98 protein-coding genes, 1 tRNA gene and 1 other RNA gene (2 of these 100 only partly in view) are annotated in these 115,343 nt (G+C 31.7%); 57 read left to right on the forward strand and 43 right to left on the reverse strand.

The window, feature by feature from the left end; all coding sequences use genetic code 11:
* The 4 genes in view from def to mnmE are tightly spaced (at most 43 nt apart) and all read left to right on the forward strand, a layout consistent with a single transcriptional unit that may run on beyond the window.
* A protein-coding gene (def, locus tag EQ921_RS03340; RefSeq protein WP_221410459.1) for a peptide deformylase crosses the window boundary here: on the forward strand, nucleotides 1–428 show its 3' portion. It extends 238 nt beyond the left edge of the window; only the last 428 of its 666 coding nucleotides appear in the window; its start codon lies off the left edge, out of view; it ends in the stop codon at nucleotides 426–428.
* Nucleotides 421–963, forward strand: a complete 543-nt coding sequence (locus EQ921_RS03345; RefSeq protein ID WP_128330547.1) for a hypothetical protein — start codon at nucleotides 421–423, stop codon at nucleotides 961–963. The genes def and EQ921_RS03345 overlap by 8 nt, the downstream gene beginning before the upstream one ends.
* Nucleotides 964–966: 3 nt before the next feature.
* Nucleotides 967–1,212: a hypothetical protein gene (locus EQ921_RS03350; RefSeq protein ID WP_128330548.1), complete on the forward strand. Its 246-nt coding sequence runs from the start codon at nucleotides 967–969 to the stop codon at nucleotides 1,210–1,212.
* A gap of 43 nt (nucleotides 1,213–1,255) precedes the next feature.
* Nucleotides 1,256–2,626 (forward strand): tRNA uridine-5-carboxymethylaminomethyl(34) synthesis GTPase MnmE, encoded by a 1,371-nt coding sequence (gene mnmE, locus EQ921_RS03355; RefSeq protein WP_128330549.1) that lies wholly within the window; start codon nucleotides 1,256–1,258, stop codon nucleotides 2,624–2,626.
* A gap of 147 nt (nucleotides 2,627–2,773) precedes the next feature.
* Here the strand turns inward: mnmE and EQ921_RS03360 are convergent, their stop codons facing one another.
* On the reverse strand, nucleotides 2,774–3,382 hold the full coding sequence (locus tag EQ921_RS03360) for a hypothetical protein (protein WP_128330550.1): 609 nt from the start codon (nucleotides 3,380–3,382) through the stop codon (nucleotides 2,774–2,776).
* 397 nt (nucleotides 3,383–3,779) lie between these two features.
* Here EQ921_RS03360 and EQ921_RS03365 point away from each other — a divergent pair, with 397 nt between their 5' ends.
* The 15 genes from EQ921_RS03365 to EQ921_RS03435 all read left to right on the forward strand — a co-directional run bounded on the left by EQ921_RS03365 (nucleotide 3,780) and on the right by EQ921_RS03435 (nucleotide 21,794).
* Nucleotides 3,780–6,518 carry a tetratricopeptide repeat protein gene (locus tag EQ921_RS03365; protein ID WP_164875568.1) on the forward strand — a complete coding sequence of 913 codons (2,739 nt, stop codon included), beginning with the start codon at nucleotides 3,780–3,782 and terminating at the stop codon, nucleotides 6,516–6,518.
* A gap of 437 nt (nucleotides 6,519–6,955) precedes the next feature.
* A complete protein-coding gene (locus tag EQ921_RS03370; protein ID WP_128330552.1) occupies nucleotides 6,956–7,222 on the forward strand; it encodes a hypothetical protein in 267 nt (88 codons plus the stop codon).
* A gap of 304 nt (nucleotides 7,223–7,526) precedes the next feature.
* On the forward strand, nucleotides 7,527–8,912 hold the full coding sequence (locus tag EQ921_RS03375) for a hypothetical protein (RefSeq protein ID WP_128330553.1): 1,386 nt from the start codon (nucleotides 7,527–7,529) through the stop codon (nucleotides 8,910–8,912).
* Entirely contained in the window at nucleotides 8,887–9,513 is a 627-nt protein-coding gene (locus tag EQ921_RS03380; protein WP_128330554.1) for a hypothetical protein, read from the forward strand. The genes EQ921_RS03375 and EQ921_RS03380 overlap by 26 nt, the downstream gene beginning before the upstream one ends.
* A 4-nt stretch (nucleotides 9,514–9,517) precedes the next feature.
* Nucleotides 9,518–10,375 (forward strand): hypothetical protein, encoded by an 858-nt coding sequence (locus EQ921_RS03385; RefSeq protein ID WP_128330555.1) that lies wholly within the window; start codon nucleotides 9,518–9,520, stop codon nucleotides 10,373–10,375.
* 65 nt (nucleotides 10,376–10,440) lie between these two features.
* Nucleotides 10,441–11,016: a GNAT family N-acetyltransferase gene (locus EQ921_RS03390; protein ID WP_128330556.1), complete on the forward strand. Its 576-nt coding sequence runs from the start codon at nucleotides 10,441–10,443 to the stop codon at nucleotides 11,014–11,016.
* Nucleotides 11,017–11,141: 125 nt separating this feature from the next.
* Nucleotides 11,142–11,879, forward strand: a complete 738-nt coding sequence (locus tag EQ921_RS03395; RefSeq protein WP_164875569.1) for a helix-turn-helix transcriptional regulator — start codon at nucleotides 11,142–11,144, stop codon at nucleotides 11,877–11,879.
* Between the two features lie 395 nt (nucleotides 11,880–12,274).
* Nucleotides 12,275–13,345 (forward strand): LysM domain-containing protein, encoded by a 1,071-nt coding sequence (locus tag EQ921_RS03400; RefSeq protein WP_128330558.1) that lies wholly within the window; start codon nucleotides 12,275–12,277, stop codon nucleotides 13,343–13,345.
* 2 nt (nucleotides 13,346–13,347) lie between these two features.
* Nucleotides 13,348–13,851, forward strand: a complete 504-nt coding sequence (locus EQ921_RS03405) for a hypothetical protein (protein WP_128330559.1) — start codon at nucleotides 13,348–13,350, stop codon at nucleotides 13,849–13,851.
* Between the two features lies 1 nt (nucleotide 13,852).
* On the forward strand, nucleotides 13,853–14,353 hold the full coding sequence (locus EQ921_RS03410) for a hypothetical protein (protein ID WP_128330560.1): 501 nt from the start codon (nucleotides 13,853–13,855) through the stop codon (nucleotides 14,351–14,353).
* Between the two features lie 3 nt (nucleotides 14,354–14,356).
* Nucleotides 14,357–15,610: a PAAR-like protein gene (locus EQ921_RS03415; RefSeq protein WP_128330561.1), complete on the forward strand. Its 1,254-nt coding sequence runs from the start codon at nucleotides 14,357–14,359 to the stop codon at nucleotides 15,608–15,610.
* Between the two features lie 144 nt (nucleotides 15,611–15,754).
* On the forward strand, nucleotides 15,755–16,252 hold the full coding sequence (locus tag EQ921_RS03420) for a hypothetical protein (RefSeq protein ID WP_221410460.1): 498 nt from the start codon (nucleotides 15,755–15,757) through the stop codon (nucleotides 16,250–16,252).
* A 267-nt stretch (nucleotides 16,253–16,519) separates the two neighbouring features.
* Entirely contained in the window at nucleotides 16,520–19,438 is a 2,919-nt protein-coding gene (locus EQ921_RS03425; RefSeq protein ID WP_128330563.1) for a VIT domain-containing protein, read from the forward strand.
* A gap of 296 nt (nucleotides 19,439–19,734) precedes the next feature.
* Nucleotides 19,735–20,343 carry a trans-aconitate 2-methyltransferase gene (locus tag EQ921_RS03430; protein ID WP_255424426.1) on the forward strand — a complete coding sequence of 203 codons (609 nt, stop codon included), beginning with the start codon at nucleotides 19,735–19,737 and terminating at the stop codon, nucleotides 20,341–20,343.
* Nucleotides 20,344–20,453: 110 nt separating this feature from the next.
* Nucleotides 20,454–21,794 (forward strand): DEAD/DEAH box helicase, encoded by a 1,341-nt coding sequence (locus EQ921_RS03435; protein WP_128330565.1) that lies wholly within the window; start codon nucleotides 20,454–20,456, stop codon nucleotides 21,792–21,794.
* 221 nt (nucleotides 21,795–22,015) lie between these two features.
* On the opposite strand, the gene EQ921_RS03440 is transcribed toward EQ921_RS03435, so the two are convergent.
* A complete protein-coding gene (locus EQ921_RS03440; protein WP_128330566.1) occupies nucleotides 22,016–23,368 on the reverse strand; it encodes an FAD-dependent oxidoreductase in 1,353 nt (450 codons plus the stop codon).
* A 363-nt stretch (nucleotides 23,369–23,731) separates the two neighbouring features.
* On the opposite strand from EQ921_RS03440, the gene EQ921_RS03445 reads away from it, so the two are divergent.
* Nucleotides 23,732–25,354, forward strand: coding sequence for a phosphoethanolamine transferase (locus tag EQ921_RS03445; RefSeq protein ID WP_128330567.1), 1,623 nt, complete (start codon nucleotides 23,732–23,734; stop codon nucleotides 25,352–25,354).
* A gap of 81 nt (nucleotides 25,355–25,435) precedes the next feature.
* Here EQ921_RS03445 and EQ921_RS03450 read toward each other — a convergent pair whose 3' ends face one another.
* Nucleotides 25,436–27,502 (reverse strand): alkaline phosphatase, encoded by a 2,067-nt coding sequence (locus EQ921_RS03450; RefSeq protein WP_128330568.1) that lies wholly within the window; start codon nucleotides 27,500–27,502, stop codon nucleotides 25,436–25,438.
* 186 nt (nucleotides 27,503–27,688) lie between these two features.
* Between EQ921_RS03450 and EQ921_RS03455 the strand changes: the two genes are divergently transcribed.
* Complete coding sequence (locus EQ921_RS03455) at nucleotides 27,689–28,663, forward strand: hypothetical protein (RefSeq protein ID WP_128330569.1); 975 nt, start codon at nucleotides 27,689–27,691, stop codon at nucleotides 28,661–28,663.
* Nucleotides 28,664–28,724: 61 nt separating this feature from the next.
* Here the strand turns inward: EQ921_RS03455 and EQ921_RS03460 are convergent.
* The 3 genes from EQ921_RS03460 to EQ921_RS03470 form a co-directional block, all read right to left on the reverse strand.
* Nucleotides 28,725–28,797: transfer RNA gene (locus EQ921_RS03460), tRNA-Gly, on the reverse strand.
* A gap of 136 nt (nucleotides 28,798–28,933) precedes the next feature.
* On the reverse strand, nucleotides 28,934–29,872 hold the full coding sequence (locus tag EQ921_RS03465; RefSeq protein WP_128330570.1) for an MBL fold metallo-hydrolase: 939 nt from the start codon (nucleotides 29,870–29,872) through the stop codon (nucleotides 28,934–28,936).
* 90 nt (nucleotides 29,873–29,962) lie between these two features.
* Complete coding sequence (locus EQ921_RS03470) at nucleotides 29,963–31,804, reverse strand: carbon starvation protein A (RefSeq protein ID WP_181951015.1); 1,842 nt, start codon at nucleotides 31,802–31,804, stop codon at nucleotides 29,963–29,965.
* Nucleotides 31,805–31,994: 190 nt separating this feature from the next.
* Between EQ921_RS03470 and EQ921_RS03475 the strand changes: the two genes are divergently transcribed.
* Nucleotides 31,995–32,492, forward strand: a complete 498-nt coding sequence (locus tag EQ921_RS03475; RefSeq protein ID WP_128330571.1) for a GNAT family N-acetyltransferase — start codon at nucleotides 31,995–31,997, stop codon at nucleotides 32,490–32,492.
* Nucleotides 32,493–32,500: 8 nt separating this feature from the next.
* Here the strand turns inward: EQ921_RS03475 and EQ921_RS03480 are convergent, their stop codons facing one another.
* The gene (locus tag EQ921_RS03480) at nucleotides 32,501–33,814 is read right to left on the reverse strand and encodes a transcriptional regulator (protein WP_128330572.1); all 1,314 of its coding nucleotides are present in this window, start codon (nucleotides 33,812–33,814) and stop codon (nucleotides 32,501–32,503) included.
* The gene (locus tag EQ921_RS03485) at nucleotides 33,807–34,646 is read right to left on the reverse strand and encodes a DNA adenine methylase (RefSeq protein WP_128151257.1); all 840 of its coding nucleotides are present in this window, start codon (nucleotides 34,644–34,646) and stop codon (nucleotides 33,807–33,809) included. The genes EQ921_RS03480 and EQ921_RS03485 overlap by 8 nt, the downstream gene beginning before the upstream one ends.
* 162 nt (nucleotides 34,647–34,808) lie before the next feature.
* Here EQ921_RS03485 and EQ921_RS03490 point away from each other — a divergent pair, with 162 nt between their 5' ends.
* The 6 genes from EQ921_RS03490 to EQ921_RS03515 all read left to right on the forward strand — a co-directional run bounded on the left by EQ921_RS03490 (nucleotide 34,809) and on the right by EQ921_RS03515 (nucleotide 40,689).
* Nucleotides 34,809–35,168, forward strand: coding sequence for an arsenate reductase family protein (locus EQ921_RS03490; protein ID WP_128330573.1), 360 nt, complete (start codon nucleotides 34,809–34,811; stop codon nucleotides 35,166–35,168).
* A gap of 166 nt (nucleotides 35,169–35,334) precedes the next feature.
* Complete coding sequence (locus EQ921_RS03495; protein ID WP_221410461.1) at nucleotides 35,335–35,988, forward strand: hypothetical protein; 654 nt, start codon at nucleotides 35,335–35,337, stop codon at nucleotides 35,986–35,988.
* Complete coding sequence (locus tag EQ921_RS03500) at nucleotides 35,988–37,991, forward strand: hypothetical protein (RefSeq protein ID WP_128330575.1); 2,004 nt, start codon at nucleotides 35,988–35,990, stop codon at nucleotides 37,989–37,991. The genes EQ921_RS03495 and EQ921_RS03500 overlap by 1 nt, the downstream gene beginning before the upstream one ends.
* Nucleotides 37,992–37,993: 2 nt before the next feature.
* On the forward strand, nucleotides 37,994–39,307 hold the full coding sequence (locus EQ921_RS03505; RefSeq protein ID WP_128330576.1) for a hypothetical protein: 1,314 nt from the start codon (nucleotides 37,994–37,996) through the stop codon (nucleotides 39,305–39,307).
* 109 nt (nucleotides 39,308–39,416) lie between these two features.
* Nucleotides 39,417–39,953 carry a peptide-methionine (R)-S-oxide reductase MsrB gene (gene msrB / locus EQ921_RS03510; RefSeq protein WP_128330577.1) on the forward strand — a complete coding sequence of 179 codons (537 nt, stop codon included), beginning with the start codon at nucleotides 39,417–39,419 and terminating at the stop codon, nucleotides 39,951–39,953.
* A gap of 61 nt (nucleotides 39,954–40,014) precedes the next feature.
* The gene (locus EQ921_RS03515) at nucleotides 40,015–40,689 is read left to right on the forward strand and encodes a head GIN domain-containing protein (RefSeq protein WP_164875258.1); all 675 of its coding nucleotides are present in this window, start codon (nucleotides 40,015–40,017) and stop codon (nucleotides 40,687–40,689) included.
* Nucleotides 40,690–40,874: 185 nt separating this feature from the next.
* Here EQ921_RS03515 and trpS read toward each other — a convergent pair whose 3' ends face one another.
* The 9 genes from trpS to dnaN all read right to left on the reverse strand — a co-directional run bounded on the left by trpS (nucleotide 40,875) and on the right by dnaN (nucleotide 53,670).
* Nucleotides 40,875–41,843, reverse strand: a complete 969-nt coding sequence (gene trpS, locus EQ921_RS03520) for a tryptophan--tRNA ligase (RefSeq protein WP_128330578.1) — start codon at nucleotides 41,841–41,843, stop codon at nucleotides 40,875–40,877.
* Between the two features lie 124 nt (nucleotides 41,844–41,967).
* The gene (locus EQ921_RS03525) at nucleotides 41,968–42,609 is read right to left on the reverse strand and encodes a lipoprotein signal peptidase (protein ID WP_128151273.1); all 642 of its coding nucleotides are present in this window, start codon (nucleotides 42,607–42,609) and stop codon (nucleotides 41,968–41,970) included.
* 2 nt (nucleotides 42,610–42,611) lie between these two features.
* Nucleotides 42,612–42,992, reverse strand: coding sequence for a TraR/DksA C4-type zinc finger protein (locus EQ921_RS03530; RefSeq protein ID WP_128151275.1), 381 nt, complete (start codon nucleotides 42,990–42,992; stop codon nucleotides 42,612–42,614).
* Between the two features lie 4 nt (nucleotides 42,993–42,996).
* Nucleotides 42,997–46,392 carry an isoleucine--tRNA ligase gene (gene ileS / locus EQ921_RS03535; RefSeq protein ID WP_128330579.1) on the reverse strand — a complete coding sequence of 1,132 codons (3,396 nt, stop codon included), beginning with the start codon at nucleotides 46,390–46,392 and terminating at the stop codon, nucleotides 42,997–42,999.
* Between the two features lie 338 nt (nucleotides 46,393–46,730).
* Nucleotides 46,731–48,227, reverse strand: coding sequence for a cardiolipin synthase (gene cls, locus EQ921_RS03540; protein WP_128330580.1), 1,497 nt, complete (start codon nucleotides 48,225–48,227; stop codon nucleotides 46,731–46,733).
* Between the two features lie 521 nt (nucleotides 48,228–48,748).
* Entirely contained in the window at nucleotides 48,749–49,279 is a 531-nt protein-coding gene (locus EQ921_RS03545) for an HAD family hydrolase (RefSeq protein WP_128151281.1), read from the reverse strand.
* Nucleotides 49,266–50,042, reverse strand: coding sequence for a Rossmann-like and DUF2520 domain-containing protein (locus EQ921_RS03550; protein WP_128151283.1), 777 nt, complete (start codon nucleotides 50,040–50,042; stop codon nucleotides 49,266–49,268). The genes EQ921_RS03545 and EQ921_RS03550 overlap by 14 nt, the downstream gene beginning before the upstream one ends.
* 8 nt (nucleotides 50,043–50,050) lie before the next feature.
* Nucleotides 50,051–52,468: a phenylalanine--tRNA ligase subunit beta gene (gene pheT, locus EQ921_RS03555; RefSeq protein ID WP_128330581.1), complete on the reverse strand. Its 2,418-nt coding sequence runs from the start codon at nucleotides 52,466–52,468 to the stop codon at nucleotides 50,051–50,053.
* A gap of 86 nt (nucleotides 52,469–52,554) precedes the next feature.
* Nucleotides 52,555–53,670, reverse strand: a complete 1,116-nt coding sequence (gene dnaN, locus EQ921_RS03560) for a DNA polymerase III subunit beta (RefSeq protein WP_128151287.1) — start codon at nucleotides 53,668–53,670, stop codon at nucleotides 52,555–52,557.
* Nucleotides 53,671–53,941: 271 nt separating this feature from the next.
* Here dnaN and EQ921_RS03565 point away from each other — a divergent pair, with 271 nt between their 5' ends.
* Nucleotides 53,942–55,000, forward strand: a complete 1,059-nt coding sequence (locus EQ921_RS03565; RefSeq protein ID WP_128330582.1) for a hypothetical protein — start codon at nucleotides 53,942–53,944, stop codon at nucleotides 54,998–55,000.
* A gap of 102 nt (nucleotides 55,001–55,102) precedes the next feature.
* Here the strand turns inward: EQ921_RS03565 and EQ921_RS03570 are convergent, their stop codons facing one another.
* Nucleotides 55,103–59,149 (reverse strand): two-component regulator propeller domain-containing protein, encoded by a 4,047-nt coding sequence (locus EQ921_RS03570; RefSeq protein ID WP_128330583.1) that lies wholly within the window; start codon nucleotides 59,147–59,149, stop codon nucleotides 55,103–55,105.
* A 571-nt stretch (nucleotides 59,150–59,720) separates the two neighbouring features.
* Here EQ921_RS03570 and EQ921_RS03575 point away from each other — a divergent pair.
* The 4 genes from EQ921_RS03575 to EQ921_RS03590 are packed head-to-tail and all read left to right on the forward strand — an operon-like array spanning nucleotide 59,721 to nucleotide 64,385.
* Nucleotides 59,721–60,422, forward strand: coding sequence for a hypothetical protein (locus EQ921_RS03575; protein ID WP_128330584.1), 702 nt, complete (start codon nucleotides 59,721–59,723; stop codon nucleotides 60,420–60,422).
* 10 nt (nucleotides 60,423–60,432) lie between these two features.
* Nucleotides 60,433–61,947, forward strand: coding sequence for a hypothetical protein (locus tag EQ921_RS03580; protein ID WP_128330585.1), 1,515 nt, complete (start codon nucleotides 60,433–60,435; stop codon nucleotides 61,945–61,947).
* A gap of 52 nt (nucleotides 61,948–61,999) precedes the next feature.
* Nucleotides 62,000–62,566 carry a hypothetical protein gene (locus EQ921_RS03585; protein WP_128330586.1) on the forward strand — a complete coding sequence of 189 codons (567 nt, stop codon included), beginning with the start codon at nucleotides 62,000–62,002 and terminating at the stop codon, nucleotides 62,564–62,566.
* A 19-nt stretch (nucleotides 62,567–62,585) separates the two neighbouring features.
* The gene (locus tag EQ921_RS03590) at nucleotides 62,586–64,385 is read left to right on the forward strand and encodes a BACON domain-containing protein (protein WP_128330587.1); all 1,800 of its coding nucleotides are present in this window, start codon (nucleotides 62,586–62,588) and stop codon (nucleotides 64,383–64,385) included.
* Between the two features lie 106 nt (nucleotides 64,386–64,491).
* Here EQ921_RS03590 and EQ921_RS03595 read toward each other — a convergent pair whose 3' ends face one another.
* The 5 genes from EQ921_RS03595 to EQ921_RS03615 all read right to left on the reverse strand — a co-directional run bounded on the left by EQ921_RS03595 (nucleotide 64,492) and on the right by EQ921_RS03615 (nucleotide 69,240).
* A complete protein-coding gene (locus EQ921_RS03595) occupies nucleotides 64,492–65,433 on the reverse strand; it encodes a tetratricopeptide repeat protein (RefSeq protein ID WP_128330588.1) in 942 nt (313 codons plus the stop codon).
* A gap of 251 nt (nucleotides 65,434–65,684) precedes the next feature.
* Complete coding sequence (locus EQ921_RS03600; protein WP_128330589.1) at nucleotides 65,685–66,182, reverse strand: cupin domain-containing protein; 498 nt, start codon at nucleotides 66,180–66,182, stop codon at nucleotides 65,685–65,687.
* Nucleotides 66,183–66,193: 11 nt separating this feature from the next.
* Nucleotides 66,194–67,258: an alpha/beta hydrolase gene (locus EQ921_RS03605; RefSeq protein ID WP_128330590.1), complete on the reverse strand. Its 1,065-nt coding sequence runs from the start codon at nucleotides 67,256–67,258 to the stop codon at nucleotides 66,194–66,196.
* Nucleotides 67,259–67,274: 16 nt separating this feature from the next.
* On the reverse strand, nucleotides 67,275–68,051 hold the full coding sequence (locus EQ921_RS03610) for a carboxymuconolactone decarboxylase family protein (RefSeq protein WP_255424417.1): 777 nt from the start codon (nucleotides 68,049–68,051) through the stop codon (nucleotides 67,275–67,277).
* 22 nt (nucleotides 68,052–68,073) lie between these two features.
* Entirely contained in the window at nucleotides 68,074–69,240 is a 1,167-nt protein-coding gene (locus EQ921_RS03615; RefSeq protein WP_255424418.1) for an alpha/beta fold hydrolase, read from the reverse strand.
* A 152-nt stretch (nucleotides 69,241–69,392) separates the two neighbouring features.
* On the opposite strand from EQ921_RS03615, the gene EQ921_RS03620 reads away from it, so the two are divergent.
* The 4 genes from EQ921_RS03620 to EQ921_RS03635 all read left to right on the forward strand — a co-directional run bounded on the left by EQ921_RS03620 (nucleotide 69,393) and on the right by EQ921_RS03635 (nucleotide 72,984).
* Nucleotides 69,393–70,292, forward strand: coding sequence for an AraC family transcriptional regulator (locus EQ921_RS03620; protein WP_128330591.1), 900 nt, complete (start codon nucleotides 69,393–69,395; stop codon nucleotides 70,290–70,292).
* 86 nt (nucleotides 70,293–70,378) lie between these two features.
* Nucleotides 70,379–70,894, forward strand: coding sequence for a GNAT family N-acetyltransferase (locus EQ921_RS03625; protein ID WP_128330592.1), 516 nt, complete (start codon nucleotides 70,379–70,381; stop codon nucleotides 70,892–70,894).
* A gap of 1,022 nt (nucleotides 70,895–71,916) precedes the next feature.
* The gene (locus EQ921_RS03630; protein ID WP_128330593.1) at nucleotides 71,917–72,465 is read left to right on the forward strand and encodes a hypothetical protein; all 549 of its coding nucleotides are present in this window, start codon (nucleotides 71,917–71,919) and stop codon (nucleotides 72,463–72,465) included.
* 120 nt (nucleotides 72,466–72,585) lie between these two features.
* Nucleotides 72,586–72,984: a hypothetical protein gene (locus tag EQ921_RS03635; RefSeq protein ID WP_128330594.1), complete on the forward strand. Its 399-nt coding sequence runs from the start codon at nucleotides 72,586–72,588 to the stop codon at nucleotides 72,982–72,984.
* Between the two features lie 210 nt (nucleotides 72,985–73,194).
* On the opposite strand, the gene EQ921_RS15005 is transcribed toward EQ921_RS03635, so the two are convergent.
* Together EQ921_RS15005 and ssrA are read right to left on the reverse strand one after the other, a co-directional pair.
* Entirely contained in the window at nucleotides 73,195–73,401 is a 207-nt protein-coding gene (locus EQ921_RS15005) for a type I restriction enzyme HsdR N-terminal domain-containing protein (protein ID WP_221410462.1), read from the reverse strand.
* Nucleotides 73,360–73,760: a transfer-messenger RNA gene (gene ssrA, locus EQ921_RS03645) on the reverse strand. The genes EQ921_RS15005 and ssrA overlap by 42 nt, the downstream gene beginning before the upstream one ends.
* Before the next feature lie 190 nt (nucleotides 73,761–73,950).
* On the opposite strand from ssrA, the gene EQ921_RS03650 reads away from it, so the two are divergent.
* Nucleotides 73,951–74,610: a vancomycin high temperature exclusion protein gene (locus EQ921_RS03650; RefSeq protein ID WP_185144504.1), complete on the forward strand. Its 660-nt coding sequence runs from the start codon at nucleotides 73,951–73,953 to the stop codon at nucleotides 74,608–74,610.
* On the opposite strand, the gene pth is transcribed toward EQ921_RS03650, so the two are convergent.
* The 4 genes from pth to mfd form a co-directional block, all read right to left on the reverse strand.
* On the reverse strand, nucleotides 74,611–75,177 hold the full coding sequence (gene pth, locus EQ921_RS03655) for an aminoacyl-tRNA hydrolase (protein WP_128330595.1): 567 nt from the start codon (nucleotides 75,175–75,177) through the stop codon (nucleotides 74,611–74,613).
* Between the two features lie 43 nt (nucleotides 75,178–75,220).
* The gene (locus EQ921_RS03660) at nucleotides 75,221–75,958 is read right to left on the reverse strand and encodes a glycosyltransferase (protein WP_128151312.1); all 738 of its coding nucleotides are present in this window, start codon (nucleotides 75,956–75,958) and stop codon (nucleotides 75,221–75,223) included.
* A 14-nt stretch (nucleotides 75,959–75,972) separates the two neighbouring features.
* Nucleotides 75,973–77,361, reverse strand: a complete 1,389-nt coding sequence (locus tag EQ921_RS03665; protein ID WP_128330596.1) for a DUF6056 family protein — start codon at nucleotides 77,359–77,361, stop codon at nucleotides 75,973–75,975.
* A 63-nt stretch (nucleotides 77,362–77,424) separates the two neighbouring features.
* Nucleotides 77,425–80,790: a transcription-repair coupling factor gene (gene mfd / locus EQ921_RS03670; RefSeq protein ID WP_370449485.1), complete on the reverse strand. Its 3,366-nt coding sequence runs from the start codon at nucleotides 80,788–80,790 to the stop codon at nucleotides 77,425–77,427.
* 149 nt (nucleotides 80,791–80,939) lie between these two features.
* On the opposite strand from mfd, the gene EQ921_RS03675 reads away from it, so the two are divergent.
* On the forward strand, nucleotides 80,940–81,263 hold the full coding sequence (locus EQ921_RS03675) for a hypothetical protein (protein ID WP_128330597.1): 324 nt from the start codon (nucleotides 80,940–80,942) through the stop codon (nucleotides 81,261–81,263).
* Between the two features lie 53 nt (nucleotides 81,264–81,316).
* Here EQ921_RS03675 and EQ921_RS03680 read toward each other — a convergent pair whose 3' ends face one another.
* Nucleotides 81,317–82,618 (reverse strand): S9 family peptidase, encoded by a 1,302-nt coding sequence (locus EQ921_RS03680; protein ID WP_128330598.1) that lies wholly within the window; start codon nucleotides 82,616–82,618, stop codon nucleotides 81,317–81,319.
* 396 nt (nucleotides 82,619–83,014) lie between these two features.
* On the opposite strand from EQ921_RS03680, the gene EQ921_RS03685 reads away from it, so the two are divergent.
* Together EQ921_RS03685 and EQ921_RS03690 are read left to right on the forward strand one after the other, a co-directional pair.
* Nucleotides 83,015–84,040, forward strand: coding sequence for a hypothetical protein (locus tag EQ921_RS03685; RefSeq protein ID WP_128330599.1), 1,026 nt, complete (start codon nucleotides 83,015–83,017; stop codon nucleotides 84,038–84,040).
* A 174-nt stretch (nucleotides 84,041–84,214) separates the two neighbouring features.
* The gene (locus tag EQ921_RS03690; protein WP_128330600.1) at nucleotides 84,215–84,691 is read left to right on the forward strand and encodes a hypothetical protein; all 477 of its coding nucleotides are present in this window, start codon (nucleotides 84,215–84,217) and stop codon (nucleotides 84,689–84,691) included.
* Between the two features lie 32 nt (nucleotides 84,692–84,723).
* On the opposite strand, the gene EQ921_RS03695 is transcribed toward EQ921_RS03690, so the two are convergent.
* Both EQ921_RS03695 and EQ921_RS03700 read right to left on the reverse strand, forming a co-directional pair.
* On the reverse strand, nucleotides 84,724–85,833 hold the full coding sequence (locus tag EQ921_RS03695; protein ID WP_255424419.1) for a CapA family protein: 1,110 nt from the start codon (nucleotides 85,831–85,833) through the stop codon (nucleotides 84,724–84,726).
* A gap of 32 nt (nucleotides 85,834–85,865) precedes the next feature.
* Nucleotides 85,866–86,048 carry a hypothetical protein gene (locus EQ921_RS03700; protein ID WP_128330602.1) on the reverse strand — a complete coding sequence of 61 codons (183 nt, stop codon included), beginning with the start codon at nucleotides 86,046–86,048 and terminating at the stop codon, nucleotides 85,866–85,868.
* Between the two features lie 44 nt (nucleotides 86,049–86,092).
* Here EQ921_RS03700 and EQ921_RS03705 point away from each other — a divergent pair, with 44 nt between their 5' ends.
* The gene (locus tag EQ921_RS03705) at nucleotides 86,093–86,911 is read left to right on the forward strand and encodes a DUF6427 family protein (protein WP_128151328.1); all 819 of its coding nucleotides are present in this window, start codon (nucleotides 86,093–86,095) and stop codon (nucleotides 86,909–86,911) included.
* Nucleotides 86,912–86,924: 13 nt separating this feature from the next.
* Here EQ921_RS03705 and EQ921_RS03710 read toward each other — a convergent pair whose 3' ends face one another.
* Nucleotides 86,925–87,506, reverse strand: a complete 582-nt coding sequence (locus EQ921_RS03710) for a Crp/Fnr family transcriptional regulator (protein ID WP_128330603.1) — start codon at nucleotides 87,504–87,506, stop codon at nucleotides 86,925–86,927.
* 82 nt (nucleotides 87,507–87,588) lie between these two features.
* Here EQ921_RS03710 and mutS point away from each other — a divergent pair, with 82 nt between their 5' ends.
* The 4 genes from mutS to EQ921_RS03730 all read left to right on the forward strand — a co-directional run bounded on the left by mutS (nucleotide 87,589) and on the right by EQ921_RS03730 (nucleotide 94,725).
* Nucleotides 87,589–90,174, forward strand: coding sequence for a DNA mismatch repair protein MutS (gene mutS, locus EQ921_RS03715; RefSeq protein ID WP_128330604.1), 2,586 nt, complete (start codon nucleotides 87,589–87,591; stop codon nucleotides 90,172–90,174).
* 317 nt (nucleotides 90,175–90,491) lie between these two features.
* Nucleotides 90,492–92,063 (forward strand): FGGY-family carbohydrate kinase, encoded by a 1,572-nt coding sequence (locus EQ921_RS03720; RefSeq protein WP_128330605.1) that lies wholly within the window; start codon nucleotides 90,492–90,494, stop codon nucleotides 92,061–92,063.
* A gap of 25 nt (nucleotides 92,064–92,088) precedes the next feature.
* Nucleotides 92,089–93,648, forward strand: coding sequence for an FGGY-family carbohydrate kinase (locus EQ921_RS03725; protein ID WP_128330606.1), 1,560 nt, complete (start codon nucleotides 92,089–92,091; stop codon nucleotides 93,646–93,648).
* A 27-nt stretch (nucleotides 93,649–93,675) separates the two neighbouring features.
* Nucleotides 93,676–94,725: a glycerol-3-phosphate dehydrogenase gene (locus EQ921_RS03730; RefSeq protein ID WP_128151338.1), complete on the forward strand. Its 1,050-nt coding sequence runs from the start codon at nucleotides 93,676–93,678 to the stop codon at nucleotides 94,723–94,725.
* Between the two features lie 100 nt (nucleotides 94,726–94,825).
* Here EQ921_RS03730 and EQ921_RS03735 read toward each other — a convergent pair whose 3' ends face one another.
* From EQ921_RS03735 to EQ921_RS03750, 4 genes are all read right to left on the reverse strand, one after another.
* Nucleotides 94,826–95,410, reverse strand: coding sequence for an RNA polymerase sigma factor (locus EQ921_RS03735; protein ID WP_228427762.1), 585 nt, complete (start codon nucleotides 95,408–95,410; stop codon nucleotides 94,826–94,828).
* Nucleotides 95,382–95,738, reverse strand: a complete 357-nt coding sequence (locus tag EQ921_RS03740) for a hypothetical protein (RefSeq protein WP_128330607.1) — start codon at nucleotides 95,736–95,738, stop codon at nucleotides 95,382–95,384. Before EQ921_RS03740 ends, EQ921_RS03735 begins: the two co-directional genes overlap by 29 nt.
* A gap of 66 nt (nucleotides 95,739–95,804) precedes the next feature.
* Nucleotides 95,805–96,227, reverse strand: a complete 423-nt coding sequence (locus EQ921_RS03745) for a hypothetical protein (RefSeq protein ID WP_128330608.1) — start codon at nucleotides 96,225–96,227, stop codon at nucleotides 95,805–95,807.
* 264 nt (nucleotides 96,228–96,491) lie between these two features.
* A complete protein-coding gene (locus EQ921_RS03750; protein ID WP_128330609.1) occupies nucleotides 96,492–97,406 on the reverse strand; it encodes a polysaccharide deacetylase family protein in 915 nt (304 codons plus the stop codon).
* Nucleotides 97,407–97,586: 180 nt separating this feature from the next.
* Here EQ921_RS03750 and EQ921_RS03755 point away from each other — a divergent pair, with 180 nt between their 5' ends.
* The 5 genes from EQ921_RS03755 to dinB are packed head-to-tail and all read left to right on the forward strand — an operon-like array spanning nucleotide 97,587 to nucleotide 103,203.
* Nucleotides 97,587–98,018, forward strand: a complete 432-nt coding sequence (locus EQ921_RS03755; RefSeq protein WP_128330610.1) for a MarR family winged helix-turn-helix transcriptional regulator — start codon at nucleotides 97,587–97,589, stop codon at nucleotides 98,016–98,018.
* A complete protein-coding gene (locus tag EQ921_RS03760) occupies nucleotides 98,011–99,312 on the forward strand; it encodes a TolC family protein (RefSeq protein WP_128330611.1) in 1,302 nt (433 codons plus the stop codon). The genes EQ921_RS03755 and EQ921_RS03760 overlap by 8 nt, the downstream gene beginning before the upstream one ends.
* Nucleotides 99,313–99,325: 13 nt before the next feature.
* Nucleotides 99,326–100,501: an HlyD family secretion protein gene (locus EQ921_RS03765; protein ID WP_128330612.1), complete on the forward strand. Its 1,176-nt coding sequence runs from the start codon at nucleotides 99,326–99,328 to the stop codon at nucleotides 100,499–100,501.
* Nucleotides 100,498–102,090 carry an MFS transporter gene (locus EQ921_RS03770; RefSeq protein WP_128330613.1) on the forward strand — a complete coding sequence of 531 codons (1,593 nt, stop codon included), beginning with the start codon at nucleotides 100,498–100,500 and terminating at the stop codon, nucleotides 102,088–102,090. The genes EQ921_RS03765 and EQ921_RS03770 overlap by 4 nt, the downstream gene beginning before the upstream one ends.
* A 30-nt stretch (nucleotides 102,091–102,120) precedes the next feature.
* Nucleotides 102,121–103,203 carry a DNA polymerase IV gene (dinB, locus tag EQ921_RS03775; protein ID WP_128330614.1) on the forward strand — a complete coding sequence of 361 codons (1,083 nt, stop codon included), beginning with the start codon at nucleotides 102,121–102,123 and terminating at the stop codon, nucleotides 103,201–103,203.
* A gap of 102 nt (nucleotides 103,204–103,305) precedes the next feature.
* Here the strand turns inward: dinB and EQ921_RS03780 are convergent, their stop codons facing one another.
* Nucleotides 103,306–103,722 carry a hypothetical protein gene (locus EQ921_RS03780; RefSeq protein WP_128330615.1) on the reverse strand — a complete coding sequence of 139 codons (417 nt, stop codon included), beginning with the start codon at nucleotides 103,720–103,722 and terminating at the stop codon, nucleotides 103,306–103,308.
* Nucleotides 103,723–103,825: 103 nt separating this feature from the next.
* Here EQ921_RS03780 and EQ921_RS03785 point away from each other — a divergent pair, with 103 nt between their 5' ends.
* The gene (locus EQ921_RS03785) at nucleotides 103,826–104,290 is read left to right on the forward strand and encodes a regulatory protein RecX (protein ID WP_255424428.1); all 465 of its coding nucleotides are present in this window, start codon (nucleotides 103,826–103,828) and stop codon (nucleotides 104,288–104,290) included.
* Here the strand turns inward: EQ921_RS03785 and trxA are convergent.
* The gene (gene trxA / locus EQ921_RS03790) at nucleotides 104,278–104,574 is read right to left on the reverse strand and encodes a thioredoxin (protein WP_128330617.1); all 297 of its coding nucleotides are present in this window, start codon (nucleotides 104,572–104,574) and stop codon (nucleotides 104,278–104,280) included. The genes EQ921_RS03785 and trxA overlap by 13 nt on opposite strands.
* A 139-nt stretch (nucleotides 104,575–104,713) precedes the next feature.
* Here trxA and EQ921_RS03795 point away from each other — a divergent pair, with 139 nt between their 5' ends.
* From EQ921_RS03795 to EQ921_RS03805, 3 genes are all read left to right on the forward strand, one after another.
* Nucleotides 104,714–105,256, forward strand: coding sequence for a hypothetical protein (locus EQ921_RS03795; protein ID WP_128330618.1), 543 nt, complete (start codon nucleotides 104,714–104,716; stop codon nucleotides 105,254–105,256).
* A gap of 70 nt (nucleotides 105,257–105,326) precedes the next feature.
* Entirely contained in the window at nucleotides 105,327–108,701 is a 3,375-nt protein-coding gene (locus tag EQ921_RS03800; protein WP_164875570.1) for a hypothetical protein, read from the forward strand.
* A gap of 105 nt (nucleotides 108,702–108,806) precedes the next feature.
* Nucleotides 108,807–109,169: a carboxymuconolactone decarboxylase family protein gene (locus EQ921_RS03805; protein WP_128151366.1), complete on the forward strand. Its 363-nt coding sequence runs from the start codon at nucleotides 108,807–108,809 to the stop codon at nucleotides 109,167–109,169.
* 40 nt (nucleotides 109,170–109,209) lie between these two features.
* Here EQ921_RS03805 and EQ921_RS03810 read toward each other — a convergent pair whose 3' ends face one another.
* Nucleotides 109,210–110,619: a hypothetical protein gene (locus EQ921_RS03810; protein WP_128330620.1), complete on the reverse strand. Its 1,410-nt coding sequence runs from the start codon at nucleotides 110,617–110,619 to the stop codon at nucleotides 109,210–109,212.
* Between the two features lie 30 nt (nucleotides 110,620–110,649).
* Nucleotides 110,650–111,249: a porin family protein gene (locus EQ921_RS03815; protein WP_128330621.1), complete on the reverse strand. Its 600-nt coding sequence runs from the start codon at nucleotides 111,247–111,249 to the stop codon at nucleotides 110,650–110,652.
* A gap of 85 nt (nucleotides 111,250–111,334) precedes the next feature.
* Here EQ921_RS03815 and EQ921_RS03820 point away from each other — a divergent pair, with 85 nt between their 5' ends.
* Nucleotides 111,335–112,027, forward strand: coding sequence for a metal-dependent hydrolase (locus EQ921_RS03820; protein ID WP_128330622.1), 693 nt, complete (start codon nucleotides 111,335–111,337; stop codon nucleotides 112,025–112,027).
* A 77-nt stretch (nucleotides 112,028–112,104) separates the two neighbouring features.
* Nucleotides 112,105–114,126: a M3 family metallopeptidase gene (locus EQ921_RS03825; RefSeq protein ID WP_128330623.1), complete on the forward strand. Its 2,022-nt coding sequence runs from the start codon at nucleotides 112,105–112,107 to the stop codon at nucleotides 114,124–114,126.
* A gap of 31 nt (nucleotides 114,127–114,157) precedes the next feature.
* Here EQ921_RS03825 and EQ921_RS03830 read toward each other — a convergent pair whose 3' ends face one another.
* Nucleotides 114,158–115,075: a hypothetical protein gene (locus EQ921_RS03830; protein ID WP_128330624.1), complete on the reverse strand. Its 918-nt coding sequence runs from the start codon at nucleotides 115,073–115,075 to the stop codon at nucleotides 114,158–114,160.
* Nucleotides 115,068–115,343 carry the 3' end of a polysaccharide deacetylase family protein gene (locus EQ921_RS03835; protein WP_128330625.1) on the reverse strand. It continues 975 nt past the right edge of the window, so only the last 276 of its 1,251 coding nucleotides appear in the window; its start codon lies beyond the right edge, outside the window; it ends in the stop codon at nucleotides 115,068–115,070. The genes EQ921_RS03830 and EQ921_RS03835 overlap by 8 nt, the downstream gene beginning before the upstream one ends.

A 115,343-nucleotide genomic window follows, 5' to 3' on the forward strand; every position in this document is an offset into this window, starting at 1 on the left:
ATATAAAAAACAGCCGAAAGAATAAAGACCTGCCTCAGCTGGTAAAAAAGCTATACCTGACTATGCTGGCTGAAAACGGGGTAGGTATTGCAGCGCCTCAAATCGGAATTAACAGGAATATTTTTTTATTTTATCGTTTAGATCTTCCGGAAAAAAGTGTGGAGGTGGCAATTAATCCCAGAATTGTTTCTCATTCAGAGGAACTGTTTTGCTTTCGGAACGATGGATGTTTATCCGTTCCGGATCAATATGGAAACTCCCGAAGGTATGCCTGGGTGGAAGTGGAATATATAAACCAGAATGGAGAAAAGGTTAGAAATCGTTTTAATGGCGGTAGCCGTGCCGAGGATTATACCGGAATTATATTTCAGCATGAGTTTGACCATATTAACGGGAAACTTTATATAGATCGGAAATGCAATGAATAAACATACTCTTTTCTTTATTACGTTCTGTTGGCTTTATGCATCCTGCACCTTTACATCTAAGGAAAGTAATAACTCAACAAATCCGCTGAATGTATCTGAAAAAATACAAAATTCAGAGATGAATCATTTCAGTAAAATAGACTGCTTATATTCTCCTGATAGTCTATATTCTTTTACTCTTTATAAAATCAAGGATTCCGTATTATTTAATCGGCTATATGATAAATTTAAAACTCATGAACCAGTACCTTTTCGTGTGACAGATATTGATAGTATCCGTACTCTGATAAAGGGTAAAGTTGAAATGGAGAAAAATGAGTATGATATTATTTTAGTTCATAGTTTTAAGGCTTTAAATGGTAAAGAAAAGGTATTCCTGCCCTACACGGAAGAAGGACTTTTGCTAGCCTATTATCCGGAATATAATTTTTTACTAATGGAGGGAGGTCATTCCAGTGATGAGGGTTATGATTTAACTACCGGAGAGTCTATTTATGAAGCAGGGAATCCGGCAACCCAGATGTTTTCTCCTTAACGTTTGTATAGAATCAGCGGGATTTATGGAGGTCAGGAATGTTCAACTTATATAATTCAGAGAGCTAATCAAGGAGAAAGGCTACATAAAATGGGAAATATATTTAGTGAAACTTCGAATGTGTGTAATATTCATCGATATTTTTGGGAAAATGATCATGTTTTTTATTTTTCTGAAAAAGTTTATGGAATAGGCTATGAAGAAGGTAAGGAGAAATACTACAAACTAATAATAAAAAAACGAGAGTAAAAAAGATCTTAGATCTATCTTTGTCAAATATTAAGAAATTAAAATGTTTCAGGATACAATTTGTGCATTAGCGACTCCGCAGGGCATCGGAGCCTTAGGAATTATACGGGTTTCGGGAAACGAATCTATATCTATAGTTAATTCTGTGTTTAAAGGAAAAAACCTGGAACAGGCTTCTTCCCATACTGTCGTATACGGATATATCAGGGACGGAGAAGAAATTATAGACGAGGTAATGGTTTCCGTATTTCGTGCCCCGAAAACCTTTACTGCGGAAAACCTGGTGGAAATAACCTGTCATGGTTCTCATTATATAGAACAAAAAATACTTTCTCTTTTATTAACCCAAGGCTGTCGTCTGGCACAGGCAGGTGAATTTACCCAGCGTGCTTTTCTTCATGGACGAATCGATTTAAGCCAGGCGGAGGCAGTGGCGGATCTGATAGCAGCAGAAAATAAAGCCAGCCACGATATGGCTCTGTCCCAAATGCGGGGTGGTTTTTCTTCGCTTTTAAAGGAACTTCGGATAGAATTGCTGGATTTGGCTTCTTTGCTGGAGCTGGAACTTGATTTTTCGGAAGAAGATGTGGAATTTGCCGACCGTTCCCAGCTTATCGGGCTAATGGATCAGATTCTTACTACCGTTCAGCCGCTTATTGATTCTTTTTCCTATGGAAATGCTCTCAAAAACGGAGTGCCTGTAACCATATTAGGAAAACCGAATGCCGGAAAATCAACGCTATTGAATGCTCTGTTACAGGAAGATCGTGCCATTGTCAGTGATATTGCCGGAACTACCCGGGATACGATTGAAGAATCCTTAATTATTCACGGGGTTCAGTTCCGTTTTATTGATACGGCCGGACTCAGGGAAACGGAAGACACGATTGAAGCGATTGGAGTAGCCAAAGCAATGGAAAAAGCCAAAGAAGCTTCCATTATTTTATATCTGGCTGATATGGAATCTTTGGATTGGGAGGAAGTTCGTACAGATTTAAATAAATTTCACAGAGATAATTTGTATCTGATGATTTGCCTGACCAAGCAGGATAAAATATCCCATTTTGATAATTCATCAATACCGGAAGAGATATTGCAAACTTACCCGGTACTTACCTTATCGGTGAAAACCAATCCGGATCTCACCGAGCTTAAGGAAAAAATGTATGCCTATATAGAACAGCAAAAAACAACCTCACAAACCATTGTAAATAATGCACGGCATTTAAATGCGTTGGTTCGTGCGAAAGAATCTTTGGTCTTGTGTAAAGAAGGATTGCAAAACGGACTGAGTAGTGAGCTGGTAGCTATTGATCTGCGCAGAGCATTGGAAGCCTTAGGTGAAATTGTGGGACAGGTTTCTAACGATGAATTGCTCGGAAATATTTTTGGTAAGTTTTGTATCGGAAAGTAATTTGCAATTTTAAAGCCTAAATTATTGTAGTTGAAGTGATTTGTAATAAGAGGCTTGGAATCAATTTTTGTTGGTATTAATTTGTAAAAGACTTTTGAAAATAACAGGTAATTATATTTAGTTAAAAATAAAGTTTTTAGAAAGATATCACCAAAATTTCCACCACGGTTTTTTATTTTCTACGAAAGAATCATTAAATTTTTTATAATAAGGTCTTATAATACTTTTATCATATAGGAAACTCTTCGTGTCAATATTATATTCAAAAGGAATCCATAAATCATCAGTAGGCGTAGGTTCATAAAAAAGACCTGTAATTATATTATTCTCTGATATTTTCATTTCTACTAAACCGTAAAATGAAATTTTTTCAGAATCCCAGTAATTTCCTTTAGAATCTATAACAGTTAAGCGTGTGTCGTTATATAGAATAATTCTTCCGTCGTTAGATGAAAGGCAATTAATATAGTCTCCTCCAAAAATTTCAATAGGTTGTGTTTTATCTGGATTTATTATAAAACATTTGCCACTTGAAATAACTAATATATAAGGTGTTTCTAGTTCAAAAATAGTATTAAAATCGGTTATTCCTGTTTCAAAATTGGCCACCCAACTGCTTCCGTCTGATTTATAAAAACGAACAGGCAAGCCTTCATAGTAAAAAGGTTTTCCATTTTGGGAAATAGGAATATACATAGGACCGTACGTAGGAAGTGATTTTAATATTTCAAATGGTTTAGATTTTGGCACATTCATATTTTAGAAAATATTTTACTAAAGTAGTTTTTTCATTATAAAAGACATTAAGTAAAAGCTGTATTCTAAATTATTTAATAATGAATAATTTAAAAAATACCAAATTTATAAACTTACAGAAGCAGATAAAATTGATTTTATTATGGATTGGGGTAAAGTTTCAAAAGCTATGGTAAAAGTAATTTACCATAATAAAAATGGAGATAAAATAATTGGTTATATGATAACTTCTTCTTTACAGTTTTTGGAGGCGGGATAAATTAATATAATTTATTAAATTTGAAAGAAATAATTAAATTAAAATTTGAAACTAGATTTTGATACTATAGATTTTTTTAAAAGGAATACAGATGCTATTTCTACTAATAGAGGATTTTATTATCAATATCTATCTGTTTTGAAAAAATGGATATCAAACTTTGTTAATGGAAGTGAAGATGAAATTTATACTGAAGTAGAGAATGATATAAAAGAAGTAGGAAAAGAGTATAGGTTTACTCAATTGAAGTGTTATACTTCATCATTTAGTTTAAATTCTGAAGAGATAAAAAAAACACTTTTTGATTTTTTTATACTTTACTTAAAGTATAAAAATGAAAAATTAGATCCTGTTTTTTATTTTACTACAAATTCAAGTATCAAAAAAAATGAAAAACTGCTTAGTAGATGGGTTGATAAAACAATATTTCATGATGATTCTGATAAATGTGTTTTCTTTAAAAGAATAAAAAAAATACTTATTGATGAAATAAAAAAGATTAAAGAAAATAAACTGAAATTTATAAAAGAGAATTTAGAACTAAAAAAAGAGATTAATGATAAATACAATAATATAAAGTATATAATTGATAATGAAGAGATCGTATTAAATTTTACTAAGACAATTCATTGGGGATTTGGAGAGCAAACAACAGAAGAATCTATTAAAAATTTAAGAGAAGAAATCTTTTCTATTTTAGCAAATAAGAAATTTAAAAATCGATCTGTAGATATATTATTCAGAGTGTTATTATCTGAAATTTATAGATGTTCTCAAGAATCTGAAATATCTAATAGATGTTTAAATAAAATAGGTTTAGAAAAAATATTATCATTTAATGATGAGGAAGTATCAGAAAGAGTAAATAATAAATTTATTCTTCTTATGGGGGTAGAAATAGATGATTTAAAAAATGAAATACAAAATCTTCAGAAGAATATTGAAAACATTAATTCAGAAATAAAAGAATTAAAGCCAAAACAAATAAAGAAAAATTTAACGTTACTTCCTAATATTGATTCTAATAAAATTTTTGGTTGGGAAGAAGAGATAAAGGAGGCAGAGAGAATATTATCTGAAAATAAAGTTATTGCTATTTATAATATTGGTGGTTTTGGTAAAACTACATTTGTTAAGAAGTTGCTATCTCTATATTATGAGCAATTTAAACATATTATTTGGTTAAGTATTGAGAAGTCCATACAAAATGAATTTGTTTTAAATCAAATATTACTATCTAATTTAGATTTGAAATTAAATAAAAAGAATACACTCAACCAACAATTTAAGTTTATTCTCAATGAACTAAATAGAATAGGAGGAAATAATGTACTAATATTAGATATTCAAAAAGATGTTGATGATCCATGTAGTTTAAATGAAATATTAAGTTTAAATAATTGGAAAATTATAATAATATCAAGAAATTATTTTAAATCAATAGTTTCTTATAAATTACCAAATTTAAAAAGAGAAGAATCTAAAAAAATATTTAGTGAATATTGTACGAGAATAGAAATAGATGATTTAGTTTTCAATGATTTTTTAGAGTATGTTAGTAGTAATAATTTAATAGTTGAATTAGTAGCAAAGACTATTGAAAATAGTTTTGATTTGACACTTGAGTTTTTTTTAGAATCATTAAAAAAACAAAATTTAAATCAAAATATCTTTAAAATTGATATTGAATTACAGAATGAATTAATTCAAATTTTTGATTATATACTACAAAAGTTTACATTTGAGGGTTTAAGTACTTCCGAAAAATCATATTTGAAATTCTTATCATTATTACCATCTACAAATATTATAATTAAAGATATAGTTTTAATATGTGGAAAAGAATATTATGAGAGTAATAAGATTGAAATCTCGAATTGGATAAATGGGTTAGAAAGAAAAGGGTTTATTGAATATGAAGATGGAAGAAAAAGTATAAGAATTCATAAAATAATACAAGATTCTGTTTTATACTCTATACAAAAGGAAAAGTTCTTCTTTCCTTTTGCACGATATATTATCTGGTTATCTCATAGACTTAGAGAAGGATATAATTCTCCTAATAAATCATTTAAGTATCTTAAATATGCAGAATCCATACTGAATTCAATCAAAGAAGAATATCGTAGTGAAATTTATCTACCATTATTAGTTTTAGAAAATGAATATCTCCACTTATCAAGTTTTTTTTATATCAGAGAAAATATTGAAGATTATTGGAAGGATTTAATTAAAAGAACTGACAACTATGTTTTAAAAGATGATATATCACTTGCAACAATGTATAATAATTTAGCTTTAAGTCTAAATACATTTAATGATATAGAGAATATAATAAAATACTTAAAAAAATCAGTTTATATATATTATGGTAATTTAGATTCTATTGTAAAAGAAAATAAATTATTAGTATTAATAACTGTTTTGAATAATCTAAGTCAAGCATACATATATAGTAAGGATGTAAAGAATGCATTGAAATATTTTGTTGAAGTTTTAAAAATCAGGGAAAAGTATAACTTTTATAGGGATTCACAAGTAGGAGTAGGATATAATATATTAGCTGAATTATATAGTGTTACAATGGATTTTGATAAATCAATTCTTTTGATAGAAGAAGCAATTAAATATCATAATATGATTCCTGTAGAAGATAGAAATGATGGTTTATTGATGAGTTATTATAATCAATTATCAAAATATAGTTTATTAAAAGATGATCTTAATAGAGCTATAACTTATCAGGAAGAGTGTATAAAAATTCTGGAAGATTTAAGAATTAAGAATAAACAAAGTTTATATATGTATGAGTATTTGAATAAATTATATAAAGCTAGTGGGAGGGAAAAAGATATTAAAAGCATATATAATACTTGACTATTAAGGTAAATGTTCAAATTTTGAAATTAATAAAGAGATTGATTTCTTGTAAATTAATGGAACAAATATTTTTTATATGATGAAGTTAAATTAAATTCATTTGAATATTTTTTCATATATATTGATGAGAAATATATCTTTAGAATTAGTAAATACTTCTACTGTTAGAAGGTATAATTATAATGTAGTTTTTACGAAATGTGTTACTACTTTCATATTAATATACTATTTATGTGTAGAGTTGATTTCTGTATTGGAAAGTAATTTTATTGATGATGAAATAGGATTGAAAAGATTGTAAACTTTACCATTAATAGCTTTCGAAATTAAGAGATATGAATCGTCATAACTAAAAATACGACAATTTTAAGCCTGTCCATTGGGAGAGTATCGGCCAATTTTTTCTTGATTCCTTTGGAGACGAGTATCTTCGAATGTTTGAGCTTGTATTAGAAATTCAGGCTTCAGAACTTAAAGACCGCATAGTTGGAATTACCTCAATGAATACGCTGATGCTCAGTGTAAACCCTCCTATAGACCCGCAAAAAGAAGCCTTGCATATACGTTATTATCCTAAGGAAGAACTATGGTCTTTTGTTTATTATTTTGCTCCCTTTTCACTCACTCGTTTTTCAAGAACCTATCCGGGAGAACAGGGAATTGAAAAATTTCATCAGTTTATTCATTGGACACGCTGGTAGTTAGAATCTGTATCCGTCAGTATATTCCTGTAATCTTATTTTTAGGGTAAACGTATATCAATCTTAAAAACTAATGAATTGAATCTGAACCGGTTTTTCTCATAGGTATTGGATGTTCTTTAAACTATCTATTTAAAAAAAAGAATACCCAACTATATTTTTAATGAGTAATTGTATAAAATGTTTAAACAATAAAACATAATGAGATAATTTATATCTAAAATTTATGGTTTAAATTAATATTTATAATTTAATTTATTATATTTGCGATAAATAAATGTGTATTATTGTATTTTGTAAATCGATGAAGGGAGGAAAAATAGTCCGGATTATAGGAGGCAAAAGTGTAAAGAGAGCTAAAGAATCTATAACCCTTACAGCTACAGAAGGAGATCTTACTTTTAATGCCAGGCAGGTCAATATGATAGGCAGAAATGGAGGTGTACAATACCTGAATGATTATCGGCCGCCTTTACCTTTACAGGTGGCTCAAATAGAAGGCCCTCTGGATGAACAGGGAGAACAGGTTTCAGTAGTAGAAAAAGGGAAATCCTATAAGTTCCGGATTGTCCGGTTTACCCGTGAAATAAAAATGCCGTCCGAACCCCGGCAGGTTTGCTGGGCATTACAATGTGATGAAGAAACTATCCAACAGGTAACAGGCGTTAAGGGTAAGCAGGAAGTAACATTAGATATTTCCGGAAACGAAAGTTCGCGTAAAATCACGATTTATGCATATATTAGTACTCCCGAAGAAGAAGGCAAAGCCGAAGCTGTGCTGAAAGCTAAGGCAGGAGGAATCCATACCCGGTTTTATGATGAGCAGGGACAGCAGATCTATGAAATACCCCCCAAGCTGCATAAAGCTTTTAATGAAGAGTACGGTATAAAGATTGCCTATGATAAAGAAAATGAAATGTTATATCATGAAGGTGACTGTGACCCGGCGTATGAAAAGGTGTCTCCTACAGCTATAGAACATTGGAAAAGGGAACTGAACCCGGAAACTATATCTAAAGGTAAACTATTGTTTGGATATAATTTTGGGTATAAGATTACCAGTAATTATTCGGAATGGAAAGAAAGTATTCCGAATAATGCTCATGAAGTATTTCCGGTTTTTCTAGGAGATTGTCCAAAGATGAAAGGAAAGCATTCTTTAGCTTTAATTGATTTAGGGGATTATGATGACGAGTTACAACCTTTAGGAGTTAAATACGAATTGGCGCAATCTGATAAGGCATATAATATTTATCATATTGAAAAGCCCAAGTTTTCTAATCGGTACATGGGATTAGCCAGAGGATTGGAACATGAATTTATAGGACATGTTATATTAAATTATTTTGATCTTCCACCTTTGGATAGCGTTGGAGCTACAGAAATAGAAAAATTATTAGGTAATATTATACGGGCTGAGATAGGAATTGCTGAGAGAAAACAATCTAATATTATAGAGACAAGTACAAAAGAACAAGTCTTTGTAACTACATTTGGTTTTCATGAAAAGTGTAATGAAAATATTGAAGATTCTTACATATGGCCAGGAGCACCTGAACCAGCCTCTAAATGCCCAAATACGGAAGGTAAAGCTTTAATAAATTTAGAAAATGTTTTAAAATTAGCGCAAACAAATTATACTATTTTAATAAAATACAAATATAATGAAAATATATACGATTTTATTTAGTCTGTTATTATTCAGTTCAATTTTACAAGGGCAAAATTGTTATAACAAATGTTTAAATAGAAAATTAATTGATTCTACGAAAGCAGAAATTTATAAATCTATACTTTTATCGAAAGAGATAAAAAATCAAAATGAGAGTTATTTAATTAATATTGAAACTTTCGATTTGGATATAGATCTTAATAAAATCTTTTTTCTTGATAATGTGTTTTTTTACGATAGAATTAAAGAACAGAAAGATTCTATTACAGTTAAAAAGTTAATAAAAATATTTCCTGATAATTATAAGATATATGAAGAATTGAATGAAAGAAAATATATTGAATATGATCAACGAAGAAAAATGCTCCAGGAATCATTTTCTAAATACAATGATTGGAATGATTCAAATTATATGTATGTTAAAATATATAAGCCATTGACAAACTGGATTAATCTTTATTTTTATTTGTCAAGTGTAGCGGAAGGAAAACCATACGAAATCATACCAGTTATGTATAGTTCTATAAAAAATAATGAAGAAATAGAACGAAAATATATGCTGTATGAAGTGCGCTTTACTAAAGAAGGAGAAATTAAATCTGTAAAAGTGGTAAATTAAGAAAATGTATAACAAGAAGGTTTTACTTTTTCTTAGTTTATTCTTTATTGAAACATCGTTACTTAATGGGCAAATTAAGGATAGCTGTTCCATGTATAGTATATGTGATTCTGAAATAGATACAGTTAAGTTAAATATTTACAAATCAATTCTTCAATCTCAAGAATTGCAGAAAAATAAACAATGTCATATAGTAGGAGTTGATCCTATTTCATTAGATATGAAATATTCACCAGGTTATGAAGCAAGGTTTTATGATATAAAAGAGATAGACGACTCGACATCTATTTATAATTTGAAAAATTTTTTTCCTAATTCCTATAAATTTTATTTTATTAGAGATAAAGTGTCTAATTCTTTGGAAAATAAAGATTACATATTTTATTTAGAAAGATTAGAAGAAAAAAATGATACTCATTCATTAAATTATTTTTACGATGAAATATGTGAAAATAGCTATGATATAATAAAAATACAAGCACCCTTAGATAGTTGGGCTAAAGTTTACGAAGCAAACATTTTATTAAATAAAGCAAGTGTGATAATTCCGGTTATTTATGAATCTTTTATAGATAAACCTAAATATCTTTTATATAAGATAGAATTGTATAAAGGAAGCACTAAAGTAAAAATTAAGGATGATAAAATAGAATTTTTAGAGAATATTCCCGATGAAGATATAATTAATGAAATTAGAGAGCAATTGAGGGATATATTTAAAAAAGGAAAATACACAATTACTTATGAGTATAAGCATATAATAGGAGAGAAAGGTATAAGTATTGATATATTTAATAAAAAACAGCCTAAAAAGCGTTATAGTATCTTAGGCGGAATAATAGGAGCATTTATTGAAAATTGAGAAAAATAAAATTTTATCTTAAATTAGCCTTTTATTTTATTCTTACCAGTTATAAAATTTGATTTATGAAAAAAGCAATAAGTGAAAATTATACTAAAATTAACTATATACTGACAAAAGCTTTTGTAAATAATAAATCTGTGAATTATGTTTTAAAACAAAAAAAAGAAAAATATATTTCAAGATTAATGGACTATTCTTTATATCAGGGTGAAAAATTTGGAGATATATTTTTAAATGAAGAAGAAACTGCCTGTGCCATACTTATAGACCACAAAATAAAGAAAACTACATCAGGAACCTTTATACAGGATATAAAATTTGCCTGTTGTATTAGTGGATTAAAAAACGCCCATAAAGTAATAAAAAAAGAAAGGATCACTCATGAAACATTGCCTAAAAACATGAATTTTATTCAGTTATGGTTTCTAGGAGTGGATGTCTTACAGCAGGGAAAAGGTAAAGGTTCTGGTTTTCTACAGGAGATTATAGAATATTATAAAGGAAAAAAAGAAGCTATTGTATTAGAAACATCAACTATGCAAAATATTACATTTTATGAAAAAAATGGTTTTAAAATATATGGTGTAAATAAAGATGATTTTGGATTTGATTTTTATTTTTTTATATATAAATATTAATAATGTTTGGTACAGAAGTTCATTTTATTACATTCATTTATATTTGCATCGCTTTTATTAATTTATTCCCAGTATTATTAAATATTACTAAAAGGAAATATAAAGGATATCATATAAAATTTTTTATGCTATCAGTATGTATTCTATTAAATAATTTGACATCTGGACTTCTGCCAGATAGCAACTTAAGTATAAATATCCTTTCCCAGAATATATTGGCTTATGTTGTAGGATTAAGTACAACTATATATTATTTTTATTACATATATACAGAACATGATATTAAAGTCATTGAATTTGTAAATTTTTATTTTATACTGATAGTATGCAGCCTCAGTTTAGTACTTCTTTTTATACTTCCTTATACTATTACAAATAATCTTGTTTTATCAAGAAATATTTTCTTAGTAATTCCTATACTTATTATTACAATAGTTTTCTTTAATACTAGTTATCAGGAGTTTATAAAATGGGGAATTATTCACGATAAAATTAATAGATTTAGAATTATTTCAGGAATAATGGGATTATTCAGTATATATTCCTTACCTATTATTATGTTAATATTAGGTGATAATCAGGATATAGAGCAGAGTTTATATACTTTAGGTTTTTTATTTTTGATGATCTCTTATTATTTATATGATAAAGATTTATCCTCTCATGATGAAATTCAAAATTTGACCCCTAGAGAAAAAGAAATTTTTATAATTGTAGTTGAAAATCCAGAAATAAAATATGTAGACTTAAGCGAACAATTACATATTTCAGAAAAAACTTTTTCGGCACATATGTCAAATATTTATAAAAAATTAGATATAAGAGGAAAAAAAGAACTATTAAAAAAATATCCAATAAGATAATATTTTTTTAACTTATCTTATTTAAAACCAAAACTATAAAAAACCTTAGATTGAACCCTTAGAGTATTTAAACCCTTTTTAAGTCTTTATTTCTTGATTGTTTTTAGCTTATTTCTAATCTTTGAACTTTACAAATTTAAAATTCAAAGATTATGGATAATTTAAAATATCAAATTGCTACTAATTATGGGAAGATTATATTTCTATTCCAGTATTTTTATTATATTTCATTCAGTAAGAAATTTTCAATATTTTTTAAAAATTATATTCAAGCTAATACAAAATCCTATTTTGATAAAAGACATATATCGAAAGAAGAAATTTTATTCATGAAAATTATACGTAAAATTTAAACAAAATAAATTTTATCTTAAAATAGCTTTGTTTTTAAAACTATGGAATACAAAATACATATAGTAGATGGAGAAGAGAAACTATCTTCTATTGCTGATAAATACAATACCACACCAGAAGCGATAAAAGCTCTGAATCCCCATATGAAAACTTTTGGAGGTTTTATTGGAGGAACGTTTGTTTCTTATGGGCAGAAAATTAAAATTCCAATTAAAATTCAAGAACAAGTAAATGTAGAACGAAAACAAGGAGATACCATCCCTGAAGGAGAATTTATAAAACAAGCTCGTTATCGATGCAGACAAGATAATTTAATAACCATAGATGGCACTCCTAATTTCTCTTGTGAACTCAAAACACAATATTTATTTTCTACTTTAGATAAAGAAGAACAAAAATACTTGAATGTTACATTAGAAGATTATATTACTTCCATACAGCCTCAAGGAATGCAAGAAGCCTTTGAACTTATCAAACAAATAGAACTAATAAGAAATCAAATTATTTTTACTCAAGACAATACAGGTATAATATCTAAAATTCATAATTTAGGAACACTTGAGAATAACTGGAAAAGGTTTTTAAATAAAGAAGTTAAAAATATTCCCTTTTTTCAGGAACTGGAAAAAAGAAGCTCTGATACTATTAAAGATTTTATTAAAAATGGTAATAAAGAGTTTTCCAGTAATAGAGAATTAGCAGAAGTATTGGATAAAAATTTGTTCTATCATATTTTGCTCAAAGCAAATTTAGAGGATGACTTAAAAGAATACACTTTAAATCAGCAATCACAAATATTCCCTAATATAAAGTTACAAACCCAAATAGTTAAAAGTATAGCTACAGAAGATGATTTAACTACTACCTACCGATTAGTAGGAACTTTAAATAAAGAGAATTTGGATGAAAAAGAATTACTAAGATTATATACAGAGATGTATCAACCATTAATAAAATTCTCTTATACGGAATTTGACTATATCTACCGAATTACTTATGTAATAGAGAACAAAACAGGGTTGTTAATTAATGCCAGTGCTTCATTAAGTGAACAAATCAAAAATAATTATGAAATTATTACTAAATTTGAGCTAAAAATGATAGAGTTATAAACATGTATAAAGAGAATGAAATTATAAAGGTCAAAGCATATAATTATAAGATAATTCAAAAATATATTTTATTAAGCATGCCCTTTTTTATTTTAGGTATCTATTTGATAACACAAATAAATGCAAAGTTCTTATTTGTGGGGTGTGTAATACTTTTTGGATGTATATACAGTACAGTTTTATATAAAATTAAAAAAAGCATAACAGAAATTATATTTGAGGAAAATGATATTAATATAGAAAATTGTAAGATAAATATCTCTGAAATATTAAATTATAACTTATTTAAATTTTCTTTGCAAAATTTTTGTGTTTTAAGAATAAAAACTAAAAAAATATCTCAACAATTCTTTTTTATAGACATAAAGGAAAAGGATATAATAAATGATTACTTTTCAAATAGTACGATTAGCTTAGTTAGAAAAGGGGAATTTATCAATATACTACCTATTGTAGTAATTTTTATATTTATGATTATCACTTCATTAATAGTTAGTTATCTATAGTATGATTAAGAGAAAAGCATATAATTATTCTACTATGATGAAAACCGCTTATTTATGGTTGCCTGTTTTTACCGTAGTATTATTTATATGTTTTTATTTTGAAAAACTACGTTTTTTTTTGTTTCTGACAGTAGGAGCTGCAACGTACGGATTAATTTTAAATCAGATGAAGAAAAAATCTATTCAGATTATTTTTTCAGAAAATAGTATAACTATTACTATTGATAAATATACTATTCTATTGTCAGATATTGAAAACTATCACATTTGTTTACCTCTTAATGAGTTATTCATGTTACGAATAAAAACAAAAGATAAAAATCTAATAACCTATATTGGAAAAGAATTTAAAGAAGAAGTTGAAATATTTTTTAAAAGCACTTCCATTCCAGAAAGTAAAACTTCTTATGATACTTTTCTGAAATATAGTCATTTAATCCTACCTTTTGTAGGATTATTTATTTGTCTAATAGTTGATATTATATATGAAAAAATAAAATGAGAAATGAGTAAAGCCTATATACCTAAAGATACTTGGGTAGTTTGTACTTATCAGCTAAATACGGACCCTAAAAAATTGGATGTAACCAGAGCTAAAGTTTCTGTGTTTTATAAGAAAGATAAGGCTCTTTTAACTGTAGAAGATAAGAATACAGATAAAAAATTTATTTGTAAAAGTCCTATGAATATAGTCATGGGAATAGGAGGACTATTTATAGGACTTGTTTTGGCTTCTAATCCTGTTGGCTGGGTTATAGCAGGAGCTATAGCCGTAGTAGTGGTGGCAGCAGCGGTTACAATTATTACTCATAGTTGCACTTCTCATTTACAAAAAGGGAAATGGATAAATTTTAAAGAAACAGTTTATTTTAATGGGCATAGAGCAATTACCCAATCATCTATGCTTATGTGTGATAGTGGAGGAATGTTACAGCCTATTATTAGCTATGATGTGGCTTGTAAAGCTGCTAAAGCTATTGCCTGGGAAAATATTAAGGAAACAACAGTGGTAACAGCAGGAGCCATTGCATCAGGTTTTCTAATGGGTAAAGGAGGTGGTTTTTTGAATGCAATGAAAGGTATATTTACTAAATTAGGAGCTTTGTTTACTCTTGGAGGTATCGGAACAACTTATGCTATGACCTCCTATCAACAGTACATAATGAGAGGTAATGAAGCTTATGCAGATAATGAGATTTATCAAAGAATGAATAATGCAGATACAAAGGATTACAGCGATATTAAAACTATAGGCGAAGAAACTGGGAAATCTCTAAAAGATGCAGCTTTATCAGGAGCACCACCGAATGTTAAAGATTTAGCAGGAGTGGTACAATTATATAGAACGGGACAATTAATTATACAAGATGCAGCCTTACAGGCTCAATTTGAGAAATTAGCTACTATGAATAGACAACAATTAAATACTAGTGAATTAGCTAAAAATATATGGAGAGAGGTACAAGCTAATCCTAAGTATGAAAATGTTTATAATGCAGTCAAAAGAAATAGTAATTATAATCAAAACAGGGTTACACCAGCAATGAGAAATAATGCTATATCTCACTTGGATGATAGTGTCAATAATAATAAATGGTCGTTGAATAATCCTAATTCTTTACTATCCAAAGGAGCTTCTATTGCTCTTTTCTTTGTTCCATTGATAAGTGGATATTTTTCTGAAAATGCAAGAAGGAAATTAGCAGATATAGCCGTACAGGATGCAACAGACAGTATTAGTGTTAGAACAAGTAAATAATTTTTCAATCAGAAAGTAAATTTATTTTTAACTATTAAATTGGACCTAAAGAAGAATTACTTACTTTAGTAGAGAATAAATTTTGTCAAGCTGATAAATAAGCCTAAGATTGATTTTACTACTAAACTTTCTGCTCGCATCGGAATGGAGGATGTCAAAGAGATACTTTGTCTGATTCGTGATAAAGAGGGGCGAAAAGAAAAATTATATACCCTGGTTAGAGGGGCAGATGAAACGGTAGGGTATTATGCCGCCTGGGTTTTTACCCATTTAACCTCTCAAGAGAATCCATGGTTATACCCTAAACAAAATGAATTAATAGATGAGGTGTTGACTTGTAAACATGGAGGTAAGCGAAGGCTTATACTGAATTTACTTTACAAACAACCCTTCGTCCAAGAGATTAGGGTAGATTTTCTTGATTTCTGTTTGGAAAGAATGAGTTCTGTCGAAGAACTTCCCGGAGTAAAATCGTTGTGTATAAAGATAGCCTATGAATTGTGCTTTCCTTTTCCGGAATTAACCAATGAGCTTAGAACAACGCTTGAGATGATGGAAGAGTATCAAAGTCCAGCCATATTGAGCATCAAAAACAACGTATTAAAAGCGATGCAAAAAGGGAAGAGGTTACCAAAAGTTTAAACATCATTACGGACACTACAGATACATCTAAATATAGCTAAGTATTTACTAGGTAAATATGAGGAGATAACCGCATCTGCATTTCACTTACTCTTTATTGCCCAATGGGAAACTCGGTTTTTTTTCTTTAGGATCAGCGGGTAGTTTTTATACATCCCATAGCACGGGAATTTAATGAGTACGATTAAATTTTTCAAAAAATATATGGAAAATTAGGATGAGTTGCATCTAATAATAAAAATAAGTAACTCATTAAAACAAATACGTATGAAAAACATATTTTTCATGATTCTCGCATTATACGGATGGTTTGCCTTTGTCCCTTTAACAGGACAAGAAACTAAAACCGTTATGCCAAGAATACTCATTGACGGTTCCCGTCCGGATGAAAATTCCATACAACTAAAATCTATGGATATACAGGTAGAAATTTTCGGTAATCTGGCCAAAACTACTACTACGCTGGTATTTACCAATTCTTCTCACCGCAACCTCGAAGGAAATTTAGTCTTTCCTTTACCCGAAACGGCATCGGTCAGCGGGTATGCGATAGACATCAACGGAAAATTGAGGAATGCGGTTCCCGTTGCTAAAGCTCGGGCAGTTGAGGTATTAGAAAGTATACAGAAGCAAAATGTAGATCCCGGAATTCTGGAAAAAGTGGAAGGAAATAATTTCAGAACCCGAATATCCCCCATACCGGCCCAAGGTTCCCGAACCGTGCAGTTATCCTATTACCAGACCCTAAAGTCAGATAAATTTAGTTATCAGTACCATTTGCTGCTGAATTCCGGTAAAAAAATTTCACAGTTTACCCTTACAACAAAAGTATATCAGACAGGTTACAAACCTATTTTGGTAGAATCGCCGGATGGCTCTTTTAATTTCTCTCAAAATAACCACGTTTACGAAGCCAGTCTATCAAAAGCAGACTTTCTTCCTACGAAATCATTAATTATCAGATTGCCTCAGGTAAAAAATAAAATAGAATCATTTACCCAGAATAACGTAGATGGATCTGTGTGTTTTTATGCACCTTTATTGCAGGAAATTCCATCTACCCCCAAAGTGTGGTCTAAAAATATTGGAATTATCTGGGATAATTCTTTGAGTGGATTAAAAAGAGACCATGAAAAAGAATTGCAGCTTATTGATAAAATCGTATCACAGGAAAAAGAGTTAAATATAGAAGTTTCCTTAGTAAACATTAATCTGGAAAAAAGTAAGCTATTTAAAATAAAGAATGGAGACTGGTCAGAGCTCAAACAATATTTGCAAACGATAACCTATGACGGAGGAACCAATTATTCAAAAATAAATAGTTTGAGCTTAAAAGCCGATGAATACCTGATGTTTTCAGACGGTATTTCATCTTTTGGTTCTAATGAGCTTTATTTGAACAAGCCTGTGTATACCATTTCTTCCGCATCAACCTCCAATTTAGGAGTACTTAAATATATTGCTCAAAAAACCAGAGGTAAATTTATAAATCTTAATGAAGAGTCGGTTGATGATGCTTTTACTAAATTAAACAGAAATACGCTTCAGTTTTTAGGAATTAAGAATGAAACGGTTTCTGAAGTTTACCCTATGTTGGGGACGGAAGTGGATCAGGATTTTTCAGTTTCAGGAATTTCTAAGAGTAAGAATTCAAAGCTGATCATTTTATTAGGAAGAAACGGAAAAGTAGAAATTCAAAAAGAAATTGATTTAGAAAACTCTTCGCAAAATTTAGAAATAAGTAAAATTTGGGCGCAGCATAAAATAGATTTCCTGGAAATGAATGCTGAGAAAAATAAAGAGGAAATAGAGCAGATAGGAAAACAATTTTCAATAGTTACAGCCCATACCAGTTTTATAGTACTGGAAAATGTATCCGATTATGTGAAATATCAAATCAATCCGCCCGCAGAACTTCAGAAAGAGTATAATCGATTAGTAAAGCAAGGCTGGACACAAAAAGAGACCCGTAAATCTAATCTGTTACAAATAGCCATTGCCAAAGCCAGGGAGTTACAAGATTGGTGGAAAAAAGATTTTAAGCCTGTCAAACCCAAATACCCTCAGCCGGTTAAAGATACTGTTATAGCCAATTGGGAAGAGGTAGCCCAAATGAGAAATGTACACCCGGTACCTCCGCCAGATATGCACGAACAACAATATATGTCAGTCAGTAGTATTGTTTTAGATGAAAATCAACAGAAATCCTTTTCTTCCAATAAACGGGTAGTAGGTAAAATGATAAAGGAAGAAAAAGCTGGTGAAATTCCCGAAATCAAAATTATGGATGTAAAATCAGATAAGGAATATATTAAATTGATTGAGGCTTCAAAAAGTCCGTATGATACTTATCTGGAACTTAGAAAAGAATATATAGAAACTCCTTCTTTTTATTTTGATGTAGCCAGCTATTTCTTTCAGAAAAAAGATAAGGTAACAGGCTTAAAAATTTTAAGTTCATTGGCAGATTTAGGCTTAGAAAATGCAGAATTGTATAAAATGCTGGCTTATAAGCTGAAAGAAATTGAAGAATATCCCGCAGAATTGTTTATTACAAAAAAAGTTCTGGATTGGAGACCTTTTGATGCTCAAAGTTACCGTGACTATGCATTGGCTTTGCAGGATAATAAACAATACCAGCAGGCATTAGAACATTTATATAAGGTGCTGACTAACGACTATTCCGTAGAAATAGCCAATAGAGATCGTGATATTACCGAAATTATAGTACCGGAAATTAATAATCTGGTTTCACTATATCCTAAAGAATTAAATCTTTCAAAAATAGACTCCAAAATTATTGTAGATATTCCGGTAGATATACGTGTAGTCATGAATTGGAATAAAGATATGACAGATATTGATTTATGGGTAACAGATCCTAATGGGGAAAAGTGCTATTATGGTCATCGTTCTACAGCAATTGGAGGACGAAACAGTGAAGATGTTACTCAGGGATTTGGCCCCGAACAATTTATGCTGAAAAAAGCAATTCCGGGCAAATATAAAATACAAACCAATTTTTTTGCTGAGAGACAAATGAGTATTACCGGACCTACCACCATTTCCGTAGAAATATTCCTTATGTATAGCTCAGGAAAACAGACTAAGAAAATGATTACTTTTCAAAATAATAATCCTGACAGAGGAAATGAAGGTATTTTAATAGGAGAGTTTGAGTTTTAGAGTATTTGGAAGATTTAATCTCTTTCTTCATAATTTACATGATTTAAAAAAACAACACCGCTACATACCATGTAGCGGTGTTGTTTTTGAATAATATAATGGAGAAGTATTAACTGTTCCTATACCCAAACTAAATTTAAACAAATCAATAAGATTTTTTATCTTATAAAAAGATTTTGTATATTAGGTGGTTTATTGATATTGTTTAAGAAACACAAGATAAAATATGGAAAATAGAGTTAAAAAATCATTTTGAAAATGAAGCACAAGAATATGATGAAATAATTATAAAACTGATTCCTTATTATAAAGAAATGATTCATGCGATTGTGGCTGCTATCCCATTTAGCTCTGACAAAGAGATTGATGTTATGGATTTGGGGTGCGGCACGGGTACCATTAGTTTGGGCGTTCGCGAAAAATATTCATTAGCTAAATTTACAATGGTGGATATTGCAGAAAATATGATTAGGATAGCTCAACAAAAATTAGGAATAACCACTCAAAGTATACATGCAGACTTTAACGATTTCAATTTCGATAAACAGTATGATGTAATTATCTCTTCTCTGGCTCTACATCATTTAGAAACAGATGCAGATAAACAACTTTTCTACAATAAAATTTATAAAGCCTTAAAAAAAGAGGGAATTTTTATTAATGGAGATGTGGTCAAAGCTCAAACAGAACAATTACAGGAAACTTTTACAGAGGAATGGGTTAACTATATGAAACGTTCTGTGGATATAAGAGAAATCGAAGAAAAATGGTTGCCTAATTATTATGCTGAAGATAGACCCATCTCATTGATGAATCATCTTGCAGTGTTGGGAAAATCCGGATTTAAGGATATTGATGTCATTTGGAAATATTATGGTTTTTCCGTTTATAAAGGAAGCAAGTAGTATATATTTAAACAGAAGATCTTTTTATAAATTACCCTAACTTATTACTTTAAAATAAGTGAAATAAAAGACCCGTATACACCCATAAGATAATAGTGTATCTTTGCAGTATGAAAGAAGAAAATCCTGACAAAAATATATTATCCAATATCGGAATTGAAAGTCTAAATCCTATGCAGCTGGCAGCGCAAGATGCTATAGTGAAAGATTCTGAGGTGGTATTATTATCTCCCACAGGTTCAGGGAAAACCTTAGCATTCTTACTGCCTGTTCTACAATTGTTAGAGGATAACATTTCCAAAGTACAGGTATTGGTAGTTGTTCCCTCACGGGAATTAGCCTTGCAGATAGAACAGGTTTGGAAAAAGATGGGTACCTCTTTCAAGGTTAATGTTTGCTATGGAGGTCATTCTTTGGATACCGAATTGAAAAATTTAAGTAGTCCTCCGGCTTTGCTTATTGGAACACCCGGAAGGTTGACCGATCATTTAGAAAGGAAATCTTTCGATACTTCCTTTATTAAAACCTTGGTGTTGGATGAGTTTGATAAATGTCTCCAGTTAGGATTTCAGGAAGAAATGAGTATGATTATTGAAAAACTACCTAATCTGGAAAAGAGAATTCTTCTTTCAGCAACCTCTGATGTGGAAATTCCCGATTTTGTAGGAATGGAATCTCCCATAGTTCTCTCTTATCTGGAAGAAGAAAAAAGTGAGGCTCTATCGCTTAAGAAGGTTTTATCTCCGGAGAAAGACAAAATAGATACTTTGGCAGATCTTTTATGCTCCTTAGACTCTGAACCTGCATTGATTTTCTGTAATCACAGAGAAGTAACCGAGCGGGTGAGCGATTTATTAAATAACAAAGGAATATTGGCCGGGTATTATCACGGAGGAATGGACCAGGAAGATCGGGAACGGGTTTTGATACAATTCCGAAACGGGAGTTTAAATTATTTGGTAACTACCGATTTAGCTGCTCGTGGATTGGATATTCCGGAAATGAATCATGTGATCCATTATCATTTGCCGGGAAAAGAAAGCGAGTTTATTCATCGTAACGGTCGTACTGCGCGTATGCAGGCAGAAGGAACGGCTTATATTATACATTTTGAAGGAGATGCATTAGCTGATTATATTCCTGATCATTTAGAAGTTCTTCCGTTAAAAAGTGGTAATCCTTTGCCTAAAGATCCGGAATACAAAACTATCTATATTAGCGGAGGTAAAAAAAATAAGCTTAATAAAGGAGATATAGTAGGATTCTTTTTACAAAAAGGAAAACTAGGGAAAAATGATTTAGGAATTATTGAAGTAAAAGACTTTATTTCCTTTGCTGCCGTACGCAAATCAGCGGTTCGTTCATTACTGGAAAATATTAAAGGAGAGAAAATGAAAGGCAAAAAATATAAAATTGAAATAGCCAGAAACGTAATTAAAAAAGAAGAATAAGTACCTGTACAGATTTTTCAAATAATTTCGTAGAGAAACAGCGCAAACTAGATTTAATATATCCTAACAAAAGCCCGGAAGAAAAAATCTGTGATTAGATGTGTCTTCCGGGCGGTAGTTTTAATTAAACATAGGAGGTTAGAACTATAAGTTTTCCCACTATTTTAAAAAATTGTTTTTTTACTATACTTTTTTTGGTTTTTTTTAAGCGTAGTACAATTTTAAATACTTGGAGTATCAGATTTCAGGGACTCAGTGATAAGCAAAGCTTCTCTTTCTCCGGATCTGACAGCTCCTTCAAAATATCCGTTCCATACCGTAGCTGTTTCTGTTCCTGCCCAGTGAATGCTGCCTACAGGTTTACGAACCTGATCGGAATAAAGAATAAATCCACCGGTTGGAAAGTGCGCGGCAAAACAGCCTTGAGTGTAAGCTTTGTCCTGCCAGTTATACTCTATCAGGTCAAGAGCATCTAAAGCTTCGTCACCATACATGACAGCAAGCTCCTTCAAAAGAATTTCTTTTCTTACCTGTTTATCTGCCTGCACTATATCCGTACTAAACCCATAAACGAAAAAGGTGATAATTCCCTCCGGATGTCCCGGAACCGAATTGTCTATGGTTTCAGTGATATAACCATCGGTAGTTAGAGTTTGCCCAGAAAGTCCTTTATCCCGCCAGAAAGGTCGTGAATAAACAGCGTGATACTTTAACGCTCTGCCAGGAAGCTGATTTTGAATAGTTCGTTGCTTTTTAACCGGAAGCGGAGGGAAAAAACGAATGTAACTATTGGTAACTACCGGAGGGGTGCAGATAATAACTTTCTTAGCTTTAAATATACGATGATCAGAGGTATGAACGGTAACACAAGTATCGCAATGATCAATTCTTACTACTTCTGCATTAAAAAATATATGTTCTCTTCCCAGATCATCAGCCATTCGGGAGGCCAGTTCCTGCGGTCCTCCGACCAGGCGATCCTGCTGCGCTCCGCCTTCAGCAGAAGTCAGTATTTTTACCCCCTGTCCGCTGGCAACATAGTAAAGTCCCTGTAAGAGAGATATTTCACAGGAGTCCACAGTTAATAAAGCTCCGGTAATAATCCTATTGATAAATTCTACAATTACATCATCAGAGGTATGAGAACGAATCCATTCTAAAAAAGTGATTTTATCATATTCCTCAGCGTTAGGACTCAACATAGGATTTTCCAGGTTAATCGACTCAATCAACCGATCTATTTCATTCATTATGGCATAGGCCTCAGCCGGTACATCTTCTATTGGTAAACCGTTTACCATGTATTGTGCTGCTCCGAATAGCTGACTAGGAAATAAATCAATCTGATATTTATTTACCAGTTCATACATACGATCCTGCGTAGGACCAATCCATTGTCCTCCCAAATCTATCTGGAGTCCGCTCTCCAGGTATCTGGTTTTAGTTCTCCCGCCTACACGGTTCCGGGCTTCCAGTATCAGACTGGAAATCCCGTTTTCTTTTAATTTTAATGCAGCAGACAATCCGGCAAATCCGGCACCAATGATTAAAACTTCTGTTTCTTTTGTTTTCATAAATTAAATATTTATTTAAAATTTGTTTTTATACGATATATTATTCAATTGTTTTTATAATAAGTTTCAAAAATACTGCCTTAAAACGTTAGAATTCAGTTTGAAAATATTTGCATGTTTTTTTTATTTATATTTTATTGATATATAGGTTGCTGCATTTTTTTTAGAACATGATGTTCTTTTTTAAACTTCTTTGGCATGATTGTATGTGTGTGTAAATATTTGAAAAAAAGAATATTAACTTTAGATTGAAATTATACGGATACTATTTATTACAGCGAATCAAATCTTTATAATTCAAAAAATAATCCGTATAAAAAAATGTATATTTATAAGTATATTTGCAGTTTTTAAACGCTGCTCATGGTTAAAGTTTTTAAGTTCTTTTATAACTATAAATTTACTGTAGTTCTTATTGGTTTTCTTACACTGCTCTGCTTCTTATACGCTAAACAGGGGCTCTATTATGCATTTTTGCTTTCCATTCCCGGTGTTTTAAGTTTAGTACTTCTTATTAATTGGTTAGCAAAAATCAAATATTCATTGTTCTTTACTCTGATATTATCATTGATTATAGCTTTAGATGCCTATTTTGCAATTATTTTTAAAAATCCGGTCTCTTTGGGAGGAATGGCTTCTATATTTGAAACAAACACACAAGAAGCCTGGGGAGCTATGAGGCAGGCTTTAGTGCCCGGGTTACTTGCAATTGCAGGTTGTATTGCTATCGTCTTACTGTCTCGTAAAGAATTAAAAACATCAGGTATTTCAAAGAAAAAATCAATTATTTTCCTAAGTATTTATTTAGGTGTATTTGTTCCCTTCAGTCTGCTACTTATTATCAATCAGACCGAAAGGTTAAATTTGGAATACAAAGAAAATCCTGTTTTAACAGTTCAGAAGGTTTCTTCAATATGTTTACCGGTGGTTTATAATGATCTGATTACGATAGTGGCTTACAAAAATGAAATGAGAAGGTTTAAACAGTTTAGTAGTATAGACAGGAAGTTGCCTGAAAAAATTACTTTTTTAAATTCTGAAAATTCTCCGGAAAAAATTTTTATGGTCATTGGTGAAAGTTCCTGGCGAAGCCGGTACTCTCTTTACGGTAATTCAGTTCAAACAACACCATTTTTAGACAGTTTGTCCACTGCAGGTCACAACCTCAAATATTATAACGCTGTAAGTCCGTCTCCGATCACCCGCGAAGCTTTAAAAATTATACTAAGCTTTTCTACCCCATTTCAGAGTCAGTCATTTTTCAATCAAAAAAATATTATAGAACTGGCGAAAGATGCAGGATATGAAACTGTTTGGATTTCAAATCAGGCAAAAATAGGAATGTTTGATAGTTATATCGGTTTTATAGCTTCCGGTGCAGATGATAGTTACTTTACTGAAGTTCGCGGAGATAATAAAACCAAAGACGATTTGCAGCTGATAGATATTTTAAAGGAAAAATCTAAGCCGGGCAGGAAACAGTTTATTGTTATACATTTGATGGGAAGCCATATGTGGTATGGAGACAAGTCAGATGAAATTGATAAAAGTAAAATTAATGGTGAATGGGGTTTTGAGCTGCTGTATGATAGATCCATTCATCATACGGATAGAGTTCTGAGGGAAGTTTTTCAAATTGCGGATAAAGAAAAAAAATATCTAATGATGTATTTTCCTGATCATGGGGAAAGAATAGGCGAAGGGCATGGTTTTTTAGGACGTGGCTCTCATCAGTTTGAAATTCCCTATATAACAATAAACAGAGAGTTTGAAAAGATTAATGAAATAATTCCTCAATATATCGATAAAGAAGCTTTGCTGCTTAATAGTTCAAACACCATTTATATTATGGCAGAAGTGTTAGGATATAAAATACCGGAAGAATTTAAATCAAGAGCAATTAATGATGGTAAATATATCTATCATGTGGATTCCAAACCTTATTTGTATGCAGATATCGAAAAAGAAAATGAAAAAATCAACTGAAGGAAATAAGCAATAAACCAGTAAGATAAAGCACAAAATGCCTGTTTACAGGCATTTTTTGTGTATGTATATTAATTTATATTACTGATTAATAATTAATTTTTTAGATAATTTTCCGTGGCTGGTATCAACCGAAACTACATATACCCCTTGAGTTAAAGGATAAGTATCAAAATCTATCGTATGTTTTTTTGCACGCTCATCTTTACGGAACTGTTTAACCAGTTTTCCAGATAAGTCGTTTATTGATACAGAAATATATGAATCGTTTTTTAAAGATATATCCAGGTTTACATTACCATGAGAAGGATTAGGATATACCGTTAAAGAGCCTATGGATTTAGTTTTTATGTCCTCTGTTCCAGCTGTTTTTCCCTGAAGCAGAAATTCTTCCATGATGTGAGTTAAAAAGGTGTTATCTATCTGACCGATTCCTGAAATTTTTCCCGCATATTTACCATTTATGTTGTCTTCAGCGCCTACAAAAACATCCATGGGCGTATGGTTACCCGGAGTTCCGCCGGCAACATCCCCATTTCCATTGGTAAGAGGATTAGAGGCATAGGCAACAACGATTCTTCGTCCGTTATTTTCAACTGTAGGCCACAGCTCTTCACTTCTGTCCTGAAAGACATAAGTAGAATAGTTAGGGTACCATCCGTTCGGGTTATTTGTTCCAAAATCTACATCACCTCTTTTCACTCCGGCCGGATTAGCTACAGTAGTAACAGTAGCAGAACCGCTGGAAGATGCATTTGACCCGTTTTGTCGGGGTCCTAAAGCATACGTTCTTACATAGGTTCCTTTAGATTGTGCGTCATTTGCATCGTGTAGACCCACAATAGCTGTTCCTCCACATTCATGATCAGAAGCAGAAAATATTAATGTTTGTGTATGGGTTTCTTTCAGTAGTTTTCGAGCTTGGGCGACGGAGTAATCCAAAGATAAAACTTCCTTAATCAGGTAATCGGAACCGTAAACATTGGTGTGACGTTCGGTGGTAGGCAGGGCACTGTAAATAGCATCTCCACCACCTACGTATGCGGGCTGATCAGAGTCTACGGAATAGGTGTTCTTTCCATTTCCTGAAATTACAGTAATACCTCCGCTGTTTGCATGTTCCAGGTGATCAATTCTACCACCTTCAACCATTAAAAAAAATCCTTTTTTCCCCCCTTTGGCTTTCAATATTTTAATAGCCATTTCGGTCATTTCAGGTAATGAAGGCTCCCATGGAGCATTCATCTGCCGGTCCTGCTCATAATTGTCATGCGAAGCATTAAACAAACCGATTAATTTAGTGTTGTTATCTGGTGTAAACTGAGAGATATCTATATTTAATAATGCATCTCGGCTGTTTACGTGTACAAATCCCCTTTGTTTGGCAATTTCTACAAGATTTACATTATCAGCACGTTTTCCTTTAATGGTTACAGTTTTCCCATTATATGAAATTGTATTTCCTTGAGAATCCAGAACATCTTCTGCATAATTATTCGGTAAGAAATGCCTTGCACCACCACCTAATAATACGTCAATTTCAACTCCTATTTTAGGATCCGGTAAAGTCCAGTCTCTGGCAGGATCGTAGGGAGCAATAACGGAAGCCGGATTATTAAATATTTCTTCATATTGTTGTTTAGTTGAAGAAATAAATTGTGCGGCTATGTAGTCTTCAAGATCCCGAAACCAAATATGCGAACCAAAAGTGGCCGGTGTGGCATGCGTTATACGTGTAGTAGTTATAAGCCCTACTGCGTAGCCTTCCTTTTTAGCCTTTTCCAAAATGGTTTCCACCGATTCTCCTTTGCCTACATTATAAGAAATGGCTTCATTATCCAGTTTTCCGGATTCTCCAGCGGAATATGCAGAAGCTCCCGGTCCGGAATCGGTAATCCATGAATTTAAGCTATGGGTAGTTAATGAACCTTGAAACTTTAATTTATCTAGAGCCAGAATCTGATATCCGGCATCTTTAGTAAATCTTTTTCCTTCTGTTCCTTGTCCCAAAGACATTCTTGCAGCTACTTTGGCCGAAGTTCCAAATCCGTCACCAATGAACATAATCATTTGTTTTGGGAGTTCATTCTGTGCATATACTCCTGTCCATCCTAAGGAAGCTGTTAAAAATAAGAAAATTTTTTTCATTAATTATTTTATCTGATAGTTGAGGCAAAAGTCTGTTTTTAATATTAATTTTTGGTTAACAAAAAATCAAGAAATGGTATCGTTCAGTTAAGATACGGTTACAAAATGTTTATATTATGGTTAAATCGAAGCTGCTGTTTTTATACTATTTTTTTTTACACTTCATTTGTAAAAATTTTATAAATAATGAAAAAACTGATTCTGAGTTTAATTTTTATTTTCACAACAATGATTGCTTTATCAGCACAAGAAGTACAAACAAGTTTTCTGTTTGGTAAAAACAAAAAGTATGTAGTATATGAAAGTGAAATTTTCGAAATTGACAAAAAAGGGGAATTAAAATCATTGATTAAATTCCCTGATAAGGTTTATAAAGCTTTGCTTGTACAAGATCATTTATGGTTAGGTACTGATAGTGGAGCTCAGGTGTTTGATATACATACCCTGACAAAGTTAAAAGAAGAATTTATTTCAGATAAAATTGTGGATCTTACATTGGATGCAGAAGGTAAAATATGGTTGGTCAGCCTTTTTAAGGGAGTTTACAGACAAAATATGGCCCATGTCTTTGAAAAAATGCTGGATGTTATCACCAATTATTGTATAACAGCAACACCCGATGGAAACATATATGTGGGAACCAATCTGGGTATGTACAATCTTTCTTTGAAAAAATCTGGTTTTATAAGATATGCAGAAGAGGCACATAGTGGTAACGGGCTACCAGATAATATTGTAGAATCACTCTATTCTGATAATGATTCCAATGTTTGGATAGTTATGCCCGATAATATAGCATTTAAGAAAAGTGATAATTACTTAGGAGAAATTCCAACCTTTTCTTATGTAGGTAACAAAGAAAATAAATTATATAAAATAGTCGGAATAAAAGATCAGTCTTATTTGTTTATCACTCAGCAGGGTATCATGCTTTTACCATCAGGTTCATTAAAAGAACATAGTCACAATGATGAGGTTTTCAGCGGGCACGATACCAATGCTTTTCAATTAACCAATGAATTTTTAGGAGCACCGTCTTCTCTTCACTCAGAACCAGTTCTTTTCGCAGAAAGCGACGGAAAACAGATTTATTTTTTTACACAAAAAGGTATATGGGAATTATCGGAAAAGAAATTGGTGAAAAAATTAAAAAATCACTGAAAAGTAAACGTTTAATAATCAAAATAAAAAAGAGTATCTTTGTTAAGATACTCTTTTTTTGAGCGGAAGACGAGGGTCGAACTCGCGACATTCAGCTTGGAAGGCTGACGCTCTACCAACTGAGCTACTTCCGCTTAATTATGATGCAATTTTACAACTTTTTTTTGATTTACAACAAAAAAAAACAGGATTTTTTCTTTGCATGCTTTCTTATATCTATAAATTATTGATTATGAATATTTTTTTTAATCAGCTAAATTAAACTAAGCCTCAAAGAGAGATTTTTTTACCTTGTTCAGGAAAAATAAGCGAAACTTCTAAAACATTATGGGTAATCAGTTCTTTTTTTATAGTTTCTATAGCCGTACCTGATGGTTTTAGATGCGTTATGATCACGGGTAGATTTTTAAGTTTGCCGCTTTTGCAGTAGGATGATAAATGAGTGAGTTCTTCATAAAGGAGGGCAGGTGTCAGATGACCAAATAATAAATTTTCAGGCTGGGAATTAGGAAAAGATACTTCAATAAGTATGGCTTTCAAAGAACCTTGATTGATTAAAGGAGCAATAGTTTTCCAAAGTAGTTTCAACTGTGTAGACTTTTCTATCCGGTCTGCTCCCGTATCCCCTAAATAAAGAATATATTGATTTTCAGATTTCACCAAAAGGGCAGAACTTTTATAAGGAGTTCCATGGCTTAATTCAAAAATTTGTCCGGTAAGTTGTGTGTTGTCAATAGCAAATGTATCAAAAGCGTTAAAAGACCGGTAATAATATTTATTTAATTGGGGAAAATTACCTTCATTGGCAAAATTGATCCAGGGTCCCTCTGTGAAATAATATTTTTTTAAAATTTCGATAACCGGAGAAAGGGCATAAATGTTTTTAGGTGAATCGTCCGGAGAATTAATAATCATTCCTGAAACATGATCAAGATGTCCATGGGAAATAAAATAACCTTTAATATTATTTTTCAATAAGCTATCCGGACTTCCAGCTAAAGATTGCTTTTCAATAGCTTTTTTTATTCCGGTCCGTATAGTTCCGGCATCCATACATAAAAATTCATTTTTGTCTTTTTCACTGATTATATATGCGGAAAGATTGTCTTCATCTAAACCTCCGTATATACCCAGAGGTATCAGGTCGAAAGTTTGCGAATGGCATAACAAGCTGAAAAGCAGTGTAAGTGTGAAAATTATATATTTCATTATTTGAATGATTATAATGATGCAAATTAAGTTATTTTAAATAAAAAAAGGCAGGTGATCCTGCCTTTTCAAAATTTATTTACAGTTGAATCAGGGTTCAACAATTTCTTTAACGGTATCTCCGTACTTGTCAACCACTGTTGTATGAATTTTCATTAATTCCGCCCATCGTCTAAAGGCTCCCACAAAGACAAAAAGCATTAAAAGCATAGCTATTACAGCCAGGGAAGCAAGAAGGTATTGTTCTTTAGGAAGGTATATATCCACCACTTGAATATATCCTGCCCAGAAAGTGATAATAGCCATAAAGACTCCCGGAATGGCAGAACATAAAGCGTATTTTTTTCGATTCATACGAATCAGCATGGTTGTACATACAATGAGACCGCAGGCGGCTAATAATTGATTGCTGATTCCGAACAGAGGCCAGATGCTACTCACATTACCTGTGTACACGAGATATCCCCAGGCAAAGGTGAACAGGATGCTGCTGATTATTATGCCAGGAACCCAGTTTTTATCGTTAAATTTAGGAATGACTCCTCCCAGCATTTCCTGTAGGAAAAACCGTCCTACACGAGTTCCGGCATCAATAGCAGTAAGAATAAATACAGCTTCAAACATAATGGCAAAATTGTACCAGTAAGCCATTAATTCATCCATATAAGGAATATTATTGAAAATATGTGCCATACCCACTGCCAAGGAAACCGCACCACCGGTACGTCCGTGAAGATCAATACCGATATGGTCTATAAAATACTGAAGATCGACACTATGCAAATCCGGGTGTGCTGCCAGGAAGCTCTGATAAGCATCCACTGGTGTATTGATAGCAAAATAATCTCCCGGCATCAACGTACAGGCTGCAATTAAGGCCATCAGGGCAACAAAGCCCTCTACTAACATTGCCCCATAACCAACAAATAATATTTCTTTTTCATCAGAAATCATTTTCGGTGTGGTACCTGTTGCAATAATTGCATGAAATCCGGAGATAGCTCCACAAGCAATAACAATGAATATGAAGGGTAAAACCGGTCCTCCGATCACGGGTCCTCCTCCGTTCACAAATGAAGTGATTGCAGGCATTTCAATAGTAGGGTGAACAAATATAATACCAATAGCAAGCATCAAAATAGTCCCGATTTTAAGATAAGTGGAAAGATAGTCTCTTGGAACCAATAACAGCCATACGGGTAAAACAGATGCTAGAAAGCCATAAATAGGAATGGCTATGGAAATAGTCTTAATATTCCAGTGAAACATGTCATTTAAGGTTTCATTCTGCATCAGGTGGTGCCCAGAGATGATGCCGGTGACTAATAAGACAACTCCGACAATACTGGCCAGTGTTACGCTGTCTTTTCTGTATCTCATAATTAAGCCCATCAAAACGGCAATGGGCATAGTGATAATCACTGTAAATAAAGACCATGAAGCTTCGTGCATAGCACTTATACAAGCTAGTGATAGTCCTGCCAGTGTCAGTATAAGGATAAATAAAATGGCAAAACCGGCTATGGTTCCTGTAACGGGACCAATTTCTTTCGAAGCTATAGTGGCCAAGCTCTGTCCTTTGTGTCGAACGGAAGCAAATAGTACTACCATATCGTGTACACCTCCACCCAATACGCAGCCTATAAGTATCCATAAAGCTCCGGGCAAATAACCGAACTGGGCAGCCAGTACAGGACCTACCAATGGTCCTGCAGCGGCAATAGCTGCAAAATGATGTCCAAAAAGAACATTTTTGTTGGTGGCTACATAGTCATGACCGTCAGCAAATTCAATTGCAGGCGTGACATTTTTTGAATTCAGGCGTAAAACCTTTTTAGCTATAAATATACCATAGAAACGATACGCTATGGCAAAAATCAGCACTGAGACAAATACAAGTGTCAGAGCATTAATTCCGTTTAAAAATTCCATTAATTTGTGATTTTAGATATTATATATTTATTTTGTGTTGGCAAATATAGTTTTTGATACTTATTTATGCATTATATTTTTTTATTTTCTATTTTTGTTATGATATGGCTGATTATATTAAGTTGAAATAAGAGTTCATATATTATAATGTCAGCAAATATTTTCAATCAAAATTAAAATATATGATTTTATGAACTTCGAATTGAAAAAATGGGAAGAGTCGGATGTTATGAGTCTGGTAAAACATGCCAACAATTATAACATATTTCGTTATTTAAGAGATTCCTTTCCTTTTCCGTATACAGAAAAAGACGGACAAACGTTTATTTCATTAAATCTCTATGAAAATCCGGTTAAAGAGTTTGCCATACACATAGATGGAAAAGCTGTAGGGGCTGTAGGAGTAACTCTTCAACCTGATATATACAGGAAAAGTGTTGAGATCGGCTATTGGCTTTCTGAATCATACTGGGGAAAAGGTATTATGCCGGAAGTTTTAAAAGAGATGGTAAACTATAGTTTTTCTACCTGGGATATCAGCAGAGTGTTTGCAAAGCCTTTTAGTATAAATGAACAATCTCAGAAAGTATTGGTTAAAGCAGGATTTGAATACGAAGCAACTCTGAAGAAGGCTATTTATAAAAATGATAGTTATCTGGATGAAATGATTTTCTCAGTCGTGCGATAAAAAATGGTTTATTCCATGTCAAATAATGTATAAGTTTGGGAAGAAGATTCGGTCAGAGCAATAATCCATTGGGTCCAGTTAATAATTGTAGAGGCTCTTCGATGGTACGTATTTTCTGAACGGATATTGAATAACAAACAATCCTTCATAAGCTGTATCACTAAATTTCTGTCCAGAGTTTTGTGTTTAAAGTAGTTTTTAATTGTCTGGTTAAAAATTTTATGACGAAGTATCAGTTTGCTGAATTCTAATTGTCGATTATACAAAGAAAGCGAGTAAACATTATTCCCTTTTTCAGTAAGGGTACAACCATTTTGCCCCTTACGCTGAGTGTACTGTAAAATTCCCAGATATTTTCCGGCATTTATATAATAGTCTGTCTGCCTGGGATCGAAATCATAATTATCTGTAATCTCTTCTTTTGTCAGAAATTCACGAACTTTTAACAGCTCACCTAAATTAATAATTCTTTCAAAATTGTCGGCCTGAGGAAAAGGAATTTCTGGTTCTTCAATTAAAGATATTTGTTCAGCAATTAGAATAATGGTTTCCCTGTCTATTTGTTTATTTTTAAGAGTGTATTTTTTTTCCCTGATTAATTCCAGAGAATTGTAATGCTCAGTCTCATTAAAACAATACTCACGTAAGTGAAAAAAACCGTTACTATAAGTCAAGAATAAAGGCACAATAGATTTTGATATTTTTTTTTGCCATAATCTGAAAGGATAATATAGCTGACGTATTAAAAAATCGTCGGATAAGTAATTTTTAGCCTCCAGTAAATACAAGTTATTTCTACCTTCATAACCGCCATCAATTTCAAGCTGGGAATTATCTACATGAACCGGAAGTTTGCCTGCACTGTGATCAATAATAAAATCAAAACAAGAAGAACTCATTCTGCCACTAACGGTAGGCATAAGTTTATCATCTTCTGTAAAATCTTGAAGAATTCCAGATATATAGGCACAATTAATAGCAGCGGCTTCACTGGTGATATTTTCGTAATTTAAACTTTCCAGCAATGGAGGGAACTTAATATTTTCAGTAATTATTTTTTGATTTTTGGCAAACGGATGAAATGTTTCAAATGTGCCTATAATATAATTGCCTCTGGATATGGGCAAGATAGATAAGTTGTTGTTTTTAAATAATTTAGGTAATTGTGAGCGATGATCGAACTTAGTCATCAACCGAGCTTCACGAAATTCATTAATCTCAAGTGATGAAATTTCAATACAGCTTTCTTCTGAAAGTCTCTCCAGAATTTTATATTTTTCAAATATTTTTATCCAGGCACTTTCGTTTTTCGATTCATTCATAATTTCTTATTAAAACTTCATCAATTTCTCCTCTTTTTTCACCTTTGGAATTGATTGAGCGACTGGCTTTAACCGTAAATTGGAAATAATCTTTATATAAATCCTTTATAAATTCTGAAGAAGAGTTGGAAAGCAAAAACTTGATATGTCTTGAATTTAGTTCGTCACAAGCTTCTTTAAGTCTTATCTGATCGGTTTTATTCCATCCTCCCTGAACGTAGCCTGTAAAATTTGAGCTTTCAGATATTGGATGATAAGGAGGATCTAAATAAATAAATGATTTTGGACTTGCTGATTTTAATATGCTTTCATAATCTGAATTTTTTAATAAAATTTCATTTTCATTTAAAAATTGGCTGACTGCTTTCAGAACGGATTCATTTATTATAGTAGGATTTTTATATTTCCCAAAGGGAGTATTGAACTTACCTGCATTGTTTACTCTATACAATCCGTTATAGCAAGTTTTATTCAAATAAATAAAACGGGAAGCTCTTTGGACATCGGTTAAATTTTTGTATTCCTCCGTACGATCCAGGTTTCGTATGGAATAAAAGTATTCAGAAGTGTTTTCATGTTTTGCTAAATCTTTTATCAAAGAAGTAAAATGATTTTTTACCACTTTATATACGTTGATTAGTTCGGTGTTGGAGTCATTAAGAATTGCTTGATTGGGCTGAAGGTGAAATAAAACGGCTCCTCCGCCGATAAATGGTTCTATATATTGGTAATCGTCTATGTTCTCAGGCATTAAGCTGATGATAGAGGGCATAATTTGCCTTTTTCCTCCCACCCATTTTAAAAATGGTGCAACCAACTTTTCTTTAGCCATCAAATATGTAATTATAAATTCATTTGCAAGATACTAATAATAATGAGTTTTTTACTAATTTAACCCTTTTACGAATGATTGTTTGCTTATAATCAGTGATTTAAAAATTGAAAATATTTTGTTTTTAATATGTATATTTAACGGAATTTAAAAATAAAACAAATGTCAAAAATACATATACTTTGTTATCCAAATTGCAGTACTTGTAAAAAAGCATTAAAATGGTTAGATGAACATAATTTGGAATTTGAAGAAAGAAATATTGCAATTCAAAATCCTTCGGAAAGTGAATTAAAAAGCTGGAAGGAAAAAAGTAATTACCCTTTATCGAAATTCTTTAATACTTCAGGAAAAGTATATAAAGAACTAAATCTGAAGGATAAAGTAAAAGAGGCGGAAGATGAAGAACTATATTCTTTACTGGCAAGTAATGGAATGTTGTTGAAGAGACCTTTGCTAGTTACAGATTCTTTTGTTTTAGTAGGATTTAAGCCTGAGGAGTGGGAAGATAAGTTGTTGTAGTTTTTTTTATTATTGTAAAAACATCGTAAAAATCTTATTATTATTCTTAGGCCTTGTAGAAAAAAGCGTTTATTAGTATTAGATCGTTTAATTTCAATATATTTGTTGATTCTAATTATTAAATATCATGATTTTATTCTTTTCAGGCCAATTTAGATATTTAAAAGTGATTTTTATTTTAAGTACTTGTTCTTTGTTAACTTCATGTTTTGAAATTTTGGAGGAGGTAGATATGAATCCTGACGGAAGTGGAAAAATGTCCTTAACCATTAATTTGAGCCAGAGTAAAAATAAAGTTTCTTCAATTATGCTTCTTGATAGCATAAACGGACATAAAATTCCTAAAAAGAAAGATATACAAAAAAATTTAGAAGATTTATCAGCAAAATTAAAAAAAATCAAAGGTATTAGTAAAGTTACTTATCATACGGATTATACTCAGTTTATTGCAACTGTAAGTTTTAATTTTGATCACGTTTCAATTCTTAACAAGGCAAGTAAAGAAATTTTTACAGCATACAAAATAAAAGTAGATGACGTTCCTGCATACAGTTATCAGACGTCAAAAAAAATATTTAAATACGAATATAATAATGCAAGTGCAAAAACAGCTTTTAATAAATTAAAAAAAGATGATAAGGAAATTTTTAAAAATGCAACATATACAAGTATTTACAGATTTCCTTATACTGTACAGCAAATAAAAAACACAAAATCTACTCTTTCAAAGAGTAAAAAATCAGTAATGCAGAAAACATCCATTTTGCATCTGATAAATAATACGGCCAATATTTCAAACCAAATACAATTAGTACCCTGATGAAATTTATATTTACAACATTAATTCTATCGTTTTTCATGGTTCTTTCAGCACAGGAAGAATTAGTTTATAAGATACCTAAAGATGCTTCTATGGTCATTCATGCCAAAGGAAATAAATTTTTAGAACACATTAGTCTGGAAGATTTTAATAAAACCCGTATGGGAGGCGTGCTTCTCAACCAATTTTTTAAAAAAGAGAAAGAAGATAAAGATATAAGAGATACAGGTATCGACTTTTCTGCAGATATGTATTTTTATCAACAAATTAATGATAGTATTATCTTTAACTGTTATCTGGTTTCATTGGATAATGCTTTAAAATTTGACCGGCTAATACAGCAAAAAGAAGATGTAAATAAAAAAATAAAACTCAATAATGGATCTAAAGAATTTTATGAATCGGGTCAGTATTTAATTTGGGATACCAAAAAGCTTTTGTTAGTTTATGGTGAATTAAATGATGAGTATTTAAGAAAAGATACGATTATTGCCAAACGTTATGGATTGACAGAAAAATCAAGCTACGATTTTTATTATCCGGAAGATTCAATTGTTTTAAAAAAATATGATTATAACGAAGATTTTTCAGATATAGCGGTTGCAGCAGACTCAGCAATAGTTTCCTCTGATAATTATGATCGCTATTCTGATGTAGATACTATAGCTGTTCACTCTGAGTATGATGAACAAACTGATGATGATGATGATGATAATTTTGAAGATTCGCCTGTTGAATATGATAATTATGAAGAAAGGGAATATTATGATGAAAAGGCTTATGATAAATATCAAGCATCTCAAGATAGTATCAAAAATGAAATATTAAAGAATTGGATGTATTCTTATGGGGAATCTATTTTTAGAAGGACTAAAGCACAACCTTCAATCATGGAAAATGAAGAATATAGAAAAAGTATTGATAAGGATGCGGCTGTAACTTACTTTGTGAATATGTCAAGACCTTGGAGTCTTCTTCAATCTAATAAATTCATTTACTCAAAGCTGTATTATTATTATAACATATCATTGCTTACAAATGTTTTAAGTAAAAATGTTTCAGGCTCATTAAACATGGATAAAAATGCTATACGGTTAAAATATAATTTTGAGCTTTACGATAAAGATGTAGAAATGTACAAGCAGCTTTATAACCATAAACTAAACAAAAAATTTTATAAATATATTGATTCTGACGAAGTGGTTGGTTATATGAGTTCGGCAATAAATACTCAGAAACTATTAGAATTATATCCTAAATTTATGGCTCGTATTTATGGAGAAGTTTTTAAAGAAAATAAAGATGAAATAAATCTTTTTGCTGAATTATTTTCTTTGTTTTTAGATGAAAAATCTGTTGCTGAAGTTATAAAAGGTGATGCTCTCTTTTTATTAAAGGGTTTTACTGCTAAAGAACACTCGTATAAAACGTATGACTATGATGAAGACTATAATGCAACTGAAGTGGAAAAAGTAAAAACATATAATGTGCCGGATTTCTTATTTATGGCTTCATCAGATAATCCGCGGATTATTTACTCAATATTAAATTACGGTATGAAAAAAGGTACAGTTAATGTAGAAGATGGTATCTATCATATACACCATACCAATATAGAGCCGGTGTCATTTTATATGTTTATAAAAGAGAATGAAAATATTGTATTTGTTGGATCATCAAAAGATGAATTGTTAAAAATCAAAACAAATACATTCAAAGCAAATCTTGATAAAAAGGATAAAATAAATCTTACTTCTAATAAATTTAATTTCAATTTTAAACCCTACAGGCTAGTTGGGAAATTACCTAAAAGCGGATTTGATAATATTGAGGAATTCATAAAAATGAGAAACCTATTCGGAGCTATGGGCGAAATTAATGGTAAAGATGAAGGGGTAAAAGGAAATTCAGTTGTAGGAGAATATAATTTCAGCACTACTGAGGAAGATAAAAATTCATTGAAATACTTTTTAAAATTGTCGGAAATGTTAACCGATATGTAAAAATGAAAAAAATTATTTACCTGATATGCACAGCCTTCTTTTCACTAATTATTCTTTTATGTGGATATTTTTGGTATCAGAAAAAACAATCACAGAATATTTTAGTTTATAATGAGACAAAAACTCTGATCAAGCTGGATACTTATCGATTAATGAAAAAATTTATCAGTAATCAGAGGAATTTACCTGATTCTCTTACAAATGTAAATTCACTAATAGGAACAGTCGACATACCGGCGGATATTTTTCTTTTTACAGTGGATGGAAAAAAAGAAACCACCATATTCGGATCTCTCAACATAAAAGATTATAAATTATTTCACAAATATGTGACTACACATCTGGACTTAGAAAATGATAAGGATTTATCATCTTTATATTCAAGTAAAGATAGAAAGTGGAAATTATTATATGACAAGAATACCGTTGTATTTGCATATTCAGCTACAAAGGAAAAAGTTTCGGATATTTTAAAAGAGTTAATTTCAAAAAAAAATACAGTAAAAATTAAAGAAAGTCCTTTCAAAAATATACTAAATAAAAAAGGTGAAATAGTTTTTTATAATTTAAGCAGTGAAGGAAGCATTCATTGGAAAGATTCAGCTATAAAAGGAGAAATTAAAATAAATTCTCATAAATTTAGTGTTTCAAAACCAATTAAAGCACCTGTATTTAGTAAAGATAATTTTGTTTCTTTATGGCTAAATGCCGATGTAAGTCCTTATGCTTCCCATAAGTCTTTTAAAATTGGGGAATATAAATTAAATACAGATAGTATTTTACCTTATTTTAAAAATGAAGTTCAGGTTGAGATTAAAGAGCCTGTACAGCAGAAAGAACAGCAAATTTCTTATGAGTATGACGATAACTTTGAAAAAGTAGAAGTAATCAAAGAAAAAATTAATTTTGTTCCGGGATTTAATGTTAAAATTAAATCAGATGCCTATGGTTTAAAAACGTATCTGACACATGAAAATATTTTGCTGAAAAATGGTGAAATAAGTAGGGAGTTTTTTCCTTTGTTTAAAATAGAAGCTCAAAGTGAGCCTGATTATTTGGTTTTAAGCACAGTAAATAATGCTGTATTTGCCCCTAAAATAAGTTCTGACGTGATCTTTTATATGAAAGTTAATTTTGACAAAATGAGAACTCAAAAGGAATTTTCAGATTACAAAGCATATATGAAAAATTTGAAACGTTTGGAAATTATTACTCATTATATGAAAGAAAATAAGTTACTGGTTAACTTTTCTATAGAATCTGAAAATAATGATGTATTTTCCTTAATATCCTGGCTTTCATTAATCAGCAAATAATTTTTTAATTAATTTTTTTTATCAGTAATTACCATATCAGCTTTTTTGTAATAAAATAGCTCAGTTTTTGTTATAACTAAATTAAATTTTAATTATAAATCTTAAAGGTATGATTACTAATTTAAAATTATTTATCGGAACTATTATTCTCTGCCTTTTTTTTACAGGATGTACAGGAAGTAAAAAACATGCTATCAAATCCGGTTCTGAAACAGCTGAAAATAGGATTAATCCATATTTTTCAAGAACAGATACCCAACAAATTAATGTAAGTAATGCTCAATGGAAAAAGATTTTAAATCCTGAATTATACAAAGTTGCACGTTTAGGTGACACGGAAGTTCCGTTTACGGGTAAATATAATGATTTTAAAGGGTTAGGTATATACTATTGTGCAGTATGTGGAAATCAGCTTTTTCGTTCAGATTCTAAATTTTCATCTACTTGTGGCTGGCCCTCTTTTTTCGAACCTTCTCGCAAAAATAGTGTTGTATATAAGCAGGATACAAGTTATGGGATGGTGAGGGAGGAAGTTTTATGCGGAAGGTGTAAATCTCATTTAGGCCATGTTTTCGATGATGGACCTGAACCTACCGGGAAAAGATATTGTATGAATTCTATTTGTCTTGATTTTGTACCCGATTGATACAATGATTACTTAGAGTATGGCCTAATTATTGAAAATGTATTATATAAGTAATATAAATATGAAAAGATTAGTTGTTATAGTTTTGTTTTTCCTAGGATTTCTGGGAATGACAGCTCAGGAAAAAAAAGAGTTGGACATGGGAGATTTTTCCATAGTAAAAGTCTTTGACAGGATTTCTGCTGATATTATAGCTTCCGATGAAAATAAGGTAGTGATTACTGGTTTAAAAAGAGAAGATGTAGATGTGGTGAATAAAAACGGAGAATTAAAAGTAAGAATGAAAACTACCAAACTTTTAGCAGGAGATGATGTAAAAGTAAAGATTTATTATCAGGGAGAAATTAGTAGTGCGCAGGCCAGTGAGGGAGCAGTAGTGAAAGTAGTGGATAAAATATCTTCTTCTTCAGTTTTTTTAAATGCTAAAGAAGGAGCTATGGTCAGTGCTGAAGTTGAAACTTCTAAATTAGAAGCAAGAGTCAATTCCGGAGGAATTATTAATGTTTCAGGTCATGCTGATGAGCAGGATGTAGTCATTACTTCCGGAGGTAAGTATAATGGAAAAGATCTGGATTCTGAAAATGCATCAGTAGCAATTAATGCAGGAGGGAATGCGATGATTACGGCAACTGAAAAAGTTAATGCTAAAACCCGTGCAGGAGGTGTAATAGATATATACGGCAAACCTGAAGTAAGCCAGCAGACTTTAGCCGGTGGAAAAATTATTAAACATTAATTGTTTAATTTTTTTGTTAATAAAAAGCCTGATAAATTTCATTTTATAAAGAAAATCTATCAGGTTTTTCATTTTGTAATAAAAAAAATTAGTAAATTTGTATCCTTTTCAATAGAATTGGAATATTAGTTTAATTAGTTTAGTTTAGATTGTAGCAAAGGTCATTTCTTTTGCTGCAATTTTTTTTATTTTACTTCCAAAGATTTACGTATTCTGCTTAATGTTTCTGAAGCTATTACTCTGGTTTTTTCTGCACCTTCCAAAAGAATATTTTCTAAAAGATCTAAATTATCCATGTAATAATTGTATTTTTCTCTTGCTTCAGCAAATTCTCTGAGAATTATTTCCAATAACTCTTTTTTTGCATGTCCGTAACCATAACCACCAGCAAGGTAGTTTTTTCTCATAGTTTCAGTTTCATCTTTGCTGGCAATTAACTTATATATAGCAAATGCATTACAAGTATCCGGATTTTTAGGTTCTTCCAAAGGTGTTGAGTCTGTAACTATGGACATAATCTGTTTTTTTAACTCTTTTTCGGGAGCAAAAATCTGAATTGTATTTCCTCTTGACTTACTCATTTTGTTTCCATCAGTTCCGGGCACGTACATGGTGTTTTCCTGCAATTTTGATTCTGGCAGTACTAAAACTTCTCCGTGTATATGATTAAATCTTTGAGCTACATCTCGTGTCATTTCCAAATGTTGAAGTTGATCTTTTCCCACAGGAACAATGTTTGCATCATATAAAAGTATATCTGCTGCCATCAGCATAGGGTAGGTAAATAAACCGGCATTTACATCCTCCAATCTATCAGCTTTATCTTTAAAACCATGGGCTAATGCCAGACGGCTGTAAGGAAAATAACAAAGCAGGTACCACATAAGCTCAGTGACTTCAGGAATATCGGACTGACGATAAAAAAAGGTTTTAGAAGTGTCTAATCCACAGGCAAGCCAGGTTGCTGCAATTTCATAAGTATTTTGCTTTAATATTTTTGAATCTTTGATTTGAGTCATTGAATGAAGATTAGCAATAAAGAAAAAAGACTCGTTATTAGGGTCTTTGCTTAATTTTATTGCGGGCAAAATAGCACCTAATAAATTTCCTAAATGAGGTGTGCCTGTACTTTGTATTCCTGTTAAAACTCTCATAAATGTATTTTAATGAAGTGCAAATTTACATTAATAGAAAGTCTTGGTAAAATTTAAGGAAAAAAATATGAGGAAATAATTTAAATTATTTCCTCATTTATGATATAAAGCTTTATATATTTTATTATTTAAACCATTCTTTAGGGAATACGCCAGGCTTGAAAAAATAAGCAAAGGCAAGTATTATTGCACCTACAGTTATGGATGAATCTGCAACATTAAATATATAGTTAAAAAATTGAATACGATCACCTCCCCATATCGGAACCCATTCGGGAAGGATACTGTCTATAAGCGGAAATCTGAACATATCGACAACACAACCTCCGAATAACGGAGCGTAGCCTTCAAAATTAAGTTTTGAAATTCCCGAATATCCGTCCCAAACCTGAAAAGCAGAATCGTACGTAGTGCCGGTGTCAAAAATAATTCCGTAGAATATGCTATCAATTAAATTACCGATTGCGCCCGCAAATATAAGTCCTGCAGGTATAATAAATAACCAGGAAGTTGCTTTTTTAGACCATTTATTAATATAAAAAGCCATAAAGGCAATTAAAACCAGTCGTAATAAGCTCAATCCTATCTTGCCTAAAAACCCGCCCAATTGTACTCCGTATGCCATTCCGGGATTTTCAACATAAGTAAGGTAGAACCAGTCGAAAACCTTTACTTCTTCATGTAAATGAAAATGAGTTTTTATATAAATTTTGGATATCTGATCAATGAGCAGGATAAGAAAGGTTATACCTAGGACTTTTTTCATTTTTAGTATTGCTTATTTTTAGCTTCAATACTCAAAGTAGCATGAGGCACAGCTTTTAATCGTTCTTTACCTATAAGTTTACCTGTCACACGACAAATACCATAAGTTTTATTTTCTATTCTTACCAGTGCATTTCTTAAATCACGGATAAACTTTTCCTGACGGGATGCTAGTTGAGCATTACTTTCTTTACTCATAGTTTCAGAACCCTCTTCAAAAGCTTTGAATGTAGGAGAGGTATCATCAGTTCCATTATTTAAATCGTTTACAAAAGCCTCTTTTAACATGGATAAATCATTTTCTGCTTTCTCAATTTTATCCAAGATAATTGCTTTGAACTCTTCCAGCTCTTCGTCCGAGTATCTTAATCTGTCTTCTGCCATAGTTTTACATTTTTTTTAAGGATAGGTTAATAATAATATTGTCAATATCCAGCTCAGTTCCATCTGTGATGTTATCAGAAAAAGATAACTTGTCAGTTAAGGTTTCCGAGCAGATATATTCGTAATTTGCATTTACAGCTTTTTCAATCTCTTCATTTGATTCAAAAATCAATGAAATTCTGTCTGTAACTTCCAGGCCTTGATCTTTTCTAAGATTTTGTATTCTGTTAACCAATTCCCGGGCTATACCTTCCGATTTTAATTCCGGTGTTATAGTAATATCCAGGGCAACGGTTAATTTGCCATCAGTGGTAACCAGCCAGCCGGTGATGTCCTGAGTGCTGATTTCGATGTCTTCAAGAGTAAGTTCGTACCCTTGAACATTTACTTTTCCTGCTTGCTCAAGTTCCTGAATTTGTTCATTTGAAAAATTCTGAAGCTCCTGGGATACTGTTTTTAGATCTTTACCTAATTTTGGTCCTAAAGCTTTGAAGTTAGGTTTAACTGCTTTAACAATTAAATCAGAAGCTTCTTTAGGATTAAGAAGTTGTACTTCTTTTACGTTTACTTCTTGTTTGATTATAGGAATGATAGCTTCTAAATGGGATTGATTTTCTTCATTTAGCACAGGTATCATTATTTTTTGTAAGGGTTGACGTACTTTTATATTTTCTTTTTTTCTTAGTGAAAATACCATGCTGGTAATTTGTTGAGCCAGATGGGTTCGCTCCAGAAGAATAGTATTTATACTGTTTGCATCTTTTAGAGGGAAATCAGCAAGATGTACAGATAAAAACGGCTCCTGATTAGTAACCTGATTTAAATCCCGGTATAATTTGTCTGAATAGAAAGGGGCAGCCGGTGACATTAACTTAGCAACATTAACTAAACAGGTATATAAAGTCTGGTATGCTGATATTTTATCATGAGAGTATTCTCCTTTCCAGAAACGTCTTCTGGAAAGCCTTACATACCAATTGCTTAAGTTGTCTATAACAAAAGTGTTTATTGCACGTAATGCTTTTGTAGGTTCATAATCGGCATAAAAATTATCAACTTCTTCAATAAGTAAATTTAATTCGGATATAATCCATTGATCCAATTCATTTTTTTCATGAAAAGGAATAGGAGCTTCTTTAAATGTAAACCCGTCAACATTAGCGTAAAGTGAGAAAAATGAATAAGTATTGTATAAAGTGCCAAATATTTTTCTTCTTACTTCATCAATACCTTTCAAATCAAACTTTAAATTATCCCAGGGCTGGGCGTTGGATATCATATACCAACGGGTTGCATCAGGACCAAACATGGCTAATGTTTCAAATGGTTCAACCGCATTGCCTTTACTCTTAGACATTTTATTTCCTTTGCTGTCCAGAACCAATCCGTTTGATACCACATTTTTATACGTCAGACTATCAAAGACCATAGTGCCTATTGCATGAAGTGTGTAAAACCAACCCCGGGTCTGATCTACTCCTTCTGCAATAAAATCGGCAGGATATGATTTTCCGGAATCTATCATTTCCTTATTTTCAAATGGATAGTGCCATTGAGCATAAGGCATGGAGCCTGAATCGAACCAAACATCAATAAGATCAGATTCCCGTTTCATCGGTTTTCCACTTTTTGAAACAAGAATAATCTGGTCTACTATATTTTTATGCAGGTCTACTTTGCTATAATTATCTTCAGTATAATCTCCGGAAATAAATCCTTCAAATATGTTGTGAGGCATGAATCCAGCCTCTACTGATTTATTCATTTCTGTCATTAATTCTTCTAAAGAACCAATAACTATTTCTTCTTTGGCATCCTCAGTTCTCCATATAGGTAATGGGATTCCCCAATATCTGGATCGGGAAAGATTCCAATCGTTTGCATTTTCAAGCCAGTTCCCAAATCTTCCTTCTCCGGTAGCCTTAGGTTTCCAGTTGATTGATTTGTTCAGTTCAGACATTCTATCTCTGACTTCCGGTATTTTAATAAACCAGGAATCCAGCGGATAGTAGAGAATCGGTTTGTCTGTTCGCCAGCAATGTGGGTAACTGTGTGAATATTTTTCAACTTTAAAAGCCTTGTTTTCCGTTTTAAGTAAAATGGCCAGTTCAACATCTGTTGAACGTTCTGGCATTTCTTCATCTTTGTAATATTCAATACGAACATATTTTCCTCCAAACGGTTCTGGTAAACTTTGAAGGAATTTACCTTGTAAGTCTACTAACGGAACCGGATTTTGATTTTCATCAAGTACCAGCATAGGAGGAATTCCGTGCTCTTTAGATACTTTAGCATCATCAGCACCAAATGTGGCGGCCGTGTGTACTATCCCAGTACCATCTTCAGTAGTTACATGATCACCGTCTATAACAACAAAAGCTTTTTCAGGATTTTCGTAAGGTAAAGCCCATGGTAACAACTGTTCATATTTAATGCCTACTAAATCTTTTCCTTTATATTCTGCAAGTATTTTATAAGGTATCTTCTTATCTTCAGCCTTATAATTTTCAAACTCATCATCTGTCTCGGATAATTTGTATTTTCCGCTCATTTGAGAATTTAGCAATGCCTTGGCTAAGATAATATTTACCGGTTCAAAAGTATATTGATTAAAAGTTTGCACTAATACATAATCAATCGTTGTTCCTACCGTTAATGCCGTATTGGAAGGGAGCGTCCAAGGAGTAGTGGTCCAAGCTAAGAAATATACATCACCTTTTATAGAAGAGAACAATTCCGTACTATTTTTCAGAGCTTTGAACTGAGCTACGATAGTTGTATCTGTTATATCTCGGTAGGCACCGGGCAGACTTAATTCATGAGAGGATAATCCTGTTCCTGCTTTTGGGGAATAAGGCTGTATTGTGTATCCTTTGTAAAGGAGATTTTTATTGTAAATTTGTTTTAATAACCACCAGACACTTTCCATGTATTTGGGCTCATAGGTAATATAGGGATGTTTCATATCTACCCAGTAACCTATTTGCTCGGTAAGCTGATTCCAGGCACCTGTATAACGCATTACAGCTTCTCTGCAGGCTTTATTGTAATCTTCAACTGATATTTTTTTACCAATGTCTTCTTTGGTTATTCCTAATTCCTTTTCAACACCCAGTTCAACAGGTAATCCATGAGTATCCCAACCGGCTTTTCTGTGCACCTGTTTTCCTTTTAGTGTATGATATCTGCAGAAAATATCTTTAATGGTTCGGGCCATGACGTGATGTATTCCCGGCATTCCATTAGCAGAAGGTGGTCCTTCAAAAAAAACATATTGAGGTTTTCCCTCACGAGAGTTAATACTTTCCTGAAAAATGTTTTTTTCTTTCCAAAAAGCAGATATTTCGTCTGCAAATTTATTTAGATCGAGTCCTTTGTATTCTTGAAATTTATTGCTCATTTTTTATTCTCTGCCTAGGGTAAAAAATTAGTTGGCAAATATACGAAAAAATATCAGTTTTACAGTTAAAAAATCACCATTAATGTTAGCCTGATTTTTGATTTAAATAAAGGATTTATTGACATTTGCGTGAGAAATAATAGGCAAATGTTGAAAGTCTGAATTTTTGTTTAATTCATTATTTTTGATTTGTCTGATAATGGGTATTTTTAATAAGAAAGTTTCAGCTTTTTATAGTTTAAAATTTAATTAATTTGTAAGGGGTTTTATATTTTCTAGATAGTAAGATTATTCCGTTCATAAAAGAAAATTATATGCATCAGTGATAATCCTATGTTTTAAAGTAAAGGAGATATCAGTTTAGCCATAGAGTTTCCGAATTTGACTAATTTATTTCTTTGGTTCCATTCAGCATAAGAAATTTCTGTACTGTTTGCTAAATCTTCCATAAAAGCATTACATAATTCTTCATTGATTTTACGACTATATACAAGAGCGCTTATTTCAAAATTCAAATCGAAGCTTCTCATATCTATGTTGGCAGATCCGACAATAGAAAGATTGTCATCGGAAACAATCGTTTTTGCATGAACAAATCCTTTGGTATACCTGAAAATACGTACACCTGCTGCCAGCAATTCCAAGTAATAGGAACAAGAGGCAGCATTAACTACCATGCTGTCTGAATTGTATGGTACTAACAAGCGTACATCAACTCCGCTAAGCGCAGCGTATTTCAACGCATTTACAATCGTTTCATTAGGTATAAGATAAGGAGTTGTTAAGTATAAACGTTTTTGGCTGGCAGTGATAATACCGTTATATACAAGCATGATGGTAGCTCTGTCACTATCAGGCCCGCTGGCAGCAAACTGGATTAGCTCATCATCTTTTTGTGTAAACTTAGAGTCTTTGGGATAAAAATATTGCCTGTCAAAATAATCGACAGGGCTTTCTGAGCAAAAATTCCAATCATTAAGGAAATTATATTGCAGTCCGTTAACGGCTTCTCCTTCAATCATCAGGTGAGTATCTCTCCAGTATAACTTTGTATCAGGAGTGTTTATATATCTGTCGTCAACGTTAATTCCACCTATAAATCCTATTTTAGAATCAATGACAATTACTTTTCTATGGTTTCGATAATTCATACGGTTAGCCAGTGCATATAATTTTATTTTATAAAAGGCTGCTACCTGAACACCAGCTTTTCGAAGTTCAGGTATCATTTTTTTATTAAGTGAATGGCTACCGAAATCATCGTAGATAAAACGAATGGTTACTCCTTCATTTGCTTTTTGAATTAGAATTTCTTTAATTTTATTGCCTATTCTATCATCGGAAAAAATGTAATACTCAATATGAATGTGTTTTTCTGCTTTTTTAAGAGCATCAATTACTTCTGTAAACTTGTTTTCGCCGTTAATTAAAAGTTTAGTGCGATTAGCAGTATATAAAGCTGAAGAGGTATCTTTTAAAAGCATTCTGATAGGATGTGTTTTCCCCTCTAGAAGCTTTCTGTGATTTTCAATTCTTTTTTCCGAATGTTCAAAAATTTGATTTTTGATGGTTTCGTAAAAATTTCGGTCCCGAAAATATTTTCTCTTATACAGTTTTTCGAGCCTGTAATTAACTCCTATTGAAAAATAAAGTATGGCGCCGATTATCGGTAAAACCAGTACAAGTAGCAGATATCCTAATGCTTTGGCAGGGCTTTCTGTATCTTTAATTATTTTAATTACTGTGTAAAGAATAAATAAAGAATAAATAATAGTTATAAAAAGTGTGATAATTTCAGGGTTTAAAAGCTTTGCCGCATCGGTTATTTTATGCATATACTTACGGGTTAATAAATAATATATAAATTTAATAATTATTATTACAAATGTGAATTAAAATGTAAATGATTATAAAATAAGAAGGGGAGAAAATTTCTCACCTTCTTCTAATTAATGTGTATATGAATAATTATAAGCTGTACTTAATCTAAAATTTTGAAAAAAACTTTAGATCTTATTTTTATTATTGTTTATGAAGAGTAGCAAAATTGACTTTCGGAATATTGAGGACGTAATTTATTTTGACTGTATTAAGATCTGTAGATATAATTTTGTAGAGGAGGTAATAAAAAAATAAATTGTTGAAATGTAATTTGATTTTTGGTTTGATATTGAAAGTAATTATTTTCCGAACACTTGATCAGGCAGAAATTACGTTGGTTTTTTTTTCTCATATTTAAGTACTTGTGGCTTGTATAAAAGTAGGAAATTTTAACCAATAAAGTTAGTAAATAACTTATGTAATTACATGATATATATCACAATATTACAATATTTATAGTTCCGTTCAAAAATAGTTAAACAGAGGCTGTGTCATCTTTAGATTGTAAATAGTCCCAGTCATTACGGGTTCTCATTACCTGTTCAATGACATCACGAACACAACCTTGACCGCCTGAAATAGGAGATATATAATCTGCAATTGAAAGTATTTCGCTGCATGCATCTTTCGGAGCAGCTCCTACACCCACCTTAGTCATTACATCATAATCGGGTAAGTCGTCACCCATATAAAGTACTTCCTGAGGTTTAAGTCCGTATTTGTAAAGGAAATCTTCCATATCCTCCCATTTATTTTGAGAGGCTAAATATACGTCAGTTATACCAAGGTATTTCATTCTACTTACCACCGATTCGTCTTTACCTCCGGTAATAATTGCTATTTTATAACCTTTTTTTACAGCATACTGTAATACAAATCCATCTTTAGTGTTCATACTTCGAATCATCTGATTGTTAATCAGAATAAGACTTCCATCAGTCATTACGCCATCTACATCAAAAACAAAAGAAGTTATGTGATGTAATTTTTCTTTATAATTTGTCATTGTACGTGTAAAATATTGAATCAGTTAGTAGTTGGTAAATCTGATATTTTCGGCTATCAGATTCTTTTTCGAGTATTTCTAGATGTTTTTTAATTATTAATTCTTCGTTTCTTCTGGCAGGTCCAGTCTGAGCTTCATACGGAAGAATATCGTCTTCAATTTTACCTGCTGTTTCTTTAATCAGTGGTTTTAGCATATCAAAAGGAATATTCTGTTTTTTACAAATTTCATTCGCTATATAATACATGTGATTGGTAAAATTATTTGCCCAAATGGCAGCCATATGAATTTTTAATCTTGTATCCGAATCTGTAACCCTTACATCTTCTGATATTCTTTTTCCAAGATTTAGTAATAAAAGCTCATCTTCAGGAAACTCGGCTTCTATAAGAAAAGGAATGTCTTTGATAGTTCTTCGTTTAGAAAAAGTTTGTAAAGGGTAAAAAACCCCTTTCCTGTATTTGCCTTTTAATGCAGAAATAGCTGTAGATCCTGAAGTATGTACAACTAAACAATCTTCGTAAGGTATATAGTACGATATCTCAGAAATTGCTTTATCTGCTGTACATATTATATATATGTCGGCTTTTACGATTTCTGAAATTTTATCGGTATAATTTATATTGTAATTATTGGCCAGCTCCTGAGCTTTACTTAGAGTTCTGTTAAATATCTGAACAACATTTACCGTATTATCCAGTAATACTCTAATTAAATGATAAGCTACACTACCTGCTCCTACAACTACTACTTTTTTATGCATATTGGTTTTTAATTATTTCGCAATTCAGCTTTAAACTGTGTGGAGAATTTCTCCAGCAATTTATTAATAACCTTATCAATATCCTTATCTGTTAATGTTTTATTTTCATCCTGAATGAAGAAATTCAATGCATAAGATTTTTTACCATCAGGTAAATTTTTACCTTCATATACATCAAATAAATTCACAGATTTTAGTAGTTTTTTTTCTGTTTCAAATGCAGTTTTATATAAGTCGTGATATTTGATACTTTTATCAACCAAGAGAGCCAAATCTCTTTGTGAACCAGGGAATTTAGGAATGTCCTGTAATTTGTACTTTCCTTTTCCAGCTATAGCCTGAACCATTTTCTCCCATTCCAACTCAGCATAGAATACCTCAGATTTTATTCCGAATTCTTTTGCAAGTTTTGAATTAATGATACCTAATTTTCCAATGGAACTTTTTTTGCTGAATAGCTCTAACCCGTCATTAAATAAATTGGACTCTAGAGGCTTCTCATCAAGATTCAGGCCAAAAGTTTGCAATAGTTGGTTTACCACACCTTTCAAATGATAAAATGTAGAAGTATTGGAATTAGATATCCAGTTATTTTCCTGATAATTACCAAATAATGCTAAAGCTAATTTTTTATTTTCATTATATCCACCCGCAGTTTTGAAATAGGTTTTGCCAAATTCAAAAAATTTGATTTGTTTTTGATTTCGATTAATATTAAAAGCAATACACTCTAATAAGCCATAAACCAGGGATTGTCTCATAACTGCTAATTCATTGCTCAGCGGATTCAGTAATTCAACATAATTGCCTTCCGATTCACGTTTTTGAGTTAATGAATTGTTGATAGTTTCATTAAAGCCATTGTATTTTAATTGATTAGCAATTTGATTTTCCAGAGATTCTTCATCGAAGTGATTTTTACTCTCATAGGCAAATGTGAACTTTTGAGGTATATCAATATGATTGTAACCGTAAATCCTAGCAATTTCTTCAATAACATCAATTTCACGGGTTACATCTACCCTGTAAGCAGGAATAACCAAATCTAAAGTTTCATTTGTATCGCTTATAATTGTGATTTCAAGAGCTTTTAAAATTTCCTTTATCTGGTCTCTATGAATTCTTTTTCCTAATATTTGATCTATTTTGTGATATCTTAATACAGCATTTTGCTTTTTAACGGGAGTAGGATACTCATCAATTATAGGTCCAACAACCTTACCGTTAGCCAGTTCCTGAAACAATTCACATGCTTTCTTCAAAGCAACTACCGTGTTGTTAGGATCTACGCCTCTTTCAAAACGAAAGGAAGAATCTGTATTGATACCTTCTTTTTTTGCAGTTTTTCTAACAGAAACAGCATCGAAATAGGCACTTTCCAGAAAAATATTTTTAGTATTATTACTAACACCAGAGTCTGCACCCCCATATATTCCTGCAAGGCACATCGGAGTGTCGTCGGAATCTTTTATAAGTAATTCTGTTCCGTTCAAAGTTCGCTTTACACCATCAAGAGTGGTGAATGTGGTGCCGTTTTTAACCGTTCCAACTTTAATTTTATTACCCCCGATTTTATCTGCATCAAAAGCATGTAAAGGCTGGCCGTAGGAATGCAAGATATAATTAGTTATATCTACCACATTATTTATAGAACTTAAGCCGATAACTTTTAAACTATTTTTTAACCAATCGGGTGAGGGTTTAATTTCAACATCTTTAATGTAAATTCCTGAATATCTAGGGCATAAGTCAGGATTCTCTACTTCTACAGAAATAGGATTCTCTGTTTCTTCATCCAATTTAAAGTTTTCAGTTGTGACGGGATGTAATTCAGATTTAATTTTACGGCTTTTCAATGCAGCATGTAAATCTCTGGCTACTCCGTAATGAGACATGGCATCTGTTCGGTTCGGAGTCAGTCCTATTTCAATTTCATAATCGGTACCTACATGGTAAACTTCACTTAAGGGAGTTCCTGGTTCAAGGTCATGGTTCAGCACAATTATTCCATCGTGACCATTGCCAAGGCCTAATTCATCTTCGGCACATATCATACCGAAAGATTCTTCCCCGCGAATCTTACTTTTTTTTATCTGAAATTCCTCGCCTTCTTTGGTATATAAAGTCGTGCCTATTGTAGCAACAGGAACTTTTTGTCCGGTTTCTACATTAGGAGCTCCACAAACTATTTGAACTGGCTCTTGATCGCCCAAATTAACTAATGTAACTTTTAATTTATCCGCATTAGGGTGTTTTTCGCACTTAATTACTTCTCCAACTACAATACCCTTCAAACTGCCTTTTATAGATTCTATCAGTTCCAGGTTTTCAACTTCCAGTCCTGTATCTGTAAGTACAGATGCGATTTTTTCTACAGATAAATCAGTTTTTATATAAGTACTAAGCCAATTATATGAAATTTTCATTGCTATAAGCTATTTATAATAAACTTTTTATGCAAACTATTGTTTGCATAAAAAGTAAGTGAATATTTTAAAATTTTTGATATTTTTTAATTATTAAGCATTACCGGCATTACTAACATCAGTATGTCTTCATTTTCGTCGAGACCTTCCGCAGGTTTAATTATTCCGGCACGGTTAGAGGTTGACATTTCCAGAGTCACGTCTTCAGAGGATATGTTATTCAGCATCTCATTTAGAAATTTTGAATTAAATCCAATTTTTAATTCCTCTCCATGGTAGTCACAAGGAAGACTCATTTCTGCTTTATTAGCAAAATCCAAATCTTCAGCGCTTAGCTTTAAAAGATTACCATTTAAAGATAAACGAACCTGTGATGTAGATTTGTTAGAGAAAAGAGCAGCTCTTTTTAGTGAACCTAGGAAAAGTTGTCTATTAATAGTTAAGACATTAGGGTTTTCTTTAGGTATTACCGCATCATAATTGGGATATTTTCCATCAATCAGTCTGCAAACCCATTGGGTCTGATTGTGCGTAAATCGGGCATTAGTTTCATTAAAATCTACAGTAACGTCATCTTCATGAGCAATTAATGCGTTTTTTAATAAATTTAGCGGTTTTTTAGGCATGATAAATTCCACAGCTTCCTCGACAGAAATATCTTTTCTCGTATATTTAACAAGTCTATGAGCATCAGTAGCAACAAAACGGCATTCGGAATCAGTAAACTGGAAAAGAACTCCGGTCATTACCGGGCGCATAGCATCGTTACCGGTAGAAAATATTGTATTAGCAATGGCTTCTCCTAATACAGAAGCTTTTATTGTTATTGATTTATCTGTATCGAGCTCCGGTATGGTCGGATATTGCTCAACATCGTCAAGGGCTATAAAATAATTATCTTTTTCGTCAACAATTTCTAACTGATTACCTTCTTGTGAAAAAGATAAGGGTTGTTCTGAGAAGGTTTTAACTGTGTCAGTTAATAGTTTTGAAGGAACAGCTATTTTGCCTGTATCGTTACTTTGAACATCAATACTGGTTTTCATAGTTGTTTCTCCGTCGGAACCATAAATGGTTAATTTTCCGGAATCCAAATCAAATAAAAAATTTTCTAACACTGGTAAAGAAGAATTTCCTCCTGTAACCCCACTTATTAGCTGTAAAGCCTTTAATAATTCTCCGCTTGAAACTATGAATTTCATATATGATTTTTTTCTTAGTCTACAAAATTAGTTTTTTTCATTCTAATTCAAAGCCTTTTTTATATTTTATTTCTCTTTGCTTAACTTTTGATGAAATATTCAGTAAATATATTTTTTAAAAATAAGCAAATAGATTAAATTTTATTTAAAATGGTATAAGTAATTGTAATTTATTTTTAGAGTTCAGGATCTCTGAGCATGTATTAAAAGAGTTAAAAATAGTTAAATTTATTACGTATATTTAAGTTAATATTTTTATTTATGTATTCTAATGAAAGAGCCCAAAAAAGATGTAAAGATAGAATTTCGTAAGCCTATATATCCTATATCGGAAGAGTTGATGGCGTATCTGGAAAAATACAACAGGACTACAGTATCTCCTTTGTTATATGATGATTTATTGCGTTTTTGTGATTATACTTCGGTTGAGGATAAAGAAGGAAATGATACTTTGTGGTTGAGCGTTTACTACACTGAATGGGAACATTCGGAAATTGAAAATAGTCTTAACAGGATATACACTTTATTACATTCTGATGGAGATAAAGAATCTTTGCCATATTTAAAAGTAGATTCCATTGAGTTTTGCACTTTTGGGAATTCAAAACCATTTCGTGTAAGGGTTCGTAATGTTTTAAATGATAATTATACTAATTTTTATGTTAAAAAAGCTGATGCATCGCGTATATACGGCCTCGAGCTGGAAGATATGCTGTCTCCGCACAGAGTCAATTATATGGTATACCGGGATACATTGATTGAAGAACATATTTTAGGAATTCCGGGTGATATATTTATAAAAAAACATTTACCTAAATGTTCGGATTTGGAAAAATCCCAGATAGCCAAAGAATTTGTCAAGTTTAATGAAAGGTGCATGGTGGGGCTTCTGGGAGATATGAGATCTTATAATTATGTGGTGGTAGTTACTCATGATTACGATCAGATTGTTTATAGAATAAGGGCTATAGATTTTGATCAACAATGCTATGAAGGTAATCTGAAAATATACTTACCTCAATATTTTAAGGAAAATAATGAAATGGTTAGATTAGTAGATGAAAAATTAAAGCCTAATTCTGTTGAACAATATAGAAAAGAAGTCAGATCTTTAATTGCAAGGCGAATTATGAACAGTTATAAAAGGTATCAGGATTTAATAAAAATAATGAAAGAGGATGAAATAGCTCCTTTGGCTAATGTTGTTCAATTACGAACTCATTTACAGAAGCTTACGTATAGTTTTCATTTTAAGCACTGTAAAAATATGGGAGAAATTGTTGATACTGGTATTGAATTCGTTGTGAAAAATTATAGGAAACCTATTTAACTTTTTTAATAGAAGTGATATTTACGAAAAGATAAAATCTTTGGCAAAAGATATTTTGCCAAAGATTTAAAATAATTAATTAGTTGTCTTTAATCAGGAATATTATTTATATTCTGTAGGCGGAGCACCGAACTGTTTTTTAAAACTGGAGGAGAAATGAGAAAGAGTTTTAAATCCCGTTAAATTAGCAATTTCAGAAATATTGTATTTGCCTTCTTTAAGATATTCAGCTGCACGATTTAATTTATATGCTTTAAAAAAATTATTAGGAGCAATACCGGTTAAACCTTTGACTTTATAAAAGAATTTAACACGGCTCATGCCTAATAGCTTCGCTATTTGTTCAATATTTAATTCAGAATTAGATAATTCTTTATCCATTAATTGATATAAATTATCCAGGAATGCCCGGTCCAGAACGGAAATAGAATCCATATCAAGTTCTTTTTTTAGTGTTATATTATTCATGGGGTGACGAATATAATTTCTGTTGTTAATTAGTGATCTGATTACAGATAGTAAATATAAGGGATTAAATGGTTTAGTTATATACGCATTTGCTCCTAAATTTAAACCGTAAATCTGATTTTCTATTAACGTTTTAACACTTAATAAAATTATAGGAATATGTTGATAAGATTCATTTGCTTTAAGTTTTTCAATAAATTTATAACCATCTGATTCAGGTAATAATACATCGCAGATGATGAGGTCCGGTTTATTTTCAGGTAATAATTTACTGGCTTCGTCCGTACTGTTTTTTAAAATTACCGTATAATATATTGAAAGTATTGTGTATAAATAATGAGTAAGGTCTTTATCATTATCAATGATAAGGATGGTTATATTTTTATGTGATTTATCATCAACTTCCAGCTCTTCATCTTCATTATTTAGATTATTTAGTTCTTCGTAATTAATTCCTTGATTTTCTGCTATAAATGCTAAATTTTCTTTATAAAAAGGAAATGCCAAAGATAGTATGCTTCCAAATTTTTCTTTATTTTCAGCTTTGATAAATCCACTATGCAGTTCGATTAATTTTTTTGCATAGTACAAACCAATTCCGGTTCCGGTATTTTTTATATTGTAAAAAGAATTGTCTATCTGGAAATTACGTTTAAATATGTCTTCAAGCATATTTTCAGGGATTCCGGGGCCTGAATCACCAACACTAATCCTGAGATATTCAGGGTAAATATAATCGTTATTATTCGGGAACATTTCCTGGACTATATTTTTCGTAATAATCTCCAGCGTAATTTCTATTTTTCCATGATCAGGCGTGAATTTAAAAGCATTTGATAAAACGTTTTCCAATATTCTTTCAAATTTGTCTTTATCTATTGAAATAATTATTGGGATAGAAAAGCCGATTGTGGTAATTGTTATTTCTCTTTTTTGTGCGCTCACCATATATATACTTAGTATATCATTAATAAGTTCGACAATATTTTCATTCCATTTAACTAATTTAAGTTCATTCTCTTCAAGTTTATTAAAGTCATGGATTTGTCCGGTTAACCGGAACATACGCTGTATACTTGTTTTTATCAGCTTTAAAAGTTCTTTTCTGTTTTCTTGCGGAAGGTTGTTTTCAGATAATATAGTTACAGGTCCAGACATCATTGTTAAAGGCGTTCGAAGCTCTTTGGCCATTTTAGAAAAGAATTTCATATTCATCTTGTTTATATGTCTTTCATATTCCTTTTCTTTATGTGCGGTTATTACTTCATTTTTGCTAGAACGGGCATCATGGAATAGATAATTAAATATAAACAGGAGGAAAATAATCAGTGATAAATATAAAAATATCATTGGCCATTTAAGCCAAATCACTTTTTCCATTGTTATCGGCAATGAAGCTTCAGTTTCAGTATGAATATTTTCAGTATCTGTAATCTTTATTTTAAATGTGTAGGAACCTGAAGGTAAATGTGGATAGCTTGCTATTCTTTTGTATTTTGAGTCTATCCAATCTTTGTCATAACCTTCCATTTTATAATAATACCTGACTTTATGAGATTCATTAAAATCTAAGCCAGCAAAAGTAATTTCTATATCCTGATTGGGTTTTAGGTCTATTTTTGGAGAGAATAAAAGGTTTTTTTGTAAGACTCCCGAGGAGGATACTTCTTCAATCTCGTTATTTATGATAAGATTTTCAAAATACAGCGGTATCTTTTTCTTATTATTGGGTTTTGTAAGATTAAATATGGTAAGGCCATGAGTTCCACCGAAAAACAATATACTGTTGGATAAAGAAGATGCGGCCTGACGGTTAAATTGATTTCCGCCAATACCGTCGTAAGAAAAATATGAAACAGCTGATTGTTTGTTTTTGTAAATTTTATTTAATCCATAGCTGGTTCCAACCCAGATATTTCCATAGATATCTTCCTCAATACTATTAACCTCTTCACTGGAGAGTAAATTATTGTAAGATTGTACTTTTTTGGTTCTCATAGAATAAGAGAACAAACCTTGGTTTAATGTTCCGAGCCATATAGTTTGATTAGAATCTTCAAAAATGCATGAAGGCATAAATGCCGGAGTTTTTAAACCCTGAACCGATACTTCAAAGCTTCGTACGTTCCAGGTGTCAGTATCAATTATTTTGAATTCCTGGTTAAAAGAACTTATAACCAAATTTCCTGTGCTTAAAACAAGTATGTCTTGAATATAAGTATACTGTTTTGTATAAAGCTTAATTTTAGAAAACTCGTGTTCCGATTTTTTAAGGGCATAAATGTATTCTGAATAACCTCCAATCCATAGGGTTCCAAATTTGTCTTCAGCAATACTTTGTAATGCCATAGGAAAAGAAAAAGTTTCAATTAGATTTAATTGATTATTTTCATAATTACATTTATATAGTTTATTGCTAATAAGTAACCATATGTGGTTTTCAGAGTCTGCATATATTTTGCTGATAGCATCTTGCAGTTGATCTTTTCTAAATGTTTTTTTAAGATCTATCTGATTTATTCTTTCATTTATCGGATTATAAATAATTATTTCGTAATTAAATGATGTACTTATCCATAGGTTCTGTTTTTTATCGGTAGTAATAGCTGTAACTGATTTATTATTTATAAGTGATTTTAGTTTAGTATTGATGTTTAGTTGTTGTTTGTTTTTATAATTAATAATATACCCTTGATCTAAAACGGATATCCATAGGTTTTGGTTAGAATCTATAAAAGAAGTATTTACCGGAGCTTCAGGAGCGGGGAAAGGAAATTCTTTGTTGTTTGTATCAACTATTATATCTGATAAAGTATTGTAAATAAATGTTTCTTCTGTTTTAGTGCCAATAATTAATGAGTTTGAATTGTAAGCTTGTATAGAATTAATTATGGAATGTAATGGAATATTAATTCTTTTGATAAGTACAGGTTTAGTATTGGTTATGTCAATTGAGTAAATCGAATTATCCATACCTATAAATAATTCGTTGTCATTATTTAAAAAACAGGAATAATTAGAAGCTTTATATTCGGATAAGTTTATGTAATGAATTAGTTTGAGATCAGATAAATTGTAGCATTTAATATAAGAAGCAGAAATAAGCCATAAACGGTTGTGTTTATCCATAAGGCATGTAGTATAAAAAACATCCGAATCAAATTCCAGTACTTTTTTAAATTCTTTTTTTCGGGGAACATATTCGTACAAACTGGTGTACATACTTGCAAATATACGTCCATCCTCACTTTCAATTATTTGTTTAATATTTTTTTCAGGACCGTTGATTTTAATTCTATGAAAACTATCGGTATTAAAATCATACAAAGCTATCCCATTTGATGTTCCAATCCATAGTTGGTCTTTTGTGTCATTAAATAGTGATTTTATAATATTACTGTTTAAAGTGGTTGAGTCGCCGGAAATACTGAAATATTGATGGTAATCGTAACTGTTATAGCGATTTAATCCTCGCGAAGTCCCAATCCATATATATCCGAATTTATCTTCTTCAAAGCAATTAATATGTTGGTTTGATAATTCTTCGGATATACTGCTTTTATTTTTAAGATCTGAGGTAATGTTCAGGTCGTTTTTTTTGCCGCAGCTCAAAATTATTAAAAGTAAAAAAGACATGAGAAGCCCTATGCAATTATGCTTTTTTTGCTTATTAAATATCATAAAAATATATTAAATGGATTATAAAAATAACAGGTGTTGAAACGCAAATCTCAAACATTAATCTGAGAATAAAAATCCATGTGAACATTTAGAATAATAATTTAACAAATACGCAACACAACGAGGCTTTTTTGATAAATAAATTTTACATATGAAGAAGTCCCTTAGGTTTTTTTTCTTCAAATTGCGACATAATAATTATTATTTAATCATAAAAAAATCAAACATTATGGAATTTCAAAATAAAAGATCTTTATAAAGTATAAATAGATGTATACATTAAGGCTTATCATCTTGTATAATTATATAAATGTATTGATAATGCAATTGTTGTTATTGTTTTTTATATTTTATTATTTATATAGTATAATTTAGTATGTTTTTAATGATAAAATGTTTAATTATGTAATCTTTATTACAATATATGTATATTTTATTTTTTAGGAATTTATAATGATTCAAGCAGAAATATGTATAAGAATGAAAATTAAACCTTAGACAGAAAGGAAATTAATAAAGAGTTCATTTATATGAAATATCCTATCAAGCAAACTTGAAATACAAAACAATTATGAAACAGCAAAATTTTAGTAGAAATTGTGCAGGTGTGATCCTGCTAAATCTTTTTTTATTTTTCACATCGTTAAATGCTCAGGTTACCATTGGTCATGGTTCTGCCCCAGGGAGAGGTGCAATTTTAGAAATTAAAACTCAAAGTGCTTCTTCACCTATTTCTGTTACTGATAATGCTAATATAACATCTACCCAAGGCGGATTAGGCTTGCCAAGAGTCAAGCTATTGTCCAAAAACAGCTTACAGCCTTTTATTACTTCAGCTACGGCTGAAGAGAATATAACTCATGCAGGATTAACTGTATATAATATCAATAATACTAATGGATTTGGATTAGGAGTTTATGTTTGGAACGGATCTGAATGGGAGGGAATGAGTTCGGCAGTGCCCAACGATAAAATATGGTTTTATATGCCATCATTCAATTTAAGTTTAAGTGGTACAACAACTACTACATTTGATTTGTATTCAGAATATAAAAAGCAATTCACACAAGCAGGTAATGCTCAATATATAGCAAGCGGCTCAACATCTATTCCTGTATATAATTCAAATGAACTAGAGTACATTGTAACTTATTATGATAATACGGTGGTTACTATTAATAGTATTACCGCATCTGGAATTATGACCTATACTCCCACAGGAACAGCACCTACGGCATATTCATTAATCAACATAGTTTTTGTTGTTAAATAAATCTACACCAATGAGAAAGTCAGTTTTGATTATAAATATAATGTTCTTTAGTTTGTTTATTTCTGCTTACCTGTCAGCACAGAATTATATGATTGTGAATAAAAATGTTCGCAGTCTAATAATTTCAAATGATCCTGCGGAAGGAGAAGTGGATTGTGTATGGTTCAGTAATGGGCAAAATATTCTAGTAGAACCTGGTATTACGTACTCTCAGGATGGGACGATAGGAATAACCCTAACAAAGGGTGCCCTATCATTAACGACTAATCAGGTTGTAGGAGCTTCAGCATCAGGTGAATTCCAACTGATCTATACAGGGTTGGATCGTTCAATTTATCCTACAAATCCGGTAGGGGGTATGTTCCGTATTGAGGTAAGGCTTCAGGGAACATTACCACCAGGCACTTCCAGTGGAACAACATTTCCGGTTTTAATAGATAAATTAGGAATTAATTCGTGTTCTCTGATAATTGAAGCTTCAGAAGATCCTGTTCTTTTCAAACCTAACTCTCTATTATTTACCAGCGGAGTAGATGCTTTCAGCAGAGGGTTAAAATTAATTGCTACAAACCCGAATCAATGGGGATATACTATTACTGAAACATCTAAATTAATAAGACCCTTATATGAAAATGATCCATTATATTGGCCTTTTATTGCTAGATGGATTCCTATTTCTGATACTCAGTTAAATCTATCCCCTCAATATAAAACCAGTAATTCCGATGATGTCTCTATCAGTCAATTAGTCTCTTTTGTAAATCCTACCAGAACAGAAGGAAGTTATAATATATTTGAAGCTAATTCAACTAATTATCTAAGCTTTTTAAAACTTAATGATATAAAAAACTCAAGTTTGTTTCTTGCTGCATCTGCAGGACAAGGATTAACCTGGTCACCTTATAAATCATACGTTGCAGAAACAAACGTTACAGGCTCATTATCCTTAACTCCTTCTGTTAGTCAGGACTTCGTTATCAGGCAAATACAATATGGAGCAGAAGCTTTTACGGAAATAGGTTCGGATGTAAGACCTTTAAAACAAGGTGGAAGAGCTCCTTATAATTATTATAAAGTGCTTATTAATGAAGATACATTCAAGACAATTAACTTCACTATCAGATCCAATGCTTCCTGGAGAGTTTACTTTGTTCCTATAGGTGGTACAACAGTAAACGACGGATTACTAACCTATTGCCTGAAGGATGATGATAAAAATAATATCAATTTATCTCAGGGTCAGATCAAATATATTGAAACTCCTAAAGGGACAATTATAGATTATAATGTTTCTATGACAATAAAATCTTACAATGATATGCAAAAGTCATTGTCTGATGGAGGTTTCCCAGGATTAACACCTGCAACCTGGGATTTTACTATATGGTTATATTCAGTAGAAGACGAAGACGGAACTTTTAAATTCGGCAATGATGACGATACTTCTGCCGGACCCAGACCTTTTATTCCTATAAGATTTCGATTTCTGCTGGCAGATGACTTTAATAAAGATGAAAGCAGATAGAAGCACCTTTAATTTAAATTATTTAAAAACACAATCATTTAATATTAAATATATGAAAAAAAGAACATTAGTTTGGTTGCCGGGTATCCTGTTTTCTTTATCAGGCTTACTATTGGTGAGTTGTAACAATGAAAATGAAACACAAGGTTTTGGCGAGATTCGCCCGGCTTCAGAGCTACTAGTATCAAAATTAATATCTCCTCACGGAGGAATGATATATAAAGATTTGGCTGATTTGGAAAAATCATTTCAGGAAACGATGATGTCTATTTATGGTTCATCAGAGGGGTATTCGTTAATAAATATTAGTTATTATCCTGTGAAACAAGGGTATGCGGCTTCTATAGAATATAAAACACCTCAAGGAAAAAAAGGGAATTATGTTTTAACTAATTCTGCATTCAAATATGAGGGAGGTACACTCACAATGATGGACGATAATTTTCAATTATTAGGAAAAGAAGTAAAATCAGCAGTATCATTCATATTATTTGGTGAACTTAATAAGGACCGAGAGCCTCAAAACATTACGGGAAATTGGGATGAGAAATCTGAACAGATGATTTTTACAAATGAAGTTCCTCAAACAAATGCTAAAATAAGGTATAATACAAAATAAGAAATTAAGACAGAAATTTATGAACAAGATAATACTAACTTTTATAATTACAATTTTAGGTTTATTTTCAATACCAGAATTACAAGCTCAATCTTTCTTTTTTGTAATTGGGCCTGATGGTTCGGTTAATAAAACACCGATTGTGGATACTATTCAGCCGGGTGAATCAATTGCTGTGACTGTTCTTTCCAGCGGTCCCTGGAGGGTTGAAACCCCTGTATTTGGAGCAACAATTAGTCCAATGTCCGGTCCCGGTAACGGTCTTCCTCAGACAGTAACAATAACAGTGGATGCTTCCGCCCAGCCTGGCGATGTTATTAATTTGACATTTATAAATGGGCAGGTATATCCTACTAATCTGGTGGTAGGAAGTCCACCTCACAATCCAGATAAATTTACCTGCCCCACACAGGAAATAGACGTAGTGCAGGGAAAAGTTTATGATGTAGCCTATACAGATTTGGTTAAATTGGAAGTAAATAATCCGAAAGGAATATTTTTAAGTCAGGGGGAAGTATTAGGAGAGCTTACAAACTTACCTGGAAGAGCTTATATTGTATATGGGGGAAACTCACAGACATATATGCAAGGTAATCATCCTCTTACAGTTCGTGTACGAGTGCAGGCGACTGTCCCCGTAGGAACTTATGATATTAATTTAAATATTCGTGAAGATATTTTGTCTGAATGTAAAGTTAAAATTAATGTAAAATCAGCAGGAAGCCTGACATTAAATTGTGGTAATGCAACAATTAATCCATCAGAATTTACTCAGGGAAGTAATGTAAATGCGAGTGTTACCATTCCTTATACAGCTACAAATCCCCCGGTCGTTTTTCCCGGAGCAACTGTGGAAAGTTCTGGTGTATCAGGCTTAACCTTGACAATTCCTCCAACAGCAATAACAAATACATCCGGAACTCTTTCTGGAAATATCACAGGAACGCCGACAACTTCAGGAGTGGCTACTTTTAACATTCCGGGGTATTGTACAGTATCAGTTACCGTAAAAGCTTCCGTTCCACAAGAACTTTCAATAACTTGTCCTCCTGCTATTTCAGTTGATCCAAATAAGCCATTTAATGAAGAAATAAATATAACATATACTTTAAATTATGGCACTTTAACAGTACCTGATCTTTTAGGAACACTTAATGGATATAGTGTAAAAGCCGATCCGGTTGGTCAGGTTATGACTGCTCCAGGAGGAACTATTAAAGCCATAGTATCGGGTACAGCACCAGCTGGAGGACAAATAAAAATTCCAATTATTATTGGAAATAAGACATGTGAAGTAATAGTTGATGTTAAAAGACTGGAACCTCCGGCAGGGTTTGGATATTGGATTTTATACAGTACCGTCAACAGAGGTTTCTTTCCGGTAAAACAAATTCCGGCAACTCAAAGATTTTATACTCCTAAAAGATATGCTACCTATGACGATGCAGCCAATGATCCTGATGTGCTTTTAATTCAAACAAATATTCGCTTGATTGTTACACCGGATGTGAATATAGGACAGGTGCATGTAAGAAAAAAAGATGGTAGTTCTCTCACAAATTCAGGTTTATCAGTATTAACTACAGGAGGGAGAACCGGAGGAACCAGTTCTTTATATTTTGTGCCTTCTCCTTATGGTTCTCAAAGCATTAAAACATCAACAACAAGGGAGGGGAATACAATGTTTAAGACCAACGGGGGAAATTATCAATCCATTTGCAGCGATACCTATTCTCCGGGTGAATTATATTTTGGAACCGTACACGTTCTTACGCCACAGTCATGTTCCGGATTGGTTTGGCCAAGTCGGTGGAAATAAAACTCGTTAAGCTTTTTTTTCATTATACTTTTTAGAAGGGGACTGCATTCATTGCAGTCCTTTTTGTTTAAAGTTCAGCTCAAAGCAACTATTTCAAGAAAGATTATTATCTTTTTTTTCTCTTTTTTTTGTTAAAATACAATACGATACAAAAAATGGTAAGTGTAATAATACCAGTAATAATGATAGCTATTCGAATTAAATCATTTCTATGCTTTGTAAGCATGTGGCTTAAATCGTTTCCTTCTTCAATAAATTGGGTATGATCCAGATTTTGGTGAATGTCCATTAAAGTTCTGTATCTTCGTTCAAATAATTCCGAAGAGTATCCGTAGACCCTTGCTTCATCATATACCCTTAAAGCAGAAGTAGCATCATTCAGCAGAAAGTATATATTACCTAAGTTAAACATTAATTCAGCAACTATGGCGTCCTTAGGTTTTATAAAATTAATCCTTTCATCCAGTTGATAAAAAATTTCTTTGGCTAGCTTATTAAGTTTTTCTTCATTTAATCCGGAAGAGGGGATATTTTCATTTCCAAAGTCTTGTCCAATTAATGAAAGTGCAGTTAGGTTGGTTTCTCCTTTTATTTTTGCTTTTAAAATAGCCACATGAATCCATTCGGAACTCTCATGCGAAGTGGAATCTATTTTCAAAGCTTTCTCTATCCATTGTAATGCATTTTCATTATCACCAAGTAATTCATAGGTTGTTCCCATATTAGCTGCAGTCGCATATAGTCCAGGTTCAATTTTTTCGGCTTCGGTAAATACTTCCAAAGCTTCGTCCAAGTGGTTTAGATAAACCAGATAAACTCCATAATTTATATAATCATTTATATTATGTTCAGAGTTCCAACGAGTATCATATTCCTCAAGTTTTTTCAAATATTCAGAATGTTGATTGTTTGAATAGATACGTTTGGGTACAGGATGTTGTTCCTGAGATACAAATGTTTTTCCTTCCTTGTTTACATGTATTTCATTTAAACAGGCTGATAAATAAAGACTAAAAAAAATACTGAAAAAGATCAAAAAATTTCTCATAATACAAAAGTAAATATTTTAGCTTAAAAGTAATGATTTCAATCAGATAAAAAACATTTTTTATTAGGATAAATATGCAACATTTTAAATAGTTGCCTTTTACTTTATATTTGGTAAGTTATTGAAATTTAGTAAGATGTTTTTTATATTATGTAAAAGTATTCGTAATTTTTTTTCAAAAGAATCTATTTATTATATCTAAGTACGTAACTGTTTAATGAATTATTAATTAATTCAATAAAACTATTGGTTTAATAATTATATTCTGTGTCTTTTACCGGTTCTAACCAAATTACCTTAGCAGTATATGAATTAGGACCTATGGCTATATGGGTCATTGATTTTTTTGAAGTAGCTCCATGCCAGTGTTCCATATTAGGAGGGCATTTTATTGTTTCTCCTTTTTTTATTATTTGAATTTGTTTTCCCTTTTCCTGATATAAACCTTCTCCATCTGTTACTAAAAGTATTTGTCCCCCCTGATGATAGTGCCAGTGAGTTCTAGCTCCTGGTTCAAATGTTACAGAACCAATACTTGTTTGATATATGCTATCAGCCGGAACTAAATAATTAAGCCAGACCTTACCGGTAAAATGTTCGTTTGTTACTTTTTGTCCCTTCGGGAAAATAGTGGTTTGTTCAGGAGTATTTATTGAACATTCATATTTTGAATCGTTGCAGGATACTAATGTGATCGTTAGTGTGAAAGTAAATAGAAATAAATAACGTATGAAAATCAATTTTATCATCTTTTAATATATTAAAGATTAGTACTAAAAAAATAAGATAATTTACTTACAATTTGTGAAACATATTCAGGCTTCCAATAGGTTTGAATATGAGTAGCCCCATCAATGACATATAGCTCTTTATTAACAGATTCGGTAGCTTTAGTATACGCTTCATCAGTCATGTATTTAGTGTCAGCTTTACTTCCGGCTATCATTAATAAAGGTTGATTAATCAATTCCATCTGATCAGTAGCATCCCATGTTATCAAATCCATTAGACTGCTTGTAGTATACAAAAAAGTAGAATTGGGGTGTGCATGAGTTCTGTAATAATACAGATAACCCTCACGGTATAAATCAGTCTCAGTTTTATTAATTTCTTCATCAGTTATATTTGCTACACCTGAGTATATAATTTTTCCGTTGATAACTTCTTGCTGTCGTGCATCAGAAGCTTGTTTTAAACGTTCTTGTATTGTATTTAACTGACTGTTCTGAAATCCGTTTCGTCTGACTTTTCCAGAGTTAAACATGCTTAAGGTTGCAATAGCTTTCAGGCGTTTGTCCGATTGAGCTGCTTTAAGAGTATATCCTCCTCCTCCGCAAATACCTAATGCTCCTATACGCTTAGCATCTACACCAGCAAAACGGGAAATATAATCTGCCATACCATAAATATCTTCAACCCGGTAAGCTGGTTTATCCGTGTGTCTGGGTTCGCCCCCGCTGGCTCCCTGATAAGCTGCATCAGCAACTATCGTTATATAGCCCTTTTCCGCCAATTGCTGAGCATACAGACCCGCGGTTTGTTCTTTGACTCCTCCGTTAGGGTGGGCTATAATTAGGGCAGGATATATTTTTGAAGAATCATAGTTTGCAGGAGTATATACATTAGCAGCAATCTCAATTCCATTTAATTTGTAAGTAACCGGATGAATATGTACTTTTCCTTTTTCATTCTTGGTTATGGCTCCTTTATAAACTAAAGTGTAAGGATTGTTTTGTTGAGAAATTTGCTGTGAGTGTTGTGCTTTCATAGTGTTTGAACAACTTAATATTGATGCAATTGCAAGTATTGGGGTTAATTTTTTCATTTTTTTAAGAATTAAATTATTTATCACTTTTTAAAATTTCGTTTAAGATTTTCTTTGCCGATTTTGATTTCTTTTTTCCGGCTGTTGATTTTATTATAGATATAAATTGCTGCAATTGGTTGGGAGATAAGCCTACATTAAGGCAAATCTTCAAATGTGATTGAAGCATAGGTTCCGCTCTACCTATTGTACTAATTACAGAGATAGTTATTAATTCTCTTTCAGTATAAGTAAGAATATCACGTTCAAAAATATCTGAAAATAAATGTTCTTTTAAAAAAGAATCTATGATGGGTGCAAATGCTGAATATCCGGTAAGATGCATAGGTTGGGAAGTCTGAGTCAATTCTTCTAATATTTTTTTTCCCCGCTCATACTTACTGTCTTTTTTTTCAATAATTGATGCTTCATTTCCTAACAAATCATCATATCCCATTGTCTTTCTTTCATCAAGTACCGTCATAAAAGTCTGTAATCCTCGGATACTTCTTGGAAACCCACAGTAAGCATATAGATGTACTAAAATTTCTTTTATTTCATTAACGGTTAGCCCTGAATCTAAACCGATACCTAAAGCTATTTTAAGTTTGTTTAAATCTCCTTTTGCTGTTAATGATGAAATAATAATAATATTTTGTTCTTTTAGACTTAACACACTATCTAAAGTCGTTTTTTTTAAATGATGATTTATTTCTTGTTTAGATTTGCTATAATTACTATTTTCCGATATTTGAGCAAATGAAAATTGTATATTCATACCGAATAAAAGCAATCCAAGGGATATTACTTTCATGTATTTAATTTTTATTAATAAATTATTTATTTAGACCTTTATCAATCAACCACTTAGATAATAAATTTGCAGTTTCCCGATTATTTAAGTCAGACATTATAAAGTGAGTATTACCTTTGATGCCTGTTTCTGGTAAATGAACAATAGTTACATCTCCACCATGAGCATTAACTGTTTGAGCCCATTTACGTGCAGTTGAAAGAACATTTCGCCAGAAATTTTGTGACGCGACTTTTGTTTCTTCTTTAGGAATGTTATCGCCATAATAAACAATGATAGGAATTTTAGTTAGCTTCATAAACTCATCTATTGGAACACCTGCTCCTCCACGATTGCCTTCGGGAACTTCTCCTTCCGGAAACGTAAACCCACCAGGTTCATAAGCAACTATTGCTTTTACATGCTTGTTCTTTATGGCTGTTTTCCAACCCGGAGATCCACCTGCAGAATGTGTGACCAAGATGCCGTCTCCTGTCTTATCAAATACTGCTGACATAGCATCAACAATTTTTGTTTCATTTACATTTCCAGTATTAGGAGTCATCATTCGGAAAAATTGCTCCAAAGACTTCGAATCTTTAGGGAATTGTACTCCATCATAAAAATTGGGATATAATCCAATACGGAATTGAGTAAACCAGGTTTGGTCATCAGGAATTGCTGAAATTTCTAAAGGTTCTGTAGTTTGTCCGGCATCTCCACGTCCGGGCTGATCGACGAGATAAATTCCATAACCTTTACGCAAAAACAGATTAGCAAAACCTTCGCGTCCGTCAGCCGTAGTTTGCCAGGTTCGCTTAGATTGTCCGTATCCATGTAAAAATACCATAGGATAATGGTTTGAATTTACAGGTATTTGGTAAAACACATCTGCATGGTCTCCATGTCGGGTTTGTCCTCCCTGAATTTCGTTCCAGGGTTTCAGTGGATCAAACACTCCTTTACTTGTAATGATGTTACCACCTGCGGAAAATGTTCCTTGTTCCTTAATCATCAGATTTTCACCGGTAAATTGTTTAGATAGAGAGCAGGAATAAATTAAGAATAGAAATATGCCGGCTGATAAAATTTTTATCCCTATAAGTTTTACATATTTTTGCTGGTTGAAAACATGTTTTCCTGATTGAGAAAATGATGTTTTAGTTATTTGGTTTATTTTTAAATTAATCATATTTATTTTTTTCTGCATCTAGTCATTTTGATATTGTAAAATTCGGATTTATAATAATGACATAGGGTATACTATTTACGGTTTTAACTACCAATATTACTGATGAAGAATTACTTGTAGTTTTAGCTGAAAAGAATGTTTAAATTTGTGTTCATCCAATAGTATAAATAATGTCACAGATTCTAAATTTTAATACGGTAAATGAATATAATAAATTTAATAATCATGAATCGTCAAACCCTTGGGTAAGTATCATTGATTTTTCAAAAGCCCGGATGAGAAAAGGTCATAAAATGAATTTCGGGATTTTTTGTGTCTTTTTGAAAGAAGTTAAATGTGGGGATTTAAAATATGGAAGAGCTACTTATGATTACCAGGAAGGAACCTTGGTATTTGTTTCACCTGGTCAGGTATTAGATGTGGAAAATAAGGTGGATTTATATCAGCCAATGGGACACGGATTGGTGTTTCATCCGGATTTGATTCAGGGTACTATACTTTCAAGAAGAATTAAAGATTATGGTTTTTTCAGCTATCTTACTCATGAAGCTTTACATTTATCTGCGCAGGAACGTTCACTTGTGTTGGATTGTTTTGCAAATATTTCCAGAGAATTGCTACATGGATCTGATAAGCACAGTAAAAGATTAATAGCTTCACATATAGAATTGTTTCTTAATTATTGTGAACGTTTCTATGATAGACAGTTTATAACGCGTGAAAATGTTAATAAAGGAATATTAGAGAAATTCGAAGAATTATTAAATAATTATTATGCAACTGAGCTGCCGTTTGAAAAAGGGTTTCCATCAGTTGCTTACTGTGCGGATCAATTGCATTTATCATCAAATTATTTTGGAGATCTTATAAAAAAAGAAACGGGTAAATCTGCACAGGAATATATTCAGAATAAAATTATAGAGGTAGCTAAAGACAAAGTTTTCGATAAAAATAAAACAATAAATGAAATTGCTTATGAGCTGGGGTTTAAATATCCCCAACATTTCAGCAGACTTTTTAAAAGTCGTGTAGGCTATACACCCAGCGAATATAGAAAATCAAATCAATAATATTTTTGTTGATTTACTTTTTATAAGTAATTAATATTATAGGTATTTTTGAACATTCAATGATTGATTAAAAACAAATAGGTATAATGAAATATATTTTCAGGCAGGCTAATAGTGAAGATTCAGCGCAGATATGGTCAATTTTAGAAAAGGCTATCCAACGGAGAAAAGAGGAAGGAAGTGAGCAATGGCAGGATGGATATCCTAACCCATCGGTTATCAAAAGTGATATAGAAGATCAACACGGTTATGTTTTAGCGGATAATGATACGGTGATTGCTTACTGTGCTTTGCTAGTTAACGATGAACCTGCTTATGCTGATATAAAAGGCAAATGGTTGACTAACGGTGATTTTGTTGTATACCATCGGGTAGCTGTTTCAGAAGATTATTTAGGTAAAGGATTAGCTGTGCAACTATTACAATGCATTGAGGATTTTGCACGGGAAAAGAATATTTATAGTGTTAAAGCTGATACTAATTTTGATAATGCCGGAATGTTACGCATATTTGAAAAGCTAGGATATGTGTATTGTGGAGAAGTTTATTTTAGAGGAGGTTCAAGAAAAGCTTTTGAGAAAAAGCTTGTTAGTGAAGATTAAACTCAAATTCATTTAAATTTGGTAAAATATCCTTAATTTACAAGGAAATAAACTGTAAACAAAGTACAATTGATTGGTTTGTAATTTAGAATTATACATATATTTCAAAAAATTTCAGCTTCTGATCCACTACGCTATAAAGTTGATGAAAAAGAGTTAGGTTAAATTGATTAAAAAAACAGTAAGAAATAATTTTTTATATTCAATATGCAGACGCTTTATTAAGAAATGATATCCTCGAATAGAAAACCATTTATCTAAAGAACTAAAAAGCACATGCAGTAAGGCACTAGCGAGTTTTCTAGTATAACAACAACCGGTATACATACCATTTCAACTCCACTCAAATGATGTTGCAGCTTTAAAAGGATCTTATAAATAGTACTCTCATAGAAACATTTTACCTTTAACAAAAAATATTCTTCAGAATATACATTATTTTTCAAATTAATTTTGATCAAGGTATATTTGAAAAATCTGTTTTTTAAGTTGTTACTATTTTGATTGTTTAATTTGTTTATCAAGAATATAAACTAATAACCTATAGTAGTTTTCATTTTTTACATATAGAAATTTCAATTGTTATTGTGTTATTAACTTACAAATCCCTATACATTGGTTTTATATATTTGAGGTAATTATCTTTATAATTACTTTTTAGAAAAATCCCTATAGCTTCAACCCTTTTGAATTAGATAAAAAAACTTAAAATAAAGAAACAGTAGTTAGCAAGTGTTTTCAAAAAAATAAAAGAAAAAGAATTAAAAATACAGGTTATAAAATGAACTTATGATTAGAGGAATTATAGAGGAAAGATGGTAATATAAAAAACAGATAAATCTAAATATACTTAATAATACTAAAAATAGAAACCAAAAATGGTAAATACCTGATGCAGATAAAAAACATACGATTTAGGATATTTTATTACTTCAATATTCTGACAAGGAAATATTTTAGAGGAAGTTATAATTATGCACAACTTAAATTAATGTATTTTTGGAAACTAATCTAATCAAACTATGAAGCGTTCAATAACTTTAATTTTATTAACCTTTACTTTAATTTTCACTTCTTGCTCTTCTCTAAGAATTAGCAGACAAAACAAAAGGTTAGAAAATCAAGTAATTGATAAATTATCAGATGATAAAATAGCATATCAACAATTTATCACTCTAAGTAAGATTATTTGCCATGATAAATTTTTAGAAAATTCGTCATTATTTCTGGACAGCTATTTTGAAATGTATAATAGCTGCACTTCGTTTAAAAATAAAGATTTTACTAAAGACTATAGGTATGTTAAATGTCCGGTCTTTACAAGATTATTAGATGATGATGGTAAAGAGTTGAGAAAATATATCTACAAATATATTAATGATAAATATGGTACAAATTCGACTGAAGCAGTCTGTAACAATTTATTTCTTAATAACCTGTCATCAAAAGAATCATATATAAAATTTATTTATAATAAAAAAAATTATTTATATAGATTAAACTATAAATATATGAATGAAGAAATAGATAACTACCTTATGTATGATTATATATTAATTATGGTAGATTAAAAATTAATTTACAGTTGCTCCATCTTAACTGTTCAAAACTTAAATGCTATATAAGCACTCTATAAATACCTATTCATATAATAAGTTATAAGATATAAAAATACCCAAAATAATCCACCTTTGATTAAACCTAAAGAAGTTGAAACAGAGGAAATTATTCCTGTCAAAATTAGTGCGAAAGTATCTTTAAATTGGAACACAATTACTAATACTATTGAAAGAGACTCTACTTATAATACAATTAAAGCTGATAAAGAAAAATTGAAATACCTTTTAAACAACATTATAAATGAAGAAAAATTAAATATAAAGGTTTGCTCAAAAAAAGAATTTTTAAGAAAAGGATACATTGCATTTATATACCTTATGAGATTAAATTACATTCAGCCTGTCCAATGTTTAAAACTACAGTTTTATACTTTCGAATCGGATTGCCAATACTTTTTGGGATTACTAGATTATATTGAGAATAACAGAGAAGATGTATCCAGGCGGGTTAATTTGTGCTCAAATATTTAATTAATTGATTATCATAAAATTAAAATATATGATATGAGTAACTCATCAATCTTTTGTTTTACTATGTTAAGATTTTTCTATACCATATTAATCTAACTATCAACTTATAGAGATGAGTAATTTGATAAACTTACTTATAAAACACTGTTCCTTTCCGTCTTTTAATTTGTGATTTTTCAGTTCCACTGGTATATGAAAAAACATAATTTGTTACAAATAAAATATTACTATGTCTGCTCTCTTCTTTTTCCAGCCAAAAGATACTGAGTACTCTAATTCTATCCTGCTTATCGGATATTTTAAATCTTCAATTAATACTTTTAAGTATAGTTGTCTTTTAAACAAATTTCCTATTTGTTTGTCTAATTTTTTATTCAGTGGAGCTGGAGGGATTCGAACCCTCGTCCAAACAAGCAATACATAAGCTTTCTACATGCTTATCAGCTCTTTAATTTTCGACTGTAAACCGAGGAACTGCACCCTATTTACAGCTTATCATCATGAGTTTCAAACTAAATACGATGTTTATCCAGTTCTATCTCTACATTCCCGTGCCTCTAAACCAAACGCCGCAGAGAAGGGCTTTTGAGAGACATTTAGCTTTTCTACCTAGTAGAAAAAATGCTTCAACCTACTGTGATTCGGTTATATTAAGCAGCTAAAGCGTATTCTTCGTTGCCAGTTATAAGTTTGTAACACAAGTTTTACGAGATTATATTACGTGACTCGACATGCTTACTTACCCATTGGTCTTGCTGTCAAAACCGGTCAGCCCCAAAAATGTTTTTAATAGTAAACAAACTTTAATCAAACTATGTTACTCATAAAGCTGTTAAAATTAAAAAACAAAGATACTCATTTTTAAATATATTTCAAAATGAGCAATATTATTGTGCAAATATTTAAAATCTTGCTTATTGTGTAAGCAGATAAATTAGTGTAAATTTAAGGTTTTAAATAACGAAGATGGGGTTAAAACAAAACAAAGGGGGTAAAAGAAAGGCTATGTATGTTTTAATTATATTTATTACGATAACGATCGTTATGGTTTTTGTTATAGATAAGATTGTTTCTTTGAAAACCAAAGATTATATATTTGATGATGTGGATAAAATACCGGCAAATAGAGTAGGTGTAGTGCTGGGAACTTCTAAAAAGTTAAAAAATGGGAATAATAATTATTATTTCATATATAGGATACAGGCTGCAAAAAAATTGTATGATGCGGGTAAGGTTAGTTTTTTTATAGTCAGTGGAGATAATAGCAGTAAAGAGTATAATGAGCCTCAGGATATGAAAGACGATCTTGTTCTTGCAGGAATACCGCAAGATAGCATATATCTTGATTATGCAGGATTTAGAACTTTAGATTCGGTTATTAGGACAAAAGATATTTTTGGTCAAAATACATTTACCCTTATCTCACAAAAATTTCATAACGAAAGAGCTGTTTTTTTAGCTCAACAGTATGAGTTGAATGCTATTGGGTATAATGCAAAAGATGTAAATGCTTATTATGGATTTAAAACTATGGCTCGGGAAAAACTGGCAAGAGTAAAACTATTGTTGGATCTTTTAGTTAATAAAAAGCCCAAATATGGGGGAGAGAAAATAGAATTACCGTAATTATTTTCCGTTAAATTCATTCATACTATTTGAAATGCCCGAAAATATAAAGGATTTAATAGCTTCAGCACTTAAAATAATTCTTTCGTTAAGTATTTTTTTTTCATCATCATTCCATTTGCCTAAGACATAATCAATTTGTTGGCCTTTTTCAAAATTGCTTCCAATACCAAACCGTAAGCGTGGATATTGTTGAGTCTGTAATGAATTTTCAATGCTCTTCAATCCGTTATGTCCGGCATTACTTCCTCTGCTCTTTATTCGAATAGAGCCAAAAGGAAGACTAAGATCATCGCAAAGTATTAAGCAATTTTCAGGCTGTATATTTTCTTTTTTGATCCAATATTTAACCGCATTACCACTTAAATTCATATAAGTATCCGGTTTGAGGATGAATGTTTTCCTTCCTTTATATGAAGTTTCGCAAAGTTGTCCGAAATTAGATGATTTGAAAGTACCTTTTAGGTTTTCTGCCAGCTTATCTGCTACCAGAAAACCAATATTGTGTCGGGTATCTTCATATTCAATTCCCATGTTGCCTAACCCTACAATAAGATATTTATTCATAAATTTAATTTACCTGCAAACTTAAAAATTTACATCTAATAAATCAGGAAAGTTTTTTATAATATCTTTTAATCCTTAGCAATTCAAAAGGTAGTTTCAGTGAGTAGGAAAGTTTAACTTTTGAATCTCCAACATCACGCCATGATTCAAGAGGGATTTCTTTAGCACTGTTTTCAACGTTTTCTTTACCGACAATTTTGATGAATTTAAAGAAAATTTCTATATCAAAGCTCCAGTTTGAAATAAAAGGATCTTTAAAAATTTGTCTTGCTATATCGTTAGAAAAAGCCTTAGCTCCACATTGAGTATCATAAACAGGTAAATCCAGCATAGTACTGGAAAGAGTTGCAAAAATACGACCGATTAGATGTCTGTGTAATTTTCTATTTATCTGAGAACCGATTCTTCGTATTCTTGATCCGAAAACCATTACAACAGAATCGTTCATATAAGAGCAAATGCGTTTGTATTCTTCAATAGAAGTAGCCAAGTCAGCATCCAGGTAACCGATAATATCAAAGGGTTTCCAGTTGAGTGAATCATTTATTCCACGGAATATAGCCGCTGATTTACCTGCATTGGGCTGTTGATCTACAACTAATACATTTTCTGGAAATTTTTCCTTTAGCATATTTAAAATGTTAAGAGTACCATCGGTACTTCCGTCATTTACAAAACAAAAATAAAGACTTTTATCAGTCTCAAGGCTTTTTTCAAATTCACCGACTGGAAGTCTGTTTTCTTCATTATAACAAGGAACAACTACACAATTAATTTTCATTATCTTTAAATTATTTATTTACAAATTATTGCTTTTTTATGAAAAAACTCAGCCATATGTATATTATAAAAATACTTAGGATTTTGACTTAAATCAATTTCAAAAATGAGTTTGGGTTTAGATTGAATAGGAGGAACGTATATTGTATCTTTTTTTGACTCAGTTATCATATTGAATCTATGGTTCATTTCCTTTTTGTATTGAAATGCTTTACCACTTAACAGGTCATCATAGGCCCAATATATATTGTTAGGTATGAACAGTATATCTTTATCTCGAATAATAAAAGAATAGCTGAAAATTATAAAGAGTAATGCCATACTTAATACATTTCTGGAGATATTTGTTTTGAATATTAAACGAGAAGTGACAATTTTATAGGAAAAAATTGTATTAAAGACTAAAATAATAAGGAACATTACATTTACTGAACGTAAAGGCGGATAAATACCCAAACTCCATAAACTGGGGAAAGAGCCGCAAAATAGCAGGATTATAAACAATCCGATATATAATAAAATCGGATACTTTAAAAATCTTAAATTTATATTTTTCAATTGTTTACGAAAGGCATAAAATATTATTATATTAATAAATAAGGGAACAATTCCATATTTGACTATTACTACCAAAGTTTTTCTTACAGAAGCTAAAAATATTTCGGCAGGCGTTAAAGGATTAACAACTAAAGCAGATCGAACACTATTTCCCGGTGATAATAAAACAAATAATGTTAAAATACCAGCCCATATTAAAAGCGAAAGGTAATAATAAGAAACTTTTCTCTTACTAATATAATTAAAAATAAATACTGTAAATAAAGATATATCTAAAAAGACCATCGAGATTTCATTACATCCTATAATGAAAAATATCAATACAAATAGAATAATTTTCATGATTCTATTTGAGGTATAATTATAATTAATTAGCATACCTAGGAAAGTTAAGAATAAAACATTGGCTAAATGATATGTGGATGATCCTGGTAGCCAATACAGTCCCTGATATACGTTAGGTAAAAACATAAAATATGAAAGACAGAAAAAAGCTGTAAACAAAATTGTCAATTTGATGTTCTTCGTTACTTGATAAAATAGATATGCAGCTGCAGATATAAATGATAAAATCATAATTAGTGCAATAATATTATATCCGAAAAAATAACCCCAATGAATAGGATTGGTTATAAGAATAGCTGTAGCTGTATATCTGCTACTCCAATGTAAATATATTTGAATTTGAGTTTCAATAAATGATTTTGTAGTTAAATTGAGTGCGTATGAATAATCATCTAAAGCTGGCTCTGTATAAAAGCATAGAATTAATATAGGAATAATTGAAAATAAAAATAATAGGATAATAATTTTACTGAAAGCATGTTTTGTAAAGAAATTACTCATAGAATTATATTAATAATCTTTAAGACAACAAAGGTAAACCTTTTAATTGAAATTGTTTGTTAATTATTCAGTTACGAAAATCTTGATTTGTAAGAAAAAATTTAAAATACATTCCATAGACTGTATTTTATCTTTTCTCAAATATAGCAATAACCCTTCAGAAGTTTGTTTTTGTTTTAATAAAGCACCCGAAGGATTTTTTTGAATAAATTCAAGTACTTTTTTAAATGTTTCAGACTCGTAATATTTAGATTGAGAGTTGGAAGGAAAGTATGCTAACAGTACCTTATTTTTGATAACCAGTTTTTCAAAACCAAGATATTTAGATAGCCATTTTAAATGTACACTTTTTAATAATTCAACGGTTTGAATAGGTAAAACTCCAAAACGATCTTTTAGTTCATTTTCAAAAGAATGAAGATCATTTTCATTAGATATATCAGATAATTTCTGATATAAAGAAAATCTTTCTTCAACATTGTTTACATATTGGTCAGGAATTAATAATTCGAAATCAGTATCTATTTGAACATCTGAAACAAACTCTTTACTTTCATTTTCTTTTTCAAACAAATCAGAAAATTCATTCTCTTTTAGCTCCTCAATAGCTTCGTTAAGTATTTGTTGATACGCTTCAAATCCAATCTCAGCAAAGAAGCCGCTTTGTTCGGCACCTAGTAGATCACCTGCGCCTCTGATTTCTAGGTCTTTCATAGCAATGTTGAATCCTGAGCCTAGATCTGAAAATTGTTCAACAGCCTGTAATCGTTTGCGGGCTTCAGAGGTTAAAATATCCAAAGGCGGAGTAATTAAATAACAAAAGGCTTTGCGGTTAGATCTGCCCACACGGCCTCTCATTTGATGTAGATCTGCCAAACCGAATCTTTGGGCGTCATTAATAAAAATAGTATTTGCATTAGGTACATCAAGCCCTGATTCGATAATGGTTGTTGATAGTAATACATCATATTCACCCTCCATATAATCAACCATTATTTTTTCAAGTTTTTTTCCATCCATCTGTCCATGTCCTATAGCTATTCGTGCCATAGGTACAAGTCGTTTGATCATACCCGCTAAAACATCCAGATTTTCAATCCTGTTATTTATGAAAAAAACTTGTCCACCTCTATCTAATTCATAGATCACAGCATCTCTGATTTGTTCTTCATTAAATCCTATTAGCTGAGTTTGTACAGGCTGACGATTTGGGGGAGGAGTTTTGATAACTGATAAATCTCTGGCTGCCATTAGAGAAAATTGCAAAGTTCTGGGTATAGGAGTGGCCGTTAAGGTTAAGGTGTCAACCGTTGTTTTTAATGTTTTTAATTTATCTTTTACAGAAACACCAAACTTATGTTCTTCATCAACAATTAAAAGTCCAAGATCTTTAAATTTTACATCTTTTCCAATCAATTGCTGAGTTCCGATAATTATGTCTATCTTTCCTTCAGAAAGAGATTCAGTTATTTCTTTTTTTTGTTTTCCGGTTTTAAATCTGTTAAGATATTCTACACGTACAGGAAAATTCTGTAATCTTTTTGAGAAAGTTTTATAATGCTGAAGGGCTAAAATTGTAGTAGGAACCATAATAGCTGTTTGCTTACCATCAGTTGCAGCTTTAAAAGCAGCCCGTATGGCAATTTCTGTTTTACCAAATCCTACATCTCCACATACCAGACGATCCATAGCCGTAGCTTTCTCCATGTCATATTTGACTTCTTGTGTAGCCTTTTCCTGATCAGGAGTATCTTCGTACATAAAAGAAGCCTCCAGTTCATTTTGTAAATATCCGTCGGGAGAATAAGCAAATCCTTGTTTAGTTCTTCTTTCAGCATAAAGTTTAATTAAGTCGAAAGCAACTTCTTTAACTTTTTTCTTTGCTTTATTTTTCAGGTTTTTCCATGCCGCAGATCCTAACTGGTTAAGAGTAACTTCAGCACCTTCTTTGCCTGAAAATCTGGATATTTTATGTAATGAATGTATGTTTACGTACAATATATCATTATTTCTATAAATAAGCTTGATAGTTTCTTGTACTTTATCATCATTCTTTATTTTGACTAATCCCATAAATTTTCCTACTCCATGATCAATATGGGTAACATAATCGCCTACTTTTAAATCTGTAAGTTCTTTAAGAGTAATGGTTTCGGATTTGGAAAATGAATTGCGTAAATTATATCTGTGATATTTTTCAAAAATCTGATGATCGGTATAAATTAGAAACTTCGCGTCATAATCAATAAATCCATTACTTATATTAGCGAGTATACCATTAAAAGGAACTTCTTTTTCTGTTTCCGCAAAAATATCTTTAAGTCTTTGTTCTTGCTTATCAGATTGAAAAATAACGTAATTTGAAAATTTGAGTTTTTCTTTGTCTGTCAGATCCTGGCCTAATAAATCAAACTGTTTATGGAAGCTGGGTTGTTCCGACTGATTCAGTAAAACAGTTTCATACTTAGTAAAATAAGGTAAGGATGAAAATTCTATAAAGGAATAAGATTGAATTTTATTAAGTAAATCATTACTTTTTATATACAGATCCTTTGGCTCGCTTCTCTTTACTGTTTGTTTAAGATCTTGGTAAACTTCTTCAGCTTTATTATATTTTTTATCAATGTTAGCTAGAGAAATGGTTAAATCTTTGCATATGAAAAGAGTATCTTCTGGTAGATAATTTAAAAAACTAACTCTGTTCGAAATGCCAGAAGGGCGATCAATATTAGGTACTATAACAAATTGATTTATCTTTTCCTCAGAAAGTTGTGTCTCTATATTAAATTTCCGTATGGTTTCAACCTCATTTCCAAAAAATCCGATTCGGTAAGGTTGTTCATCGGAATAAGAAAAAACATCTAAAATTCCACCACGTAATGAAAATTCACCAGGTTGTGTAACAAAATCAGTGCGCTCAAATTGAAAACTAAATAAAACCTCATTCAGAAATTCAGAATCTAGCTGATCCCCGGTTTTTATTTTTAAACTAAGATTATCAAGCTCAGTTTTATCAATAACTTTTTCCGAAAGAGCCTCTGCGTAGGAAATAATAAATTTTGGAGTTGTTTTTTGTGATAATCGATTAATTACTTCCGTACGTAATACTATATTAGCATTTTGAATTTCTTCTATCTGATATGGATGCAGATGAGATGTAGGGTAAAACAAAACTTTATCTTTTCCGAAAATTGTTTCAATTTCATTAAGAGCATAAGCAGCCTCTTCTTTATCAGCAAAAAATAAAAATACTGGAATCTTTAGATCGCTAAATAAATAAGCGCTGAATAAATTAGGGTATGAGCCTACAGCTCCCTTTACAGAAAGTGCTACAGTTTTTTTTTCTTTTATATAAGTACGTATCCCTGTATCCAAAATGCTGTTTTTCAGATGAGGGAAAATAGATTTAACGATAAAATTTGTTTCCAAAACTTGACAAAGGTACTAAATTTGTAAAAAAAATAAACGTATTCAATTTTTTTTGTAAAACATATATTTTAACTAAATATTATTTTTTACAGAGTAAATGTCTTTTATAAAGTAATGGTCAATATAATTTATAAATATCAAATAAAGTAATGATAATTTGTTTTCCTCTGTTATTTTTTGGCGGTTTTCATGGAATGGCTATTTTTCCATTTATATTTGTTAAGTACAATTACCTGAAGTATGACAAAAAAGTTATTAATCATGAGAAAATTCACCTTAGGCAACAACTAGAACTTATCTGGATACTTTTTTTTGTTATTTATTTTATTGAATATTTTGTTAATTTAATTCGTTACAAAGACTCTCATAAAGCTTATATGGAAATAAGTTTTGAAAAAGAAGCCTATGCAAATGAAAAAAATAATGAATACCTGAAAAATCGTAAGTTTTGGAATTTTTTGAAATATTATTAAATCATTGATATATTAAATACTAAAGTCGGCTTAACCGACTTTAGTAATATTAATTATTTATATAAAAGTGTATAAAGCGAAGCCTTTGCATAATAAGGTGCAATTCCTAAAACATGATCACCCAAAGTTGAATAAAACGTCACCTTGCCTCCGTTTTTATTTTGTTGCTGTGCAAAATCGTAAGCGTTTTGATAGTAAACAGATACATCAGAAATCCCATGACTCATGACAAACCTGCATTTGTTTTTCCATGGTTTTACACTATTCTCTTCAAGTATAGTATTCAAATATGACAGGCTGGGGTCTATATCAAGATTTTTTATAAATTTTTCAGTGTATAAATATTCAGGATTACTGGGAAATAAATTATTTACATCATAAATATTTCCATTAAAATAGCTAAGAGACTGAGAAGCGAACGATTCTTTTAAAAAATCGTTTACATTTATATATGGATAAGCATTTTGCTTATATCCCCATAAACCATACGAAAGAAAATAATGATGTTGCGTTTTTTTTGATTTACGAACAATATCTGTGATTTGTTTTAAATTGCAGGGAGTTCCTCCAGTAACCAGAAGGCTTACTGTATACTCTAATGAAGGATTGGTTTCTATTTCTCTAGCTAAAGAAGCAGCTATGAATCCACCTAATGAATACCCGGTTATAATAAGTTCTGACTTATACCGATACCCTTGAGCAGATAAGGTATTGAGTGATGCTTTTAGTAAATCTAAGGTAGAATTAACCATAGCTTTTGAGTCTAAATAAGGATGTTGACATTGTTGATGAGAATCGCCAAATCCTGGATAATCCGGAAAAAATACAATAAAGCCATTACTTGCTTGTAAAGTCCAGAATGCTAAATAATTAAAATGAAAATCACTATCAAATAAAAAAGAACCTTTAAATGCGTTAGACGGAGCCATTTTATTATAGGTGTAAGTAGGAGGTGGGGCAACTATAATTCTGTATTTTGTTAGGCTGTTAAAAATAGTTTTGGAAGGAAGCAATAAGACTCCGGATACGTCAATGTAGCTACCTAAACGGTTGGGGTGAGGAGTTTTAGTTGAAATTTTTACAGCTTTTAAAAAAGGGATAATCTTTTGTTGTTCAGTTACAAGTGAATCATCAAATTTAAAATTGGAAACATCAATTCCTGATTGTTCAAGTTTATTTTTTATATCTTCCAGTTCTTTAAAATTTAAAGAGCTTATTTCTTCAGTTTTTGATAAATTATCTGGATTAGTTGATGGGGGTATTGAGGAGAGAATTTCATTGTTAGTACAAGAATAACTTGTTAGTGCAATTCCTATGCAAAGGATAAATGCAATTTTTGATAAAAAATTTTTCATAATGATTGATTTTATTTTATTAATTTAAATTTATGTTTATAAATACATCGTTAAATTATATTAAATGATATAAATATTTTGTTTATGTATATTAATTAGTATTTTTATGTAAATATAATCAAAATAGAAAATGTATGATATTTTTAATTTTAAGTAAAATCTTAATTTTGAATAATAATTTGAAATGAATTTGCGGGATTAAGAGTTGATTGTGGAAAATAAATATTTAATATAGGTGAAGATAAATATATTTATTATTATATTTTATCGATATAATATATGTAAATTAAGTATTGATTAAAAGTTTATATATTTTTATATTTTATATTAAGGATATAATATTGGTATGATTTTTAATTAAATTAATATAATAAATATTTATAAATTTAAAGTTTAATGATTAAAAATTTACAATTTTCAGTTTTTTTACTAGGAGGCTTATGCATAGGACAGGTCGGAGTTAATACCGGGGCTCCGGGTAGTACCCTGGATATTAGAGGTTCAGTATCTATGCCTTACAAATTAATTAATACTGCAGCTTATACTTTTACAGATCAAGATCAGTTTTTAGATTTTAGAGGTACAGCAGTATCTTTATGGTATTTACCCACAGCCGTTTCAGGGAATAAAAATTTTGTTGGCAGATACTATGAGATAAGAAACGGAAGTGGAGTTAACATAACTGTTTATCCCGCAGGTTCGGAACTAATAGATGTTGCTAACAACTCTAACAGTCAGGCGAATGTTACCATACCTTCAGGATATTATGCTATTATCAAAAGTAATGGAGCTACCAGTGGTGTAACATGGGTAGCTACCTTAATCGCTCCCAATAGCACAACTACGATTACACAGTCTAGGTTTAGTTCTTCAATTCTCGGATATACACCATCTAAAACTTCTGCAAGAGTTGTGCCGGCAACATTTGGAGGTGCTACGGTTACTGAAAAAGGCTGTGAGAAATGGAGCGTGAACGGCCATACCTATTGTGCTTATACACTTTCAGCTGCTAAAAATTTTTACGATACTTTTTCATTTGCTAAACAGGTAGGCGGCTATGTTGTGACCATAACATCAAATGATGAAAGAATATGGTTGTATACAAATATTTTAACTAAGTATGCCTTAAATAATAACATTTGGATTGGGTATAATAAAGTCGCTTATCCTGGAAACTCCACCTCATTTACATGGATTACAGGTGAGGATTGGACTATTGACTGGACTACCTCTCCAAATTCTACTCCGCAAAATTATTTTAATTCTGGAGAACCTAATAATTCAGGTGGAAGTGAAGGCTCTTGTCATATTTATGGCATAACGTTAAATGCAGATAGGAAATGGAATGATTTAAGCGGATCTAGTACTTCTCAAAATTCTGTGAATTTTGATAACGTTATTTTAGAATTTAATGAGGATTAATAATTAATCTTTACTTATATCAATGATGAAAGCTGATTCTATAATCAGCTTTTTTTTGTTTTAATTATATGAGTTCGATAATTATGTAATTAATCACATAATCTTTTAATTTATGTTATTTAATTATTTAAAGTATATTATGTATATTTGTTAGACATAAAAAAAATATTATACATGAAAACGAAACTATTAATTAAAAAATGGCTAGGATGCTTATGTCTTTTATCAGTTATGATTACAGTAATTTCCTGTTCAGACGACGATGACATAGTGTCCATCCAGCAACAAACTTTACCCGTTAGCGGTAAATATCAATGGGTTTTTGAAATTCCTAATATGGGAACACAAACTTCAATACATGATTTTCAGACAAACCGTGTAAATTATCAAATGATAGGTAGCGCGTATTCTGTAGAATATGGAATGGATTTGTTAGACTACGATTCAAAAAGTAATAAACTGGTTTTAAAAGGATCTGAAGGAAGTGCTAAACAAGATAAATATTTTGTTATTTTTCTTAAAGACATAACTATTTCGACTGTTAATATGTTTAAGAAAGAGTTTTCTACCCTTCAGGATGCAAAAGCCTATTCCATTCCGGCAGATTCTGTATCTGAAAGTCACGGCTGGAATGTTTACACAAAATTATAAATAATTTGAAATAATGAATTTGGAGATGGTGATTAATTTACAGGATAATTCTTATTAATTTCACCGTTATCTGTAATAATCAGATTTCCTTCAGGGAAATCTGATTTTGTAAGTTCTTTTAAATAATTTAAAGCCTTATTATCCGGATCTACAGAAGGTCCTTTTCCAGTATCTTCTGTCTGTTCAGTAGAAATTACATTACCGGAAATAAAATTCCCGTTACGGTCAATTTTAATTTTAAGTATAGGCGCTACACCATTTGGCCCTTTAAGATTAAAGTTTCCGTAAGTTGCAAAATTACCGAGGCTATAAGCTATAAATTTATTTTTATATAATTCAATTGCACGTGTTACATGCGGACCACTACCTATAACTAAATCAACTCCGGCATCAATACAACTATGAGCAAAATCATAAACATTTCCCCTGTTTTCTCCAGCATAAATTTCACGTTTTTTAGGTACATGCTGATGAGCCGATCCCTCAGCTCCTCCATGAAACATGACAATTACGATATCTGCTTTATTCCGGACTTCTTTTATAATTCTTTTAATAGCAGAATACTCTTTAACACTTACCAGTCCACCATTATGTCCCGCACCTATAAAAGCATAGCGTGTACCGTCTTTTTCCTTTATTGCATATTCACACTCATTTAATAATCCTGCGTAGGATATTTTAAGGCTATCTAGATTTTTCTGAGTAGCTTTTCTTCCATAATTTCCAAAATCACCACTATGATTATTTGCTATACTCAAAAAATCAAAGCCGGCATTTTTAAGGTATTCACCGTAAGAAAAAGGAGTGCGGAAAACAAAACATAAGTTTGGATTATTGCAGCGTTTGGCAACACCACCAGAATCGAACAAAGTACCTTCAAGGTTACCAATAATAAGTTGTGAATTTTCTTTAAGAATAGGAGTTGTTTTATCTAAAATGTTTACTCCGGGTAATCCATTCGGCAATGGGTAATTACTTCCGAGCATTATATCTCCAACGGCAGTTATGGTTATTGTGTCTCTAAAAGAAGATCTGGAAAGTGAATCTTTTGAAGAATCTGGGTATGAGAGTATTGTCTCGGTTTTCCCATTACAGGAAATAAGGGAAAGCACTAGGGAAAACATGGCAATCAGTAGCCTCATAACCATTGTTAAAGGAAATTAAATATTAAATTCTAAAGATGATCACCATCATAGCCTTTGTCTTTTTGGCCGAATCCTACAATTCGTTTACACCAGTACAATAAAAACAAGCTGATAATAGCAACATATAACCAATCAACATAATGACCGATAATCGGTAATATCTTAAAAGACCAGGTAAAAAATTTTCCAATACCAATAATTAATTCTGTCATGATTAAATGATTTTATTTTACTTTTGCAACAAATATATAAAAAAATGCACTCAAACACTCCATTCAAAAAATATTTTTTCGCTGTTTTAGGATTATGGGTTATTTTCTCTGGAATATTTGTGTATTTTTTTAAACCCGAACAAGAAGAAACAGGCAAAATTGTTAAGGTTTTGGCTTTAAGTTCACTATCTTTTATATTAAATATAGTGACTATTTTAAACTCTAAATTCAAGAAAAAAAGAAAAATCTGGGCATTAGCCATATACGGGTTACTTTTTATTTCTTCATTTCAGGAGTTTTTTAATTATAATATTGGAATTACCTATGTTTTGTTATCATTAGCATTATTATTGTTCCTCGATGTTTTTTCTATTCCTTCTTCCCTCAAATACTTTAACATAGGAATGCTGGTCACTATATCCAGTTTTTTATATTTTCCGGTGGCGATTATAGTCTTGCTATTCCTTTTTATGACAGTTGTTTATTATGAAGAGAAAATCAATATTTCACAATATCTAGCAGGAGTTTTAGTTACAGCAATACTTATTTTTGAAATCGCATATCTTTCAGATCACTTAAACTATATTCAGGAATGGGTAGGCAATTTATCAATTCCGGAGTTTCATTTTGAATATCAAATTCCTATTCTAATTATTCTCATCATTATATTAATCTACGGATGGATAAATCAATATTCAAATCCTAATATTTCAGACGATATACAAATATCCTCACAACATACCATTTTGGTTTTTTATCTTCTTTTCTGGATTCTTATTTATGCCTTTTTTATGGGGGGCAATTATGAATTACTAATATTTATTAGCCTTCCGGTTAGCCTCATTATATCCAGGAGTATGTAAAATTAAAAGTGTATCAGGGTTTTGTCATTAATTTCCTGCGAATACGACTCAAACTTTCAGGGGTAATACCTAGATAAGAAGCAATTAGATGTAAAGGAATACGTTGCAAAATTTGAGGGTTCTCCTCAAGTAACCTTATATATCTTTCTACAGCAGGAACGCTTAACGTACAGTCAAGCCTTTGTTGCATAGAAGTGTATGCTTTTTGAAACAAAATTCTGTGGAATCTTTCCATCCCTGGTATTTCACTAAAAATTGATTCCAAAACATCATGTCTGAGTAAATAAAGCTCTGAATCTTCCAGTGCGACAATACTAATTTGGGAGGGAGTTCTGTTTATAAAGCTGTAAAGGTTGGAAATCCAAAAATCTTCCCAGGCAAAATGAATAACATGCTCGTTTCCTTCCAAATCGGTTGAAAAAGAATAGAGCAATCCATTAGTAACAAAGTAAGTATAGTTGCATACTTCACCAATACGAAGAAGTATTTCCTTTTTTTTAACCTTTTTTAACTCCAGCTTACCTTTCAATAATTTAAATTCCTGATCAGTAATAGATATTCTGGAACGAAGATGTTCAAGAAGCAATTCACTCATTATCTATGATTTTTTTCTCCCATTAAGAAATGCTAATTTAGCAAAATAATATAACTTGAAATATTCATAATCCTTAGTACGAATGAGCAAAACAAAAGAAACTCCTTTAATGAAGCAATATAATAGTATCAAGGCCCGGTACCCGGATGCAATGTTGCTTTTCAGAGTAGGAGATTTTTATGAAACTTTTGGAGAAGATGCTATTAAAGCTTCTAAAATTTTGGGTATAGTACTTACCAAAAGAGCAAATGGTCAGGCCACTCATATAGAACTGGCCGGATTTCCGCATCATTCATTAGATGTTTATCTGCCTAAATTAGTTCGTTCAGGTCTACGGGTTGCTATTTGTGATCAGTTGGAGGATCCTTCTATGGCAAAAGGGATTGTTAAAAGAGGAGTAACTGAGCTTGTTACACCCGGAGTAACCTTTAACGATAAGGTCTTAGATGCAAAAACCAATAACTTTCTAATGTCTGTGCATCAAGGCAAAAATGCTGTCGGAATAGCATTACTGGATATTTCAACCGGAGAATTCTTAATTGAGGAAGGAGATGCAAATAAGCTGAGGCATATTATAGATAATTTCAAACCGACAGAAATAATACATCAACGCCGAAAACAACTTCCATTCGAACATAAAGCCTATTCATTTCAATTGGAAGATTGGGCATTTCAATATGATTATGCCTACGAAAAATTGACCGGACATTTTAAGACAAAATCTTTAAAAGGTTTTGGAATAGAAAATATGGAATTAGCTGTTATTGCAGCAGGTTCTGTTTTCGCATATTTAGTGGAAGATACACATCATAAACTATTAGACCATATTACCAATATTCAGCGCTTGCCTCAGGATACCTTTGTTTGGATGGATGATTTTACTATACGCAATCTGGAACTTATCGGAGGTGCGGATTCACAATCTGTATCCCTGCTTAAAATTTTGGATAAGACCTATACAAATATGGGAGGTAGAATGTTAAGACGATGGCTATTATCACCGCTAAAAGATGTTGAAACGATCAATCGAAGGCTGGATGTTGTTGGCTTTCTTATACAACATTCAGATATCTCAATAAAAATTGCAGAAGATTTAAAAGGAATATCCGACGTAGAAAGATTATTAGGGAAACTCGCCGGAGAGAGGATTTCACCGAAAGAGTTAGGGTACTTAAGAGACTCTTTACTACGATATAAATCAATTGAGAAAGTTCTTAAAGAAAATAATCAGAAACTGGCACAACATTTTGGGCAGTTTAAAGAATTGCAGGATGTACTTACCTGGATGCAGAGTAACCTTCAGGATGAATTACCCGTTGCTCTTGTTAAAGGAAATGTCATAAAGGAAGGAGTTAGTGAAGATTTGGACAAGCTTCGTACTTTAAAAAATCATGGAAAAGAATATCTGGAAAATTTGTGTCTTAAAGAATCAGAGCGTACAGGTATACCAAGTCTGAAAATTGATTTTAATAATGTTTTTGGGTATTATCTGGAAGTCAGAAATACGCATAAAGACAAAGTGCCGGCTGAGTGGATACGAAAGCAGACGCTGGTAAATGCAGAAAGATATATAACAGAAGAGTTAAAAGAATATGAAACACAAATTTTAGGAGCAGAAGAAAAAATTTCCCTATTAGAATCGGATTTATATAAGGATTTGTGTGCAAAAGTAAAAGAAAAGCTTATAGATATCCAAAGCAATACCCGTATCATAGCAACACTAGATACCTTGCTTTCATTTTCAGAAGTGGCATTGGAAAACTCATATACACACCCACATTTAAATGACTCTAAAGTTATTGATATAACCGACGGTAGACATCCGGTTATTGAAAGGCAGTTGCCTTTAGGCGAATCCTATGTTGCAAATTCGGTATATCTGGATGATGATAAACAGCAGATATTAATGATTACAGGTCCCAACATGGCTGGGAAATCTGCTTTGTTGCGTCAAACAGCATTAATTGTTTTGATGGCTCAGATAGGAAGTTTTGTTCCGGCTAAGAATGCATCATTAGGTATAGTAGATAAAATTTTTACTCGGGTAGGAGCCTCTGATAATCTTTCAAAAGGGGAATCTACATTTATGGTAGAAATGAATGAAACTGCCAGTATCTTAAATAACATATCTGATCGTAGCCTTATCTTACTTGACGAAATAGGCAGGGGAACCAGCACTTATGATGGTGTTTCCATAGCGTGGGCAATCGCAGAATATTTGCATGAACATCCTACACGGCCTAAAACTTTATTTGCAACTCATTATCATGAGCTTAATGAAATGACAACTTCTTTTTCCAGAATTAAAAATTTTAATGTCAGTATTAAGGAATTAAAGGGAACTATAGTTTTTTTAAGAAAATTAGTGCCTGGAGGAAGCGAGCATAGTTTTGGTATTCATGTAGCAAAACTCGCAGGTATGCCTGTTAAGCTGACACATAGAGCAGAACAGATTTTAAAGACTTTGGAAAAAAACAACCAAAATGAAGATTTGAAAGAAAGAACCAAAACTTTAACAGATGAAAATATGCAATTGAGCTTTTTTCAGTTAGATGATCCAGTTCTGGAAAATATAAGAGAAGAAATTCTTAAAACGGATATTAATTCCCTAACGCCAATCGAAGCCTTAATGAAACTTAATCAGATAAAAAAAATGATAGGAGGATAGGTGTTAATATGTTATTGAAAACCAATACTATAAATTACAATTATTTACTATTGAATGAAAGAAAACCGTTGGTTTTAATCCCAATGGTTTTTTTTCTATATTCTTACTATTTTTTATACAATACCTCATTTTAAATGATTCTTGAAAAAGAATGATAAAGTATTTTTATTTTCATATTCTTTCGTAAAATTTTGCTATCTGTCATTTGTCATTAAAAAAATTGCGTTTAATTATTGTTTTCTTTCGATTTAGTAAATATATTTGTTGAACATAAAAATAGTTGTCAACTAAAACCCAAATTAAAAAAAGAGAAAACTATGAATGCAAAAAAAGCTAACGATGGACCTTTGGTTATAGCAATCGATTCATCAACAACTTCAACCAAAGCAATTATTGTCGATGTTAACGGAAAGGTCTGGGAAACAGCAAAAAGAAATATTCAGTTGCATACACCTGCTATGGACTTTTATGAGCATAATCCTTTACGATGGTGGGAAACTACAAAAGAATGTGTAGGCGAGGTGCTTTCAAAATTATCAGCAAAAGACAGAGAAAGAGTCTCCGCTATAGGTATTACACATCAAAGAGAAAGTTTTGCTCCGTTTGATGAACAGGGAAAACCTTTGCGTAATGGTATTCTTTGGTTAGATGGAAGGGCTACCAAGCAAATAAGAAAATATGGTTCTCCTCATGTGCATGATTTATCTGGTAAACCACCGGGAGTTACACCTGGAATTTATAAAATGGCATGGATAAAGGAAAATGAACCTGAAATATTTGAAAAAGCATATAAAGTGGTAGAAGTACATGGTTATATAGCCTGGAATCTTACCGGTAGATGGGTGTCCTCAGTGGCGGCCACTGATTCTTTAGGATTGCTGGACATTCGTAACTTTGACTATAGTAGTGAACTTTTAAATATCGCAGGAGTAAAAAGAGAGCAAATGGCAGATTTGGTTTCGCCTGCTGATGTAATGGATATGTTAAAACCGGAACTCGTGGCAGAATGGAAACTGCCTAAACCAATACCTGTTATTGCAGGCTTGGGAGATGGACAGGCGGCAGGCATAGGAGCTGCTGCTGTATCTCCAGATGTAGCATTTCTTAACTTAGGAACTGCTGTAAATGCAGGGGTAGAAAGTCCAATTTACAAATGTGATCCGGTTTTCAGAACTCACGTATCAGGAATAAAAGATAATTATGTTTTCGAAATTCTTCAATCTTCAGGATCGTATCTGGCCGGTTGGTTCAGGCAATCATTAGGAGATCCTAAATTATTGGGAGAACCGGATCCGTTATTAGATGAAGAAGCATCTAAAATTCCTCCAGGTTGTGAAGGATTAGTTACACTTCCATATTGGAATGCCGTTCAAAGTCCTTATTGGGATTCAGTAGCTAGAGGTGCTGTAGTCGGATGGAGAGGAACTCATTCAAGAGCTCATATGTATCGTTCAATACTGGAATCTATAGGTTTTGAAATGAAATTCAATCTGGAATCTATTCAAAAAGGTACAGGAGTGCCGCTAAAATCAATCAGAGCTATGGGAGGAGGAACCCGTTCAAAGTTATGGAGACAAATTATGGCTGATACAATAGGACTGCCGATTACGGTTTGTTTGGAAGATGAAATTTCAGCATTAGGAGCCTCCGTTCTTGCAATGGCAGGAATTCAGGCACATGGTTCTAAAGATGTAGCCCATTCTGCAAAAGAAATGGCAAGCTTTGGCGATACCGTTGAACCTGATTTATCACAGACCGAAAGATACAATGAAGTAGCAGATATACAGCGTCAATTATATCCACAATTGAAAAATGTTTTTGAACAACTTTACAATTTGTCGGAAAAATACCCGTCAACTAAACCTGAATCGCCAAAAGCAGAATTATAAAAATATAATTTTAAAACCTAAAGACATGGCAACAGAAGGACCTTTAGTAATCGCCGTAGATTCATCAACAACAGCTACTAAAGCTATTGTAGTAGATCAGTCTGGTCAAGTACTACAGACAGCAAAAAATACAATTCAGCTTCATACACCGGCAATGGATTTTTATGAACACAATCCCGTCCGGTGGTGGGAAACAACCCGAGATAGCATTGCACAGGTTGTTTCTAAATTATCTGCTAAAGAAAAAGAACGAATAGCAGCTATAGGGATTACTCATCAGCGTGAAAGTTTTGCTCCTTTTGATAAAGAAGGGAAGCCTATCAGAAATGGAATTCTCTGGTTAGATGCCAGAGCAAAGAAACAAATTCAGAAATTTGGTTCAGATTACATACACGATCTGTCAGGAAAACCACCGGGAGAGCCTCCTGCTATATATAAATTGGCATGGTTAAAAGAAAACGAACCGGAAACACTGGACAAGGCATACAAAATTGTCGATGTTCATGGTTATATAGCATGGAATATGACAGGTGAATGGCTCTCTTCTGAAGCTTGTGCAGATACATTAGGTTTATTTGACATCAGAAAAAGAGATTATAGTCAGGAACTTCTTGAAATTGCAGGAGTTAGACGTGATCAAATGGCAGATTTAGTTCCTCCGGGAGAAGTGTTAGGTATGTTAAAATCCGAATGGGTTTCTCAATGGGGGCTTTCAAAAAATATCCCTGTCATCGCGGGTGCGGGTGATGGTATGGCAGCTGGACTAGGTGCAGCAGCAGTAACTCCGGATATAGCCTATTTAAATTTAGGAACAGCCGTAGTGGCTGGAGTTCAGAGTCCTGAATATAAATATGATCCTGTCTATAGGTGTTATGTAGCAGGAATTCCAGGAAATTACATTTTTGAGGTGGTTCAGCACTCAGGAGCTTATTTAGCAGGGTGGTTTCGCCAGGCATTAGGAGATCCCAAACTGTTAGGAGAACCGGATATTCGGCTGGATGAAGAAGCTTCAAAAATACCTCCGGGATGTGAAGGGCTGGTTACTTTACCTTACTGGAATGCTGTTCAAAGTCCTTACTGGGATGCTTTTGCAAGAGGAGCTGTAGTAGGTTGGAGAGGAACTCATTCACGGGCACATATGTATCGTTCGATCTTGGAAGCTATAACCTTTGAGGTAAAAATGAATTTGGAATTTCTTCAGAAAAGTACGCAGACTAAACTTAAATCTCTTAGAATTATGGGTGGGGGAACTCGTTCCGAATTATGGAGACAAATGGTTACTGATATTACAGGTATTCCGGTCACTATATGTCTGGAAGATGAAATATCAGCTCTAGGAGCTTCAGTGCAAGCTATGGCCAGTACTGGTGTATTTGGTAATACCGATATTGCTTATGCCTCACAACAGATGGCACGTTTTGGAGAAACCATAGAACCTGACATGAAAAAACATGAGCAATATACAGAAGTTGGTGATATACAAAAAGATATATATCCACAGTTAAAAGATATTTTTATGCGTTTAAATACATTATCAGAAAAATATCCTTCAACCCGTCCGGAATCACCAAAAACAGAATTATAAAATAATAAACAATTAAACGAAACAATAATGGCAGTTATAACAATTTTAGGAGCAGGAGCGATGGGTTCAGGACTGTGTACCCCGGTGTCTAATGCAGGATGGGAAGTCCGGTTATGGGGAACCTGGCTGGATGATCATTTACTGGATGCATGTGAAGCAGGTAAACCACACCCAAGAACTAATGTTCCTTTAGCTAAAGGAGTAAAATTATATCGTTCAGATGATTTGGAAAAAGCTTTAGATGGTGCAGACGTGGTAGTTATGTCGGTGGCTTCAGTAGGGGTGCCTAAAGTAACAGAGTTAGCACTCAATGGAATATCAAAAGCTAAAGCTCTGTGGTTAACGTCCAAAGGTTTTTGTCCTGATGAAAATGGCAAGATACAGTTACTTCCGGAAGCCATCAGAACTTTAGCTAAACAAAAAGGAGTATCTATTCCTCCGATAGTAGCTATAGCCGGACCAGTAAAAGCAAACGAATGTGCAGAAGGAAAACCCACAGCAACCATTTTCGGATGCAAAAATCTGGAGGTTTCACGTAAATATGCAAAAGAGGCAAGAACTAAAGTATATTGTATTGAAGCAACCGATGATGAAACCGGTGTGGAAATTTGTGCTCCTATGAAAAATGTTTATGCCATTGCTCTAGGTATAGCTGATGGTTTAGAAGAAGGCACAGGCTTTCCTCACCATAATTTAAAAGCGGCAACTTTTAACAGAGCGGTTAGAGAAATGTCTCTTTTGGGACAGGCTTTAGGTGCAAAAATGGAAACAGCCTTCGGTCTTCCCGGAGTAGGGGATTTAGAAGTAACAGGTTTATCCGGAAGAAATAAAGTTTACGGAGTAAGAATCGGAAGAGGTGAAACTGCTAAAGAAGCATTAGCTGAAATGGATCGACTGGAACAAACAGTAGAAGGAGTACCGGCCGCAGGATTGGCTGCTACATTAGTTCAGCAATCTGCCCCGCAGTTAGTAGAAGAACTATCATTATTAAAAGCTGTAAACGAAATTCTGGCTGGAACAGAACGCCCAGTAGTTGAGATCTTATCTGAAGCTGTTCTACCAAAAATGCCGGAATAATAGATTAACCTATTAGAATTATTTATGTATTTTGTAAAAAACATCTGATGTGAAAAACATCAGATGTTTTTGTTTTAAGCTACTTAATTATTTTTGATAATTACTCAGTTAATAATTCTTTATATAAAGCTATCATTTTTTTTCTAAGATGTAAAACTGCATAATGTTTACGGGATAAAATAGTGTTAACTGGAATATTTAAAGTCAGAGAAATATCTTTGGCGGAAAGTCCTTCAAGTTCCATAAGTTCAAAAATTTCTCTTTGTTCACCAGGTAACTCTGATAATGATTTTTCTAGTTCTTCCCATATAAGTGTACGAAGATATTCCGTCTCAGGAGTTGAAACCCGATTGCTTTTGTTGAATATGATTTCAGAAAAATCGGTTAAAATATCCGTATCATCATTTTTATAAACAGGAAGTTCTTCTTCTTTTTTCTTTTTCCCTTTATTAATAATAATATTTCTTGTTACTCGGTATAACCAGGCAGTCATTTGTTCAATAGGGTTCAAATCATTTTGCATGGTTTTAATAAGTTGATAAAAAACATCCTGTAAAATATCCTGAACATCTTCAGAATTTTTCACACGCTTTCCTATAAATGACTTTAATCTAGAATGATGCTCATTAAATATATCTTCCACACGGGATCCTGATTTATTTTTCATGTTCAGTGCTGGAGTCATCGTTATCGGTTTTATTTCTGTTAAAAAATCGATCTTTTCTCCAGCTAGGTCGTTCTCTTATTTTTTTTATAAAAACTTCCCTTTCATCATCAGACATTTTCATCCATTTTTCTTTCATAGGATTTCTCCGCATATTTTCAGAATTGTAAAATTCAGGATTAAATCTGCCGAATAATAGCCTGCAAAGTAATACCAGTCCGACTGATTGTAGATAGTTTATAGTGGGGAGAGTAAATAGTACAGGTGTAAGCCAGTTCCACAAAAGCATTACTATAAGACACAATATGGCAAAGCCGGCTATTTTAATTAAAAAAAATCTTTGTTTCATTATATAAAGTATTTAAAAAGGTTTTCATATCATAATTATGAACCCCTTTATATTTATAAATTAGAATTAAAAAAAATAATTTTCAACGACAAGATTAAAAGTTGTAATCTTTTTTTGTTGTAACCATAGCTTTTTATCATCAGTAGACATAGAAAGCCATGAATTACATTTTTTATCCAACTCTGTAATTAATGAAACTTCATTAATTTCTTCATTCATAGTGTATTCATTATCAAGAATAAATTTTATTTTTTGTTGGGTATTCATTTTTGACCAATTTTCTTCCAATATCCTAAAATGTTTAAATCTTTTACTAAACAGGGCCAAAGGGAAATAATTTTTTCTGAAAGCTACTATCCGATGATCTATCAATTGAATTTTTTGTTCAATACTTAAATTTTCATTAGCTGAAAAAAGATTTTTACCGAATTCATTCCACGGAAATATATTTTCACGCAAAGAACTGGACTTAAATTTTTGACTTACCATAATTATTTACTTTTATATTTTTTGTAATTTTTGAGGGCTTCTCTATAAAGGTAGACAGTTCAGAAATGAAAATATTTTATTATATGTACAAAATATATAAAAAATAAAATTGAGTTATGTAAGAAATGCTTAAAGCTTATTTTAATAAATGGGAGGATAGTGATTGAAGAATAATGAATATTATTGAAGAAATACAGGATATTTCATATCCTGTATTTCTTTAATAATTGTTTATTTTGTATAAAGCTATGTGGTAGATTCGAATTATTTTTTTTCTAAAGGTTTTTTATCAATTGAAGTTAAGGTCGGATATTTATCAAGTGTTTCAAAAATGTATTTATCATTTTGTTTTAGAGCAGTTATAAATTTACGTAGAGAATCTGCATACTGAGGTCTTTGGAACATTCTGTCATGAACCAGAATAACAATAGATTTAGGCATAAAAGTTTTACCACTTTTCAGTTTTGATTCTACATTTTTTACCATTTGAGAGGCACTTTCAAGAGGTATATTTCCGTGAATAAACCTCCATTCCAGATCCCAGCCGTAAACTTTATATCCGGCAGAATCTAATTTTTTTGCTACGGCAAAAGCAGAAGGTTCTCCTTTAACTTTGTTGCCAACGGCCCAGGTATTTCTACCAGGCAGACGAGCAATTTTGTGTTTTATGTTTAACTTGTTTTCAGCAGTTATAAAATCCTGAAAAGAAGAAGTAGGTTTACTATAAAATAATGCATATTTGTTGTGTGCATGGGTATTGCTGTGATTACTTACAATGAATAATTGATCATTATTAATTGAGTCTACCAGATCATTTCTTTCCTTACCTTCATTATGTGCTCCAACCATAAAGAAAGTAGCTCTAACATTATTTTTCTTGAGTATATTTTTGCAAATCCGCGTTCCGGGTTGTGGTCCGTCATCTAATGTAAAATAAATATAATATTTGCTGCTATCAGTTGGTGTCGTGGTTATTTCTTGTTGGGATTCTTTTTCTTCATTGTCAACAGGCAAATCGCTATTTTTTTTTATAGTATCGGTTAGTGTAGACGAATCTTTTTCTTTAACAGTCGATACAGTAGTGTCATTATAATTGGAAGAATAGTTTTTTACAGTTTCTTTTTTGCATCCCAAGGCAATAAAATAAGTGAATAGTAATGTGTAATAGATGGTTTTCATAATAAATTTAAGAACTATTTTAATATAATTTTAATACAAATTTAAGATTTTTTTAACAATTTATAGATGTGCAATTGCAAAATTACAAAAACTTTTAGGTAAACGGTTAAAAATATTATCGTATCCCTATAGTTGAATATTCAACTATTTTTTTTAATTTTGCAGCTTCAAATAAAGATAATGAAAGATTTTATTTATGCATTATTGAAAGTTCAAACCTCTTACAGGCAGGCTTTTCAACAAAAAATGAGAGAAAAAGGAATTTTTTTAACCTTTGAAATGTTTCAGATTATGTCTTGCTTATTTGATGAAGATGTTCTTAATCAGCAAGAAATTGCCAATAAAACGTTTAGAGATAAATCCAGTTTATCTTACATACTTAAAAACCTGGAAAAAAAAGGATTAATTAGTCGGATAGAAGATGAGTCTGATAAAAGAAATAAACTTATACATCTTACTGATAAAGGAATAGCAATGAAAACTGAAATACAGGAGATATTAAAAAATATTTATGGAAATACCTTAAAAAGAGTAGAACAACAAGAGGTTTTGTCATGTATAAAACAATTAGGGACGATTGAAAAGGCATTTAAAGAGAGTATATATGAATAAATTAATTATATTTATCTGTCTTAATTTATTTGGGTATGGATATTCACAATTCACTTATAACTTGGGAGTTGAAGAGTTATTTGAAAAAGGAGTCCGGACAAGTACTAAAATAAGAGCCAGTAAAATTAAGTCGGATATATCTGTAGAAAAAGAGAATCTGACCAAAATCAAAAGACTTCCTCAGATAGGGTTAACAGCAAGTAATGGATATGTTGGCAAGCCTACTATCTATAATACTGATTTATCATATTTAGGTCATCCTAAAATGCCAGACTGGCAACAAAAGTATAGTCTTGAGCTAAGTCAGCCTATTTATGAGGGAGGTAAAATAAAAAACACGATTAAAGAGGCTTCGTTGGAACGACAAATAGCGGAATTAGATCTGGAAAAAGATATTTCTGATATAAAATTATTTTTGATTAAAAACTATCTGGATCTATTCAGATTATATAAACAAAAAGAAGTATTAGAGGAGAATATCAAAGAAGCCGAAAAAAATCTTCATAATATTCAAAATTTGAAAAATCAGGGGATTGTAACGAACAATGATGTTTTAAGAAATCAGATTGTCGTATCTAATTATCAGTTGTCATTAAATGAAACACGAGATGATATAAATATTATTTCACAACAATTGGATATCGTTTTAGGCTTTAATGAAAATTACATTATTATCCCGGATATGGATTTTCTTGAAAAAGAATTCGTAGTAAACTTGGAAGAATATTACGTTAAGCAGAGTTATGAAAACTATCCTCAGTTAAAAATTTCGAAGTTCAATATTGAAAAAGCTAAAATAGATGAGAAAATAGCAAAATCAAAATACTTACCAATTCTGACTCTCAATGCCGGTAATAATTTAACACGCCCCATAACTTCAACAAGTCCCGCACAAGATTTATATTTGAATAGCTGGGGAATAACCTTGGGATTAACATATAATTTATCCTCGTGGTTTGATCATAAATATACGATGAATCAGGCTAAGTACAATATCGATCTTCAGGAAAATATAAAGGAACAAACAGAGCAAAGTATAAGAATCAATATAAAATCTTTTTATACCAAACATCTTGAAGCTGTCAACCGTGTAGAAGTATTAATGAAAACAGTTGAACAGGCAAAAGACAATTACAGGATCACCAATAATAAATATTACAATCAGCTGGCTATTTTAACAGATTTATTAGATGCTTCATCGGTCCAGTTAAATGCAGAATTGCAGCTTACTTTAGCCAAAGCTAATTCTATTTACACTTATTATCAATTATTAAATGCAAGCGGTAATCTTTAATATATAATTACTTATGGAAGAGATAAAAGAAAATGATGAAAATATAAATCCCGAACAAAATAAGGGAAATAAAACTCAATCAGCGTCATCTGCCAGACGGCAGGAGCATAAGTTGAAAAAAAGAGAAGCAGATAAACAGTTGCATATAAAATTAAAAAAGAAACTCAGAAGAAATATTATAGTTAACAGCATCTGTATTTTGATCACTTTAATTGGAATAGCCTGGGTTATACATTATTTCTGGAGATACTATGAATATGAAATTACTAATGATGCGGTAATAGATCAATACATTACTCCAGTAAATACAAGGATAGCTGGGTATATTAAAGAAATACGTTTCAATGAACATCAAAAAGTTAAAGCAGGAGATACATTAGTCATAATTGATGACAGTGAATTAAAAATCAGATTGCTGGATGCCCAGGCAGCTCTTAAAGATGCTCAGGCATCTAAGGAAGTACTTTCGTTTAATATCCGAACTTCCGAAAATACTGTAGCGGTCTCTGAAGCCAATATAGCAGAAGCAAGGGTAAGAATGGAAAATGCCCGAAAAGATTATTTAAGATATGAAAATTTATTAAAAGAAGAATCTGTTCCACAACAGCAATTTGATCAGAAAAAAACAGAATATGAGGCTTATCAGGCAAAATATGAATCTTTAGTAAGACAAAAACAAACCAATGTATCGAGTAGCGAGGGTATAAGTAAAAAACAGGAGAATGCAGAAGCTTTAATATTGAGAAGTCAGGCAAATCTGGATATGGCTAAATTAAATTTAACCTATACAGTAATTACAGCACCTTATGACGGATATGTTGGCAGAAAATCTATAGAAATAGGAGAGTTGGTTCAGGCAGGGCAGGTGCTTACCAATATTGTAAAAAATAACGATAAATGGGTTACAGCTAACTATAAAGAAAAACAAATTGCTAACATATATATAGGACAGAAAGTGAATATCAGAGTTGATGCTGTAAAAGATAAAGTATTTGAGGGAAGGGTAGTTGCGATCTCTGAGGCAACTGGTTCCAAATATTCCATGATACCAACAGACAACTCTGCGGGGAATTTTGTTAAAATTCAGCAGCGGATACCTGTTAGAATTGAATTTACCGCAATGTCGAAAGAAGATAAAGATAAATTACGGGCAGGAATGATGGTCGAAACCGAAGCTGAAATTAAATGATTCACAGACATATTTTTCGAAATCGTACGCCTCGCTGGTTAATGTACATGGTAGCTTATACCATTATGGCGCCTATTATGTTAATTAATGGAGCTTACACAGGTAGTTCCATTGACATATCCGGTTCTCTGGGGGTTATGTCAGAAGATATTAATATGGCATATTTTTCCACCTCAGCAGGAATGGCGATTGCATATCCGTTGATTATTAAGCTGAGGCCTGTTATCACTGTAAAAAATGTATTATTATTTACGTTGCTCTTTCAGATTATATTAAGCATAATCTGTGCTGAAACAGACAAAATGATTATTATTGCTGTATGTAGTTTTTTCATCGGCTTTTTTAAAGCATTTGCATTACTGGAAATTATACTTATTTTAATGCCTATGCTTAGCCCGGATAATAAACGAGGACTCTTTTATGCTAAATTTTATCCGGTAACATTAGCATTAAGTCAGCTATCTATGATCCTTACTTCAGAATTAGCTTACCGATATAATTGGCAGCACATGTATTATTTTATGATTGCCCTATTACTGGTGGCTGTTATAGCAGTCTTATTGACTTTCAAGTACTCAGAACTGCCTTCTATCGTACCTTTGCTAGATGCAGACTGGCTCAGCGTTATTTTATGCTCTATATTTTACATTGCAGTTATTTATGTTTTTACCTATGGTAAAACTTTAGATTGGTTTTCATCCAAATCCATATTTATAGCTACTTTTTTAGTCATTCCCATTAGCTTGATCTTGTTCATCAGGCGACAGCTTATTAAAGAAGATTCATACGTTGATTTAAGTATACTCAAAAATACGAATTCAACAGTAGGATATATCGTAATGTTTATCTGTATGTTTTATGTGTCGGCAAGCGTACTAGTATCTACCTACGTAATCAACGTGTTAAAACTGGAAAACAATCGTCTTTACGAATTATATATTATAGCAATTCCCGGTTTTATTATCGGAGGTATTATTTGCGCCTGGTGGTTCAAAAAGGAAAGAAGAGTTAATTTAATCATATTTGCAGGTTTTCTATGTCTGGTAGCTTCTTGTGCCATTCTTTATTTCACTATTAGCCCGCAGGGAGAATATCGTCTTCTTTATGTCCCTATGTTCCTCAGGGGAATGGGTATGCTGATTACATTTGTAGTTTTTGGAGTATATGTAGTACAAGGAATTCCACAGGAAAAATTGGTATATAATGCTTTTTTTCTGATAGGTATACGTTCTGCTTTAGCACCTGCAATAAGTTCCTCCGTTTTCTCAAATTCCATTTACCGTTTGCAGCAACATTATGTTGTAAAATTATCGGAAAATATCACCAATACAAATCCAATAGCAATGGAACGATATACTCAATACTATAAAATGGGTATAGCAAAAGGTTTAGGAGGATATCAGGCACAACAATATGCACTTACCAGTATTAATGCTTTGTTGCAGGTTCAGGCTCTTACCATAACACTAAAAATACTGTTAGGATGGCTGGTGATTTCAGGTATCGCAATTTTAGTAATAGTTTTATTATATCCATTTAACAATCATAAAAAATTAAAATTTATTAAGTGGGGTAGAGATATGGGTTAGAAATAGATAACCTTCGTATCTTTGTACTCAGTGCGTAAAATAATTCACATAGATATGGATGCTTTTTATGCCTCCATAGAGCAGAGAGACCATGAAGAATATAGGGGTAAGCCCTTAGCGGTAGGCTATGCAGGAGACAGAGGCGTGGTAGCTGCCGCCAGTTATGAAGCGCGTAAATTTGGTGTTCGTTCAGCTATGTCTTCTAAGTTGGCATTGCGGAAATGTCCGGATCTTCTTTTTGCTCCCACACGTTTTGAAGTTTATAAATCCGTGTCCAGACAGATTAGAGATATTTTTTATAATTATACTGATTTAGTAGAGCCTCTTTCTTTGGATGAAGCTTTTTTAGATGTTACTGAAAATCATGTAAATGAGGAGTTTGCCATGGAAATTGCTAAGAAAATTAAAGTAGATATTCTTAGAGAAACTAATTTAACAGCTTCCGCAGGAGTGTCTTTTAATAAATTCTTAGCTAAAATTGCTTCAGACTATAATAAGCCTGACGGATTATTTATCATTACTCCTCAAAAAGCAGAAAAATTTGTTGAAAGTTTAAATATTGAAGATTTTTTTGGAATTGGAAAAAAAACAGCGGAAAAACTTCATTTGCTAGGAATAAATACGGGCTGGGATCTAAAACAGAAAACAGAATCAGAGCTTATTCAACTATTTGGTAAACAAGGTAAAAGTTACTATTTAAATGCGCGAGGATTAGATTACAGGGAAGTGAATCCTAACAGGATACGCAAGTCCATAGGTGCTGAAAACACATTTATGTATGACACTGATTCACTTCAAACTTTGTATAGTGAATTGGAATTAGTAGCAAAAGAAGTTATCCAAAGAATTAAAAAAAACTCATTCAAAGGGAGGACAGTTACATTAAAAGTTAAGTTTTCTGATTTTAAAGTTGTTTCGCGATCTAAAACTCTTTTAACACCAATTTCAGAATATCAAAATTTGTATAAGACATCACTGGAATTACTTCATGGTTTAGATATATCAACCAAAATAAGACTTATTGGATTAAGCGTTAAAAACTCTGAAACAGATTTCGAAGAGGAAATAAAATCTGGAGCACAATTAAAAATTCCATTTAGAGAATATGATTAATAAACTCCGTATTTCGTAGTTTAAAAAAAATAAATATGTTCTCAGTAATATTTTTTGATAAAAAGGAGGTAGTTATATGTAAATTGAATAATTTAATATAAATTATTCAGTTCCCAATCGTTTCTTGTCCTTATTTCGTTTATTTTTTTTCTTTTTATTTTCTCCCTCAGCGGCTTGTTTCCGTCTGAGTTCCATGTATTTTTCAAACTGTTCAGGAAGAAGAACTTCTTTAAGTTTATTATCGAAATCTCTGCTGGTATTTAGGATTATTAATTGTAAATTATCAGAGTCAACATTACTTTCCATTGCACCTTTAACTTTGTTTGTGTTTTCAATAATAAAATCACGAAGTTCAAGTTTCTGAAAATCATCCAAATCAGGAATATCTTTGCTTAAAGAATTAATTTGATTCTCAGCTACTTCTGAAGGGTTTATTTTAGGAGCCTGCTGAGCACATAGAAGATTAGCGCCTAGTATAAAAATAAATAAAAAAGATAGGAAATATTTTCCTGTTTTCATAATGTATCTGTTTTTTGAGTTGTTAAAATTACTTAAAAAAAATAAGAATCGACTTAATTATAATTTTATAAATTTACTTCGGAATTTAAGCAATATAAAATTGGTGTCAATCTCAGAAATTAAAAGAAAGTTAGCGGATTATTGTGTTTATCAGGATAGAAGTCACTGGGAGGTAGAACAAAAAATAAAAAGCTACGGTTATTTAAATGAAGAAGAACGTGGAGAAATTATAATATGGCTTATACAAAATAATTTTCTGAATGAAGAACGGTTTGCTTGCTCTTATGCCAGAGGTAAATTTTATCAAAAAAATTGGGGTAAAATTAAAATAAAGATGGGGCTAAGGCAAAAAAAAATACCTGAAAAATTGGTTGAAAAGGGGCTTCAGGAAATTAAGGAAGAAGATTACTTAGAAGTTTTAAATCTATTGGCAAAGAAAAAATGGGAAATATTACCCAGGGAAGCCACCATTTTTAATAAAAGAAAAAAACTTTCAATGTACCTTTCTCAGAAAGGATATGAAAGTTTTTTAGTTTATGAAGTTATAAATACATTTTATGAAAATTGATGAATAATCTTTTCTAACTCAACAGCAGGCTTAACTCCACTCTCCTGCCATTTTAGATTTCCGTTTTTAAAAATCATTAAAGTTGGAACCGAGCGAATATTATAAGAATCAGCAAATTCACGATTTTTATCTATATCAATCTTTAAGATAGTGAGCTGTTCACCCAGTTTATCTTTTACTTCTTTTAGTATGGGAGTCATCATTTTACAGGGACCGCACCACTCAGCTGAAAAATCCAGTAATACGGTTTTTTCGCTGTTTATAATATCTGAAAATTTAGACATTTTATTCTGTTTTTTAGTTATATGATAGATTATTCAAAAATCAATCCAATTCAAAAATAATGACAATAAGTCTCCGGCTGAGTAAGATAGTATATTTCTAATACCGTAACTTTACAATAAATTAAAAACCAGTAGCTGTATGAACATTATCAAGTATCTTATTTTTTTAGGAATAATTTCGTTTGCGTATGGTCAGGAAAAAGCATATAGGAAAATTTTCTGGAGTGAAGAGAACAGTTTATCATGGAAAAATTTTAAAGGAAAGTCCCAAAATTCAAACAATAAAATAGCGGCTTTGAGTTTTTGCGGCATACAGTATAACAGTTGTATTTTACAGGGAAATGTATACAAATATAAAGTAAAAGCTTTTTTTGTACCTCAACTTTCGTGGGTAAGAGTTAAAAATGAGCATATACTAAAGCATGAACAACTTCATTTTGATATAGCAGAAATTTTTTCAAGAAAATTAAGGAAAGCATTTTCAGAAAATCCTGTAGAGCCTAAAGATTCACAAGTTGAGATTTATCAGCCACTTTTCAAAGAATATATGAAGATGCAGGAATTATATGATAATGAAACACATCATGGAATTTTGGAAGATATCAATAAAGAGTGGGAAAATAAAATTCATAATGAACTAAACCAGTTAATCGACTACAAAAAAGAAGAGATTTGTTATTAATAAATAACAAAAGAATAGTAATTTCGTTTAATTCATTAAAAAATTGCAAAATAAATCAATATTCATAGTTATGTTTATGTTCGTGGGATTAATTTTCCATGCACAGGATATTGATTGGAAAAATTCAAATTTCAGGATTAAAACTTTGCAGATTCAGGATAGTCTCATAGTCCTTGATACACTCAGCATTATTCCCGGACAAATCAATATTAAGGATAGTTTGGGTCAGGCAGTTCTTCCGAATCTTTATAAATTTGATTCTTCTGCGAATTTACTAAAAGTAGATCATTCTTTGCTCAATCAAACTTTGACCATTGGGTATTATATTTTCCCTGTAAAAAAAGAAAATATAGTATACTCCAAAGATACAAATCTTATTGTAACCTTAAATAAACCCCGCAAATTATATGAAATAACAGCTGAAAGAAAAAAGAAAAATGATTTTTTTCAGGGTTTAACTAGCTCCGGATCAATGGTAAGGGGAATAACTTTCGGTAATAATCAAAGTGCTTCAGTACAATCATCTCTGGATTTGGAACTGTCAGGACAGCTGAGTAAAGACATACGAATTAAAGCTGCAATTTCCGATCATAATATTCCTATACAGTCAGATGGATATACTCAAAGGCTTGATGAATTCGACAAAATTTATATAGAGCTTTCTAATAAGGCTTCATACATTCGGGCCGGACATTTGGATTTAGTTCAGTCTTCAGATTATTTTGCAAATTTTTCCAGAAAAATTACAGGTATACAAATAGGAACACGGTTAGAACATAAAAATTCCTATACAGATTTATATGCTGTTGGGTCCTTATCAAGAGGAGAGTTTAACAGAATGCAGTTCAATGGAGTGGAAGGAAATCAGGGACCATACAAATTAAAAGGAAAACAAGGGGAATTGTTTATCATAGTCATATCCGGCTCTGAAAAAGTTTATATTAATGGAGCTCTCTTAGTCAGAGGTGAAGATAAAGACTATATCATTAATTATAACACAGGAGAGTTAACCTTTACTTCGAGAAGCTATATAGCTGCCAGTAGTCGGATTGTAGTAGAATATATTTATAATACCACAACCTACAATCGTTTTTTATTTTATGCAGGAGGAAAATATGAATCTGAAAGATTTAGTTTTAATGCTCATATTTTCTCAGAAACAGATGGTAAAAACAGTAACCAGGATTTAACCGATGCTCAGAAAATAGTACTTAGTCAGGCAGGTAACGATCAAGATAGAATGTTTGCTGTCAATGAAGTAATAACAGATTATGATCCCAACAAAATTTTATATAAGAAAATAGATTGGGAAGGGATAAGTATATACGAATATTCTACTGATAGTTCCGAAATTCTATATACACTTTCATTTTCTTATATGGGAGCCAATAAAGGGAATTACCGGATTGTCCAATTACCTGTAAACGGAAGAGTTTATGAATATATTCCTCCTGTAAATAATGTTTTACAAGGTGATTACGAGCCGGTTACCAAACTCATACCTCCTCAAAAAACACAAATCTTTTCATCCAATTCAGAGTATAGGTTTGAAAACGGTAAAGTAGGAGTAAATTTAGCAATCAGTAACCGAGATGAAAACACATTTTCATCTATAGGTAATTCCGAAAACATAGGCTTTGCCAGCAGGCTTTATATAGATAAAAAGATAACCAGAGAAAGGTGGAAGAGCGAATTACATTTGGAACATGCTTTTTTGCAAAAGAATTTTTATATACTTGAGCGAATTAATAATGTTGAGTTTGGAAGAGATTTTAATATATCACAAGAGTTTAACAACAGAAACCAAAATAAGTTCAGGTTAGATTGGAAAAATGTTATTCATAAACGCTGGACTATAAATTATACATTAAATTATCTGGAAGAACAGAACTTCTATAAAGGATATAAAAATGATTTATTTGCTGAATTTAAAAGTAATTCAACACACATATTTACTCAATGGAGTTATTTGCATACGACAGCCAAAGACAGTTTAAAATCTGATTATGTAAAACATGCTTCAGAGATAAACAAAAGATTCAATATTTTTAAATCCGGTTTAGGATTTAAAGGTGAACATAATCAGATAAAGGATAAAATAACATCTCAATACAGCCGGGCAAGTTTTTCGTGGAGGGAACTATATGTCTATGGTTCGTTAGACAGTGTTCGTATGGTTACACAGCTGAAATTATACATGCGTTCCGATGATTCAGTGCGAATCGGTAATATGAAGAATTTTACTAATACTTATGGCGTTGTTTTAAATACCCAGCTTATTAAAACCGGAAACCATAGCTTGAGTGTCGAAGCTCATTACCGAAAAGTACACTATAATAAAGATATATATCAAAACCAAAAAGATGAAAACTATGCACTGGGAGCTATCCGTTGGAATAAATTATTTTTAAATAATGGTATTATCTTAAATGCATTATATGAATTGTCTAGTGGACAGGAAGCTCAACGTGAGTTCAAATATGTAAAGGTTACAGACGGTCAGGGAATTTACAAATGGACGGATTATAATCAAAACGGAATAGAAGAGCTCGATGAATTCGAAATAGCTGAATTCAGTGATCAGGCACAATATATCAGAGTTTATACAGACAATATAAAATATCAAAAATCAAATCGTAACAGGTTAAACTTTACATTACAGCTGAATCCTTCAAGATTTATGAAGGCCCTGTGGTGGGAAAGGGTAAATTTCCAATCTTCTTTTCAGTCATATTCTACCTTTTGGAAAAAAAATAAAACAGCAGAATTAAATCCATTTTCTGATAAAGAATTATTGACTCAGGTTCGTAGTGTAACAGGAAATTTATCTTTTAACCGTTTAAGTATTCATAAGTGGACAGGAGTATTACAGTTTATTAAAAGTGACAATACACAATATGTTTATACCGGGAAAGAAACACGTGATAATAGGAATTATCAGGTTTTGATTAATTATAAACCCTGGAATTCATGGATATTCGGATTGCGCAACAATTTTATGAACGATAAAAGTTACTCCCAGCTTTTTTCCACCAAGCGTTTTACTATCGAAAGTTATGGCATACATCCTTCCGTAACTTATGAAATTCAGAAAAATATCAGTGCCAGTGCTTTTTTCAAATATCAAAATAAGAAAAATAGGACAGGAGATGAAAAACTTATCTGGAAACAGGCCGGTATTGAGTTACGATGGAATGATGAAAGAAAAACCTCATTAAATGGTACATTTTCTTATATACAAAATGATTTAACAGGCAACAATTATTCTATGGTTGCAAATCAAATGATGGAAGGCTTGCTGGATGGTAAAAATATGGTTTGGAAAGCATACATACAAAGAGAGCTGAGTGCTACTTTTACCTTAAATGTAATTTATGATGGTCGTAAAAATGAAAAATCCAAAACTATACATACAGGAAGCGTTCAATTAAGAGCCAATTTTTGATTATTCCCGTTTAAACAGTAACATATTATTTAAAATACAAAATACAGGATTTCAGTGTAAATATATTCTGTATTTTTGTATTTAATAACTTAAAACTTTATTAAAATGGCAGAAGATTACAAAGAAAAAGGGTTGGAAAACATTAAGGCTATCTATGGTGATTTTGGAAGTAAAAATCTGAGTGATATGGTAAACCTGAATCCGGACTTTGCTAAATACATTACGGAATTTGCCTATGGTGAAATATATTCAAGAGAAGGTATTTCGCTAAAAACCAAACAAATAGTTACAATTACAAGTCTTTTAACTCAAGGAGGAGTGGAAGCAGAACTTGAAGGTCATATCAAAGGAGCCTTACACGTTGGACTAACGCCTCAGGAAATTGTTGATGTTATATTGCATTGTTTACCTTATGTAGGCTTTCCTAAGGTTACTGAGGCCCTTAAAATTGCAAAATCCGTTTTTTAAAAAACTACAAACAGCTTAAAAAACAGTATAAACTATTTCATTACTTTTGATAAGCTCCTAGCGAAGGAGAAGTAATTCTTGAAACTCCGTTGATATCATTGGGTACCAGATTAGAATATATCGTATTGGCAATACCCAGAGCAGGAGAATTTTCTTTCAGGCGTAGGAGGGTATTGGAATAGTTTGTTCTATAAAAAAGAGGATCTTTATTAACAAGGATGTTTTTAAAACAGGGGTCGTTATCTATAACTAAGCCATTAGTTCCGTTTTTAATTATATTTGTATCGAAACTATACACAAATTCAGCATTTGAATTTTTATTCATTGCAATACTGTTTGCACGAAGTGTCCAGAAAATACAATTTTTAAAAATAGCATTTAAAGCATTATAAACAGTTGCTCCCGATTGGTTATAGGAATTTGATAAATAGAGAGAATATGCATTACCTGCCGTCAGATTCCAGTAATTGCCAAAAGAACAATGAGTAAAATCATAGGTACCACCGTTTTCTAAATATAAATCAGCAGAACCACAATTGTTTATTACAACATTAGAACCGGTTATTTTAGCACCGGCTGAATAAATACCCGCAGTTCTGAAATTGAATAATTGTGTATTAGAAATGCTTACAGTAGCGTTTTTATCAAGAGAAAGACCAGTATTTCCGCCTTTTATTATAGCATAATCAATAGAAGCAGTTGAACCCGAAGATAACTTGATTTGGTTCCAGTTATCTGGAAGGGAATCATATTTCGTATCATGGCGATCACCACGGATAGTAACTTCGTTTCCTAATTTACCTTCAATAGCCAAGCTACTTGCTTCATCAATAATTAAATTTGCATTTTTGTGAAGATACACACGGGTTCCTTCCTTTATAGTTAATTTGGCTCCTTGAGTAAATTTAAGATTTCCGTAAATCACTTTAGACTTTGAATTATCCCAGGTAACATCGGAAGATATTTCCCGGGTTCCGGACTTTGAAAAATAAAAATCAGCATTTTCAACAAGTGACAAGAGCTTTACTTTTTGTAAACTACCAACTGTTGAAAAAAGTAAATCTTCATCAGCCAAGGCTTCAGTAGAAGTAATAGCATTCGGTGCTATTTCGACAAAAATATATAAACTGTCTTTAGCTCTTAAAGGAACATTTTCAAAGCTGTTATTATTCACGGAGCTTCCTGCAATACCATCTACATTAATCTTAAACTGCGATGAGCTCCCTTTTTCCAAGTATATACGTGGAATTGTTACATCTTCGTTTTGCTGATTGTAAACTTTTAATACATAAGTTTCCGAACGGTTTTCTGCAAAAACAGTATCCAACATAACCGTATCTTTGGAGAATCTGAGCGGATGTGAAGCAGAATCAAATTTATAATCGTCACGGCATGAATAAATTAAAACTGTAAAAAACAACAACGTACAAAATAAAGATATTTTTTTCATTTTATTTTATTTAAATGAGGTGTACCATTACTAAAATTTATATCCTATACTAACAACTAAAGAATTGGGTCTTTTTTCGATTTTAAACTCCTGATTCGTATACTTATTAACAAAATTAGTTTGACTTTGAGTAAATCCAAATTCGTATCGAACATCGAAAGTTAAAGATGATAGATCTATACCTGTTCCCAATTGCCCTGCTAAAGCAAAATCGTCAGTTTTCGTTTTTTCAATATGGTTCAGGGAGATTTTTTCACTTAGAGAAGAAGAGAAAACAGGACCTGCATAAATTCGGCCTATTCCTAAAATTTTTCTGCCTGCTAAAACAGGAATGTCAAGCCGTTGAGAGTGGGAGGCAAAATTTCCTTCAGAGTAAGAATTAAATTCTGTTTTCATATCAGAATAATATAGTTCAGGTTGTAAAAACCAGTGAGAAATATTTATCCGCATAAATGCTCCCAAATGCCAGCCTATATTATTTTTAGCATTACTTTCTTTAATATCGGTTATTGTTTGTTTCAAATTCCCGGAATATCCGAAAGCCATTCCTCCTTTTACCCCTAAATTAATTTGGGCTAAAGCATTTATACTAACTAAAAGCAGGCTGATAACAAACAATTTTTTAATCATAAATGAAATGTTTTCCTTCAAATTTTTTCAAAGATAATTATTATTTATTACATTTGATATAGATATAAAATTAATAAAAACCAAAATGGAAATAATATATTACGGCCATGCATGCTTTGGCTACAAGACTTCGTCATCACAAGTAATCATTGATCCTTTTATTTCCGGTAATGAGCTGGCAAAAGATATAGATATTAATCAGATAAAAGCTGATTACATATTTTTAACCCATGCTCATTTCGACCATATTTTGGATGTGGAAACTATTGCCAAAAACAATGATGCAACTATTCTTGCCAATGCAGAAATTGCTTCCCATTATGAAAAATTAGGATTTAAGGTAATATCCATGAATATAGGAGGAGTTAAAAAGTTTGATTTTGGAAGAGTAAAAATGGTGGCGGCAGTTCATAGTTCATCATTTCCCGATGGTTCTTATGGTGGACTTGCTTGTGGTTTCCTAATGAAAATGGATGGAAAAGTGATTTATCATGCAGGAGATACAGCATTAACCATGGATATGAAACTATTACCGTATGTGTATGGATATATTCATGTAGCAGTTCTTCCGATAGGCAATAATTACACTATGGGAGTATACGATGCAGTAGCTGCCTCAAAATTTGTAAATACAAGAAATACCATAGCGTCACATTACGATACTTTTCCCGCTATCAGAGTAAATAAAGATAAAGCGCAGCATTTGTTTTTATCCGAAGAAAAACACCTGACTTTTCTTCCCATAGGAGGAACGGTTGATGTAAACACATTTGTATAGTTTTTATAACTCAAATATAAATATGTATTTTTGCCGTTTATCATCTAAAATTAAACGGCTTTATTTTACTAACGACAATGAATAGTTTATTAAAAGAATTTGATACGCCCTTTCAGAGCGTGCCCTTTGAAAATATTAAGCAGGAAGACTTTAAACCTGCAATAGAACAAGCTCTTGCAGAAGCAAAAACAGAGATTGAAGAAATTACTACGGATTCAGCTCCTCCAGGCTTTGTTAACACCATTGTAGCATTGGAAAAAGTAGGAAAAAAACTAAACATAATTTCTTCTGTTTTTTTTAATCTAAACTCTGCAGAAACCAATGATTATTTACAAAATCTTGCTCAGGAGATATCTCCTATGCTTACAGAATTTGGTAATGATATTATATTTAATGAAAAACTGTTTGAAAGAGTAAAGATTGTTTACGAATCAACCCTCAAATCTAAATTGAGTCAGGAAGAACATCGCTTATTAGATAAAACGTATAAAGATTTCATTAAAAATGGGGCTTTGCTATCTGATGAAGATAAGCAAAAACTAAGAGATATATCTAATCAACTCTCGGTTTTAAGTATACAATTTGGACAAAATGTATTAAAGGAAACCAATGATTATCTACTTCATATAACAGAAGAAGCAGATTTAAGAGGTATTCCTGAATCAATTAAGAAAATGGCACAACTGGAAGCTGAAAATCGCAACTTAAGCGGCTGGGTTTTTACACTCCAGTTTCCCAGCTACGTACCATTTTTAAAATATTCAGAAAACCGGAATTTGCGGGAAAAGATCTACTTGGCATCTTCACAAAAAGCATTTAAAAATAATGAATATAATAATGAATCTGTAATTCATAAAATTGTTAAGTTACGGGAAGATAAAGCTAAACTATTAGGGTTTAAAACCTATGCTGATTTGGTTTTGCAGGAACGGATGGCTTCAGATCCGGATATGGTAATCGAATTCTTAAATGATTTGCTTGAAAAAGCAAAACCCAAAGCAGAATCTGAGATTGAAGAGCTTAAAAAATTAGCAGAATCAGATGGTATTGAGGAACTTATGCCATTTGATCATGCTTATTATTCAGAAAAGCTGAGAGAACAAAAATTTTCTCTTTCAGAAGAAGAATTGAAACCTTATTTTCCTTTAAATCAGGTTTTAGATGCGGCTTTTGATGCAGCTAAACGATTGTACGGTTTGCAATTTGTAGAAAGAAATGATATACAAAAATACCATCCGGAAGTAAATGTTTATGAAGTACTGAACGAAGAAGGAAAACATTTTGCTTTATTCTACACAGATTTTTTTCCAAGAGAAGGAAAACGTGCCGGAGCATGGATGACATCTTATAAAGGTCAATATAAAACGTTGCAGGAAAATATAAGACCCCATGTTTCCATAGTATGTAATTTTTCACGCCCTACCGATGAAACACCTTCTTTATTAACATTTACAGAAGTTACTACCTTATTTCATGAGTTTGGACATGCATTGCACGGTATTTTAGCAAATACTACTTTTGAATCTTTATCCGGTACAAATGTTTACTGGGATTTCGTTGAATTACCTTCGCAGTTCATGGAGAATTATTGCTTTGAAAAAGAATTCTTAAAAACGTTTGCCAAACATTATCAAACCGGGGAAATTCTTAGTGAAGAAAAAATAGATAAAATTGTAGAATCTGCCAATTTTATGCAAGGATATCAAACAGTAAGGCAAATTAGTTTTGGATTGCTAGATATGGCTTATCATACCAATAAATTAGATATCTCGGATTCTGTGGAAGGTTTTGAAAAAAATCAGATAGTTAAAACCCAATTATATCCAACTATAGATAAAACAGCCATGAGTGCCTCATTTTCACATATTTTTCAGGGAGGGTACGCAGCAGGATACTATTCATACAAATGGGCAGAAGTATTAGATGCCGATGCATTTGGCTTCTTTCAGGAAATGGGAATTTTTGACAAAGAAACAGCTGAAAAGTTTAAAACTTTATTAAGTAAGGGAGGTACCGAAGATCCTATGGAACTTTATGTAGCTTTCAGAGGGAGAAAACCTCAGCCGGAAGCTCTTTTAAAAAGGGCAGGTTTAATTTAGCTAAACTAAAATAGTTTAAAACTCAAATAAATTAATGGTTTGAATTTCTGATTTTTTTTAGAATTTCAAACCATTTAAAATTTGTAAAGCTGGCATAAGTTATGTTTTCAGCTCCAAAACTTTTATTAAAATTATAGATTCCGGATATTTCGGATCCTTCAAAATCGAAGAGGATAGGAGAGTTTGAAAATTGTTTAAATAATTTATCATATAAATAACTGATAGTTCCTTTAAAAGTACTTTTTGCACGTAAAGGTAAAAGACTGATAACTCTATTACAGGATTTTATCAGGATAAGACATGTGATTGGAGAGTCTTTATAATCAGGTATAATAAAAAAAGAATATAGTTTTTTCCTATGATCAGCAGTTTCTAATAGCTTACGAAGAAGTAATCTGTTTCTATGGGGAAAAATATCTTCATTATCGTTAACAATTTTGAAAATTGCATCTATAGAAAAACTTTCAGTTACTTTAAAATCTGCTAACCTTTGTAGTTTATTTATTTCACGTTTACGGTTGCTATTAAACTTTTTATAAAGTTCTGAATAGTCTTTATTTAAATATAATGTTTGGTTGGTTCTGAATAATACAGGCATTTCATTTTTAAAGTATTGAGTATTATCCTCATTAAAGTGATAATTTCGTACTTTATATTGGTTTAATTTTGAAAATAAAGCTGAAAAATCATTGATGGAAATAGATTTTTTGTAAAAGATTCCTAACTGTTGACAAAAAGGAGGTTGAATTACAAATTTGCATCCTACTTTTTTTTGGTATGGTACAGGCATTATGGCTTCAAAATCATTTAATATCCATATATCATATCCATCTGGAGAAACTATATCCAAAAACCATAATTCCGCATAAACCATATAATTCTTAGTGCTTTCCAATGCAAGGCCGTAAACCTTTTTATCAATCGTTTTGTGGGAGAATTTCTTAATCATTTTTACATTTTTCAATCAGATAATCGTAGAGTGTTTCCCAATCTTTCCATTCTCCATAGCCTGAAATACTATCGTTATGAAAAATAGAAATAAAGTGTCCGTTGACTGAACGTACAGATTTAATTAATTCATCAATCAGCACTTTAGATTCTTTAACAGATAAATTCATATAATTTTTCAAAGTTACATCCATAATGCAAAATGGATATACTTTTAATTCAGTGACCTTATTTTTTGTCAGATCAAACCAATAAAAAGGAGTACAGGT

Source organism: Apibacter sp. HY039 (assembly GCF_004023655.1).
GTDB classification, from domain to species: Bacteria; Bacteroidota; Bacteroidia; order Flavobacteriales; family Weeksellaceae; genus Apibacter; species Apibacter raozihei.

Excerpts from the sequence above, each read along its gene's own strand:
- EQ921_RS03490 (WP_128330573.1), top strand. The coding sequence starts at position 34,809 with ATGTCAAAAATACATATACTTTGTTATCCAAATTGCAGTACTTGTAAA.
- EQ921_RS03435 (WP_128330565.1), top strand. The coding sequence starts at position 20,454 with ATGAAAGAAGAAAATCCTGACAAAAATATATTATCCAATATCGGAATT.
- EQ921_RS03420 (WP_221410460.1), top strand. The coding sequence starts at position 15,755 with ATGGAGGATGTCAAAGAGATACTTTGTCTGATTCGTGATAAAGAGGGG.
- trpS (WP_128330578.1), bottom strand. The coding sequence starts at position 41,843 with ATGAGAGTTTTAACAGGAATACAAAGTACAGGCACACCTCATTTAGGA.
- EQ921_RS03380 (WP_128330554.1), top strand. The coding sequence starts at position 8,887 with ATGAAAATATATACGATTTTATTTAGTCTGTTATTATTCAGTTCAATT.
- EQ921_RS03565 (WP_128330582.1), top strand. The coding sequence starts at position 53,942 with ATGAAAGAGCCCAAAAAAGATGTAAAGATAGAATTTCGTAAGCCTATA.
- EQ921_RS03705 (WP_128151328.1), top strand. The coding sequence starts at position 86,093 with ATGCACTCAAACACTCCATTCAAAAAATATTTTTTCGCTGTTTTAGGA.
- EQ921_RS03795 (WP_128330618.1), top strand. The coding sequence starts at position 104,714 with ATGAACATTATCAAGTATCTTATTTTTTTAGGAATAATTTCGTTTGCG.
- EQ921_RS03725 (WP_128330606.1), top strand. The coding sequence starts at position 92,089 with ATGGCAACAGAAGGACCTTTAGTAATCGCCGTAGATTCATCAACAACA.
- EQ921_RS03385 (WP_128330555.1), top strand. The coding sequence starts at position 9,518 with ATGTATAACAAGAAGGTTTTACTTTTTCTTAGTTTATTCTTTATTGAA.
- EQ921_RS03505 (WP_128330576.1), top strand. The coding sequence starts at position 37,994 with ATGAAAAAAATTATTTACCTGATATGCACAGCCTTCTTTTCACTAATT.
- EQ921_RS03370 (WP_128330552.1), top strand. The coding sequence starts at position 6,956 with ATGTTTGAGCTTGTATTAGAAATTCAGGCTTCAGAACTTAAAGACCGC.
- EQ921_RS03780 (WP_128330615.1), bottom strand. The coding sequence starts at position 103,722 with ATGAAAACAGGAAAATATTTCCTATCTTTTTTATTTATTTTTATACTA.
- EQ921_RS03745 (WP_128330608.1), bottom strand. The coding sequence starts at position 96,227 with ATGGTAAGTCAAAAATTTAAGTCCAGTTCTTTGCGTGAAAATATATTT.
- EQ921_RS03820 (WP_128330622.1), top strand. The coding sequence starts at position 111,335 with ATGGAAATAATATATTACGGCCATGCATGCTTTGGCTACAAGACTTCG.
- EQ921_RS03605 (WP_128330590.1), bottom strand. The coding sequence starts at position 67,258 with ATGAAAAAATTAACCCCAATACTTGCAATTGCATCAATATTAAGTTGT.
- EQ921_RS03650 (WP_185144504.1), top strand. The coding sequence starts at position 73,951 with ATGGGGTTAAAACAAAACAAAGGGGGTAAAAGAAAGGCTATGTATGTT.
- EQ921_RS03360 (WP_128330550.1), bottom strand. The coding sequence starts at position 3,382 with ATGAATGTGCCAAAATCTAAACCATTTGAAATATTAAAATCACTTCCT.
- EQ921_RS03450 (WP_128330568.1), bottom strand. The coding sequence starts at position 27,502 with ATGAAAAAAATTTTCTTATTTTTAACAGCTTCCTTAGGATGGACAGGA.
- EQ921_RS03405 (WP_128330559.1), top strand. The coding sequence starts at position 13,348 with ATGTATAAAGAGAATGAAATTATAAAGGTCAAAGCATATAATTATAAG.
- EQ921_RS03710 (WP_128330603.1), bottom strand. The coding sequence starts at position 87,506 with ATGAGTGAATTGCTTCTTGAACATCTTCGTTCCAGAATATCTATTACT.
- EQ921_RS03665 (WP_128330596.1), bottom strand. The coding sequence starts at position 77,361 with ATGAGTAATTTCTTTACAAAACATGCTTTCAGTAAAATTATTATCCTA.
- EQ921_RS03630 (WP_128330593.1), top strand. The coding sequence starts at position 71,917 with ATGAAGCGTTCAATAACTTTAATTTTATTAACCTTTACTTTAATTTTC.
- EQ921_RS03480 (WP_128330572.1), bottom strand. The coding sequence starts at position 33,814 with ATGAATGAATCGAAAAACGAAAGTGCCTGGATAAAAATATTTGAAAAA.
- EQ921_RS03765 (WP_128330612.1), top strand. The coding sequence starts at position 99,326 with ATGGAAGAGATAAAAGAAAATGATGAAAATATAAATCCCGAACAAAAT.
- EQ921_RS03410 (WP_128330560.1), top strand. The coding sequence starts at position 13,853 with ATGATTAAGAGAAAAGCATATAATTATTCTACTATGATGAAAACCGCT.
- trxA (WP_128330617.1), bottom strand. The coding sequence starts at position 104,574 with ATGTCTAAATTTTCAGATATTATAAACAGCGAAAAAACCGTATTACTG.
- EQ921_RS03620 (WP_128330591.1), top strand. The coding sequence starts at position 69,393 with ATGTCACAGATTCTAAATTTTAATACGGTAAATGAATATAATAAATTT.
- mnmE (WP_128330549.1), top strand. The coding sequence starts at position 1,256 with ATGTTTCAGGATACAATTTGTGCATTAGCGACTCCGCAGGGCATCGGA.
- EQ921_RS03580 (WP_128330585.1), top strand. The coding sequence starts at position 60,433 with ATGAGAAAGTCAGTTTTGATTATAAATATAATGTTCTTTAGTTTGTTT.
- EQ921_RS03770 (WP_128330613.1), top strand. The coding sequence starts at position 100,498 with ATGATTCACAGACATATTTTTCGAAATCGTACGCCTCGCTGGTTAATG.
- EQ921_RS03660 (WP_128151312.1), bottom strand. The coding sequence starts at position 75,958 with ATGAAAATTAATTGTGTAGTTGTTCCTTGTTATAATGAAGAAAACAGA.
- EQ921_RS03390 (WP_128330556.1), top strand. The coding sequence starts at position 10,441 with ATGAAAAAAGCAATAAGTGAAAATTATACTAAAATTAACTATATACTG.
- dnaN (WP_128151287.1), bottom strand. The coding sequence starts at position 53,670 with ATGAAATTCATAGTTTCAAGCGGAGAATTATTAAAGGCTTTACAGCTA.
- EQ921_RS03740 (WP_128330607.1), bottom strand. The coding sequence starts at position 95,738 with ATGAAACAAAGATTTTTTTTAATTAAAATAGCCGGCTTTGCCATATTG.
- EQ921_RS03625 (WP_128330592.1), top strand. The coding sequence starts at position 70,379 with ATGAAATATATTTTCAGGCAGGCTAATAGTGAAGATTCAGCGCAGATA.
- EQ921_RS03575 (WP_128330584.1), top strand. The coding sequence starts at position 59,721 with ATGAAACAGCAAAATTTTAGTAGAAATTGTGCAGGTGTGATCCTGCTA.
- EQ921_RS03415 (WP_128330561.1), top strand. The coding sequence starts at position 14,357 with ATGAGTAAAGCCTATATACCTAAAGATACTTGGGTAGTTTGTACTTAT.
- EQ921_RS03600 (WP_128330589.1), bottom strand. The coding sequence starts at position 66,182 with ATGATAAAATTGATTTTCATACGTTATTTATTTCTATTTACTTTCACA.
- EQ921_RS03695 (WP_255424419.1), bottom strand. The coding sequence starts at position 85,833 with ATGAGGCTACTGATTGCCATGTTTTCCCTAGTGCTTTCCCTTATTTCC.
- EQ921_RS03455 (WP_128330569.1), top strand. The coding sequence starts at position 27,689 with ATGAAAAAACTGATTCTGAGTTTAATTTTTATTTTCACAACAATGATT.
- EQ921_RS03685 (WP_128330599.1), top strand. The coding sequence starts at position 83,015 with ATGATTAAAAATTTACAATTTTCAGTTTTTTTACTAGGAGGCTTATGC.
- EQ921_RS03585 (WP_128330586.1), top strand. The coding sequence starts at position 62,000 with ATGAAAAAAAGAACATTAGTTTGGTTGCCGGGTATCCTGTTTTCTTTA.
- EQ921_RS03825 (WP_128330623.1), top strand. The coding sequence starts at position 112,105 with ATGAATAGTTTATTAAAAGAATTTGATACGCCCTTTCAGAGCGTGCCC.
- pth (WP_128330595.1), bottom strand. The coding sequence starts at position 75,177 with ATGAATAAATATCTTATTGTAGGGTTAGGCAACATGGGAATTGAATAT.
- EQ921_RS03610 (WP_255424417.1), bottom strand. The coding sequence starts at position 68,051 with ATGAAAGTAATATCCCTTGGATTGCTTTTATTCGGTATGAATATACAA.
- EQ921_RS03700 (WP_128330602.1), bottom strand. The coding sequence starts at position 86,048 with ATGACAGAATTAATTATTGGTATTGGAAAATTTTTTACCTGGTCTTTT.
- EQ921_RS03735 (WP_228427762.1), bottom strand. The coding sequence starts at position 95,410 with ATGACTCCAGCACTGAACATGAAAAATAAATCAGGATCCCGTGTGGAA.
- EQ921_RS03530 (WP_128151275.1), bottom strand. The coding sequence starts at position 42,992 with ATGGCAGAAGACAGATTAAGATACTCGGACGAAGAGCTGGAAGAGTTC.
- EQ921_RS03615 (WP_255424418.1), bottom strand. The coding sequence starts at position 69,240 with ATGCAGAAAAAAATAAATATGATTAATTTAAAAATAAACCAAATAACT.
- EQ921_RS03755 (WP_128330610.1), top strand. The coding sequence starts at position 97,587 with ATGAAAGATTTTATTTATGCATTATTGAAAGTTCAAACCTCTTACAGG.
- EQ921_RS03570 (WP_128330583.1), bottom strand. The coding sequence starts at position 59,149 with ATGATATTTAATAAGCAAAAAAAGCATAATTGCATAGGGCTTCTCATG.
- EQ921_RS03805 (WP_128151366.1), top strand. The coding sequence starts at position 108,807 with ATGGCAGAAGATTACAAAGAAAAAGGGTTGGAAAACATTAAGGCTATC.
- EQ921_RS03470 (WP_181951015.1), bottom strand. The coding sequence starts at position 31,804 with ATGGAATTTTTAAACGGAATTAATGCTCTGACACTTGTATTTGTCTCA.
- EQ921_RS03690 (WP_128330600.1), top strand. The coding sequence starts at position 84,215 with ATGAAAACGAAACTATTAATTAAAAAATGGCTAGGATGCTTATGTCTT.
- EQ921_RS03485 (WP_128151257.1), bottom strand. The coding sequence starts at position 34,646 with ATGGCTAAAGAAAAGTTGGTTGCACCATTTTTAAAATGGGTGGGAGGA.
- EQ921_RS03345 (WP_128330547.1), top strand. The coding sequence starts at position 421 with ATGAATAAACATACTCTTTTCTTTATTACGTTCTGTTGGCTTTATGCA.
- EQ921_RS03545 (WP_128151281.1), bottom strand. The coding sequence starts at position 49,279 with ATGACAAATTATAAAGAAAAATTACATCACATAACTTCTTTTGTTTTT.
- EQ921_RS03440 (WP_128330566.1), bottom strand. The coding sequence starts at position 23,368 with ATGAAAACAAAAGAAACAGAAGTTTTAATCATTGGTGCCGGATTTGCC.
- EQ921_RS03760 (WP_128330611.1), top strand. The coding sequence starts at position 98,011 with ATGAATAAATTAATTATATTTATCTGTCTTAATTTATTTGGGTATGGA.
- msrB (WP_128330577.1), top strand. The coding sequence starts at position 39,417 with ATGATTACTAATTTAAAATTATTTATCGGAACTATTATTCTCTGCCTT.
- EQ921_RS03720 (WP_128330605.1), top strand. The coding sequence starts at position 90,492 with ATGAATGCAAAAAAAGCTAACGATGGACCTTTGGTTATAGCAATCGAT.
- EQ921_RS03425 (WP_128330563.1), top strand. The coding sequence starts at position 16,520 with ATGAAAAACATATTTTTCATGATTCTCGCATTATACGGATGGTTTGCC.
- EQ921_RS03475 (WP_128330571.1), top strand. The coding sequence starts at position 31,995 with ATGAACTTCGAATTGAAAAAATGGGAAGAGTCGGATGTTATGAGTCTG.
- mutS (WP_128330604.1), top strand. The coding sequence starts at position 87,589 with ATGAGCAAAACAAAAGAAACTCCTTTAATGAAGCAATATAATAGTATC.
- EQ921_RS03465 (WP_128330570.1), bottom strand. The coding sequence starts at position 29,872 with ATGAAATATATAATTTTCACACTTACACTGCTTTTCAGCTTGTTATGC.
- EQ921_RS03750 (WP_128330609.1), bottom strand. The coding sequence starts at position 97,406 with ATGAAAACCATCTATTACACATTACTATTCACTTATTTTATTGCCTTG.
- EQ921_RS03400 (WP_128330558.1), top strand. The coding sequence starts at position 12,275 with ATGGAATACAAAATACATATAGTAGATGGAGAAGAGAAACTATCTTCT.
- EQ921_RS03590 (WP_128330587.1), top strand. The coding sequence starts at position 62,586 with ATGAACAAGATAATACTAACTTTTATAATTACAATTTTAGGTTTATTT.
- cls (WP_128330580.1), bottom strand. The coding sequence starts at position 48,227 with ATGCATAAAATAACCGATGCGGCAAAGCTTTTAAACCCTGAAATTATC.
- EQ921_RS03395 (WP_164875569.1), top strand. The coding sequence starts at position 11,142 with ATGCTATCAGTATGTATTCTATTAAATAATTTGACATCTGGACTTCTG.
- EQ921_RS03810 (WP_128330620.1), bottom strand. The coding sequence starts at position 110,619 with ATGAAAAAAATATCTTTATTTTGTACGTTGTTGTTTTTTACAGTTTTA.
- EQ921_RS03815 (WP_128330621.1), bottom strand. The coding sequence starts at position 111,249 with ATGATTAAAAAATTGTTTGTTATCAGCCTGCTTTTAGTTAGTATAAAT.
- EQ921_RS03680 (WP_128330598.1), bottom strand. The coding sequence starts at position 82,618 with ATGAAAAATTTTTTATCAAAAATTGCATTTATCCTTTGCATAGGAATT.
- EQ921_RS03595 (WP_128330588.1), bottom strand. The coding sequence starts at position 65,433 with ATGAGAAATTTTTTGATCTTTTTCAGTATTTTTTTTAGTCTTTATTTA.
- EQ921_RS03800 (WP_164875570.1), top strand. The coding sequence starts at position 105,327 with ATGTTTATGTTCGTGGGATTAATTTTCCATGCACAGGATATTGATTGG.
- EQ921_RS03550 (WP_128151283.1), bottom strand. The coding sequence starts at position 50,042 with ATGCATAAAAAAGTAGTAGTTGTAGGAGCAGGTAGTGTAGCTTATCAT.
- EQ921_RS03730 (WP_128151338.1), top strand. The coding sequence starts at position 93,676 with ATGGCAGTTATAACAATTTTAGGAGCAGGAGCGATGGGTTCAGGACTG.
- ileS (WP_128330579.1), bottom strand. The coding sequence starts at position 46,392 with ATGAGCAATAAATTTCAAGAATACAAAGGACTCGATCTAAATAAATTT.
- EQ921_RS03675 (WP_128330597.1), top strand. The coding sequence starts at position 80,940 with ATGATAATTTGTTTTCCTCTGTTATTTTTTGGCGGTTTTCATGGAATG.
- EQ921_RS03375 (WP_128330553.1), top strand. The coding sequence starts at position 7,527 with ATGAAGGGAGGAAAAATAGTCCGGATTATAGGAGGCAAAAGTGTAAAG.
- pheT (WP_128330581.1), bottom strand. The coding sequence starts at position 52,468 with ATGAAAATTTCATATAATTGGCTTAGTACTTATATAAAAACTGATTTA.
- EQ921_RS03445 (WP_128330567.1), top strand. The coding sequence starts at position 23,732 with ATGGTTAAAGTTTTTAAGTTCTTTTATAACTATAAATTTACTGTAGTT.
- EQ921_RS03525 (WP_128151273.1), bottom strand. The coding sequence starts at position 42,609 with ATGAAAAAAGTCCTAGGTATAACCTTTCTTATCCTGCTCATTGATCAG.
- EQ921_RS03830 (WP_128330624.1), bottom strand. The coding sequence starts at position 115,075 with ATGATTAAGAAATTCTCCCACAAAACGATTGATAAAAAGGTTTACGGC.
- EQ921_RS03515 (WP_164875258.1), top strand. The coding sequence starts at position 40,015 with ATGAAAAGATTAGTTGTTATAGTTTTGTTTTTCCTAGGATTTCTGGGA.
- EQ921_RS03500 (WP_128330575.1), top strand. The coding sequence starts at position 35,988 with ATGAAATTTATATTTACAACATTAATTCTATCGTTTTTCATGGTTCTT.